Here is an 83,248-nt window from a genome sequence, read left to right as displayed (position 1 = left end):
ACCCCGGTTGCACCTGTCACGCCTGCGTCTCCCGTTGCTCCCGTTACACCAGTCGCTCCGGTCACTCCCGTAGCTCCTGTAACCCCGGTTGCACCTGTTACGCCTGCGTCTCCTGTTGCTCCCGTTACACCAGTCGCTCCAGTCACACCTACTCCGGTCGCTCCAGTTACCCCGGTTGCACCCGTCACGCCTGCGTCTCCCGTTGCTCCCGTTACCCCAGTTGCTCCAGTCACACCTACTCCGGTCGCTCCGGTAACCCCGGTTGCACCTGTCACGCCTGCGTCTCCCGTTGCTCCCGTTACCCCAGTCGCTCCGGTCACTCCCACTCCCGTAGCTCCGGTAACCCCGGTTGCACCTGTCACGCCTGCGTCTCCCGTTGCTCCCGTTACACCAGTTGCACCCGTCACGCCTGCGTCTCCTGTTGCTCCCGTTACTCCAGTCGCTCCAGTCACACCTACTCCTGTTGCTCCAGTTACCCCGGTTGCACCCGTCACGCCTGCGTCTCCCGTTGCTCCTGTAACCCCGGTTGCACCTGTTACGCCTGCGTCTCCTGTTGCTCCCGTTACACCAGTCGCTCCAGTCACACCTACTCCTGTCGCTCCAGTTACCCCGGTTGCACCCGTCACGCCTGCGTCTCCTGTTGCTCCCGTTACACCTGTCGCTCCAGTCACTCCTGCTCCCGTTGCTCCAGTTACCCCGGTTGCACCTGTTTCACCAGTTGCTCCCGTTACACCAGTCGCTCCAGTCACTCCTGCTCCCGTTGCTCCAGTTACCCCGGTTGCACCCGTTACGCCTACGTCTCCTGTTGCTCCCGTTACACCAGTCGCTCCAGTCACCCCGATTGCACCTGTTTCACCAGTTGCTCCCGTTACACCAGTTGCTCCGGTCACTCCCACTCCCGTCGCACCTGTAACCCCGGTTGCACCTGTTTCACCAGTTGCTCCCGTAAGCCCAGTAACTCCCGTAACTCCAGCTTCGCCCGTTGCTCCCGTAACTCCAGCTTCGCCCGTCGCCCCAGTCACGCCCGCTTCGCCTGTCGCCCCGGTCACGCCCGCTTCGCCCGTCGCCCCAGTCACGCCCGCTTCGCCTGTCGCTCCAGTCACGCCAGCTTCGCCTGTTGCTCCCGTCACGCCCGCTTCGCCTGTCGCCCCAGTCACGCCAGCTTCGCCTGTCGCCCCAGTCACGCCAGCTTCGCCAGTCGCCCCGGTCACGCCCGCTTCGCCCGTCGCCCCGGTTACTCCAGCTTCGCCCGTTGTTCCCGTCGCACCCGTAACCCCGGTCGCTCCGGTCACGCCAGCTTCGCCCGTCGCCCCGGTTGCTCCCGTTACACCAGTGGCTCCGGTTACTCCTGCTCCCGTCGCCCCAGTTACCCCGGTTGCACCTGTCACGCCTGCTTCGCCTGTTGCCCCGGTCGCTCCGGTAACCCCCGCGGTTTCATCTAGCAACTCAGCAGATACCAGCCGGTGGGCTGTTACCAGCTGTCCGGTGCTGCTCTTGCCCCACAGTGAAATCTGGATAGGGTCGTCCGTCATATCCTGGGTGACAAACAGAAATTCAAAAGCATCCAGATCCGCATAATAAGTTTTTGTTATCACTTCGTTTGCAGCCACATTCAGCGACTCGCTGACATACACGTTTCTTATTCCCCCGAGCATGTAATAACCCTGTACCAATACCGTAGAAGCTGAAGTACTGCTGCGGTTATCGATTCTGACCGTAACCTGCGTGGTCGGTCTCACACCTCCAACCATATTATTTTCCAGCGGTCCCGTTGATAAGAAGCTCATTTCCCAGTCTCCTTTATTTGCCGATTTAATTGTCCCATACTCTACTTCTTACTCCTGCTGAATCTATCTTTTCACTTATAGAAGCTATATAGATTGAACTTGAAATGATTCCAATGGGGATGTTGTTCATAACTGCGGTGAATATTTGGACTTTCGGCCGCTGTCGCTCCTTACTCTACTTCTTACTCCTGCTGAATCTATCTTTTCACTTATAGAAGCTATATAGATTGAACTTGAAATGATTCCAATGGGGATGTTGTTCATAACTGCGGTGAATATTTGGACTTTCGGCCGCTGTCGCTCCTACAGTCCAAAATTCCCCTCCGTTATTCTCATCTGTTATTGTCCTCTTCGGTTCAAGCTATATAGTACTGAAACTAGCAGTACAAAGATTGATTTATATAGTATTATTCCGGCACTCCCCTTACGGTGTGGACGTTAACGCTCCAATCCGGTACACATCCAGCACAAATGAATGAGCAGACAAAAAGGGACTTACCCGAAGCCGCCACGGTCCGGATAAGTCCCTGATTCACATTTGCTATTCTATTCCTGTCCCTTACTCAGCTGGCTCTCCAGACTCTCTGCCTTTAGGGGATTATGCGGATCAAAGTCAGGATAGATATACTCCTCGCGCTGAAAAGAGTACCCCGTATCCGCAATGTCGAGCATCTGATTCAGCCGCTCCGTTTCGCTGCGGAGCCCCTCGTCAAGCGGCCTCTCTCCCGAGAGAATCTGCAGATACAGCTGCATCCTCGGACGGTCCCCGGAGTCACGCGGTTCCATGGATACCGTGCTCGGATCATATTGATCCATAATCTGCGGCGAGAGCGGATATATAGACTCAGCGGCAGTCGGAACAAATTCCTTGAAGTGCCCCAGCCCCGGTGCAAGACCCGGAACATCGAGAATACCGTCCACCACCGGCAGGGCCAGCGCCTGCTGGAACAGAATGGTCAGGAATTCCCCGGACTGCAGGAATTTCCACACTTTAACCGCCGCCTCCCGGCTTGGAGCTGAACTATTCACTACCAGCGGAGAGTGCGGGATCATCATGAGCGCTCCGCCGCCCCGCTTGGAGGAGTCCGCCACGGGAGGCATTGCAACTCCCCAATCGTCCTTCGGCATATATTCCTGCAGCTTTACATAATCTTTGCTGGTGGCGTACATCATGCCGATATTGCCGTCCGCGAACTGCCGCAGGGCACTGTCACGCTTAAGCAGTGCCTCACCCGGATACAGACTCCCCTCACGCTTCATGTCCAGCACAATTTGCAGCCAGAATCTGTATACACTCAGCTCATAACGCCCGGTCTGGTAATTATAGAGATAATAACCGCTGGAGGTATTGGAGATTTCAAGACCGGTCTGCAGGCTATCCTGGCTGTCTCCGGCAGGAAGCGCGAAGCCATATTTATTCACGCCCTCTCCTGCCTGGCTGATCCGGGCGGCAGCCTCTTTCACCGCTCCGAAGGTAAGCGGCGGCTGCTCCGGGTCAAGTCCCGCATCGCGGAACAGCTGCTTGTTGTAGAGGAGACGCACGGTATCGACACTGGAGGGCATGAAGTAGATCCCCCCTCTGAACAAAGAGCTGTGTGCATAATTCCTGGCCCATGCCGGGAATCTGCTTAAGTCAGCAGTGTTCAAATCATCAGACAGATTAGCCAAATACCCCTTGTTGACATAGGTAGCCAGCCAGGTATTATCAACACTGAACACATCCGGACCCTGTCCCGAGGTCATCAGCATATTTAAGGTGTCATCGTAGACATCTGCAGCGATATCCATAACGTTAATCTCGATATGATCGGGATTGGTTTTGTTATATTGACTGATGGCATTCTTCACTTCCAGGTTCTCCGTCCAGTCATACAAGGCGATCTTTACCCGGATGGGCTGCACCGGTGCTTCCGCAGGACCCGGACTGAAGTCCACCAGCAGCGGACGGTCATAAGCAATGGCATACGCTGCAGTCCCGCATAATAGTAAGGCAAGGATATAGAACAGGAACCGTTTCATCTTGCACCTCCTGCGTTGACATCAAGACTCGTTGCGTTTTACAATGTATACCAGCTATTGATTGGTATTTTCCAACAATACCCGATAAATGGCAAGCCGCAAATATCGGGATGCCGGGGAGGGCTCCAATGAGGAAGCTGTTTGATACGTTGTCGCGGACCCTCTTCTTGTATAATTTCAGCATCCGCAGCCGGCTGATTCTCTACTTCCTGTTCCTCGTCCTGCTTCCGACAACCATTATATCGGTGACTGTATATAACAAATCAGCCGATATTATCACCCGCAATGTTAATACATCCATTGAGAACAACTTCAATCTCGTTCAGGACAATCTGGCCCAGCGGTTCGAGGCCGCCAATAAATCCATGGTATCGCTCTATCTTAATTCGGAATTCGCTGACCTCATCTCCTCTAACCGGCCCACAGACAGCAGCGGAATCATTAATGAGCTGGCTGCCCTGAGCAAAATTCTCGAGAATTTCCCCGCGAACGGTACGTCTGGAAGCAGCTTTGTCCCTATGCTCTATATGCTGAACCGCCCGGAATATACCCAATATAACTTCTCCAGACGTGTATTCAATATCGATCTCATCTCCCTGAAGCCCTGGTATCTCGGCATTCCGGCCCAATCTGATTTCACTGTCGTCGGACTCAGCTCTCTGGATTCCAAGTACACCCTCAAATTCGCAAGGCGCCTGTTCGGCATCCGGCATGCCCAGCTGCCCTTTGTCGGACTGCTGACCATCGATATACCTGTAGCTGAATTCGGCACACTGCTGGAGCATTACAAGCCTACGCCCGGCAGCAAGGTCTATATCGCAGACGGAACCGGCACGATCGCCATCAGTCCGGAGCCAGCCCTGATCGGGCAGAACATCAATACACAGGACTACTACAGCAAGATGAACGCTCCGGCTGACGGTTCAGCGGGTCTGCATTCTTTTCACCAGATGATCGGCGGCGAGAATATGCTTGTCTCCTACCGGACCATCGACAACACCGGCTGGACCATTCTCTCGTTCTCGCCTGTCCGCGAGCTTAACGGAGAATTAGCCGCCTTCCGCCGGGTGATGTATATCGTGATCGGCATCTGTATGCTGGTCTCGCTTATGATGGCCCTGCTGTTGTCAGAGAATATCTCAGCGCCGATCCGCAAGTTCATCCAGTCGATGTCGCATGCCGAAAGCGGAAATTTCAACATTACCATCCGCTACAGGCGCAAGGATGAATTCGCCTACTTGTTCAACCGCTATAACAAGCTGCTCCAGCAGATTAAGGCGCTGATTGACAAGCTCTATGTGACCGAGCTGCGCAAGAAAGAAGCCGAGCTCCAGACCCTGCAGGCCCAGATCAATCCGCATTTTCTCTACAACACCCTGGATTCGATCAACTGGATCGCCATCAATCACGATATTCCCGAGATCAGCAATATGGTTACCTCCCTCTCGGATTTCTTCAGGTACAGCCTGAGCAAGGGACGGAATATCATCCCGCTCCGCGATGAGCTGCGGCAGGTGGAGAGCTATCTGGAGATTCAGCAGTTCCGTTTCCGGGATAGGCTGGAATATGAACTCGAGGAGACGGACCCCAAGCTGCTGGAGGAATGCCTGGTGGTCAAGCTCAGCCTGCAGCCGCTGGTTGAGAATGCCCTGATTCATGGCATTCAGCAGCGCCGGGGTCAAGGCAGAATCCGCATCAGAGTCGAGACTTCACAGGGGATTCTCAGCGTTTCGGTGTTTGACGACGGCGTGGGGGCAGACCCGGAGCGGCTGAACCTGCTGCTAACCCATCCGCAGCCGGGCAACCAGTCCTATGGCATCCGCAATGTGCATATGAGAATTCAGCAGTTTTTTGGAGAGTCTTACGGAATCCGCTATTACGCTAATACCGAGGATGGCTGCGGCCTGCTTGCGGTGATCCGGTTTCCGGTGGTGACTACATGGGATGAGGTGAGTGAAGATGTTAACGATGATCGTAGCGGATGATGAGCCGTTTATCCGCAGCAGCCTGATCCACGTGTTCAAATGGCAGGAGGAATTCGGAATTGAGATTATAGGGGAGGCATCTGACGGGCTGGAGGCCTATGAATTATGCCTGAAGCTTGCGCCGGATATTCTGTTCACCGATATTATGATGCCGCTGATGGGCGGTCTGCAGGTAGCCGAGAAGCTGCGGGAAGCAGGCAGTCCTACCAAAATCATTATCATCAGCGGCGCCCAGGACTTCTCCTATGCCCGGGACGCGCTGAAGGTGAGTGCCGAGGGATATATTCTGAAGCCGGTGAAATTACCCGAGGTCCGGGAGGTCTTCCATCAGGTTATCGCTAAGCTTAAGGGAGAACGTGAGCATCAGATGGATGTGGAGCAGCTGAGGAAGCAGCTGCAGGACAGCATGCCGGTGATCCGCGACAAGTTCCTGCAGAATCTGATTGCCGGCCTATACCGGAACGAGGATGAAATTTGGCAGAAAATCGATTATTTCGCCCTTCCCTTCAAGCGGGGGACAGCTTTGACAGCCTGTGTACTGCAGCTGGATGAATACCAGAGCGCAGTGGACAAATTCTCGGAGGAATACAAGCAGCTGCTCTATTTTTCCATTCAAAATATTATCAATGAGTGTCTGGTCAGCCACCCGTGCTCCATCAGCTTCGTCGCCAGCGAGAACGAGTTCATTATGCTTTTCTGCCCGGCAGACGATCCCTCGCCCTCTTCCATCTCAGAAGTATGCGGGCAGATCATCAGTAATATCCGCAAGTATCTGCGGCTGGATGCCTCGGCCGGCATTGGCAGAGCTTGTCCCCTGGCCGGCCAGCTGGAGGACTCATACAAGGATGCGCTGGCCGCGCTGGTGTACACATTCTATACCGGGCACGGCTCTGTCCTCTACATTAAGGATATCCAGCCGGAAACGGAGACACTGGAGAGCACTTACTTCTATAAATTCCAGGCCCGGCTCATGAATGAACTGAAGGCAGGCCATACGGGCACCGTCATGGAGCTGATGGAGCAGCTGTTCACCAGACTGGCCGGACCCAAGCTGCAGATCGGATATGTGCAGAGTATTTGTGCCGAGATGATCTTCACCTCCGCCAGGGCCCTGTATGAGATTGATGAGGATACCCGGCTGGTACTGAGTGACCGGATTACAATTATGGATAAGCTGTACCTTCAGAAGAATATTACCGGCCTGAAGGCGTATATGCTGTCGCTTTTTCATGACTTAAGTGCGTATGTAGCAGGCAAGAACACCTCCAAGAACAGCCGGATCATCAGCAAAATCCATTCTATTATCCAGGAAGGCTACGCCTCTGAGCTCTCCATTTCCAGAATTGCAGAGGAGGTATTCCTGACGCCTAACTATATTAGTCTGATCTTCAAGAAGGAGACCGGTGAGACGATTACCGACTATATCACCCGGATCCGTATAGGCAAAGCGAAGGAGCTGCTGACAAGCACAGACCTGAAAGTAATGGAGATTTCCGAACTCGTGGGCTATGAGAATCCCCATTACTTCAGTACGGTTTTCAAAAAAACCGTTGGCCTGCACCCGCTTAAATACCGCTCTGAACAAAATCAGTGATGCAGTGATGCTGATCTCTATCTGATGATATAGGATCTGACGCCTATTCTGGAGTAGATGGCCGTGCTGGCTCTGCGATTCCCGGATACCGGCAGGTTAGAGCGCGTAGTTAATGTAGCTATATAGGCAAAGTCAGGGTGAAGCCCCTCATCCGCCAGGTAGGCCGAAGTCCGGCTGCCCGGTACTCTCTCCTTGTTGAGTGAAGTGATCATCTCGGAGGCACTCTTAATACCCAGCCCGTGTCCGTAGAAGCGGTCATTCGACAGCATAATCGCGTTCTCCCCCTGCCACTCCGGCTTATCCGGATCATGATCGGGATTCTTGAAATAGACTACATCCCCCGGCTGTAATTCCGACGGATTGAAGGTGGTGATCATCTTCAGATTGCTGTCATAGTTCCAGTCCCACAGGTACAGATCGGTGAAGTAGCGGTCGAAGGCATTCTCCCCGATCATACTGATGGTCGCTCTATATAGAATCATTACCATCGCCATTGCGCATTCGAAGGCATACAGCTGTCCATTTACAAAAATATCATTGATTGCTGCAGAAGGGCTAACCCCTGCCTTCAATTCAAAACCGCCACCCGCCGTACGATTCCAATATCTTGGATTGCAGCGGGAGTTCTTGAATGTCGAGAAGTCCGTCCCCCCGGCGTTCATCGATCTGGCTGCAGCGATAATCTCCCCCCGCATTTTAATCTCGAATGCCGGATTCGCAGGAGCCGTGTATCCATACCCCATCCTGCTTCCCCCCTTCATCTTCTTGTCATGAAATATAGGTTATTGTACGTGTCGGGCCTCATATTGGTGCGTGGGAGTTTGCGCTAAGCACAAAATAACCCCACAGAGTGGGGCCTTATCTTCAATGATTATATTAATTCTTGCGCTTCTTGTGTAAGGTTACGCTAGGCTTCAAAGTAATTTCAAAAGCACGGCCCCAAATATAAGCGGGATCATGGTAATGAAGTGCCGAACTGGAATATTCCGCAAATGACCAGGCATCTCCGCTAATCTGACGGATACTGCAGGCCGGTTCAGGACTGCCGATAAGGAATGCATTTGCCCCGGCAAGGGTGGCTGTATGTGTCTGCATCCGCTCTCTCAGCAGGGTTTGTAAATGAGAGTAATCTTCCGGACTATTAAACAAAAGCATGTTTTGATCTGCAATCGCAGCGACATTCACATATAACGAATGGGCTCTTGAATATTCACGGATTTCACCAATAGCCAGCCTTTTGTAATAGTAATCTTTCAAGAAGCGTTTGAATAAAAGCGACCCGTGAGCGTTAACAGCAGAGCTGAGCGCCGCCGCATCTGTCTCCGTAACCAAAAATGCATACCGGGCCTGGCCCATGCCCAGCGCTATCCCGATTTTGTTACCCGGCGTATTCCAGCCGCTATATCCTAATATGCTTCCGGTATGCCGGCTGCCCAGCAGGCTTTCAGTTACCGCAGCATCCGCTGCACCGCTGCCGACAAAATCAATCACTACAGACAGAACACCATTGGCGTGGTTAGCTGCAAGGCGGTTAACCGCAGCCGGCGTCTGATCCGCAGCGGTAACCGCGATAATCTCCAAGGCAGCTGAACCGCCCACAGACTCAGACGCTGCACCCACAATGTCCACATGACGCAGAATGTTCTGATGTACATCCATATATTCATACGGACTCGTAATGGTAGAACCATGGGGTCCGAAGTATTGAACGGCACACCCCGTCTTCGCCCCGTTACGATGGAGCTGATTCGCCATACGTGCCAATAATGCCTGTCCCAGTCCGTCTGCATCCGGAAGAATGATTGCACGCTCCGGATTTTGACCATTCATGCCGCCGAGCCAGCCATTAATGCACTCTTCTACAAAGTGAATCTCGTTAATCTGCACCCCTTGAGTATTGGCATCATCCACACCTACCGCGAGAAAATCAATATATCCCTCCTGCGCCAGCTTCTCCAGAATGTAATGGTTCGTTTTGAACTTATGCTGTCTCGTATTGTAATACTGTTCTTTATCAAAAGTGGCCGTGCTGCCATAGGAACCCGCTGGAGACAGGTTATATCCGCTGAGAATATCGGCAAACTGCGTAAAGCTTCTTCGTGGCTGAAGCATGAAATTGCGTGATTCTGTATAGGCCGCCAAGTCCAGACCTTCTGCAAAAGACGTTGTAGCCAGCCTCATAATCGTATCCAGCACATACACCGGCTTGTCCGGATAAGACTGCTTCACTAAACGGATCACATCCAGCAGGTTCGTGATCTCAGGATCATAGGCCGGATAAGCTCCCCCTGCGTCCGCCCGGAGACGGCGGCTTCCAATCAGGCCCCCGTAGGCGAGCATATCAGTAGAGATTATAAAGCCGTCTGCAGACGCTGCATGATGAAGAATAAATTTCCGGATGCGGGCGGTGTCCCCATATGCCGGTGATGATGTGGTTAGTAAGGTGGTCCCAGATGATGTCTTGTGCGAATCCAGACGATTTCTAAGATCAGTTACATGCGGGGTGATTACATGAATTCCTGCCGATTTCCCTTGAGTAATAACATCGTCCAGATTGACGGGTCTGTCATCCAATGGTACGTATAGCACCTTCTTCATTTGTATCAAGCTCCCTCTGAGTAGCAGATAGGCCCGGGCAGAAGGGGAAGAGAAAAACAAAATGGACCTCTTCCCAAATCCATTTCATTTTTCTTTGTTTAGTGCCTTCACTTATAAGGTAATTTAGGCAGATAAAATACAACCTGAAAATAAAAAAAATATTAAATTTCCCATTATTGGCATCCATCTATTCAACTATGATACAATAAAAAGGAACATATGTTCTTATTTATTCATAGATAACCATCATTAATGCCCATATATACATATTATTATTTCTATTTCCATAAAGGGGGATTTCGCTTTGGATAGGGCACAAACAGTCTATGAACGCTACCGGAATGAACTCTGCCGGATAGGTTGGAGAGTACAGTATAGGGCTAAAAAGGCCGGACGGCTGGAATCTCCGCTTTTTGACAATATACAGGCTGGAACAAACTTTACTCAGGCTTCCGAGAACAAAATAATGATTGAGCAGCTCACGGAAGGCCTGCCTGCTTTTGAAAAATCCATCTTATATAACCTCTATCTGGAAGGGTGCAGCGAAGCGGAGGTCGCCAAGCAATTAAATATGAGCCAACAGGCGGTGAGCAAATGGAAAAAGAAGATCATCCACCAGCTATCTCAGACAACGAAATTACAAGACTGATCCAAGCGGCCAAAAATAAAGAAGCCGCAGCGATGCTGCAGCTCCTTGAATTATTCCAGCCAGATATACAGAAGTTAAGCCAGTATGCCCGTTTACCCGATGAAGAGGCCGCCTCAGAAATTATCGTGGAGTTTCTTGAATTTGTATCTACACATGAAGAGACTACTCCTTGAACCCCGGCACCTCCTGGAACCAGCCATTCACCTGTGCGGTCTCCTCGGTCAGAATATCGAGATAAATGGAGGTGCGGTAATCCGTTTCCTTCAGGCTCTTGCCTGTAATCTCGGCGATCCGGTTCAGCCGGTACAAGTTTCTTGAATTTGTATCTACACATGAAGAGACTACTCCTTGAACCCCGGCACCTCCTGGAACCAGCCATTCACCTGTGCGGTCTCCTCGGTCAGAATATCGAGATAAATGGAGGTGCGGTAATCCGTTTCCTTCAGGCTCTTGCCTGTAATCTCGGCGATCCGGTTCAGCCGGTACATTAATGTGTTGGTATGGATATGCAGAGCTTTGGTCAAGACTTTTACCATTGAGCTGAGGGAGCGGGCTGATCATGCGCTGTTTGGTGGATATGAGGAATGCCGCATGAGTAAAGACGTTTTCGAGTTATAGGATCTTTTTGTGCATATATGCTTGGGAACACTTAAAGCATTATCCAAAGCTTTTGGATAAATTCAGCAGACCATTGCCTTCAATGATATATTCTGCAGACCCTAGGCGAAAAGCTTGATAAACTATATCGTTCTGTCAATGAACTTAATGAAACAATCAAGAAGATTAAGGATTAAGCATAGTCGTCATTCAATAAAGAGCCAGCCTGTTCCATGATGTTCGATATCGGACTTCAATGATCAGGCTGCTTTGTATTGCTTGATTCCCTACTCAGAATAGACTGTTGGAGTGATTAATGTTATAATTTTACATAATTAGGCATTTAAAGAGAGGGTTGAAGCTTGATGAACGCCAGATTATTCCGAAATATAGCGGTAATTACATTTTGTGTGGCCGTTCTCCTGTTTATCATCGATACGGTTTTTGTTTTTGATGATTCCTGGTTCAACGGAACTGGTATAATATCCACTTTTGTACTACCTCCTGTGGGGATATTGTCTGGTGTGCTAGCTTACCGGAAAACTGAATCAAGAATTGACGGTTTACTTATATTTGCCAACATATCTGCCCTGTTTATCTATTTCGCCTTCATGTTTATCGGTACTCTATTGCTCGGCCCATGACTGTAACACAAAGAAGCAAGGATAGGATGATAAGACATCCTGGTCCTTGCTTCTCTAGTTATATGGAGCTATTATGAGCAGGCACCGGCTACTTGAGCAGCGATGAAATAAGCTCTGACTGCGAAGGCAGCCCAGCCGCTCATACCATTCGTGCATTCGAGAACCTTGACATCACAGAAGCAACTGACAGAAAACAGGCGGAATGGATTGGTTTTTTTATATTTTCATAGATAATATGTTCTATAGTTCAATCTATATTTGTGAAAATGGGAAGAGAGGCAGTTACTCCTTGAACCCCGGCACCTCCTGGAACCAGCCATTCACCTGTGCGGTCTCCTCGGTCAGAATATCGAGATAAATGGAGGTGCGGTAATCCGTTTCCTTCAGGCTCTTGCCTGTGATCTCGGCGATCCGGTTCAGCCGGTACATTATTACTCCTTGAACCCCGGCACCTCCTGGAACCAGCCATTCACCTGTGCGGTCTCCTCGGTCAGAATATCGAGATAAATGGAGGTGCGGTAATCCGTTTCCTTCAGGCTCTTGCCTGTGATCTCGGCGATCCGGTTCAGCCGGTACATTAATGTGTTGGTATGGATATGCAGAAAGGCGGCCGATTCCTTCAGATTCCCGTTCATCGTCAGGTAGACGGCTAGGGTCTTGAGGAAATCGCTCTTATGCTCGCGGTCATGCTCCTTCAACGGGTAGAGCAGAGCGCTGCGCCGTGTCCGGCTCCGCTTCTGCTCCAGAATGGCCGGAAGGTAGGCCCAGAAGCCGATCTCTTCATAGAGCAGCAGCTCACGGGCGTGATAAGGCAGCAGCTTCTTGATCTCCAGAATCTGCAGCGCTTCGCGGTAAGCGGCCGCCGCAGAAGTGTATTCGCGGTAGCCCGGACTGCAGCCGGCTGTAAGCCTGCAGCCTTCGCTTGCGCCCATATCCCGGAGCAGCTTCTGCACGAACGAGGACAGCCGTTCCGTCCCTTCCACCGGAAACACAAACGAGAACAGAATAATCAGCCGGTTCTGCTCGGCAGTCTGGAACAGCAGCCGCTGTCCGGCATAGGCATCCATAATCCGGCGGAAATTCTGCAGGAAATGCTCATCCACCGGCTTGTCGCTCTCCAGTACCCCGATATAATAGCTCTCCGGCAGCAGAATGGACCCGGCCTCCGCCTCCTGGCGGATGCGCAGCTCACTCTCATAATGCGAGGTCAGCAGCTTCCAGAAGAAATCCTCGAACGTCTTCTCCTGCTTCGTCTTCCAGCCCCGCTGCTTCAGCAGATAACGCCCGGCAATGCCTGCGGCTTTTTCGACAATCCGTTCGGCATGGCCTTCGGCGAGGTTCCCGCGGTCCACCACCCAGATATAGCCAAGAATCTCCTGCTGGTGTTTGATGCACATGGCCAAGCGGGGGCCCAGACCCACCTCCATGACTGCGGGAATGCGGATGGGGTGGCTGGTATTCTCCAGGTCATACATGACCCCTTTTTTGCGGAGTCCTATAATCACCGTATTCGGAACTCTTTTGCCGATAATGGTCGAGATACGGGCCGGATCGCTCTCAAACTGATGGGAGCTGTACCCGATCACATGATGGTTGCTGTCCTCAATCGTCACCTGCGACTGAAGCGATTCGCTGATGGTATCCGCCAGGGATTCCATGCTGTCAAAAAAACGGTCAAATGTCTGCTCTGATTCTGTCAATGTGCCCACCCCAACCTGAAGAATAACAGAAGCTTTAATCAATTTCGCTGTAGAAGTGATTACATTATATTACACCGCTTGGCAGTTGCCTATAGGAACATCCAAGAAATGCAGAGGAAACCTAACATGGACATTCAGTCTGCATAAAAATAGCCCGGCGATTGCCCGCCGGACTATAAGGTGGTACCCCTCTACTCTTGTGTAAGTCTGTAAGCTCTATATGCTAGATCAGAGTGAACTCTTGTTCTACTGCTTTCTCTACCGTGAAGTACTCTTCCCCAAGAGCTTCTGCCACGGCTTGGCAGGTGATCTTTCCGTTGGCTACGTTGACACCGCTCTTCAGGCCGGCATTGTCTTCGATCGCCTGGAACACGCCTTTATTTGCAATTTGCAGCGCATATGGAACCGTAACGTTGGTTAAAGCAATGGTCGAGGTTTTGGCTACAGCACCCGGCATATTCGCTACCGAGTAATGCAGAACGCCGTGTTTCTCGAATACAGGATTATCGTGTGTGGTTACACGGTCAATCGTTTCTACGATACCGCCCTGGTCAATAGCTACGTCTACAATGACGGAGCCCGGCTTCATCGTTTTCACCATTTCTTCAGTCACCAGCTTAGGAGCTTTAGCACCCGGAATCAGCACTGCGCCTACCAGAAGGTCTGCCTCAGCTACGGCTTTGGCAATGTTATACGGATTCGAGATCAGGGTGCTGATCTGTGAACCGAAGATGTCATCCAGCTGGCGGAGTCTGTCCGCGCTCAGGTCAACAATGGTAACCTCTGCGCCAAGGCCGATCGCCATCTTAGCTGCGTTAGTACCTACCACACCGCCGCCGATAATGCTAACCTTGCCGCGGCTTACACCGGGAACACCGGAGAGCAGAATGCCTTGTCCGCCGTAGTTCTTCTGCAGGAACTGTGCGCCAAGCTGCACGGACATGCGTCCGGCTACCTCGCTCATGGGTGTGAGCAGCGGCAGTGTACGTCCGTCCACTACGGTTTCGTAGCCGATGGCGAATACGCCTTTGTCTTTCAGGGCAGCTGCAAGGGCAGGCTCTGGAGCAAGGTGCAGGTAAGTGAAGAGAATGAGACCCGGACGGAAGTACCCATATTCGCTTTCGAGCGGCTCCTTCACCTTCATAACCATTTCAGCTTCAGCCCAGACAGCTGATGCTTCTGCAATCAGTTCTGCTCCGGCTGCTGCATATTCTTCATTCAGGAATCCACTGCCTACGCCGGCTCCGGCTTCAACCAGTACTTTATGTCCATCGGCTACCAGACTTACCACTCCAGCAGGGGTAATCGCTACACGGTTTTCATTATTCTTAATTTCTTTAGGTACACCAATAATCATTGTTATTCGCTCCCGTCTTGTGTGGATCTCTTATGTAAAGAATCATAACATACGATTTCCTGCCGCATTTTGGGTAAAAAGAAAAACTATATCTGCCATGATTGTGTTTTTACACAATGGGATGATATAACCGTGAGATAGAACGTTTCCTTGCACAGGAGCAGAATCCGGCCGGTGAAATGTAAAGTTATGTTCCATATTCTCAAGTTTTTTGTTACTTCTGAGGCTTTTTGCGATCTGCTATTCTTGATTTGCAAGCCTATACAGTTTATACAGGGAGGTTGTCGCTTTTGAAAAAAACACGCTGGATCGCCGGAATTACATCACTCGTTCTTATAATGGGCCTGGCTACAGGCTGCGGTAACAGCAGCAATTCATCTGCAGCCAATAATGAAAGCCCTGCCAAAGGCAATGGGGCAACATCTGCAAGCCCGGTAACCCTCAAAATGTGGGGCGGCGTTCCGCCGGAATCCGGACCGCAGGAGGTCATTGATAATTGGAACAAGGAGCATCCCGAAATTCAGGTGGAATATGTACGCTTTGTTAATGACGACGACGGGAACCTCAAGCTGGATACGGCCATGATTACCGGGCAGGATGTAGATTTATTCGTGAACTACACGATTTCCCATGCCTCCAAACGGGTAGAATCGGGTCTGGCGCTGGATCTAAGTGCCTTTACCGATTACAATATCGACGAGAAAATGGGCATTGACGCCGAGAGCTGGAAGATTGACGGCAAATATTACGGAGTTCCCACTACCAAAAGCCCGTTCTTCATTGCTTTGAACAAGGAGGCTCTTGACGCGGCGAACCTGCCGGTTCCGAAGGAATGGACCTGGAATGAACTGCGTGAATATGCGAAGAAGCTGAAAACCGGCGATCAGTACGGATTTATTCAAAATATGGAGCCGTTCGTGGACCCTATCGACTCTGTGCTCTCCCAGGAGGGCTACACTAAGGCGGACGGCACCTCCAATCTGGATCATCCGCTCGTCAAGCAATGGCTGGAAACCCTGAACGGAATGATGAAAGACGATAAGACCACACCGCCGCTTGGCGAGCAATTGACGTCCAAAATGCCGGTCGAGCAGGTGTTCCTCAGCGGAGAGGTACCGATGCTTAATATCGGGGCATGGCTGCTGCGCAGCTCGAATAACTTCACGGATTTCCCGCGTGATTTCACCATCGCCTTCGCTCCGGTTCCGAGGCTCACTGAAGCTGCGGATGATTATGTGACCCGCGGGGGATTAGGCGATTATATTTCCATTAATGCCAAGTCCAAGAAGCAGGAAGCGGCCTGGGAATTCCTGAAGTGGTATTCCGATGGCGGCATGTCACCGATGGCAGCAGGCGGAAGACTGCCGGCTTCGAAGGATGCCAATCAGGATGATGCGGTGAAAAGTCTCATTGGCGACAAAAGCGACTCCTACGATCTGGATTCCCTGATGTATGTCATGTTCGACAATCAGACGCCGACCTATGTACGCAGCCTGCCTCAGGAAGTGATGGATCTTCGCTCACAGGAATACGAGAAATACTTCCTCGACTCGCAGTCGCTGGATCAGACAGTGCAGGCCATGGTAACCAGACATAACGAGTATCTGAAGCAGAATAAGTAGAAGCAGAAATAGAAGTTAGAATTGAGCAGGCATCACGTACAACCAGGGAGGATTGCCACAGGAACAATGGCGCCTCCTTTTCTTTTTGTCAAGCAACAGCAATAGAACAAAACTATGTATTTATAGCAGGCAATCCGTGCCCGCTGGAACAAAACCATGCAATTTAAGGTATTGGCTGTGCTACTTTTTTATTATGCTATAATCTAAACCATAGAGACCCTTATCCTCCCGGACCGGGCAGGTGCAATCGTGTTTGGAGGTGCAGCCGTGTGTCAAAGCTCATGCGAATTCTGATTCCCCAGAAATTGAAATACCGCCTGTTTACCGCCTTTGTATGCCTGATTCTGCTGCCCTTTGGCGCATTGAATATGTATAACTACCAGCGCATTGAGACGCTGGTCCAGAAGAAAATCAGCCAGCAAAGCCACTACCAGCTGGAGCAGATGTACCGCACGCTGGAGGATCAGATCAGCATTGCCTTCAAGACGCTGCTGTTCCTGAAGCAGGATGACACCGTCAAGTCCGTGCTGCTCCATCCCGGACAGCGTAATGAGCTGGAGAATAAACGGCTGATGGAGAATATTTTCAAGAACCTGAACAACAGCTTCTTCCTGTACAATCCTTCGGTCTATTTCATGATTCTAGATCTAACTGAAAGCGCATACACGTCTTATCCGCCCAAGGATTCGCTGATCTACTCGGATTTAAAGGCCAATCCCGGGTTCGACCGGGGCCAGATGAATACCAGCTCTTATCACTGGGTGCCCAATGACACCAACTACGTGCTGCGCGATGTCTCCACCAGTGCCTATCTTCTATCCTTGTACGCTTATCTGGAGGATGCCCGGAACAAGCCTTACGGGATGGCCCGGATCAGCATCGATTATACGTACTGGCTGCGCTCCATTCATAAGCAGTCGGATCTGGAGCAGCAGTATTTCCTGATTACCCGCTCCGGGGAGGATATCTCCCAGTCCGTTCCCGGCAGTCAATTATCGGAGGAGGTGAAGGCAGGATTCGCCGGGCAGCCCGGACAGCAGTATTTTATCGACAAGGCCTCGAATTCGCTGATAAATTATATTTATGTCGAATCGCTGGACTGGTATATCGTCAACCGGATTCCGCTGTCTGTGCTGTTCGTGGAGATCGAAGGGCTGAAGCAGCAGTACTTTATTACGTTCTTTGTCCTGACGAGCATCTTCCTGATGATGACCTTCGTGATAGCCACGACCATCACACGTCCGTTGTCCCATTTGCAGAACAAGATGAAGGCGGCCGTGCAGAAGAGCCTCAAGATCCGCCTGCCGGAGCATAAATTCAGCGGGGAGATCCTGGATCTGACCCGGACCTTCAATACCATGCTTGACGATACTCACCTGCTGATCCAGAAGCTGAAGGCCGAGGAGCGCCAGAAAGAGGCTGTCCATTTCCAGATGCTGCTGGCCCAGACGAATCCCCATTTCCTGCTGAATACGCTGAATACGATTAAATGGATCGCCATCCGTGAGCATAATGAGGATATTACGAATATGACCCTGTCGCTAGGCAAGCTGCTGGAGGCCAGTCTGAATACCGATAAGGACCTGATCCACCTGAAGGATGAGATAGAGCTTGTAGAGGCCTATGTCCATATCCAGCAGGTCCGCTACGCCCACAAATTCGAATTAACCTGCCGCTACGACGAGAATGTTCTATATGCGCTGGTTCCCAAGCTCAGCCTCCAGCCGCTGGTCGAGAACGCCATTATTCACGGGATCAGCAGACTGCCCGGCAACGGCCTGATTGAGCTGATCGTGCACCGCGAAGAGAACCGGCTGTGTGTAGAGATCAGGGACAACGGCGTAGGCATGGAGCAGGCAGGTGTGAACAAGATTCCGCGCAAGCGTCCGGGTATCGGGCTGAGCAATATTCAGGAGCGCCTGCGGCTGCTGTTCAGGGAAGAAGGGACGCTGGAGATCCTCTCCACCGGGGAAGGCGTCACTGTCCGCTTCACTATACCGCTTCTATTGTCTGCACCTTACGGCAACGGACATCCGGCTTAAGCGCATTTATACGGGAGGGAATCACACATGTGGAAAGTTCTGCTGGTAGAGGATGAGGTTTTTGTACGGGAAAGCGTCCGTGAGATCATTGCCTGGGAAGAGCTTGGGTTCACCGTCAGCGGAGAAGCGGGCAATGGTGCAGAAGCGCTGGAGATGATCCGGCAGGATGCTCCCGATCTGGTGATTTCGGATATTGTCATGCCGGAGATGGATGGTGTTGAGCTGCTGCGCAGAACCCGTGAAGAAGGCTACGATTCCCGCTTCGTCATGCTTACCTGCATGAGCGATTTCGAAAATGTACGTCAGGCGATGGAATACGGGGCCTCCAATTATATCCTGAAGCTGTCCATGAGTGTGAATTCACTGCGCGACACACTGCGCAAGATCAATAATGAACTGGTGAAGAGCCAGGAGAACCGCAAGGTAAGTGCGGGCCCGCCCGATTCTGCTGTTCCCCCGCCGCCGCTGCCTCATGAGGAGATCACCAACCATCCCGAGATTCAGAAGATCCTCCAGTATCTGCACGCCCATTATGATGAGGATATTACCGTCAAGTCGATGTCCCAGTATGTCATGATGGCCGAGAATTATGTCAGCACCCTGTTCAAAAAGAAAACCGGCCAGACCCTGATCCATTATCTGCATCAGATAAGGGTGGACCAGGCCATCCAGCTACTGATCCACTCCGATCTGCCGGTATACGAGATTGGCAACCGGGTCGGCTTCGTCAACGATAACTATTTCATCAAAATTTTCAAACGCCTCACTTCACAGACGCCAAGCCAGTACCGGCATACTCAGCGGCACAATACAGAATCCGTAAGCATATAGCTTGGCTTCATAAATGCTTAGCTCTCCTATACAGCGGCCTTCCTTCCGGGAATGCCGCTGTTTGCTGTGGACAGGAATAGAACAAAACTAAGATAGCACCGCCCGCCGCCGCTCAGCAAATGTATATTTCTGTGCCATGAAGTCGTTGGTTTTGTTCCTTAACCCCTTTTAGGCCGCTTGTTATGCTTGTAGTGTGATCAAAGTAATCAAAAGACCTAAAGGAGTGGGGCTATGTGAAGGCATCCTGGATGAAGCGGCAGCAGTACCTGGGCTATCTGTTTATCGGGCCAAATATGATTGGCGTGATTTTATTTTTCATCATACCTGCCGTCTATTCTTTCTATCTCATGTTTACAGACTATAAGTTTATGAGTCCCCATACCAAATTCATCGGGCTGGCCAACATTCAGCGGATGCTGGGGGATGAGGTATTCTATATCGCCATTAAGAACACACTGCTGTTCCTGGTCTCCGTCCCGGTATCCATCGGCCTCGCGTTCATCGTTGCCGTTGTATTGAACCGATCCGTGTATTTGAAGAAGCTGCTCCGCGCCCTGTACTTCATGCCTTATATTACAAGCGGCGTCGCTGTAGCCTTTGTCTGGATGCTGCTGTTTCATCCGAACAACGGGCCGATTAACGGTATTCTCCGCTCGGTCGGCATCGCGAATCCGCCCGGCTGGCTGTCCACGATGGAGACGTCCATGTATGCGATCGACATCATCTGGATCTGGTTCATGCTTGGCTATAACATGATTATCTATCTGGCCGCCCTGCAGGAAGTGTCCGGCGAGCTGCTGGAAGCCGCCAAAATCGACGGCGCCCGCACCTGGCAGACAGTCCGCAGTATCCTGTGGCCGCTGGTTAGTCCGACCACCTTCCTGCTGCTGATTACCGGACTGATTATGTCCATTAAGCAGTTCGGGATCATTCAGGCGATCACGCAGGGCGGACCGGGGAACAGCACCACCGTATTATCTTTGTTCATCTATCAGAATGCCTTCCGCTATTACGAAATGGGCTATGCTTCAGCGGTCTCCTGGGCCCTGTTCCTGATCATTCTGATTTTCACCGTGATTCAATGGCTGGGCCAGAAACGCTGGGTTCACTACTAAGGAGCTGAGAACATGAATAAAGCCGTAGTTACCAAAAGCATTGCCACACTCATCATGCTGTTCTTCAGCATCGTCATGATTGTACCCTTCATCTGGATGATCAGCACTTCATTCAAGACACCTGCCGAGGTCTTTCAATATCCGGTCCAGTGGATTCCCAGCCATTTCAACTGGAACCATCATGTTAAGGTCTGGACCGGTCAGGGCAGCTTCGTGCCTTACTATCTGAATTCCCTTAAGGTGGCTATTCTGAGCACTATAGGTGCCGTTTCCTTGTCCGCCTTAGCTGCCTATGGGTTTGCCAGAATTGAGTTCAAAGGGCGGAACACCATGTTTATGGTTTATCTGTCCATGATGATGGTTCCCCCGCAGGTGCTGTTCGTGCCCAAATTCATCATGTTCGACTGGGCCGGCATCTACAACACCCATTGGGCGCTGATCCTGCCGGGAATGTTCACCATCTTCGGCGTGTTCATGATGCGGCAGTTCTTCCTCTCCGTGCCTCATGAAATTTCGGAGGCCGCCTTCATCGACGGCGCAGGGCATTTCCGTATCTTCTCGCGCATTATCCTGCCGATGGCTAAGCCGTCGCTGGCCACCCTGGCCATCATCGACTTCTCCTGGCACTGGAATGATTATGAGAATGCACTCGTCTTCCTGATTGACCATGATCTGTTCACCGTTCCGCTCGGGCTGCAGAATTTCATCCTGGAGAACAATGTCGACTACAACGGCATGATGGCCGCTGCAACAGCCGGAATCATTCCCATGATCCTCGTCTTCCTGCTCGGCCAGAAATACATTATTGAAGGTGTAGCCAGCTCAGCGGTCAAGGGCTGACCCCGCCTATAAGTAAAGGAGCTATGCCACAGATCGTACGGTGGCATAGCTCCTTTTTAAGTTGTTCTTCAGTTACGACAACCCTGCTTTGGTCAGGCCATAGGCAGCATCAGATGAACCCGGCACGGTTGTGAAGCCCACGTTCACCCGATTCCAGGCGTTAATCGCCATAACCGAGAAGGACAGATCGGAGATTTCCTGCTCAGACAGCTGTCCACGGACACGGTCATACAGCTCATCAGGCACGCCGTGCTCCGGCAGCTTGGTCAGTACCTCCGTCCAGGCAAGTGCAGCCCGTTCACGCGGAGAGAACAGTGTTGATTCCCGCCAGATAGAGATGTGATAGAGACGCAGTTCACTCTCGCCGTTAATCTTGGCCTGCTTCACATGCATGTCCAGGCAGAAGCCGCAGCCGTTCATCTGTGAAGCCCGGATGGACACCAGATCTTCAATTTTCTCCTCAATAGAGCTGTTCTTCAAGGCCATGCTGAAATCGAGAAATTTCTTGAAAAGCTCCGGGGACTGCTGCATATAATTCACACGTTGTGCCATAACTATACTCCTCCTATTGGGCTGGTTGTAATTAAGGTCCGGTACAGACATTGTCTTTCGCCTGGCGTTTTCCGGCCTTGTTCCGCCCTTCGGACATATAACGAGACAGCTATTCGTTCTGTGACAATGCAGCAGCAGATTTTTTATCCGGTCCAGTTTTCGAACGTACCTGCCATGAATAATAGGCACCTTCACGCATCCCCGCTCTCTCCTGTCACACATCTCCTCTTTATTTTGTCTACATTATAGCGGAGTTAGATTGACTATATATAAGGATTGGAAGTGGCGTTATGCAGGAGCTGTATGCCCAGTATAAGAACCTATTGTTTAAACTTGCCTACCAGTTAACCGGATCAGCCGCCGATGCCGAGGATGCGGTTCAGGACGTATTCCTGAAGGTTTATGATGTGCCGCCGGAGCGGCTGGCCGAACCGAAAGCCTATCTGTGTAAAATGGTCACGAACCGCTGCCGGGATCTGCACAAATCTGCGCGCAGACAGCGGGAGGAATATTTCGGCGAATGGCTGCCCGAGCCTCTTGCCGGTACAGACGGGGATTCCATGGACTCCGTAGTTCAGGATGATCTCTTATCCTATGCCATGCTTGTCCTGCTGGAGCGGCTGACCCCTGCGGAACGGGCCGTGTTTGTGCTGCGTGAGGCGCTGGGCTTTGAATATCAGGAGATTGCCGGACTGGTCGACAAAAGTGAACCGAACTGCCGTAAGCTCTTCAGCCGGGCCAGTGCCAAGATGGGCCTCGTCCCCGGGGAGCCTGTCCAGCCGGAGGCGGCTACAGAGGAATGGGTGCACGGGTTCCTGGCCGCCCTGAAGCAGGGCAACATGAACCAGATTCTGACGATGCTTGATCCGGCAGCCGAGCTGATCTCCGACGGCGGAGGCAAAGTACGCGCTGCTGCCGAACCGGTAGTCACCCGCGAGCTTGTAGCCCGCTTCCTGCTGGGGCCTTTCCGCGGGGCAGCTACAATTAACGGTGAGGTGGCAATTGAAACCGGCCGGATTAACGGACAGCCCGGCCTGATCCTCCGCTCGGACGAAGGTGTTCATACGATAGGCCTTCTGCATATCCGGGACAATCTGATCCGGAATTTATATATTGTCCGCAATCCGGATAAGCTGCAGTATGCGGGGAGTTAGGGCGGGTAACGGGTTTCCGGAAGTGTTGTTCAGGTCACGGACTGTCCGGGGCCTTCACGGCCACCCAGCCGTCAATCAGATAGGAGCCGAAGAACCGTGATACTCCCGTGAACCCGGCTTCCTCCAGCAGCCGTTCTATCTCTTCGGCCGGAAGCGGGTGCGAGGTGACGCCGAACGATTGCTCGAAGGTCTGCCACTGATCCGGTTCAATGCCGTTGCCCAGCATATGCAGCCTCCAGCCGGCCATCTGAATCCGCCATGCGGGGGAAGCCGGCTCTCCGTTGATTGCGGAAAGACACAGCGGCGCTCCCGGCTTAAGCCGCCCGGCAATGGAACGGAGCAGCGCCAGCTTGTTCTCAAACCCTTTCACAAAATGCAGCACCAGCATGCAGGTCGCAGCATCGTACTGTCTGCTACAATTCCAGGAACTTATCTCCGTATGATGCAGTCGCACTCTGTCCATCAAGCCCGCTGCGCCAAGCCGCTGTTCAGCGGCCAGGAGCATTCCCTGCGAAGTATCCAGCCCGCTGAAGATCCAATCAGGATGCTTCCGGCCCAAACTCAGAATTTCCTGCCCGCCGCCAGCTCCAACGATCAGCAGCTCGGGATTCTCCCGCTTATTAAGCAAAGCTGTTATCAGCGTATCCATCAGATCATACTGCAGCTGATAGCCGGGGATTTTGCGGCTTATATTCTGAACGTATTGATCTGCGTCCGCCTGCTCCCAGGGACTGCCTGTGCTGCCTGTACTGCTTATGCTGTCTTTCATTACATCCCTCCGGTGTGGTAATCGGCTCTATGACCGGAACCGGCCGGTCATCCCTGATAATCAATATGGTTCATTATCAGGGCTGTACCCCGAAACCGCCATCCCACATAGCTGGGATTTGTCAGGACCGCTCATACCAATACCCCGGAATGCCCGCGTTAGATTGTTAAGTTCAGTCTATGTAACGGGCGAATCAAGCTGGAGCTTTGGAGCTTATGTTACTTTTAAAGCGAACTCGCCTTGCTCCATGCAGACTACTACTCCTCGTTTCTCCTTTCGCTGGCATCCGGCGGAATCACAGGGGTTTTATCCCTTCGGTTTTTCGCATACATTCGTTCCCTCTAGCCTATCGTCGGCACACTGTACTCGGTTTTTCGCATACATTGGGCTCGTCTAGCCTATCATTGGCACATTGTACTCGGTTTTTCGCATACGCTGGGCTCGTTTACCCTCTCGTTGGCACATTATACTCGGTTTTTCGCATACATTCGCTCCCTCTAGCCTATCGTTGGCACGTTATACTCGGTTTTTCGTATACATTCGCTCCCTCTAGCCTACCATTGGCACATTGTATTCGGTTTTTCGCATACATTCGCTCCCTCTAACCTATCGTTGGCACATTGTACTCGGTTTTTCGCATAGATTTGGCTCGCCTACCCTATCGTTGGCACATTGTACTCGATTTTTCGCATACATTTGGCTCGCCTACCTATCGTTGGCACATTGTACTCGATTTTTCGCATCCATTCGGCTCGTCCACGTACCATCCCTTTTCGGCGGGATCAGAGGGTTTCAGCGGGGCTTCTGAGACAATAAAATTCGTCCTTCAGACAATTTTGCTACAAATTCCAAGTTCCCAAGAAACTTATCCACAGATTTATGCACATATTATCCACAAAGGACGAATATCATAAATTCCAAAAAAAAAAGAAAAAAGACACCGTCTAGGTGTCTTTGATCTCCATGTTTATGTTTATGTTTATGTTTATGTTTATGTTTATGTTTATGTTTATATCTATACCATATCTATATCCATATCCATATCCATATCTATATCATATCCATATCCATGCATTGCCGGGCCTATATCAGGAGCCAGCCAACACCGCCAGCACCGTTTCCAGCACCACATTCACGCCCATCTCGCACTCATCATAAGAAGTGAGCTCTTCCTCGCAGTGGCTTTTCCCTTTCACACTGGGTACAAAAATCATCGCCGACGGCAGGAATCCGGCCACGAACTGGGCATCATGCCCCGCTCCGCTGGCCATCTTCTTGCTGCTGTAGCCCAGCTTCTGCGCCGCTTGCTCAACCAGGGCACAGACCTCCGGATCGAACCATACGGTATCGCGTCCCCACAGCTTCGTCTTCGACACACTGCACTCCAGCAGTTCCTCAGGCAGACCGTTAATAATCGCCTCTACTTCACGGACAATATCCATATCCTTATGTCGGGCTTCCACGGTGAAGATCACCTTGTTCGGAATAACGGTATGAATATTAGGCAGCACGTTCATTCTTCCCATTGTATAGACCAGCTCGGAGTCCAGTACAGCCAGCTTCCGCCGCAGCTCCGTAATAATATCTGTAGCGGCAAAAAGCGCATCCCTCCGCATATCCATCGGCGTAGTACCGGCGTGGTCCGATTCGCCTGTCACTTCAATTTCATAACAGGCCATTCCAACAACACAGTCAACCAGGCCGATCTTGAGATTCTCTCTCTCCAGCACAGGACCCTGCTCGATATGCAGCTCCAGATAAGCCGTTGCTTCCTTGATCCTGTTCTCCGCATCGCCCGCATAGCCGCTGGCCTGCAGCGCTTCACCGAAGGTCGTACCCTCCGGGTCCTTCTTCTTCAGCATTTCTGCCTTGTCGAACTTGCCCGCCAAAACACCTGAAGCCATCATCGACGGCTCGAAGCGGGCACCTTCCTCGTTGGTGAAATTCATCACTGTTATTGGCAAGCGAGGCTTAATGCCGTGGTCGACCAAGGTTCTTACCACTTCCAGACCGGCGATTACCCCGAGCACCCCATCGAATCTGCCGCCTTTCTTGACGGTATCCAGATGCGATCCGATCACTATAGGCGGACCTTCTTCGCTTCCCGCAAGCGTGGCATATATATTCCCCATATCATCGACCTTCACGGCCATTCCCAGCTCTTCTGCACAGGAAGTGAAATAGCCGCGCACCTGCACATCCTGCTCCGACAGCGATAACCGGGTGACCCCGTTATTGTCCGTCCGCCCGAAATCGGCGAATGACTCGATCGTATTCTTCAATCTCTCACCGTTCACGAATATCTGCTGCAGCTGCATGGCCCTATTCCTCCGTTTCAAACGCTCATTTATATGAAACGAACTTGAAGTCCCCGATTTGGGTGTTGTTCGCGACTGCGGTAGCCCTCCGTCACTCTCACCCATTCGCAAGTTTAGTTCGTTTTATATAGAATTATTGCTTTCTATATATGTTATACCATTCCGTATTATTTTCATTTTACAGACTGTAATAATTTTTTTTGGATTTGTTCACGTTATGTTATAACGCGATTGGGGAAGTCTGATAGAATATGAGCTGGTAGGAAGCATAATTTGAGAGGAGCTAAGCATATGAATACCCTTTTGCGCAGCGGCACAGCCGAAGCTGTGATCAGTTCACTCGGAGCCGAGCTGATCAGCTTCAGAAGAACGGATACGGAGACCGAATATATGTGGAGCGGGGATGCCGCCTATTGGACAGGCCGTTCACCGGTGCTATTCCCTATTATCGGCGCAGCCACCCAAGGCGAGATCAAAGCGGACGGGCAGGCGTACAAAATTTCCAATCACGGCTTCGCCAGACGCAGTGAATTCACGCTGCAGGAGGCAAGCGATACCCAGGCAGTCTTCCTTCTCTCGCATAGTGAGAGCACGTTGGCGGTCTACCCGTACAAATTCAACCTGTTCCTTACCTATATCCTGAGCGGAAGCACCCTTGAGATCAGCTACCGTGTGGAAAATACAGATGAACAGGAAATCTTCTTCCAGCTCGGCACCCACCCTGCGTTCAATTGCCCGATTGACGGAGAGGGCAGTTTCGCGGATTATTATCTTGAATTTGAGCAAAAGGAAACGTTAGACCGCCTGTTCCTGAATTCCACTGGCCAGTTGATTAACGGCCAGACCGATCCGCTCCTGCAGGAAGCGAACATTCTGCCGCTAAACCATGAGATGTTTGAGCATGACGCACTCGTCTTCAAGAATGTAAGCTCGCAGTCTGTAGCGCTGAAGAGCAAGCTTTCTGCCAAAAGCGTAAGCGTAGCATACCACAACTTCCCCGATCTCGGGATCTGGCAGCCGAAGAACGCACCGTTCCTGTGCATTGAGCCCTGGCACGGCGTGGCAGACAGTGAAGGCTTCACCGGAGAAATCCGGGACAAATCGGGAGTCATCTCCCTGCCGCCGGGCGGCCAGTCTACAAGCTCGCTTACGATTACGTTCAACTAATTGGTTGTTGCTCCACCGTTTCCTGAAGAACAAGAAGGCCGGCTTTTTGTGTCAAATTATAATCCATATCCTACGCTTACGGCGGCAGGCCGTCCAATAAGTAAACTAAAGTAGTATATACAACCTTTTACTGCCAATAGTAAGCTTAAGGTAGTTAATTCACTACACATAGAATGGGAGAAATGGATAAGGGAGTGGAGTATATGCAAGGATTGTCAGTGGCTATCTGCACGAGGAATCGGGTACAGGACCTGACACGGTGCATTCATTCTATAACTAAACAAGACATAGGCAGGACTTACCCCATTGAGGTCATACTTATAGATGACGGCGAAATACCAGCCCGTGTACTTACTGAATTTGAAGCTTTACTTACCGGATGCGGTTATCCTTTGACTTATTTCAGCAAGACGGACCGGGGATTATGGCTGTCCCGGATCAAGGCAGTGGAACTGTCCACCATGGACAAAATCCTCTTCCTGGATGATGACGTCGAAATCCCCGCTCACTACCTGTCTACCTTGATTCAAACCTACGATGATTATCCTAACTGCGCAGGAGTCGGCGGTATCGCCATCGGGATGAGAAACAGCTTCCTCGGAACCATCCGCTGCCTGCTGTCCTTCCAGCAATCCCTGTCGAGCGGCAAGCTCTCCTTAAGCGGTCAAGCCGGGTCCATGTACAACTGGCATAAAGCCCGGAAGATTTTCAAGACTGAATTCCAGCATGGCTGCAATATGTCCTTCAAAAAAGCGGCAATCCAGGACCTGAAGCCCGTTCCCTGGCTTACCAGCTACAGCGTCGGCGAAGATATTCTCATGTCCCGCATCGCCCGGAGCTCCGGCCCTCTGTATATCAATCCTGAGCTCAAGCTGCTGCATCATGAATCTCCGGCCTCCCGGGACAATCTCGAAGATGTCGCTTATACCCGGGTGCTGAATCATGTGCATCTGCTCAAGGATAAACGGTCGGGCCCCATCGGCTATCTCGCCCTGATGTGGACCACGCTCTACCTCATTCTCCGCGAGCAGCCCAAGAAGAATGTCGCCGCTATCAAAGGCTATAAGAAGGGGCTAAAGGAGATCTTTAACAGCCAGACCGCCGGGTAATCCGTCAAAACTCAGGAAGGGAGTGGAGTTATGAGTGTAAGCATTGTAGTTCCCATGTACAATTTAGAGCGTTATGTGGCTCCATTGCTGGATTCACTCCTGGACCAGAGCGAGAAGCGGTTCGAAGTGATTATGGTCGATGACGGTTCTACGGACCGTACGTACGAAGTGGCCGAAGCGATTCTGGCGCGGCACCCCATCCTGAGAGCCAAGCTGATCCGCACGGCCAATGCCGGAGTGAGCGCCGCCAGAAACACCGGGCTTGCAGCGGCCAGCGGCGACTATGTGCTGTTCCTGGACGGGGATGATTATATCGCCAGCGGACTGGTGCAGAGCATTGAAGCCCATACCTGGAGCGCTGCTCCAGATATTCTCTGCTGGGGTTACAGTCTGGTCCGCGAAGACAAGTCCACCATTGTAAACTTCACTTCAGCGGCAAGCGACACTACGGGGAGCGAAGCGCTGAAGAATATTTTTGTGCATAAAAGCCTCAGAATCTGGACCGGCAGCATCGCCTACAAACGGACCTTTCTGCTGGAGAACGGCATCCGCTACACCGAGCGCTGCGTGAACGGGGAAGATCAGGAATTCATCTACAAAGCCCTGTCGCGGGCCTCGCGGGCCATATCCATTCCGGATGTGCTGTCCTTCTATCTGCAAAGAACATCCTCCATCTCCAATACGTATAACGTGAACAAATTCGACATGGTCGACGCATTCAAGCGGGTAGCTGATTATTTCAGAGCCCATCCCTTTGACGGGACACCTGAGATATCCGAATTGCTGCTGAACCGGGAGCTGACCGAGAACTACTTTTACAATCTGAAGACCTGTCTGAACGGCACTGCGGGAATGGATGTCAGGCGCCTGCTTCAGGATATGGATGCCCGTTATCCCGGACTTCCCCAGGAGATGCGGCCGATCATACGTCAATACCAGGGGGACGACCGCCAGCTCGCGCTGCAGATCAGAGCCTTCTTAATCTCCCCGTCCTTGTACGGAGCGCTGATTGTTATCGATAGAAACTGGGTCCAATTCAAACAGAAGCTCAAGACCGTGATGGGCAGAAAGGAAATCAAGATATGAAGAAGACGATGATGATCAATGCATATACAGAGTTCAATTTGGGCGATGATTTGTTCATAAAAGTGTTATGTGAGCGATACCCCGGTACCCGGTTTATGCTGATTGCCCCGCAGCAATATAAGCTCGTCTTCAAAGATCTCCACAACCTCAAGGTGTATGCCTCGGACTCCGTGCTGCTGCGGGGGATCAACTATATTTTCCGCAAACTAAAGCTTCATCCGAACTTCGTGCAGAAGCTGCTGACGGATCAGGGCGACGGAACCGTGCATATCGGCGGGTCTATTTTTATGCAAGGTGAACAGTGGGAAGAATATGTGGCTGGTGCTGAAGCCCTGCGCAATAAAAGCAAACCTTACTACCTGATGGGCGCGAACTTCGGTCCGTATAAGGATGAGGCCTATTACCAGCAATATAGGGAAATCTTCCAGAATTATGCCGATGTCTCCTTCCGGGAGCAATATTCCTATGACCTGTTTAAAGATCTGGACAATGTGCGGCTTGCGCCGGATATTATTTTTCAGCTGAAATACAGTGGCGGAAAAGCTCCGGCTGTGGCGGGTAAGACCCTTGCCATTTCCGTGATCAAGCCCTCGTCCAAAGCTTTAGACGGTTTTGACAACCTCTATTATGAAAAAATGAAAGATGTTGCAATCTATTTCATTCAGCAGGGGTATGATGTGCATTTCATGTCCTTCTGCCAGCATGAAGGGGACCAGGAAGCGATTAGTCTGATCCTGAATCTGATTCCTGCGGAGCTTCAGGCCCACACCCACGCCCATCTCTACAAAACAGATATGGATGAGATTCTCGCCGTGCTGTCCGGTGCAAGCTACATTGTCGCCTCCAGATTCCATGCGATGATCCTCGGCTGGGTGTTCGGCAAACCGGTGTTTCCCGTGGCTTACAGTAACAAAATGATAAACGTCATGCAGGATGCTTATTTCGGGGGAGCGTATACGGACTTCGCCCATTTGGCTGAGCTGACACCTGAGCAGGTCTATGAGAGCATGGCTGCGGGTACGCTCGATGTAACGCTGCAGGCGAACCAGGCGGAGAAGCATTTCGAGCAATTGGATGCTTATCTGACACCCGAACCGCTGCTGGAAGGGAGAAGAAGCTATGAAAGCTAAACGGAGCATGCTGAACCTGGGCTTCGGGCTTACTAGCCAGGTGATTACCATTATCCTCGGTTTCTTCATCCCCCGCCTGATCATGGTTAACTACGGCTCGGAAGCGAACGGGCTGATTGCCTCGATTGTGCAGATTATCAGTTATTTCGCGCTGCTTGAGGCAGGAGTTGGCGCGGCATCGCTGCAGGCACTCTATAAACCGGTGGCCGGCAACGACAGGGGTCACATCAACTCCATTCTGGCCGCTACCTCCAGCTACTACAAAAAAACCGGGATCTACTATTTCATCTCGGTCGTGCTGCTGGCGGTCATCTATCCGCTGGTTATCCATTCGGAGATCAGCAGTATCAGCATCGTAGCCATTATCCTGTTCTCCGGTCTCGGCGGAGCGATTAATTATTATTTCCAGGGCAAATTCAGGGTCCTCCTGATTGCCGAGGGTAAAAGCTATATTGAGACCTCTATCGTTACGGTAGCGAACATTCTGAACAACGTGGTGCGGATCATCCTGCTGCTGCAGGGTGTGAACATCATCGCCGTCCAGGCCTCGTTCTTCGTGCTGACCCTGCTGCAGATTGTCGCGTTCTATATTTATGCGAAGCGGCATTACAAATGGATGGATCTCAGTATGACACCGGATTTTGCCGCAATTGGACAAAAGAATTCCGTCATGGTGCATGAGATCTCCTATCTCGTCTTCCGTAACACGGACGTGCTGATCCTGACGATCTTCACCAACCTGAAGATTGTCAGTATCTACGTGATGTACAACATGATCTTCACCATCGTCGACAATATCGTCCAGACCGTCAACGGCAGTGTCAAATCAGCGCTGGGGCAGAGCTATCATGAGGGCAAAGAGGCTTTTGTCAAATTCTATGATGCGTATGAGGTCTATTTCATGGGCCTGATCTTCTCCATCCTGACCGTGGTCTACATTCTGATTCTGCCGTTCATGCGGCTGTACACCGCCGGGGTCAACGATGTGAATTATATTAACTTCTGGCTGCCGATTCTGTTCGTGGTGATCAAGCTGCTGACCAATGCCCGCACGTCGTCGAACAACCTGATTACCATTGCCGGACATTTCCGCAACACACAATTCCGTTCGATTCTGGAGTCGGCGATCAACCTCGGAGCTTCGATTGTGTTCGTAATCTTCTTCGGAATCTACGGTGTGCTAATGGGGACTATTGTTGCTCTGCTCTACCGTTCGATCGATATTGTGGTCTACGCCAGCCGGGTGCTGCTGGAGCGCAGCCCGTGGATCACCTTCCGCAGATGGCTTACGAACGTCGCCGTCTTCGCAGCAATCGTGTTCATTACGACTAAGCTGGATCTGAGCATCACCTCCTACACCGGCGTAATCCTCTGGGGCGCGCTGCTGGGTGTGATTATTCTGCCGATCTATTTCCTGGTGGGCTCTCTGATGGAACGCGAGGTCTTCCTCTATACCTGGAGCTACGCCAAGAAATTCAGAACGAAGCTCAAGCTTAAGCGGAAGGTTGCAGCTGGGCAGACGTTGTAATGCCATAAAACTAAGCTGATGCTTCCGATGTTGTTTTGTTCGTAGGATATTCATTGAAGCAACGCTCACAAAACTTAGCCCATGCTTCCGAAGCGAGTTTTATTGCGAAGTGAGCCTGGAAGTATTGCTCCATAAAACTTTTAGGAGGACTGATTATGGATCACCGCGGGGACTTACATGAAGCAGGACTGCATCTGCTGCATCAGCTGAGTGACGATATTCATCATCCGCCGGCCGGGGGTCTGACCCGTGAGGAGCTTATCCGCCAGGGCAGGAATATCAGCAGCAGCGAGAGTGATGCCGGAATCAAAGAACATCTGGAGACGCTCATCAGTGTCCTTGATGCCTTTCTGGCAGGCCGGGCTTCGGATGACGCGCTCCAGTATTATGTCAGCACTCAATTCAATATTCATATCGATGAGATAATCGGGTTCATGCAGGGGCTTGCCGCCCTCAGCAGCAGCGGGCCTGATACGCAGGAGTCTACACTCAACCTGGACGCCGGTTCCGCAAGCCATCCGAAGGTCAGTGTAATTATTACTACTTATAATAGAAAAGATTTCCTGCAGCAGGCAGTGAACAGCATTCTGCGGCAGGATTATCCGCATACTGAAATCATCGTCATTGACGATTGCTCCAGCGACGGTACGCAGGAGATGATGAACGCCACCTTCGGAGCAGAACCGCGTGTCATCTTCATGCAGAATGAGACCAACAGCGGACCCGGCAACAACCGCCGCAGAGCGCTGGCCGCACATGGCGACGGGGAATTCATCCTGTTCCTGGACGATGATGACTATCTCATTGACCGCAGCTATTTCACCAAAGCCGTGAAGGTACACCGGCTGCATCCGGAGCTGTCTTTTGTCGCCGCAAACGTATTCCTGGAGTATTCCCAGTCGCAGAAGCTCACCATCTCCAGTCTGGGGCTGAGTCCCGTCACGGACAAACACGACTATTTCATGAACTTCGAGCGGAAGAACTATCCCAAGCCGGCATCAACTTTAACCGCCATATTCAAGCGCGAGGCACTGATGAGCATGGATATTCTGAATATGAGTATGGTCAACGATGCTTCCATATACCTGCGTGCGCTGCTGATCGGCGATGCCGGGTTTATTGATACGCTGGCGGGCGTGTACCGGATTCACGGCAACAATATCACCTTCAATCTCAGCCAGTCGTTCCTGATCGAGAATCTGGAGGAGAAGCGCAACATCCGCAATATGGCCATCGAGCGCTTCGGCTACAGCAAGGCGGAAATGAATGAGTGGTTCAACCATAACGTCTACGATACGATCTCTTACTACCTGATGAACTCCGCCAAAAGCCACAGCGACTTCAAGTTCATGTACAGCTGGGCGAGCAACCACTCTCCTCAGGCCTACAATCAATTGAAGCGCCAGTTCCGCACCAAGCTGATGAAAAAACAGCTGCTCCGCGTTTCCTTCGTACGGGCGCTGATGAACCGTTAACGGGACAGACCGGCTAGATGGAAGGTATAATTCTCCACACAAAAAGCAGCTTCCCTTTATAAGGAAGCTGCTTTTTCTTCTTGCCCGCCTTAGACTTCCTGCAGCAGCTTATCCAGCAGCCGGAAGGCTTCCTCCAGCGCAGGCTTGGAAACTCCGCTGTAAAGATCCCCGATGTTCAGCTCATACGAGCATGAAGCTTCCCCTGTTTCTTTCAGCCGCGGTGTCAGCCCGATTCCCGTCTCTGTGTACACCTGAATCAATACCGGAGCAAGCTGCTCCCTGGATAACGCGAAATGTACATGGAACATGTTCGAGACCGGCACCTCCGGCAGCGTAGACACCTTATGGCAGCTGTTGAATAAGGTAGCCAGCTCCTTGGCCTGCTCATAATACCCGGCCATCCGGCCGATCCGCTGCCCGTAATAATACTTAGCCGTCAGGATATACGGATAGAGACTGATCAGGTCACCGCCATGGCGCCGTTTCCAGATCTTCGACTCCTCCGTGAATTCCCGGCTTCCAGCCAGGATCGCTCCGGCAATTCCGCCGATGCCTTTGTAGAAGGAAATATATACGCTGTCGAACAACCCGCAGACCTCGGCAGCTGTCTTGCCGTAGTATGGCAGCACTTCGAACAGCCGTGCCCCATCCAGATGAAGAATGATTCCCTTCTCCCGGCAATAGGCCGAAATAGCTTCCAGCTCGGCATACTCCGGCAGCTGCCCGCCGATTTCCCGCTGTGGGAGCTCAAGCAACAGACAGGCAATACCCGGCCCCATATTCTTCACATCGTCCAGTGTGATCAGGCGGTCTTTATCTGCCAGCAGCAGCGGCTCCAGATGATGCAGCTCCTTCAGCCCGTCCTGCTCATGAATCTCCAGGTGGCAGAGCGGGTGATAGGCCACTCTTCTGCTGCCCTTGCGGTCACTCCAGATCCGCAGGGCGATCTGCTGGGCCATCGTGCCGCTGGGGAAGAATACACTGCTTTCCTTGCCGAGCACCCCGGCCATCTCCGCCTGGAAATCCTCTATTACTGCGCCTGACCCATACAAGTCGGCAGCGAGATGATCCTCCACTCCGGCCAGCGCTTCTTTCAGCACGGATACCCCTCTTTTGCCATGGCCTGCCAGCTGCACTTCTGTCCCGTTAAAAGCTTCCAGTAAAGCATTCTGCTCATTCATTCCGCTAATCCGCTCCCTTTAAATATGCTCGATCTGTACGAATACTTGAAATTATATCATTTTCCGCTAAAATACCCGATTTATTTGAAAGTTCACATGATATTCCCCTGATCCAAGGTGAAATAAGTTGACCGCTGTGCTACAATATTGGAATTGCAAAGGCAATCGCTTAGGGAGGTTTATAAAAACACCATGCTTATTATTGGTATCGCCGGCGGGACCGGTTCCGGCAAAACGACGGTAGCGCGCTCCGTTATTGACCGTCTTGGATCTGACAAAGTGACGTTCATATCTCAGGATAACTACTATAAAGACCATTCTTACCTCAGCATGGCTGAACGCGGTGCGATTAATTACGATCACCCGCTGGCCTTTGATACGGAACTGCTGATAGAGCATTTAGATTGTCTGAAAGCCGGACAAGCCGCATTTGCCCCAGTGTATGATTTTACCGTTCATGCCCGCTCTACCGAGAAGACCGTTCGGCTTGCACCGAATAATATCGTCATTCTTGAAGGGCTTCATGTCCTCTCCGACGAGAAGCTGCGCGAGCAGCTGAACATTAAGGTATTCGTGGATACCGACCCCGATGTGCGTATCCTTCGCCGGGTACTGCGCGATATCGAGGAACGCGGCCGGACGATCCGTTCGATCCACACGCAATACCTGACCACAGTTAAGCCGATGCATGAAGCTTTTATCGAGCCGTCCAAGAAATATGCTGACCTGATTATTCCGGAAGGCGGACAGAATGAAGTAGGGATTCAGTTGCTGTCCGTATTGACCGAGAAATATCTGTCCGGCGATCATCAGTGGACTTAAGCAAAGCAGCCGCCTGCCCATACCTTAGTTGAATGAGAGCTGCCCGGCCATGCCGGGCGGCTTTTTGCTGTAGCCGGGCGGCCGGCGCACTTACTTTCCCGGAATCACCATCGATTCTCCCCTGCGAAGAATACATAACATCACTTCCGGCAGATTTATTAAATATAGAGCTAACAGGCTCAGATGCAAACTTCAAACCCTTTATTTATGTTATATTACCTCACACAATATTCGTACTCGCAATGAAATTTTCTGCATTTTCAGCAACATATCCCTTTAACTTGTTATATTTATTGACTGGTAGCGCTTTATTAACGAAATAACTGTTGATTATTTCCGTTCCATCCACTATGATTAGTGCAACAGGCCGGCCATAAAGTTAAAGCGGTTAAACTTATTAATATTTACTTCTATTAAAAAGGCAATTTTAAACTTTTATTTATCCTCAAAGTTAAAGCGCTTATACTTTTGAAAAGAAAGGCTGGTGTGTCCGTGATTAAGAGTGAGAGCCGGCGGCAGACGTTCTACATGTATCTGTTCATTTCCCCATGGCTGGTTGGCTTCCTTATCTTCGCCCTCTATCCTATCTTGTCGTCGCTGTACTACAGCTTCACCGATTATGACATTATTCATCCGCCCAAGTTCATCGGTCTCGCCAACTACACGGAGATGTTCCATAACGAGCTGTTCTGGCGGTCCGTGAAAGTCACCCTAAGATATACCTTCATCAGCGTGCCGGTGCAATTACTGCTTGGTCTCGGGTTCGCCCTGCTGCTGCATCAGACCATCCCCTGGCGCGGCTTCTTCCGGACAGCGATGTATTTCCCGAGCATGGTCTCCGGCGTTGCGATGTCGCTCCTCTGGTACTGGATCTTCAACCCGCAGATCGGCCTCTTCAACTATATGCTCTCCTGGTTCGGCATCCACGGCCCGGCCTGGCTGATGAATCCCGATACGGCGCTGTACGCCCTGATTATCATGTCCTTCTGGACAGCGGGCTCCGGCATGATCCTCTTCCTCGCAGGTCTGCAGGGGGTCCCGGCCAGCCTGATTGAAGCCGCTAACCTGGACGGGGCAGGACGCTTCCGCATTTTCATGAATATTACACTGCCGATGATCTCACCAGTCCTGCTGTTCCAGCTGATTATGGGTCTGATCGACTCCTTCCAGGTGTTCACGCAAGCCTTCGTCATGACCCAAGGGGGGCCTAACTACTCCACCTGGTTCTACGTCTACAATCTGTATACCAGTGCCTTCAAGGAATACCGGGCCGGTTACTCTTCCGCGCTCGCCTGGGTCCTGCTAATTGTCGTCATGCTGTTCACGGCCGTTATTATGAAGCTGTCTAACCGTTACGTCCACTATGAAGGAGGCAGCCGCCGATGAGTACCGTTAAGGCCGCGCGCCCGCTTAGCCCGCCTTCCCGGCTGCGCCGGAGAGCTGATCCTGTTAAAATCGCCAGCTTCATCACACTGATAATCACCACATTCCTCATGCTGCTGCCGCTGTTCTTCATGGTCTCCACCTCGCTGAAATCGAAACGGGAAATGCTGAAGTTTCCGCCGACCTTTCTGCCGGAGAGCTGGGCCTGGAGCAATTATACAGATATTTTTGAGACTCTACAGTTCGGCACACTGTACAAGAACAGCCTGATTATCGCCGGCCTCTCCGTCTTCGGCACCCTGCTCTCTTCGGCGCTGGTCGCTTACGGGTTCGCCAGATACCGGGGACGCGGCAACAACTTCTGGTTCATCCTGCTGCTGAGCACCATGATGCTGCCTTATCCGGCCATTATGATTCCGCAGTTCGTGCTGTTCTCCAAAATGCAGTGGATCGATACCTTCCTGCCGCTGATCGTCCCCGCCTTCTTCGGCTCGGCGTATAACATCTTCCTGCTGCGGCAGTTCTTCTCTACACTGCCCGAAGAATTGTTCGACGCCGGACGGATTGACGGCTGCGGCGAGCTGCGGATGTGGCGGACCATCGCCCTTCCGCTGTCTGCACCGGCGCTGGCGACCGTTGCAATCTTTGCTTTTATCTACAGCTGGAATGATCTGCTGACTCCTGTGCTCTATTTAAGCTCATCGGACAAATTCACGCTTCCGGTCGGCATGGCCTCGCTCACCTCATCACGTTTCCGCATTCCGCCGTGGCATCTGCTGATGGTCGCCTCTGTCCTGGCTATGGTTCCGATCGTCACTCTGTTCGCTATCGCCCAGAAGCAGTTTGTGGAGGGCATTGTGCTGACAGGCATTAAGTAATCCGGGTCCACAATACTTGAAATCATGGAGGGATTGGACAATGTACAAGATCATGAAGAGCAAGAGGTCGGCCGTCCTGCTTACAACAGCCCTGACAGCAATGGTAGCTGTATCGGGCTGCGGCGGCGGCAAATCAGCAGGGAATGTGTCAGCAGGGGGCAGCGGAGCCGGGAACTCCGGCGGGTCCGGTGAACAGGTGACAATATCCCACTATACGATTGACTCGGAGGACCGCACATTCATTGAGAAGCTGATTCCTGACTTCGAGAAAGAGCATCCGAATATCAAGGTTAAGGTGGAGAAGGCACCATACGAGCAGTTTGACAGCAAGCTGCAGACGCTGATTGCCGGCGGCAATTCCCCGGATGTTACGAGCCACTACGGATACGGCGGTTTCGCCGAGTATTATAACAAAGACATGCTGCTCGACCTGACCGACCTCATTAAGGAAGACGGCTTCAAGGCCGAGGACTATAACATCCCCGAGAATCTGATGAAGATCTACACGGTGAACTGCCATACCTACGGTATACCGGTCAATATGTATGTCACCCTGATGCTCTACAACAAGGATATGTTCGATGCGGCAGGTGTCTCCTATCCGCCAAGCGACTATGAAGATAAGAGCTGGACTTTTGAGCGGATGGTTGAGGATGCCAAGAAGATGACCCTCGTCTCCGACGATATCGCCAAAACGCAATACGGCGTAGACTTCACCTGGGCGGAACGGGATATGCGGCCGCTATACTTCGGGGCAGAGCCTTACTCCGCGGATACCTGGACCAACGGCGGCGTTCCTTCCGAGACACATTTCGACTCCCCTGAGGTCATTGCCGCTTACCAGAAGCTGTTCGACCTTGTCTTCAAGGATAAGGTGTCCCCCACTTCCGAGTGGAGTAAAAGCGTAGCCGGACAGAACGGCGATCCGTTCGTTGCAGGCAAGATCGGGATGTCGATCGGCGGTTCCTGGAACCTCGCAGGGGCTAACGATTTTCCGTTCAAAATCGGCGTAGCTGCAGTGCCGTGGGGCGGCAATGAGCAGGTGCGCAGCACACTGTTCGTCGATCCGCTGCTGATTCTGAAGGATTCGAAGCATCCGAAGGAAGCTTTTGAATGGATCAAATACCTGATGACCACCGAAGTCCAGGAGAAGTCCATTGAACTCAGCGGCGGCAATCCGCCGGTCAACACCGAAGCGGCTGAAGTTTATTACAAGCATTTTGACGGAATTGATCCGGGGGATGTGAAGAAGGTCTACGAGGGCGCGGTCAAATACGGCTATGAATCCTATAACCATCTGATCACCAACTACTCGCAGATCAATGACATGTTCATTAATGAGCTGCAGCCTGTCGAGACCGGACACAAGACGCTGGAAGAGGTGATGCCGGTGATTCAGAAGAAAGTAACGGAGATTATCAAAAGATAAAGCGGCAGCAGCCGCATAGGTAATTATACGTTTAGCGGAACACCGGCGCTCCCTGTATACTGAAGATAGTTACTAGCACCGGAAAATCCGCCGCAAGGAGCGTTTGAGATGAAAGTAAGTATTTTTGATGTAGCCAAAAAATCAGGGCTGTCCGTGGTCACCGTATCGCGGGTATTAAATGGTGCCGGGTCTGTGCGGGAGAACAACCGCCAGAAGGTGCTCGATGCGATCAAAGAGCTGGATTACCGCCCTAATGCAGCTGCACGCAGTCTGGCCAGCGGCAAGACCGGCATCATCGGCCTGATTGTAACGACACTTCAGGATTCCTTCTTCGATGCGGTGGTCAAAGAGCTGAATGAGACGCTGGCCCTGCATGGTTATTTCCTGGCAATCTCCATCTCTACGGGCATCGGCTCGGACGAGAACCACTATCTGATTCAGGAAGACCGCGTAGACGGGCTCATCCTGCTCTCGCCGATGAAAGAAGACAATTATATCATGGAGCTGAAACGGCGGGGTATCCCTTATGTGCTGATTGACAATCAGCTGCCGGAGAACGATACCTACTCGATTACCATCGATAACTTCAAGGGAGGATATGCCGCGGCCAGCCACCTGCTGGAGCTGGGGCATACCTCCATCGCCCATATCTGCGGGCAGGAAATGTTCCGCAGCACGCGGGAACGGCGCTCCGGCTTCCAGCAGGCACTGCAGGACCGGGGGATTACCCCGTTCGAAATCGTCTCCGGCGAATTCGAGATCGAGATGGGTTACAGCACGGCGAGACGCTGGCTGCAAGCAGGCACACTCCCCACGGCTGTATTCGCCGGAGATGACAATATCGCTCTCGGCGTCATCAACGCCCTGATGGAAGCGGGGGTGCGGGTGCCCGGAGAAGTTGCAGTGGTCGGCTATGACGACCACTATATTGCTTCCCAGCTCCGCCCGCATCTGACCACCCTGCGCCAACCGGCGGACAAGATCGGAGTGGCGGCAGCCGCAGCCGATATGCTGCTGCGCAGACTGAGCGGCGAGATGAAGCGCGGCTCGAACATCCGGATCGACCCGGAACTGATCATACGGGAATCTACGCATTTAGAGTAGCATTGGAGTAGCCGCAGAATGAATAACATTGTGAATAGTCTTTTGCAAACATACTTAGGCGCAGAGCCCACGGAATTATCCTTCTATACAGAGATTCTGCTTGTCACTAACGGACTGGGTGGCCCTTATTTCTAACAAAGCTCATTGTTTTGTAAGCTAACGGACTCCACGGCCTTTAAGTGTGGACATTGACTCCGATATGGGCTGCCGGAGAGGCAATAAGCGCTGTACGGTCCGTTAGCCTGGCAAAAAGACTACAATGAGAAAAATAACGGCCCTACGGTCCGTAAGGATTAAAAGAGCTTACAGAACAAATCTAAATCCGAGCAATGAAAGCAAATCGACAAAAGTGGACATCAAAGAAGGTTAGGCTATCAAAACTAAGCATATGCTTCCGAAGCGAGTTTTGCGAAGAGAACATCGAAGAAGGTTAGGCTATCAAAACTTTAGGAGTGACGACCATTGGCTTACTATTTGGGGATCGATGGGGGAGGCAGCAAAACCTACGCCCTGCTAAGCGATGAACACGGCCATATCCTCGGCAAAGGCAGGAGCGGCAACGGTAATCACCAGACCGGAGCGCAGCAGGCCGCGGCAAGTATCCGCGAAGCAGCCTTGGCCGCTCTGGCTGAAGCCGGACTCCGGCTGGAGGATATCAGGCATACGTACCTGGGCCTTGCCGGGGCCGACCGCAAGACCGATTATGAGATCCTTCATCCGATGATCCGCGGCATCGGATTTACAGCATACACGATCAGCGGCGATCCGATGATCGGCCTGCGGGCCGGTACGGACCGCCCCTACGGGGTAGCCCTGATCTGCGGCACAGGCACTAACGCAGCCGGCCGCAACCCGCAGGGCCAGCACTTTCAGTGCGGCGGCTTCGATTATATGTACGGCGATTTCGGCGGCGGAGGCGCGCTGAATATCGAGGTCTTCCGCACGGTCATCCGCGCCTGGGACGGCCGGGAGTCTGCCACCCTGCTCACGGAGCCGCTACTGAAGCTGCTCGGCTATGAACAGGTGGATGACATGTACAATGATTTCCTGGATCACGGCAAGCAGGTACCGCTGGATGCCGCCCGCTTGCTCTTCCCGGCGGCGGCCGAAGGCGATGCTGCAGCTCTGGCTATCCTGCACCGCCAAGGTGTAGAGCTTGGCAAAGCCGCAGCAGCCGTTATCCATAGATTAGGCATGGAGAATGATGATTTTGATGTAGTGCTGGCCGGAAGCCTGCTGACCCGGGGCGACCGCGGCTGGATCCGCGGCCCGATCGAACAGGCTGTGCGGGAAACCGCACCGGCCGCAGCTGTAGTTACTTTGTCTACGGAGCCAGTCGTCGGCGCCCTCTGGTCGGCGCTGGAGAGTGACGGCATCACGATAAGCGATGAAATGTATGAGAAAATGCGTCCCTTTGAAGAGTTTGAATATATCCCTATCACAACAAGACAGGAGTGATTCATCTTGGCAGCTAATCAAGGCCTTAAGATCGCCGTTATCGGCGGGGGTTCTTCCTATACCCCGGAACTCGTAGAAGGCTTCATTCTGCATTACAAGGAGCTTCCGGTCCGTGAGCTATGGCTTGTGGATATTGAAGCCGGCCTGCATAAACTGAACATCGTGGGCGCTCTGGCCAAGCGGATGGTCGAGAAATCTGGTCTCCCTATAGAGGTTCACCTCACCACCGACCGCCGCGAGGCCATTGCAGGTGCCGACTTCGTCAGCACCCAGATCCGCGTCGGGATGCTGGATGCCCGCGCCCGCGACGAGTCGATTCCGCTGAAATACGGCGTGATCGGCCAGGAAACGACCGGCCCCGGCGGAATGCTGAAAGCGCTGCGCACGATCCCCGTCATCCTCGGCATCTGCCGTGATATCGAGGAGCTGGCTCCGGACGCCTGGCTGCTCAACTTCACCAATCCGGCAGGTATGGTGACCGAAGCGGTACTGAGGTATTCGAAGGTGAAGAGCATCGGCCTCTGCAATGCCCCGATTGGTCTGATTAAGCAGGTATCAGCCAAATATAATGCGGCCCCAGACCGGATCTATGCCGAATTCGTCGGCCTCAACCACCTGCACTGGATCACCCGCATTGATGTCGAAGGTGAAGACAAGCTGGATGACATGCTGGCCGATACCGCCGGCTACAGCGCGAAGAATGTTCCGGCGCGCGAGTGGAATCCGGAGTTCCTGCAATCGCTGCACGCCCTGCCTTCCTATTATTTGAAATATTTCTATATGACGGATGCGATGCTTGAAGAGCAGCAGGCCTCGGTTAAAAAAGGCGAGAACCGTGCAGAAGTCGTCAAGCGTGTGGAGGAAGAGCTGTTTGAAATCTACGGTAATCTGGAGCTTAGCGAGAAGCCGAAGCAGCTGGAGCAGCGCGGCGGAGCTTTCTATTCAGAGGCTGCCGTCAACCTGATGCGTTCGCTGTATAACGGTACCAATGACATTCAGACGCTGAATGTTGCGAACCGCGGCATCCTGGACTTCCTGCCGGATGATGCCAGCATCGAGGTCAACTGTGTCGTTACCAAGACCGGCCCGTTGCCGCTGCCGCTGACCAAGATTCCGCCGATGGCCAAAGGGCTGATCCATGCGGTCAAGACTTACGAGCAGCTCGCCATCGACGCCGCCGTTACCGGAGACCGCAGCCTGGCTATTCAAGCCTTGGCGCATCATCCGCTTGTCCCTTCTGTCGAAGTGGCTATCGCTATGCTGGATGAGATGCTGGAAGCGAATAAGGAGTATTTGCCGGCATTCTTCGGATAAGAGCCCGCGTCTGTACCTGCCTTGTACTTCCCCCGGTCTTAGGGGACGTCAAATCATCAGGTGTACAAATTGAAAAAAGTTGTTATACGGGACCGAACGATTTCATATATCTAAAGCATGAGTTTGATAAAAGGGGGGAATAGGTTTGAATGCATTCGTTGCCCGCTCTTTAGATGAAATACGTTTCTGGTCCAGAATCATGAAGGAGCATTCGTTGTTTTTAAAACTTGGTTTCAGATGTGAAGATACTCAGTTAATTAGGGAAGCAGAGCAATTTTATGCCACATTTGAAGCCATAGAAAACAAAGCGAATACTTTTGACGTTGGGACAGATCCTCAGAACATTCAGCGGTTTAATTCTGAGGTGCATACTGCTGTGTCCCATATCTGGGCATTTAAAAGAAAGGTGCTTGGATTAATACTGCAATGCAAGCTGCCGGGCGGAAATAACTTCCCCTTATTGGTTGATCATGTAAGCAGAGAAGCTAATTATTTCCGAAACCGCTTGAATGAACTCAATTCAGGGCAACTAGAACCCTTGCCTGATGCGATTATTGACGAGAATGTCTTCTTTCTTAAGATTATGGCTGACCACGCGAAATTCATCGGTCATTTGCTGGACCCCTCTGAAAGAAAATTGGTTGACCAGGCACGAGAATTCAGTAATGAATTTGATACGCTTTTGTTTCAAGCCATGGATTTAAGTCATATGCGGCCACAATCTCAAACCGTCCCTTTATTAAGCCAATTTGTTGATGAAAACAAGGTATCTGTGAAATCACTCCGTGATTTCAAAAAAACTGCACGTGATTTAATTGAGGAATGCCGAATCAAAAGCATCATTCATCCGTTACTGGCAGACCATGTATTTCGTGAAGCTGAACGTTTCCTTTTTATACTCGATATGTTTGATAAATCCTTGTCGGGTGTTAAGGTGAACAAGCGGGAAATCCTGTTTTAAACGAAGAATCGCACCTAAATGGATAAAGGCGAATTCCCACTCCCTTCCGGGTAAGAATTCGCCTTTGGTTCATGTATTTCTTATTCGATGGCCACGGTTATAGGCTCAGGGTTATTATCATTGCAAATAAGCTCTGATCCTCCCAACCATCTCCTGAACCTCTTCATCCGTCAAATAGGTCTGGCCCGGATTCATCTGGAACGTGGAGCCAAAGTCCGCCTGCCCGTCGTACTTCGGAACGATGTGCATATGAAGATGATGCAGCTTGTCGCCGTAAGCGCCATAGTTTATTTTATCCGGCCCAAAGGCCTTGTCCACCGCTTCCGCTACCTGTGCGACATCATTCATGAATGCGGACAATTCGTCTGCGGTTAGCTGGAACAGCTCTTTTACATGATCACGGTAAACCACATTGCATCTTCCCTTATACGTCTGCTCCTTGAACAGAAAAACTGTCGAAACCCCCAGCTCGCAGATTTCAATCATCAGGTTGTCCCGCCGTTCATCCTCCATACAGTACATACACTCCTGATTCTTCTCCATGCCTTCAGATCCTTTCCCCTCTGGATTACACTGCGTTTCTCAGTACATGCTCTATACTGCTCCACAAATCTGCTGCCGACTATTAAAACGGTTACACTCTATCGAATTCGGAGCTCCTGGTTACGCCCGGTGCTGCTTGCGGTACTGCAGCGGAGAGCGCCCCGTAATTCCCTTGAACATCCGCCCGAAATGAGCGATGCTCTCAAAACCCGTCGCTTCTGCGACCCGGGTGATCGGCCAATCTGTTTCCGTCAGCAGCGTCTTCGTCTCGCGGATGCGGACATAATTCAGGTATTCGATAATCGTAAAGCCTGTCGTCTGCTTGAACGTCCGGCACAAATACGTGGAGCTGATGAAGAACTGCTCGGCTATCCCGCCAAGGGTAAGCTTCTCGCCGTAGTGGGCATCCAGAAATTCAATGATGCCGTACACCCGGCGCTGCCCCTCGCTTTGTTCGGGAGAGACCAGGGCGGGCTTCGCCTTGCGTATCCGCTCCAGCTGGATCAGCAGCTGCAGCAGCAGCGTCCTGGTATATTCACCGCCCCACAGCTTAGCCTCCTTCTGTTCCCCCAGCATGGCGTAGAGCAAATCAGCAATCACTCCCTGCTCATGCGCAGTGGGCCGCAGCAGGAAGCTCTCCCCCGCAAAGACATTCATCCAGTTCGGCCCGGGAGCAGCCGGTTCCAGATACGAATCATCGAAGCTGACCAGGACCCGCTCATGCGGCTGGTGGTTTCCGCCCGTTGTGCGGTGCAGATGATTTTTGTTAATAAACACCAGGTCTCCGGCCTCCAGCGCGTAAATACGGTTGCGGATATAGTAATGCCTTTCCCCGGACAGCAGATAGTAAATCTCATAGAAATCATGGAAATGGTCGATGTCCATATTGAAGTATCCGCTCCGCTTGAGCTGCTCAATCTGAAAGATGGGCTCCACTCTGCACCAGGCCTCCTGTGAGGATAAGATATGCATACTTTCGGTCTAAATAGACTAAATACCGTTCACTTTCTGCATTTCCTATACTATAAAATAGAATCAAATCCAAGTAAATGGAGTGATCCCCTTGTCCAAAAAGAAATATGTAATCGTCGGTACCGGTGGCCGGGCCGAATTTTTCTACGGCGCTCTTGTTACCGTTTACAACGAAACGTCCGAGCTGGTGGCCATCTGTGATGTCAATCAGACGCGGATGAATTTCGCTAATCATATGCTGACTGACAAATACGGCTATCATGAGGTGCCTACCTACAAAGCCGAAGATTTCGACCGGATGATTGCTGAAACCAAGCCTGACTATGTACTGGTAACCACCATTGACCGCACGCATCACAAGTATATTATCCGCGCAATGGAGCTTGGCTGTGACGTCATTTCCGAGAAGCCGATGACGATTGACGAAGAGAAATGCCAGGAGATCTTCGATGCCATCCGGCGCACCGGCAAGAATCTGCGTGTCACCTTCAACTACCGCTACGCGCCGCATAACACGAAGATCCGCGAGGTCATTATGGACGGCGTGCTGGGCGAGATCCTCTCCGTCAATTTCGAATGGCTGCTGAACACCCAGCATGGAGCAGACTATTTCCGCAGATGGCACCGCGACAAACGCAACAGCGGTGGCCTCTTGGTGCACAAATCAACGCATCACTTCGACCTGATGAACTTCTGGCTGGCTTCACAGCCGGATACCGTGTTCGCGATGGGCGATCTGCGCTTCTACGGCAAGGAGAATGCCGAGAAACGCGGCATCACCGAGTTCTACCAGCGTGCCTACGGCAGCAAGGCTGCCGAGAACGACCCGTTCGCGCTCCATCTGGACCGCAATGAGCACCTGAAGAGCATGTATCTGGATGCCGAGCATGAAGACGGCTACCAGCGCGACCAGAGCGTATTCGGGGACAATATCAGCATCGAAGATACGATGAATGTTATGGTCAAATATAAGAACAAGACGGTCATGAACTATTCGCTCAACGCGTATATGCCGTGGGAAGGCTTCATCATCGTCTTCAACGGCACACAGGGAAGGATGGAGGTCCGCATTACCGAGCAATCCTACGTCAATTCCGGCGGCAAAAAGGAAAATGAAGGCGCGCTGGAAGGCGTGAATATCATGATCTATCCGCACTTCAAAGAGCCTTACCGCGTGGAGTTCGAGAGCAGCGCAGGCGGTCATGGCGGCGGCGATCCGGTGCTGCTGCGCGATATCTTTGACAAGAAGCAGGAAGACCGCTTTAACCGCGCAGCCTCGCACAAGGACGGCGCAATGTCGATCATGACCGGCATTGCCGCCAACCGCTCCATCAAGACCGGCCAGCCGGTGAAGGTTGACGATATCTGGAAGGCGTAGTTCACGGCCGTCTTCCCTTCCCGCTGGACTTATAGAAGAAGGCGTGCCCCCGGCCCAAACCGGAGTACACGCCTTTTTCTTATGAGACATCACTCCGCTCCCGGCCCGACAGTTCAGCCTCATTCCAGACACAGGGTACCACAAGCTCTACCTTGGTCCCCCATCCGGGTTTGCCGCGGATACTCAGGCTATAAGCCGAGCCGTACGTCAGCTTCAATCTTTTGTTCGTATTGTAGAGTCCGAGATGCTCCGTCCGCTCCTCATCCGCATCCAGCCGGTGCCGGACCTCACGCAGCCGCTCTGCGGTCATGCCTATACCGTTGTCGATCACACTGAGCGACAGCTGCTCTCCTCTGCGCACGAACTTTACCTTAATGAGACCCGGACCCGCTTTTTCCTTAATTCCGTGATAAATACTGTTCTCGAGCAAAGGCTGCAGTACAAGCTTGAAGGTATACAGACGGGCAAGCTCTTCGTTGTATTCATAGATACACTCGAATTTGTCATGGTAGCGCTTCTTCTGAATATTGACGTAGCTGATAGTGTTGCCAAGCTCGTTCTCCCAGGTCACCGTTCCTGTAGGATTGCTGAAGGAGTAGGAGAGAATATCCGAGAGATCTTCGATCATTTCGCTCGCCTTATTAGGCTTGCCGGTCAGCGCAACTGACTCCCAATAGACGGAATGCAGCGTGTTGTAGAGGAAATGGGGATTAATCTGGGACTGCAGCGCCAGCAGCTCCATTACCTGCAGACGGTACTTTTTCTCCAGCAGCTGGGTGCGGATATAGCGGTGTTCGATGAAATGCGTCATCATATTCTGGACAATCAGTGAGTACTCGTCCTTGACCTTTGCGGGCGGCCTCAGCAGCAAATGGCTGTCATCGGCAGCCTTGATCATCATCCTGATCATCTTAAGCTGCTTGTAGTTGCGCCGGATCAGCACGAAGGTCAGCAGAAAGCCGCACACTACAGAGACAGCCACAAACACCAGTGTGTAATACAGAATGCGTGACGGCGTTTTGTACAGCTCTGAATGGCGAATAACCGATACGTACTTCCACTTGTAGCGCTCCGATTCCACCTTCGTTACATTTACCTTCCCTGCCGGTGTGTCCATATCGAAGAAGGACTCCGGCTGCTCTGCAATCTTCAGTAGCTCCGCATGCTGCGGAAGCTCCCCGCGCCCATTGGAGAAGATCACCTGGCTATTCTCATCAAGCACGAACATTTGCTGTGTGGGATAACGGGTAATGTCATTCAACAGACTCTCAATATATTTGGGCCGGATATTGAGAATAATCGCAATCTTGCGCGGTACCAGCACATTATAGAAGGTTACCACTGCAGTCGGCTTCGTCTCGAAGGAATAGAATTTCAGCTCGCGCCTTGCCGTCCATTTCGCGGGGGGGCCCTCATAGCGGCTGAACTGCCCGTACCAGTCGGTATCATAGAAATGATCCAGCGTCACCAGCCCGTCTACGGAGGACAGAAACCGGTTGTACGGATTATCGACATACAGATAGAAGGACTGGATATAGGGCTTGGAGCTTGTAAAGGCATTCAGGAAACTGGAGATAATCCGGTTCGTGTTTGAGCTCTCGTAGGTATACGAGGGGTTCTTAAGTACAGCGGACAATTCGTTAAAAATATCGGCGTTATCGTACAGGGCGAGATACAGCGTGTCCAGTTCATTCAGGATCATCTCCAGTTGGGTCTTCGACTGCTGCAGCAGAAAGCTGCTGTTCTGATTGATATCTGCCTTGATATCGCGCTGGGCGGAGAACATCGAGAGCGAGCCCAGAATAATGACCGGAATCAGCAAAGGAATCAGAAAGATGGCCAGCTGCTTGACGAAATACTTTTCTCTCATGGGGCGGCCGGACCGTTCCGGTATTCACTGGGTGTTTTGCCATAATAGCTCTTGAAGGTGCGGGTGAAGTTCTTGGCATTGCTGTAGCCGACCATTTCACTGACAGTATAGGTTTTGAAGCTCATGTCCTGCAGCAGTCCGGCGGCTACCTCCATTTTATGCTGAATCACATAGTCCGAGAAATTCTGGCCCGTCTTCTGCTTGAAAAAGAAGCTGAGGTAGTTGGCATTCATATGGACCAGCCGGGCCGCCTGTTCGAGTGAGGCATTCTGATAATGGCTTGTGACATAGTCTTTGATCTGGCGGATAATGAAGCTCTCATCGCTCCCCTGCAGATCCTCTGCCGCTGAGCGCTCCTTCTCCACATTCCCTGCCTCCAGCTCCTCACGGAGCTTGACGAATACATCCAGCAGCACATGGTATTTCGCCGGCTTTAGCACATAATTGCTGACCCTGTAATGCAGGGCCTGCTGGGCGTACTCGAAATCGCGGTATCCGCTCAGGAAGACTACCTTGATATCCCGTTTGCTTCTATATAGATCCTCGGCCAGCTCAATCCCGGTCATCACAGGCATCTTGATATCAGTAAGCACAATGTCCACCCGCTCCTCGCCTTCAATGAAATGCAGCGCCTCGCGCCCGTTGCCGGCCTGGCCGATGATATGGAATCCGATCTCATTCCACGGAAAATAACTGGAAAGCGCCTCACGTGTCTCCGTTTCATCATCCACAATCAATAGGTTATACATCCCGCCGCCCTCCTTCCCTGGTTGCAATGTAGTTTCAATGTAACTGCTTACATTCAGTATATCAGAACGCCAGGAGCATATTGCAGGCCATTCGCACGATGAATTAAACTGCTGAAGAAATGATTCCTTTCACAACATCAGGATACCCTCCCCTCTAATTCACGCGGAAAATGATACCCTAATCTAAGATTGGCTCCCTTATAAAAGCCCTTCGGGCATCTTATAATTAAAAGCGCTTACATTAAAGCATTCAAAGGAGAATGACCATGAAAAGAAACAAATGGGGGGCCATGGGCCTGGCATCTCTGCTGCTCGCTTCACTCCTCGGCGGCTGCTCTTCCGGCAAATCCGCTTCGGACACCAGTACAAACGCCGGCAATGCCGCAAATGCAGAAGAGAAGGTGACGCTGCGCTTCAGCTGGTGGGGCGGCGAAGACCGCCATGCCGCAACGCTGGCCGCAATCGAGGCTTACAAGCAGGTTGAGCCGAGTGTAACCATTGAGGCAGAATATCAGGGCTTTGACGGCTACGAGCAGAAGATCAAGACCCAGCTTGCCGGCAAAACCTCGGCCGATATCATGCAACTTGATCTGCCGTGGCTGCAGGAGCTGACCAAGAAAGGCGATTTCTTCGTCGACTTGAAAGCGCAGCCGGAATTCGATGCTTCCGGTTTCGACCAGGGCTTCCTGGACAATTACGGCATGTATGACGGCAAGCTGGCCGCTGTGCCTACAGGCGTTAACACCTACTGCCTGATCATCAACAAGTCACTGGCCGATAAGCTGAATGTGGATTCCGCTGCCCAGTGGACCTGGGATTCCCTCCTTGAGGCCGGTAAGCAGTTGCATGCACAGGACAGCTCGAAATACCTCCTGCTGACCGACCATGCCGCACTGCGTCAGGATATGGTCACAATGCTAAAGCAGTGTACAGGCAAGCAGTGGGTCCAGGAGGATTACACGCTGGGCTTCAGCAAAGAGGATGCGGCGGCAAGCTTCGACTGGCTCTATCAGGCAATGCAGGCCGGTGTCTATCAGCCGCTGGGTGAAAGCGATCTGTTCTTCGGCAAAATCGATCAGAATCCGAAGTGGATCAATCAGGAGATTCCCATTGCTCCATCGATGAGCAGCATCCTGCCTTCCCTCAAGACTGTACTGCCGGAAGGCACCGAGGTTATTACCGCTCTTCCCGTAATTGCCAAAGATGCCAAGGACTCCGGCGTGCTGGTCAGACCTTCGCAGCTGTTCGCTGTCAGCAATGACAGCGCGCATAAGACCGAAGCCGTGAAGTTCCTGAGCTGGTTCATGAATGATCCCGGGGCGGCAGCCATTCTGGGGGATGTCCGCTCTGTACCACCGGTTAAGGCTTCACAGGAAGCAGCCGTTACAGCCGGCAAGATTGATGCCGCCATCACAAATGCCGTTGAGCTGGGCCTTAGCCATGCAGGACTAGTCGATAATGCCGTTGCCAATAACTCTGAAGTACAGAAAATCATGGACGATATCGTCCAGAAGGTTAGCTACGGCAAATCGAATGCAGAGCAGGCGGCGGATGAGCTGATTGCCAGCCTGACCTCCAAGCTGAAAGACCTACAAGACAGAGAATAACCGCCCCATAGGAAGGGAGAGAACCTGCTGTGTCTGTACCGCAATCCATTCTAAACAAGACACCGAAGTCCGGCCGGCGTAAAATCAAAGTTAGAAGAAACTATCAGTATGCTGGTTACCTGTACATCCTGCCCTGGCTGATCGGCCTGCTGATCTTTCAGTTGTATCCGTTTATTTCGTCCCTGTATTACTCCTTCACCGATTACAACATGGTCAGCGCCCCCAAGTGGGTCGGACTGGACAATTATCATAAAATCTTTACAGAAGATCCCGATTTCTATCAATCCCTGAAGGTAACCGGCATTTATGTACTGCTGGCTGTTCCGGTCAAGCTGGCCTTCGCCCTGTTCGTCGCCATGCTGCTCAGCGCCAAGCTGAAAGCGATCAACTTCTTCAGAACTGTCTATTATCTGCCCTCCATACTGGGAGGAAGTGTGGCAATCTCAGTCCTGTGGCGTTTCCTCTTCATGAAAGAGGGCGTCGTCAACAGCCTGTTGGCCCGGCTTCATCTTGGACCAGTCGACTGGCTCGGCAGTCCGGACATTGCCCTATACACACTGGGGCTACTCACTGTATGGCAGTTCGGCTCGTCCATGGTACTGTTTCTGGCCGGTATTCAGCAGATTCCTAATGATCTGTATGAAGCCGGTTCGATCGACGGCGCTTCCCGGTTCAGCATGTTCTTCCGCATTACCGTACCTATGCTGACTCCGATTGTGCTGTTTAACCTGGTGATGCAGATGGTCAATGCCTTCCAGGAATTCACAGGCGCTTTCGTCATTACCCATGGCGGACCGATGAAATCCACCTATCTATATGCGCTGAAGCTCTATGAGGAGGCCTTCACTTTCTTCAAGATGGGTTACGCCTCAGCGCTTTCATGGATATTGTTCTTAATCATCATGGCCGTCACCGCAGTAATCTTCAAATCATCCGGCGGCTGGGTACACTACGAGGACGGAGGGAAATAACAATGAGAGAACTGCAGCATGATTCGAAGAACTCCTGGCTTAACTATATTTTTCTGATTGTCCTCGGCCTCGTTATGGTGTACCCGCTAATCTGGCTGTTCACTTCTTCCTTCAAGACCAATGCCGATATCTTCGGCTCTAGCCGGCTGCTGCCGACGACTTATGTCTGGGATGCCTATAAGCTGGGCTGGCAGGGGACTGGGCAATATGGGTTTGAGGATTTCTTCGTCAATACGCTGAAGCTTGTCATTCCAACCGTCATCTTCACCATCGTGTCCAGCGTGCTGGTAGCCTACGGGTTCGCCCGGTTCAACTTCCCGCTGAAGACCCTGCTCTTCTCCGTCATGATCGCTACCCTGATGCTGCCGAACGCCTCCGTGATGATTCCGCGGTACATCCTGTTCAACAAGCTGGGCTGGCTGGATACGTATCTGCCGTTCATCATCCCCGCCGCCTTCGCCACCAGCGCATTCTTTATCTATCTGATGATCCAGTTCATCCGCGGGCTGCCGCGCGACCTTGATGAGGCGGCAACAATTGACGGCTGCAATTCCTTCACCGTGCTCACCCGGGTGCTGCTTCCGCTCTGCAAGCCGGCCATTTTCTCCGTCGGGATCTTTCAGTTCATGTGGACCTGGAATGACTTCTTCAACTCGATTATCTATATCAGCAGCGTGAGCAAATTCACCATATCCCTGGGACTGCGTCTCTCGCTGGATGCCTCCTCTGCCGTGTCGTGGAATCAAGTTCTGGCAATGTCGGTTGTCAGCATCGTTCCTTGCGTACTGCTCTTCTTCTTCTGCCAAAAGTATTTCGTCGAGGGCATCTCGACTACCGGACTTAAGGGATAGGCTGCAGCCGCACATTATATTACTGGTAACGCAAGGCCTGTACTTATGCATAAGAACCCATCCTCCGCCTGAACGCGGAGAATGGGTTCTTGTTTTATTTTTAGCTGATGTTCGGGACAGATACGCTTAAATGACCTTGTGCTGCAGCCACTTCTCGCCGAGGAAACGCCGTATGAAGATGAAGCCGCGTATCCCCCATTCACAGTTCATTGCCAGCCATACCCCGATAATGCCCATGTTCAGCACAATCCCCAGAATATATCCGAGTACTACACGGAACAGCCACATTGAGAGCATGGAAACAATCGAGGTGAACTTGGAATCACCCGCCGCTCTAAGCGCCGAAGGGGTAATGAAGCTGATCGACCATAATGGAATCTGGGCCAGCGAGTTAATCAGGAAGACAATGAAGATATCCCGGACAATCTCCTGCGGCGGATGGAACATCGATACCAGCGGATTGAATAACGGGAAGATCAGCAGTCCCATCAGTATAAAAGAGGCCGAAGACAGCCACAGGAAGGACTTCACGAATTTGCGTGCATCTTTGACATTGCGGCTTCCTATGCATTGACCGACCACCGTAATCAGCGTCAGGGACAGGGCATTCGCCGGAATCTGCATCACTCCCGCCAGCGTAGAACTGATCGCATTGGTAGCAATCGCATAGGTGCCCAGGCTGACGATGAAGATCTGCGTGAGAATCTTCCCGCCGTTGAAGAACATCTGCTCCGCCGCAAACGGCAGGCCGATCGACATAATTCTCCGAAGCATCGTCCAGTTCAGCACCAGCAGGTCACGGATCTTCACATGCAGGCTGCTGTCCAGCCGGAAGAGATAGATCAGCGAGCAGGCGGCCGCAAGATACCTCGATATATTAATGGCAATGGTCATTCCGAACACACCCATATGCAGCCCGTTAATGAAGACAAAGTTCAGCAGTACATAGGAGAAATTCATAATCAGTGACAGTACGAGCGATGCCCTCGTCCGCCCGATGCCGCGCAGCGCGCCGCATACCGCCTCCATCACAGCAATCCCCAGATAGGATAAGCTGCTGCCGATCAGATACGTCCGGGCATTGGACATCACCTCAGGCGAAGCCGCACCGAACAATAAATGCAGCAGTGGACCATGGAACACAATTCCGAATAATCCGATGCAAAAAGCCATCAAAGAAACGGAAGACACCGCTCCGGCGGTCGCCTTGGAGACCATAAGCTCGTTGCCGCTTCCCTTGTACTGGGCTACAACGACCGTGCCCCCTGTGGATACGGCGATGAACACACTGATCAGAAAAATATTCAGCGAATCTATCATATTCACCGCACTGATTGCCGCTACTCCAGAGGAACTGATCATTGCTGTATTGACGAGGTTCAGCCCGACCACGAAGGCCTGGTCCACCAATACAGGGAGGAATAACGCTATGATCTGGCGATAGTCAATGGATTCTCCGGAGAAATGCTTCTCAAGGAATCGCTGGCTGGGCTTCATACTGCTGCTGGGCTCCATTACAAATTCACTTCTCTTATGTTTAGACTTGTTGCGGCAAACTTCCGCAAAAATAAAAAAGGCCCTTCAGGAAGAAGAGCTTTCGCTTGCACTACGTATAAAGCTGTATGCGGTCAAGAGGACTCGAACCTCCACGATATTGCTATCACTGGCACCTGAAGCCAGCGCGTCTGCCAATTCCGCCATGACCGCAAAGAAAAGATTCAATGCGCCCTTCAGGAAGAAGAGCTTTCGCTTGCACTACGTATAAAGCTGTATGCGGTCAAGAGGACTCGAACCTCCACGATATTGCTATCACTGGCACCTGAAGCCAGCGCGTCTGCCAATTCCGCCATGACCGCAAAGAAAAGATTCAATGCAATGCAAGAATTAATATATCATGATTTTATCGGAAGAACAAGAGTTTTTTTATTTTTTTGTTCAAGATATTTATCATAGGAAGATATGCTGAACAAAGCGGAAATCAGGAACGGAGTACTTTAACAGCGGCTTACGACATGCATCCAGAGAAATCCTGTGCATCAACCTGCAGTTGATTTTTCCATCTCCGGGCCTATACTCCAATAAATGGTCATTTCAGGAGTTCAGATTATAATAGAGTTACGACGTCGAATGAATCTATGGGAGTGTATCAGGTATGGTCAGCAGCGAAAAAATCGGAAAACGGATAGCCACACTTCGCAAAACTAAAGGCCTGTCACAGGAGCAATTAGCGCAGCAGCTGCATGTCAGCACCCAGGCGGTATCCAAATGGGAAACCGGTAAATCCCTGCCGGAGACCGCGACCCTTCCCCTGCTATCCGCTGCATTAAGTCACTCGATCGACAGCATTCTGCTGCCTCAAGAGCTTGTGGTACTCTCAGCCATCTACACGGATGGCCAGCAGGAGCTGGATGTTACTCATTTCGTGAATCAATTTGTTACCTCGAACCGCCTAAGCTTAATTGCCGGGGATCAGGTCTTTCCCCAATCTTTAGAGGGTGACCGTCTAAAGCTGCTGCTCGTTACCTATGAGACCCCAGCGGGAATCTATTCAACTTATGTGCTGAAGGACCAGCTTTTGGTGATAGATGTTCATTCTACCGGCTATGTCTCCGGCAGCAATGAGCTGCAGATTCTTGAAGCCAATTACGGTAATGAACAGGCAAACCGCAGCGTCTTACAGAAAATGAAGCATTATGAGCATTTCCGGTGGAATTCTTTCACCGCCTCGCATGAGCTGTTTCCGAGTCTGATTGACAATGAAGGCAATGACTACCTGCTGCTGGTGTACCTGAATGGTCATGGCATTCATACTATTAGCTGTGCAGAAGGCGAACAGATTCATTACAGTCCGGACCGGGCCTCTCTCTGCCAAAGTGATCCTGCCGATCAGCAGTGCATTGTAGAGGGAATCAGCCGGCTGGGATTCGGCCGGGGAATGGACTGCTCCTGGGCAGGAGCAATGGCGCTCTCACTTGCCGCCAGAGGGATAGAGACAACCTATGAACGGGTTATGGGTTATTCAGGAGCATGCTGGAGGGTCGCTTTTGAACCGGTGTGGGATTACAGCTCTGCGGATGCGCTAGTCGTCTATGACCACTCCGTGCCAGCCTGCACGGCTTATGGAATACACGCCATCCAGGCCAACCGGCTGGAGCCGAAGCAGCGCGCAGCCGAGAAGCTGGCGATTCTCGAGGATATTCGTGCAGGCAGGCTGCCTATAGCCATTAATCTCAGGGTGGCACCTGAATGGGGAGTGATTACCGGATATTTGGAGGATGGCCTGACCCTGCTGTGCCGGAGTTATTTTGACGATGAGACCTTTGAAGTGCTTGAAGCAAACTCTGAATTCCAGATGTATATGGAGATAAGCAAGGGTTACCTTCATGTCGATCATTGGCCCTATAAGATTATCCGTCTTGGCGAACAGACCGCGCTCCCTTCTGCATTGGATAATCTGTATGCTTCCCTTCGGATTAAGCTGGATTCTATGCATATGGAGACCGAAGGCGGCAGCTGTTATACAGCCGGCTACAAGGCTCTGGAAGTATGGAGCGAGGGACTGCTGGACCATCAGTGGTATGCTGCAGCGGAGGATGAAGCGTACAGCCGCAGGCTCTCAGTCAACCACTTCTGCATGATGGCGCTGACCGATGCCAGAAGAAGTGCCGCCGCCTATTTGCAGGAATCTCTGCCTCTGGTGCAGGATCAGCGTAAGCTAACAGCCTTGTCGGAAATGGCCGGGGTATATGCTGAAATGGCTGCTCTGCTCGAAGACTTTTATAAGAATCTTCCCGATCCTGCTGTAGTCCGGAAGACAGGAGCCTCACCCCGACTTAGCTGGACGGCCCGGCAACGGGAAAAGCAGGCAGAGCTACTGACGCTGGTAGCGTCATTGGAGCGCCGGGGAGATACACTTGCAGAGACAGTGCTTGGCTTAACAGAGGATTGAACTGAAATGGCTCAAGGAGAAGCGCTGGGCGCTTCTCCTTGTTTGGGCGGCAGCCCGCGAATTAACCCAATTTACGGATCGGCCGCAGCACCGCATACCCGTACCCTTCGGGGAAATGGCGCTGATAGTCCTGCTTGACCTCTTCATCCCACGCATAGCCCATGGCCGCAGGATCATAATTCCAAGCCACTTCCTCTACGATACGCATCACCTGCCCATTGTCCTGCAAATAATCAAACGGCGGGTGAAAAAAGACCAGATACTCCGATTCCGGCACATCACGGCACTCCATACCCTCCGGTATTTCACCATCATAGTCTGCTGCAACAGGAATGCCGTACAGGTAACCCTTGCGCCCATCCTGATAGAACCAGCCTGCCGTCTGGCCCAGCTGCCCTGGAAGTGTATGATGCGACATGCTCTCCAGCGTTCCGGAGACCTCATCGCAGTCATGCCCGTTCTCCCAGAACCCGCCGTAATTGTTCGAGCCGATATCGCGGATGCCGATGAATTTATGCGCCGGTATGAACTCAAGCTTGATCTGTGCTTCCTGCAAATGCACTTGTCTCATCTTATCCCGCTCCCTGATCAGATATTGATAAGGGGAGAACACCTCGGCCCGAATGGCGAGCGGAATCGGCCGCGGGGCTTTGCGGTAGGCATGGGGAGTGACCTTGAAGGCTCTTAGAAACGCCCGTGAGAATGCCTCCTGTGAAGAAAAGCCGAACTTCACGGCAATATCAAGAATCCGCGTATCCGTATCCCTCAGCTCCAGGGCCGCCCGGCCGATTCTGCGCTGCCAGATGTAATCCCGCAGCGTCATCCCGGTCAAAGCATGAAACTGCTTGGTGCAATAATACGGCGAATATCCCAGCTGTTCAGACATCTTCGGCAGCGTGGGTGAAGCCGCAAGGTCTTCTTCGATCCAGTCAATCATGAGCTGAACCATCTCGTTCCATTCGTACAATGAGGTTCTCCTCCTTTCATCAAGAATCATAACAAAGAGCATTTCTCCGTATTTGATCTGAATTGCACTGCCCTTACGCCAGCACCGCCGGCTCCATCTTCCCGCCGATAATGATATGCCTCATTACACTATCTCTGCTGAACCCGTTCTTATCATAGAAGCGGATCGCTGCTTCATTCTCCTCGCTGACATCCAGCCCGATGCGCGTATAACTCAGACCTCTATAGGTCTCCGCCAGATAGGCAATCAACTTTCTGCCCGTTCCCCTGCTTCTCTCATCAGGGCGGATACAGATGTACTCCAGATGGAGGATGCCGGTCAGGACGTTTCTTCTAACAATTATGTATCCTATGAAAGAACCCTCGTCAAGGACGGCGGAGATATCATAATCACTGTTGCCGCTATCCTCTATTTCCGCTGTGATATCCTCTTGTGTCAAAGTAGCTCCCTGGAAGCCTTGATTATGCAGTTCAATAATCTGATCCAGCCACTCTGACTCAGGCTCTGTGACGGGCACAATGGACAGGTCCGCATAACTGCTGTTACCAGGCGGTGATGCAGTATCAATCGAATAATGATAGTGGGTTCTAACCTTCTCGGTACGATAGCGGGCGGCATATTCAATCAGCGGAACATTATCCGCACGGGTGAACAAGTGGATATACCGGATCGCCGCTGAGTCGGCGGCTTCGCTGAGATACCTGAATAACAGCTGGAGTTCATCCTCAGGGCGGGCGGAATAATAGGGTCCCCACACTTCTATATCCTCTTGTCCACCGCCTACGTCATAGGTGTCCAATATAATTGCACCCGTGATCTCCTCTCCCTCATACAACACGAAGCTTGCTTCTGCCATACCGTCACTCAGGTCATGAATAATATCATCAAGTGTGCTGCCCACGTACCCGCATTGCTGTCTTTCAGTATTACGGGCACAGATAAATGCCGCCAGACTCCGGATGTCGGTCAAATGGCTCTCCCCCTTGGATTAGGTTATAGAAATGGCAGATTATACCACTCTATATTGATATTACGATATTTTTATGGAAAATACAGCACGTGGTTGTTCAATTTATTTCCGGGAAACTCCATACCCGCACAAGCCGCCTCCCGGGTTCTGAGTAAAATATAGTAAATAGAACAATGAGGTGAGTGACGAATGGCAAATTCAACAAAAATCCGCAAGCGGGCACAGCAGTTGAAAGGCCGGCCGGTCTGCATTACTTTACACGATGGACGTTCATATGTAGGTTGGATAACAGACCTTAATAAAGAAGCAGTGATCCTCTCCAGAACAAGCACGCATCATAAACCTAAACGGAAATCGTCTTCAGGTGCCCGGAAAGCAGATGTCTCCGGCTTCATGCCTTTACTCGGATCGTTCATGGGCGGGGCAGGCGGAGCTGCAGGTATCGGAGGTCTGGGGAAATTCATGGGGATGTTCGGAATGGTGCAGAAGGCGATGCCTGTCATGAAGATGGGCTACAATATGATTAAGTCGATCCGGCCCTTCCTGGGCGGTCTCAAGGGCTTAATGGGCTAACGCTGTAACGGTGTAAGCAGAAACGGCAACGGCTGTGCGGTCCTTTTGGGGGCGCACAGCCGTTTTTTGCAGCAGCTTTTCTGCCAAAAAACAGGGGGACGTTGCCGGTTTATTTTTTGATCACATTGAAGTTATCTTCTATTAACAGCCAATTCTGCGGAAAAGGCAGCCCCAGCTTCCAATAGCTGATGCCCCGGAGATCCAGCTCCTTGATCAAATCGAACTTGGCCTGAATCGAGCGGGCATCTTCGAACCATACCTTATGCTGCCGGCCTGCGTCATCGGTGTAATCGAAATGCGGAGCCTGGGCTTTATAGTCGTACTGAATGGCGGCATTCCTGTTCCTCGCCAGATCAATTGCCGCCTGCGGGCTAAGTGCTTTGGCATACTCTCCGCCAGCCACATAAGGCAAAGTCCAATCGTAGCCGTACAGATTCTGGCCCATCATAATTTTGCCGGGGGGAATTTCACTGGCCGCATACGTCAGCACCTGACGCACCGGTCCTATAGGCGAAACGGCCATCGGCGGGCCTCCGCTGTATCCCCATTCGTAGGTCATAATAATGACAAAATCAGCAACCTGGCCATGCACTTTATAGTCATGCGCCGTATACCAGGCCCCGGTTTGGGAGGCACTGGTTTTGGGTGCAAGTGCGGTAGACAGCAGGAAACCCTCCTTGTGAATGATGTCCACTGCCTTGCGCAAAAAGGCATTATACGCTTCGCGGTCCTCCGGCCGGAGGAATTCCAGGTCAAAGTGGATATCTCTGAAATTCAGCCGCTTCGCCTCTGTCACAATGTTCTCCAGCAGCCGGTCCTGCACCGCTACATCATTCAGTATAATCCGGCCCAGCTCCGAGCTGAACTGAGCATCCTCCAGATTCGTGACGACCAGCATCAGCGTGACCCGGTTCTGCGCCGCGATTGAAGCCAGATTATCTAGCGGCGGCGCCTGCAGCGAGCCGTCCAGCTTAATCCGGAAACTAAACGGAGCCAGATACGTAAGCTCAGGGGCAGCTTCTGCGGCAGCATTCTGCAGCGCCTGGGAGACCGCTTCCCCCCTCGGCTCAATATAGGCATTCACTTCTGCCTGCCGCCTTGGCACAGGAGGTATGTACAGGCGGAACCCGGTCTGCAGCGGCTGGTTCAGCGTCAGCCCGTTCACTTCCGCCAGCTCACTGGCCTTCAGGCCGAACCTCTTCGCGATACTATAGAAGCTATCCCCCTGCTGAACCCAATAATACTGGCCTACGACCGGAATCACCAGCGTTTGTCCAATGACCAGCCTCCCTGGCGCAGACAACTGATTCGCCTCAGTTATCGTATCCATGTTCACGCCATAAGCATCAGCGATCCCATACAGCGTCTGTCCCGGCTGCACCACATGTATTTGCATCCTTCCATGCTCACCCCTTCATAGTAGCAGTTATACCCCTATTTTATTCGGGAGTGCTACAGGTATGCGGACGCAAAAAGGACACCCCGGAGGGTGTCCTGAAATTAAAAGCTGTTACACCTGTTTGAATTCAATCCACTCAATTTCTAGGCCGGGTTTGACGAAGTCCAGCTTCATTTCATACAGACCGGCTTCAAGTCCGATCTTGACCAGCTTCTGTCTGATCCATTTGCCTTCTGTCCCGTTCGTCTGAATGGTGGTCACTGGCTGTCCGTTCAGGGTCACGTTGCAGGCACTTTGGGCAAGCTCGGGTTCCGGGGACATGATGCTGACGAAGATCCGGTACTCACCAGCTTCATCCGCCTGGATATAGGTTGGTCCAGACACACTAGGTGCAACCTGTGCGTTCTGGCTCAACACCTGAACCTGCTCAACCACCAGGGAAGAGTCTGCCTTAAAGGTCTCGACAGCTTCTACAATCTCATGCTTTCTGGAGAAGACCGGTGCCTGCATGATGAATTCGCAAATGTTGATGGCCGAGCGCTGAAGCTCGCCACGGGTAAGCGTACCATTATCCAATGATTCGAGCGTATTGTCATCATAGGCGTTGACTTCCGCACCATAATTGGATACTACCATGTACAGATCGTTCTGTGCCCGGACCATCCAGTTCGTGTTCTTGCGGTCCGCAGTGCCTCCATTCACGACATCATTCATGATTGCCCACCAGTCGGTCATTACAATTCCCCGGAAGCCCCATTCACCGCGAAGCAGCGTGGTATTCAGATCATAGTTGGAAGCCGCCCAGTGACCGTTAACCGGATTATAGGAGGTCATGATTGAATTCGCACCGCCCTGCTTCACAGCGATTTCGAAGCCCTTCAGGTAAATCTCGCGCAGCGCGCGTTCGGACACGACAGCGTCGACCTTGCTGCGGTGCTTCTCCTGGTTGTTGCAGGCGAAATGCTTCAGCGTGGCATTGGAGCCGCCCTTCATAATACCGCGTGTGCACGCAGCAGCGAAGATCCCGGAGATCAGCGGGTCTTCAGAGAAATATTCGAAGTTACGCCCGTTCAGCGGACTGCGGCGGATATTAAGACCCGGTCCCAGCAAAGCATCCACCTGGTTGCGTAACAATTCCTGGCCTTCCATAACATACAGCTCTTCAACCAGCTCTGCGTTCCAGGTAGCGGCAAGCAGGGTTCCAATCGACACCTGGGTCGCCTTCTGTCCGCTGTCCATCCGGATACCGGATGGGCCGTCTGCAGTAGCCGCAACCGGAATGCCGTAACTGAACAGGCTGTCGCTGACTCCGCCGAAAGCCGAAGCCGTACCCGGCGTAACCAGCGGACTGCTCATTCCTTCGCCTCTGACAATGGCCGCCAGATCCTGGTCGCTGAGCTGGGCAATGAACGTATTCATGCTGACTTTACCTTCATGGACATCTCTCAACGTATGGCCCTGATTGCCGGTCTGTACCAGCGTCTCCGGAAGATTGCTTTCAATCCGCGCTGCCATATCTACCTTGCGTACCGGCACCTCAGCAGAGATCAGTTCATAAGAACCGTCTTCCTTCCGGACCCCCGGTTTCATTCTCTTGAAGCTCTCAGTCGGTGCCATCGCCTCTTGCAGCTGCTCTACAACCTTAAGCTCGCCTTGAACATAACCTGCTTGTCCATCTACGCTAACTTCTGCTACAGCTTTAACACTGGTTCCCACGTAGAAGCGGTAGGTTCCAGCTTCCAGTACATAAGCGGAAGGATGCCCTGTCACTCCGGCGTCATCATACGAAGCCAGAGAATGGAGCGGGAAGCTTACCGTAAGCTGCTGGGACTCTCCAGGCTCAAGCAGCTTGGTTTTAGCGAATGCCGCCAGCGCTTTGGCCGGTTTGCCAAGCTGTCCCTGCGGCGCTTCATAATACACCTGCACCACTTCTTTACCGGAGTAGGTATCTCCTGTATTGGTTACAGTTACACCGATCTGGATCTGTGGTTCACCCGCCTGGTCCACCAGCTTCGCTTCCTCCGGCGCAAGCTCAAAGGTGGTGTAGGATATGCCATAGCCGAATTCATACTGAACCATATCCGGACAGAAGGTCTCGAAATAACGGTATCCTACATAGATATCTTCCTCATACAAGTTCTTGAACTCATTGCCGTAGTTGCTTGTGGACGGGTAATCCTCAATGGAATACGCGATCGTATCCGTCAGCTTGCCGCTTGGCGTCACCTCTCCGGCCAGTACATCAGCAATCGCATTGCCGCCTTCCATACCGCCATGCCAGGAATAGATCACAGCAGAGATAGGATGTACATATCCGGCATCGTTAACCCAGCTCATATCCATAATATTGGAGACATTAAGCACAACAACAGTCTGTTCAAAATGAGCCGTAACCTGCGTAAGCATAGCCTTCTCATCTTCCGTCAACCGGTAGCTTCCCGGTGCATCGGCATTGTCCTGATCCTCACCGGCGGTACGTCCAATCACCACAACGGCCTTGCCCGACTGGCTTCTTGCTTTCTTCACCAGCTCATCCGTAAGCGGCATTTCCTTCTGGTTCCACGGCTCAGCCGCCCATACTTTTCCGCCGTCGTCAAACGGGTTAAGTCCGATCCATTCCTCATACACTGCTGCCAGATCTTCATTGACGCTAATGTTCTTCTTGCTGCGCAGACCGTCGAGCAGGTTAGTCGTATATGCAACATGAACACTTCCGCCTGATCCTGTACCGCTGCGGTAGTAATTCACTTGTATTCTGCCAAAAATGGCAACGCTCTCGCCGTTTCCAAGCGGAAGCACCTGCCCCTCATTCTTAAGCAACACCGTGCCCTCTGCGGCCACTACCCGGCTAAATTCTGCAAAACCCTCTAACGGCACTCCGATATTCTGTGTACTCAATTGGTTTCCTCCTGTTTGTTCGTTTCCCAACGTGTATTGATTCTATAGATAGCGCCCTCCCTTACGGGATTCCCGTTATCTTGAACCTTTGTTGTCATCTATATAGCATATCCTTCTAAGAATAAAAGCTACAGCCCTAATATACAAGCTCTGCAGCTTAAAAAGCAAAACCGGGCAGCCGCATTCCCTTCGCCCGGAACCCCTCTTAAATAAAAAAGACACCTGTGCGGGTGTCTTCAAATGTTCTCGCATATGATTCGTTTCACCCGGGGAATTTACGGACCTTCTATTTATTTGCGGCGGCGGCTCTTCATCATACGGTTATACATTACAAGAGCGGCAACAACCATACCAAGCATGGCAACGCTGCTTGCCGATTCCTGCGACATCCCAAACATAAGACAAATACTTGAAACCAAGGTTCTCGTAAGCAACGCAACCGCAATCAGCATGATTGGCCGCCAAATGTTGTATCCTCTCATTCCCAGCAACACTCCTAACCCAATTTTCAGAAACAGTATAGTTCTAAATGCTATGAACCATTAAAAACTATTATAGCATAATAAGGAATGCGCATACATTCTGCACGGTAACCGGCACTTAGTGAAGCCCTTTGACAAGAACATACGTTCGGTATATACTTCCTCTATGAGGGGGGTTGTGATCGTGGATGTTATGGAGAAACTTGAGATTCTAACCGCTTCAGCCAAATATGATGTAGCCTGCACTTCAAGCGGTTCAGACCGTAAAGGCCAGGCCGGAAGTTTGGGCAGTACCGCTGCAATGGGCATCTGCCACAGCTTCGCGGCGGACGGACGCTGCATTTCGCTGCTGAAGGTGCTTATGACCAATGCCTGTGTATATGATTGTGCATATTGCATTAACCGCAAATCTAATCCCGTCCGCCGGGCGGCTTTTACACCCGAAGAGATCGCGGACCTTACCATGCAATTCTACCGCCGCAACTACATAGAAGGACTATTCCTCAGCTCAGGGATTATGCGCAATCCGGATTATACAACCGAGCAGCTGATAGCGGCACTGGAGCTGCTGCAGAATGTGTATCATTTCAACGGCTATATTCATGTAAAAGCGATTCCCGGAGCTGACGACGCCCTGCTGTCCAGACTCGGACTGCTCGCTGACCGTATGAGCGTCAATATCGAGCTGCCCTCGCAGGAGAGTCTCGGGATACTCGCTCCTGATAAGAGCAAGATTTCCATCCTGAAGCCGATGGCGCTGATCAAAGACCGGATTACGGAGAACAGCTCCGATATTGTTAAATACAATCACGCTCCACGCTTCGCTCCCGCCGGCCAGAGCACGCAGATGATTGTGGGCGCCTCGCCCGATACGGATTACCAAATTCTGAATCTAACGGAGGGCTTGTACCGGAAGTACGCATTGAAGCGCGTGTTTTTCTCTGCCTATACCCCGGTGATCGAGGATTCGCTGCTGCCCTCTTTGGACACCAAACCGCCGCTGCTGCGGGAGCACCGGCTCTATCAGGCTGATTGGCTGCTGCGCTTCTACGGCTTTCAGGCAAGCGAATTATTGGATGAAGCAGTACCCAACTTCAATCCGCTGCTTGATCCGAAATGCAGCTGGGCCGTTAACCACCGGGAGCAGTTCCCGGTTGAGATCAACCGCGCACCGTATGAAATGCTGCTGCGTGTACCCGGTATCGGCGTAAGGAGCGCACAGCGGATAGTCAAGGCAAGACGGGCAGGAACACTGGATTTCCAGGCACTCAAGAAACTGGGTGTCGTGCTCAAGCGTGCCCAATTCTTCATCACCTGCAAGGGCAAACCGCTGGAAGGGCTGAAAGTCAGTGAACATACCCTGCTTCGTTCACTGATGTCCGGCCAACAGCTGGCCCCTTTCCAGCCCCCGCAATACGAGCAGATGACGCTGTTCGAGGACCATAACCTGGCTGCCTTGCCGGCAGCAGAAGGATGGGCCGGGTTCAAGAAAGGAGCGGAAGCCTGATGTTCAAGCCGTCCGCTCTGGCTTATACCTATGATGGCAGCTTCGAGGGCCTGCTGTGCTGTGTATTTGAGAGCTATACCTGGAAGGAGATTCCGCTTGCTGTGCATTCAGAAGGTCAGGAGCAGGGCCTGCTGCTGGAATCGAAGTGGATCGAAACCGACCATGCCAAAGCGGAGAGAGTACTGAAGTCTATCCCGCTCCGGATCAGCCCTGAAGCCGAGGAACTGGTCCGTCTGGGGTTCTGGTCATGTACGCCGGAGAAGGAAATGCTGCTGCTGAACTTCCTGTATCTCGGCTTCAAGCATGGCCGCAAGGTAATGAACATGCTTGCCGATGACACGGTCAATGCCCTAATGAAGGCCGTTCAGCAGCTTCGGCGGGAAGGTCATCTGTATCTGGGATTTGTCCGCTTCTCCGTATACGGTCCGGTCATGGCTGCTGTCATTGAGCCGCAGGGATACATCCTTCCTGTGATTCAGGAGCATTTCTGCGACCGGTTTCAGAATGAGAGCTTCATGATCTACGATCAGACCCACGAGGCGGCGCTGATTCACGAACCCGGACGGGAGGCTATCATACCGCTAAGCGGATGGCTTGCACCAGAGCCGGATGAAGCAGAAGAAGCCTATCGCCGCTTATGGACAGGCTTCTATCATGCGATCGGGATTAAAGAACGACGCAACGACCGCCTGCGATCCTCGCTGATGCCCAAGCGGTACTGGAAGCATATGGTTGAGATGAACGGCAGCAATGGCGTCCCTGCACTCGCTGCTGCGCAGCGGAAGAAGGCGTTACAGCCGGAGCCGCCGAAGACAATCGACCCGCTCCCGGCTTCACTCAGACAAACAAATACTCATACTTAAAGGGTAATTCCATTTTCCATTTCATTTGATCGCCTTTACTGCTGCTGATAAAGGTTTGCCGGAACTCCTTGTTCACTTGCATAACGGGGATGGACATCCGCACATTTCAGCTCCTCACCGGAGAATCTAATCCATACATAATCATCATACAGAACGCCATGCGTCTTTTTCACAATATCGGTAGGAACATATTCTTGCAGCCCCAAGGATTGCAGTATTTTATCGATGTGATGCCGGGTACGTGGTACACAGCGGGATTCGAAATAGTCGAGCACATCGCCCACATGAACCTTTGATTTACCCGGAAAAGGTAAGAAAACAGGTTCTACCTTATCATCCTGCCAGACATCAACGGTCTGATTCAAATAATCCAGTTTCACTTTGGCAATTACCCGGTCATGCTCTAACACCTCAAACTGAAGAGGAGGAGCTATGAACCTATTCATTTTCTTCATCTGCAGCCTCCTGATTATCCAAAATATTAGTAGTCTAACTTTACACTAGTATAGACTAAAAACCGCGGTAAATCCTTCATTCGTCAAAGGTTCCGATCGTTCGAGAACCCAGGATCTTTTTTGACAAAGCGCACACTAACAAGCATACTCGGCAGCTTCATATTACCCAGCACAAAGGGAGTGCCCCGCAGTCATTATCATGACCACCCGGAGCACTCCCTTCTTGAGAGCTTACTATAATTAATTCACATTACACGTCTGAATATTAATTAGTTCAAAGCCTTCCATACCCAGTTCTCAACCTCTGGAAGATCGATGCCTTCTTCACGGATGTACTGGTTATGTTTCTTCACCATGGCATCCATTTCATCAGCAATCGCCTGATATTTGCCGGCCTCCGGCAAGCTCAGCACAGCTTCCTTCGTGAGGTCGAAGCGGTCCATCTGGTTGAGTACACGCATATCGAACGGTGTAGTGATGTCGCCATTCTCGCGGTATCCATGTACGTGCAGGTTATGGTTGTGGCGGTCGAAGAACAGGTCTTTGATCAGGCCTTCATAGCCGTGGAATGCGAAGATGACCGGTTTATCCTTTGTGAAAAATTGATCAAACTCCTCGTCAGATAAGCCACGCGGATCGAGCTTTTGGCTTCTCAGCTTCAGCAGATCTACCACGTTGATATAGCGGATTTTCAGCTCAGGCAGCTTCTCATGCAGAATCGAAATTGCGGCCAGGCTTTCCATGGTTGGTTCTGTACCCGACGAAGCAATAACCACATCCGGCTCTCCGCCCTTGTCGGTGCTTGCCCAGTCAATGATTTTGAGGCCTTTGTCCACCAGTTCCTGAGCTTCATCTGCCGAGAACCACTGCGGACGCGGGTGCTTGGACGATACAATCAGGTTGATCTTCTGACGGTCATTCAGAATGGTGTCGAAGACGGCCAGCAGGGAATTGGCATCCGCCGGCAGATACTCACGGATAAATTCCGGCTTCTTATCAGCCAGGTGACCCAGCAGTCCCGGATCTTGGTGAGTATAACCGTTATGATCCTGCTGGAATACAGTTGATGTTGCAATAACGTTCAAGGATGGGATATCTGCGCGCCAAGTTTGATCCGTAGCCTTGCGCAGCCACTTGAAGTGCTGGGTAATCATCGAATCAACCACGCGCAGGAACGCTTCATAGCTGGCAAAGAAGCCGTGGCGTCCGGTCAATACATAACCTTCCAGGAAGCCTTCCGCCTGATGCTCGGATAATTGGGAATCAATAACACGGCCGTAAGGAGCCAGGAATTCATCCTGCGGTTCCTGGATGGAATCCATCCACTGGCGTTTCGTTACCTCAAACACAGGTCCCAGACGGTTCGACATCGTTTCATCCGGTCCGAAAATTCTGAAGTTGCGGTTCTCTTCATTGAGCGTTACAACCTCTTTCAGGTATTTGCCCAGAACAGCCATATCTTGCGCAATTACTTGACCCGGAACGGAATTATCCAGTGCATAGTTGCGGAAATTCGGCTTGTGCAGATCTTTGATCAGGTTACCGGCATTAGTTACAGGGTTCATCCCCATACGTCTGTTGCCTACAGGCAGAATCTCAGCCAGATCCGCGTTCAAACGGCCATTCTCATCAAATAATTCTTCAGGTCTGTAGCTGTTCAGCCATTCGAGCAATGCAGGCGCATGCTTCATGTTCTTCTGATCTACCGGAATCGGCACCTGATGGGCACGGAAGGAGCCTTCATTCGGCACGCCGTCCCACGCTTTCGGACCGGTCCAGCCTTTAGGCGTACGGAAGACCAGCATCGGCCAAGCAGGGCGTGTGGTGTCGTTATTTTCACGAGCATTCTTCTGAATCGCTGCGATCTTCTCAATGATGGTGTCCAGAACCTTAGCCATTTCCGGGTGCATCAGATCAGGGTTCTCGCCTTCCACGAAGAACGGCTCCCAGCCGCTTCCTGCAAAATAAGCGGTTAACTCTTCTCTGGACATCCGGGACAGAATGGTCGGGTTGCTGATCTTGAAGCCGTTCAAATGCAGAATCGGCAGCACCGCACCATCTGTAATCGGGTTAATGAACCGGTTGGAGAACCAGGAAGCCGCCAGAGGACCGGTTTCTGCTTCGCCGTCACCTACAACAACTGCCGAGATCAGGTTCGGATTATCCAGAACTGCGCCCACACTGTGAGACAAGGAGTAACCCAGCTCGCCGCCCTCATGAATCGATCCTGGTGTTTCTGGAGCAGCATGGGAAGCCACTCCGCCCGGGAATGAGAACTGTTTGAACAATTTCTTCAGTCCAGGGATATCTTGAGTGATCTGCGGGTAGATCTCAGTGTAGCTTCCATCCAGATAGGAGTTCGATACCATAACCTGACCGCCGTGGCCCGGACCTTCAATATAGAACATATCCAAATCATATTTAGTAATTACGCGGTTCAGATGCGCATAGATAAAGTTCTGCCCAGGGATTGTGCCCCAGTGTCCGATCGGCTTCACTTTTACGTCTGCGTCCTTCAAAGGTTCTCTTAACAACGGGTTATCCTTCAAATAGAGCTGACCCACGGAGATGTAGTTAGTTGCGCGCCAGTAGGCGTCAAGCTTTGCCAAATAAGTTTTAGAAGAATAATCCACCTGTGCGATTGATAATCCCATTTCTTCCACTCCCTAATTTTTATCTTTGTATTTTGAATGTATCACTTCTACAGTTACATCATACTCCTGCATTTAATAAATTCAATCTTTTTAGCAATTGATACGGTCCAATATTGTGAAATTTTGAACATAGTATGAAATCGGGAGCAATAAATTTATATATAACCTTCATTTTATGATTTATGTAAATAAATTCTAATTAAATTTTCAATGAAAAAACTGCTAAAGCTTCTCCCTTCTGGACATCGCCATTCCAAATACGGTATCATTTGGTGGGAATTACTTACAAATTTAAATTATAAGCATATCAGCCAGCTGCTATCAGGAAGGAGAACAGAATATTCGTGAGAACTTCATCCACCCCCTCCCGATCCCGTATTACGGTAAAAGTGACCCTTACAGGACTTATCCTTCTTGCCGTAATCGGTCTGTGCCTTTGGACAGGGTTCGGTTTATTATTTGCCAAAAGCGGATACCTTTATCAAAAAGGAATCCTCCGGGCCTTAAATTCAACCTATCAATCTGAATTTGTTATCGTGTCTAAAGAAGGATTAAATGAGGACGGGTATCAGGTGTTTAAGGCATCGCCGGCGAATGACCGCAGCTTGGTATTTACGGTAAGCCGCACCAACGGCCATGTGGATGGCGGTCTTCCACTTAGGAGACAGCTCAGCAACAATTATGAGGAAACCGCTCAAAAAAAGTATTATCCTCTTCTGGTTAAGAAATATTTTGGCATTGAGCTGCAGGATATTCCTATGTCTGTTTATCGGGGAACCCGTTCGTCCCGGGAGATATCTGATGAAAATTACGTAGCGGTGAACCGGGCGAATCTGGACGAGATCGCTTCCAAAGCCAAAGCATTCTTCAGTGAAGCAGAAAGCCATCGTCTAAAACAACTTTTTCTCCGCTTTGAAGATGACTTGGGCGTTTCCTCCGAAGATGCAGGCATAGCTACTCAGCGGCTTGAATTGCCGGGCTTTGATTTTAAAGTAGGAGAGCACTGGAAAAAAGGATTCCGGCTTTTGAGTGAAGAGGAGCTTAAACAGAAAATCGTAAGTCAGGCTGGACGGGGGATTGCCGATCGGGTGGCCTATACTTTTGATACAGAATATCCGGACTTCAGCGGAAATTTCGCAATAAAGTTTACAGGGAATGATCTGAACAGCTTTGAAGCCTATGTGTCCGCCCACACAATAACAGTAGAGAAAAGGGAAGATGCTCTTGCTGAAATTTATGAGGCCTACACCAGGGTGATTATGTTTATCCCTAAGCTGCCTCTTAACATGACCGCTTTTCACCTGAAGTACGAAACCAACACGGAGACAGAGTCAGTACCCCTCAAGAAAGAAGAGATAAGCAAAAAGACCGGGAAATTCCCCGGCCTTTTTCGTTAATGAACAGACACGAACGTGTTGAATTTCAGATACTGGTAATGGAAGCGCATATGCGAGAATTCAAACGGCGTCCCGTTATCCAGGAAGAAGATCCCTTCCATGATTCCAACAGGCTCATTCTCCTTCAAGTGGAGCAATTCCTGATCACTTTGCAGGGAAGGCTCGGCAAAAATAGATAAAAAGGATTTGGTAACCGCCAGATTGCGTGACTCCTCCAGATAATGAAAGATCGATCCTTCGATAATCGCCATATCGAGATCCTGTACGATTTTAATCGGAATATATCCGGTCTCAATCATAAAGGGCTCCTCATCAAACAGGCGCAGGCGGACAATCTTATATACGAAATCATGAGGCTGCAAGAACAAATCACGCTGAAGCTCTTCCGTGGGCCGAATAACCTCGAAGTTCAGTACTTTGATCTCGGGCTTCTTGCCATGCATTTGAAAGTTGTCGGAGACCCCCAGATTAGAGCCCTCGTAATTAAAAATCGAATCGTTTTTTATGTACAGCGGGTTAATAAAGGTTCCCGATCCGCGTTTCTTGAAAATAATGCCGTAACTCTCCATCTTGGTCAGCGCACGCTTAATGGTACTGCGGCTAACCTGATACGTTTCACTGAGACTACGCTCATCCGGCAATCTCATATCAGCAAACCGTTCCGCAAAAATCTTCATTTTGAGGTCATCAATAATTTGCTTATAGACAAATTGTGTCATGTAGTACTCCTTCGTCGGGTCGAGCCTAAACTTCAATATTAAATATATCATATTAGGATGAATGATAGCGTTCAAATTTCAAACCTGAAACCCCGCCTGTCAAACCGCGTACATAGAACTGGAAATAAATATATTACCAGGGGGAAATACAAAATGGAGAGAAAATTTGTTATCGGTTTGATCATTGCTTTTATGGTGCTATCGGGCTGCAGCTCGGATAAGAACAAGGAAGAGTCTCCGGCGTCTACAACTGCTACTTCGGCAGAAACAGAGGCTTCTTCAGTGAGTCCTTCAGAGACAACCACGCCTGAGCCCACTATCGCACCAACACCCGCACCTAAAAAATTGTCTGATACAGAAGCTGTTGCGCTTGAATACGTCAACGTCTTCTTAAACGGGTCAGATGGCGAAGCGAAAAAGGTCTTTATCACTGAGAACGTCTATCCGGATGCTCAGCCGCTGTTTCAAATGATTCAATCCGTAGAAACACCTGATGACCAGAAACTCAAGAGCCCCCAGGTTCTCGAGTCCACGCATTATTCTGATGAAGGCGGTATGAAAGTTGAGGCCGTGTTAATCCAAGGCCAAAAAGCCTCAAATTCCAAAAGCGAATTAATCGTTCTTATCAGTGACCAAAAAATCATATGGGCAACAGATTCATCAGACCAGGAAACATTCGGCGAAGCAAGAAAGGTCTTCAAAGAGCCCCTCCCGGAAGCTTCGTTATCAACCGTACCTGCTCCTAGTGAAATGTTAAGAGATATCCGGAATTTCGTAATCTCCGACGTGTGGAACGAGGGATTTGTTGACATCCATTCGTATATCAATAGCGGGACCGGCAGTACAGGACAAAGTCTGGATATCAATTTCACCGTTGAGCAGCTGGCCAAGACCATGGATAAGAAAAAGGAATACGACAGCTATATCGCCGGTCTTGATTCCAAGTATGATTCTCTAAAACAGGTCTGGACGAAGCTTTCCTCCGAGACTGATCGTCTATACAGCCTGGTTCAACAGAATCCGCCCAAAGCCAACGATACCACCGCGAATTTTGATACCGGAATCTTCAATCAGTATTTGGAGGCCTTTGAGAAGGAAGTAGACGCCGCAATAAAATAATCGCGAATAAAAAATGCAGTCCATCTCCTTAGGGGTGGACTGCATTTATCTATATATGCTTATTTATCAATGATTCCCCATAAATCATATCCAGGAGATTACCCGGTTCCAATATAACAAACAGCTATAAAAATATTATATTGTTTGCTTTTTACACTAAAAATTAGGGTTTCTAGGTGGGCCGGAACTGTCTTATAATGGGATTGGACGGAAACCTTCAGCCGTTCATGAACGCGCGTTCATAATTCTGCCTGTCATCCACTTTGTAGGAGGAATGGTTATGCAATACGGTCATTTTGACGAAAAGAACAAAGAATATCTCATCACGAAGCCGAATACACCTGCCCCTTGGGCCAACTATCTTGGCTCGCCGGAATACGGCGCGATTATCTCAGGAAATGCCGGAGGCTACAGCTTCGTGAAGTCCGGGGCCAACGGACGGCATCTCCGCTACCACTTCAACTCTAAGGACGAGCCGGGACGCTACATTTATGTAAGAGACCTGGAGAACGGGGATTATTGGTCCGGCTCCTGGCAGCCAGTGGGTAAAGATCTGGAACAATACCAATCGGTATGCCATCATGGAACCGGATACACGAACATCGTCTCGGATTACGATAACATCCATACGGAATCGTTATACTATGTGCCGCTGAACAAAACCTATGAGGTATGGCGGATGAAGGTGCGTAATGACGGCACCAAACCCCGGAAGCTGGCTCTCTTCGGGTTTGCCGAATTGACCAACAATAACAACTACGAGCAGGATACCGTCAACCTGCAGTACACCCTGTTTATCTCACGCACCTACTATAAGAATAATATGATCCTTCAGGTCATCAACGAAAATATCCCCGAAGAGCAGAGCTGGAGATTCTTCGGCGCAGCCGGCGCGGAAGTTACCGGTTACGACGGCGACCGTGATACCTTCCTGGGCGATTACCGCAGCTACGGGAACCCGGCTTCCGTTGCGAACGGCGAATGTTCCAATTCACTCAACTACAATACCAATGCCTGCGGCGCCCTGCAGATCAATGTTGAGCTGCAGCCGGGAGAAGAGAAAGAAGTCGCCTTCCTGCTGGGACAGTATGATGAGCAGGGTGCGTCTGAGATTCTCAGCCACTACAAGGATTTGTCTGTTGTAGAGAAGGAGCTCGAAGAACTGAAGGCGTTCTGGCACAGCAAGCTTAACCGCTTCCAGGTTCAGACCCCGAGCGACAATCTGAACAATATGATCAACACCTGGAATGCTTACCAGTGCTTCATTACCTTCATCTGGTCGCGTGCTGCTTCCTTCCAGTACTCCGGTCTGCGTAACGGGCTCGGCTACCGGGATACGGTACAGGATATTCAAGGCATTATCCATCTGGATCATGAGATGGCCCTTGAGCGTCTGAGACTGATGATTTCAGCCCAGGTCTCCAATGGCGGCGGACTGCCACTCGTCAAATTTGATCATAATCCAGGCCATGAAGGCACACCGGACGACCCGGAATACGTGCGGGAAACCGGACATCCCCATTATCGTGCGGATGATGCCCTGTGGCTGTTCCCGACGGTTATCAAATACTTAAATGAAAGCGGTAACTGGGGCTTTACGGATGAAGTAGTTCCTTATTCGGATAAAGGCGAGGATACCGTATATGGACATCTGCGCCAGGCCCTGCAGTTCAGCCTGGACCGCATGGGTGCACACGGGATGCCGGTTGGGCTGCATGCCGACTGGAACGACTGTCTGCGGCTTGGAGCTAAAGGGGAGTCTCTGTTCGTTGCCTTCCAGCTGTACATGGGCTTCAAAGTATTCATGGAAATTGCCCAGAATAAAAACAAGCCGGAAGATGTAGAGTGGGCACAGGCGCTGCTCGAAGAGCTGGACGGTAATATCCAAAAGCATGCCTGGGAGAATGACCAGTTCGTCCGCGGGTTCACCGAAGACAACTATACCATCGGCTCCTGGGAGAACGATGAGGGCAAAATCTGGCTAAATCCGCAAAGCTGGGCGGTACTCAGCGGCGCTGCCCGTCCGGAACAGGCCAAGCTCTCTATGGATAAAGTGTACGAAAATCTGCGGACCGATTACGGCTCTATGATTTTCTATCCGCCGTTCCGTAAATACGGTCTGCCTGTAGCGCTAATGGCCCTCTTCAACGCCTCCACCAAGGAGAACGGCGGGATCTTCAGCCAGCCGCAGGGTTGGCTCATTCTGGCCGAGACGATGATCGGCAACGGCGACCGCGCGTTCGAGTATTTCCTGAACTGCAGTCCGGCCAGCATGAACGATCAAGCCGAAGTCCGCAAGCTGGAGCCATACGTACATGGCCAGTTTGTTGAATCCAAGGACAGCCCGTACCAAGGCCGGGCACATGTCCACTGGCTCACCGGCACCGCCTCGACCGTTATGGTCTCTCTGGTAGAGGGCATTATGGGGGTTCAGCCGCAGAAGGATGGCCTCCGCCTGAATCCGTGCGTCCCTTCCGACTGGACAGAATTCTCTATGATACGGGAATTCCGCGGCAAGAAGCTGAACATCCAGGTTGAGAACAAGAACGGCGTGCAAAAAGGGGTATCGCATATCGTCATTAACGGCGAACAAATTCAGGGCGACTTGATTCCGGTTACCCAATTGGCGGCAGAGAACGATGTGCTGGTTGTTATGGGGTAAGAAGGTAATTATAAGGAAAAGAGAAGAGGGCGGACCGTTATGGTCTGCCCTCCTCTCTTTTCTGCATAGTGTACTTCAATATTGCATTCCGCCGGGATCTTCCCGGCAGTCTGTCTAACCTCCCGCTACAACCGCGGGTCCATCTCCTTCTCCTTCGTTACCTCAAACAAGAGGTTGGCCGCAATCTGCTTGTAGACCTCGTTCTCAGCCGAAATTTCATCCAGCTTCACTTCCAGCAGTTGTCTGCCCAGACGGTGCTCGGCTAAGGACGTGCGCAGCTTGGGAGCGATATTCTTCTGCTTCATCAGCTTGGCATATTTATGCGGGAACTTGTAGTCATACCCGTAGATGATCGACAGGTAGCCGGGATTACGGACCTTCAGGTAAGGGACTACCCCTTGCTGCTCCTGCTCAGGTTTAATCACAATACCCTCCATACCCTTTTCCACCGTTACTTTTGCAAAATACGCCTCGGCCTTAATGTAGGCATCGGGCTCATTCAAGTCGAGCACCAGAATTTCGTCGTCATTTAGGAAACGGTATTGTTCTGAAATCAGGCCGTCAGGTATCCGTTCATCTCCACTTTCTAGTACTTCCTTCAGGATGGCAAACGGTTTATACTCCAGCTCCGCGTCACCCGCATACAGCTCCAACTGCTGCTGATATACCCGGTAAGCTTCGTCCCGCTGGTCCAGGTCCACGTAGGAATCCCTTATGTCACGGACATGCTTATACGTCTGGTACACATGAGCTCCATAGCTGCTATTAAGCGCCTCTTTGGTCAGATGATGCTGATCCGGCTCAAATCCGCTCGCCTCATAATCCTGAATCAGCTTACCCAGCGACTCTTCGAACCCGTGTTGTCTTAAGAATTCCAGCTCTGTCTCCAGCGCCTTCCCGATCGGCTTGAACTGGCGTTCAATCAACCCGTCGCCAAGCGCCTTCCACGGTAGCAGCTCCCCGTCCAGCAGAAGTACACGAATGCCTTGCTCAGCCATATACGGTCCGAATTTCTGCAGCAGACCTTCGTAAACCGGAGTCAAATCGACCGCCTTGACCTTATAGCCGTTACGGCTGACCGCATAACACTGCTCTATATCCCGGTAGAGGTACACACTACAGCGTGATCCCATGTACTTGGGCTGCAGGACAACTTCAGAAGCGCGCCGGTCGGCGAAATAATTCAGACCCTTGCGCAGCGACTCCAGCTCACCGGTAGCCACATCCTTGTCCGCAGGTGACATCGTCCCGGAGATAAAGTTCACCCGGTTCCGCGAGGAATATTGCAGTCTGCGCACAGCTTCGTAATCCAGCTCCTGCAGCGATACGGGCTGCTCTTCATGGAACAACGTTGGTAGCTCTTCCTGCAGCACAATCTGATGGGATTTATGGCTTTTGTAGAAAGGCTTGAACGACATGCGGACTGACGTCAGCCCGTTCCCCTGTACGGCTCCTGTGTCGAGGTGAAGCTTGTTCTTGATCCGGAACGTCTGCTTGGCGGCAATGTGACCAAAGAGATGGAACGGGTGATTACTCACCGCCTCCTGCTTCAGGAATTCAAGCTGCTGCTCATACGCAGCCTCACGGTCCAGCCGGAAGTTACGCTGATGGCGCAGCGAATTCGTATCCAGCTTCCCGATGTACTTATTGCGGCAAGGCGCGTGCGTAACATAGAAGGAAGGACCCTGCATGCCGATATAGCGGTAAAAGGGCTTGGAATCCTCCACCAGTACCGAGAATTTACTGAAGAGCTCAGTGTCCTCTTTTAAAACCTGGGTCGAATCGAAATACGTTCTTAGCAGCTCCGGATCGGTCCCTTGAATCTCACCCCGCAGGTATTTATAGACAAAGTTCTCGTGATTGCCCGTCACCAGCAGGAAATGTCCATGGTTCTCATACAGGAATTCTATCGTCTCCCGGGTCTGCTTGCCTTTATCTATCCAGTCACCTGCAAGAATGACCTTTGTGTTACTCAGCTTATCTGTAGCGCTTAACTTACCTTCTTCTAGCTTATATCCATAGCTGCGCAGTAGCCCCTGAAGCTCTTGAACACACTCATGGACATCGCCGACCACAATATACTCTTGATCCTGCGGAAGTACCGAGGCTGCGTAAGTCTCCCAATCCTCAATATTCACCCGGTAATCCGGGTTTGGCAGCCCTTGACCTTCAGCCTCCCCCTCCAGGAGGAAATCTTTGGCGCGCACCTTATGGATCTTGTTGTAGCCTTCGCGGGACAATACGGGCAGCACTTCTTTTCTCAGCCGGTTCAGATGGTTGGAGATCAATTTCTTCGACCGCTCCGAGGCATAATAATCCTCCCGCTTACGGTAATCGAACAGAATAACCTCGAGATTGTAATTGTTCTCCTGGGCAATAGCGCGGACTTTACTGCGGTAATCTTCAGCCAGTCCTATCGTATCCATAATCACAAACTCCGCATTAATCGGCCAGGAGGTCACCAGCTTCAGCCGCTCAAACAGCAATTGAAACGTATGCGAGCTCGCCTCCAGCATCACCTGATCATATTTGTCGTAGTCGTAGCCTAAGATGTCCTGCCGGATGCTATCCGAGGACAGGTACTGCACATTCGTGCGCAGCCCTTTGGAGTTATCCGCAAGCTTCAGCTGCGGGATCAGGATTTCCTTGGCAAATGTCGTTTTTCCGCATTCCGTTGCCCCCACCAGCATGAATATCGTGTGTACCCTGGTTTGAATGTCCACTGTCTATTCCTCCTTTCTGCGCACAATCGCGCTTTGCGTCGTCCGGATCTCATCTACCCGGTCACCGACCATCCCGTACTCCGCCTCAACGGCCAGGCCTTGAATTGTATCTGTAAACCACTCACGGAACGCTTCAATACCCATTTCCCACTTATGATCCTCATGCCGGAATCCCTCCAGCTCATAATAGCGGTTGAAGTCGGCATTCGGCGTGGTCACAATCAGCTGTTCGAAATCCACACTTCCGATAATTTGCCGGATCAGCGCAGCCGCTTCATCTTCGCTCATATGCTCTACCACTTCGGTCAGAATCACATCGACCTGCTCCCCGTTATACGACTCCAGAAAATGATCCAGCGAGCCAAAGGTGGCGATGTTATCGATTTGCTTGGCCTTTGCCTTCCGGTTCACAACCTCCAGCAGCTCTGCATTGATATCCACGGCGTAATAGGTACTCTCTATTTTCCCGGCAAATGGAATGGCATAGAAGCCCTCCCCGCAACCGATATCCAGAACCGGCTTGTTGAATGGAAGCACACCTGAGATAAACGTCCGCCGCTGCATCGCCGTACCGCCATACTCCAGCCCGATGGAAACCTGCTCCGTTTGCTCAATGGAGGCTTTGTAGCGCTTGAACAGCTCCCGGGTAGTAAGAAAGCTCCGTGCAAACAGACTGCGGATATAAAAAGGGGCATCAATCACATTCAGGCTGCGGATATATTTATCCAGAATACGGTCTGAAATATCGATATACTCATCACCAAATATGGATAAGAACAGGGACAACACCTGAGTCACATGCAGGAGGTGATACAGGCTTTTATGCGTGGTAATGGTCAGTGAGTAGCTCTTATGCGCCTGATGCTGCAGGGAGAAGGTATAATCCTTCAGATGCTTGTTGAAAAATTCAATATAATGCAGCCGCTCCACCTGAACCATATGGATATAAAAGGTATGCTCGTAGCCTTCAATGTCCCGCTCATCCTGCGCCTTAACAGGCGTGGAGAAGAACTCATTAACCGCATTCAGCGGAAACAGCGGGGTGTTATACCGGGAGACATTGAGATACTCAAAGCTATCACTGTCGTTCTGCTTATAGGAGAGTTCATTATCTGCATCCTTGAAAAAAACGTTATAGGTAGCATCATCCGAATACCAGCCGTAGGCTATTCCTTTGCGGACCGGGCGAAGCTGCATGCCGCTCTGCGGATTTTTTTTGATCAAAAAGGTGAACTTCGGGTTTGTTGATTTCAGTTGTACAATAGCCACTACGATCTTCCTCCTGTCGGTCTTTCTGTCTTAGTCACTTTCCCCATACTTCCTGCAGCGCCTCCCGGAAAAGGGCATCCAGCTGCTGGTCCCGGTTATCCTCTTTGATACTCAAGGCCGCCGCTGCCACCTTCTCCAGCACTTGAAGTTGCTCTTCCAAATAATCGTTAATCGCGCTTAACCGCGGCTCAACATCCAGTTCTTCACCGGATTTCTTCCGTGCCAGCAATTGCTGCACTACCTGCCATAGCTCTCCATCCTGCGGAATCAGCCGGTCTACCAGCACATCGAACTCCATCGGCGGCATCTCTTCATACCGGTTAATCCATTCACAGGCCAGAACCGGGCGCAGCACATAAAAGTATTTCTTGATCTTGACCTGCCCGCCCTGCAAGTAATCACGGTAATTGCCTTTAGCCATATTCAAGTAATGGTACATACAGGATTTCGGTGAAAAGGTATACGGCGATATCCCTCTAAGCTGTCCGGCTACACTGAATTTCTCTGCGTACTGAATCGGCGATTGCAGCCACTCCAGTAGCGGCGGATTGGACTTGCGGAATAAATTCAGCGCTTTTCGCAAGTCCCATCCATTGATATCCAGCATATTGTTAATCGGACGCTCTATGACATCCCGTTTATCGTAGATAGATAAATACCATTCCGGCTTATGCAGATAAATGAACCGCACATCATAATCACTATCCTGCGAGGGGAATCCCCACGCCCGGCTGCCTGATTCGCAGGCATACAATATGGCAACCTGCTCCTCCTGTTCAATCTGTTCCAGCTGGCCGCGGATAAGTTTGTTTATAGGGGTCATTGCTATCACTCCAGTTCAACTCGGCTTCATGAACCTATCTTCCCTCATTTTCCCATTCACGAACAGGGCGGAAGTATGGCGGCAGGCAAAAAACCTTCCATTTTCTTCAACTCTGGTGCTTAATATAAATAAGTACTATCACTTCTAATGGATGCGTTACAGGCTGGAGGAATACAAATGGCCAAGGAAAGTTTCGATAAAGAAATTCAGTTTCTTCGCATGCTGTCTTTAGCCGGGGGAGCCTACAGCAGACAACAATTCGCCGACCGGCTCGGCATTTCCGTACATACCTATGACAAAACGCTGCGCAACCTGAAGGAAATGGTTACTGTCCTGCAGCAGGATCTGCCTGCTGAACAAGGAACCGAGCTCTCCGAGTGGCTCCGCTACAACTATTATGAGTCTGCCGACCCGCTGCTGCTGTTCCTGTTCCGGGCGAAGTCGCTTAAGGAAACGGAGAGCATCCGGCTTACTTTACTCTTAACAGCACTCCAGACCCAGGAGCGGACTGCCAAGGACCTGCAGGATCTGTGCAGTGAGCAAATGCCCGCCGATTCGCCGCTGCCTGATGAGAAGACCATCCGGGGAGATCTGAAATATCTGGAGGAAGTTGGCGTCATTCTCCGTGTCAATGAGCGGCGTCCTTACCGGTACAAGGCTGCCAACGATCTGATTGACCAGCTAACAGATGACCAGCTTTTGGACCTCTATGACTATGTGGATGTCATCGCTAATACACAGATTCCGTCTGTACAGGGCTACCTGCTGCGCGACACCCTGAAGAAGGTTCTGCGGAAGCGGGGCTTTAACCCCGATACTACAGAAACCCATAGATATAAATACAATTACCATTCACGTATTCTTGATGAGGCTCATCTCTACACGATATTCGGTGCTATTCAGCAGCGCCGGAGAATCCGGTTTCTCTATCTGTCCCCGAAAAAAGGAATGAACTACACCTCCCAGAACACGAACCCTCTCTTTGAGCGGGAGTCTGCGGGTATTACAGATAGTATCCTTCCGCTTCGCGTCGTTTACGACCATCAGTATGGGCGGTGGTATTTAATCGGACATCATGCGCGGATGGGGATCAAGAAATTCCGGATGGAGGGCCTTACCCAGATTGAAGAGGGCGAACCCGTGGAAGAAGAAGAATACGCGGAGAAGCTTAAGCATCTGGAAGCGCAGCTGAAGAACAGCTGGGTTACAGATACCAACCGTGCGGTTAAGGTAGCTGTCAGATTCTATAACCCCAGCCGGTCCGGCACTAATTTCATCCGGGAGCGGGTTGAGGCGCAAGGACAATGGGGCGTGATTACAGAGGAGTCCGATTCAACGTTTCTTTACGAGATCGAAGTGAACGAGATTTATGAAATCAAGCCTTGGTTACGGAGCTTCGGTTCGAGCTGTGAGATCTTAGAACCCCGCTGGCTTCGTAAGCAATTTATTGCAGAATGGAAGGAGCTTCGAAGCTACTATGAATCCATTTGAGAAAATATTCAATTTTCAGATCATCTCACGCCTCGATGAAGCGGGCTCACTCGCGCTGACCTCCCAGGAACGTTCCTGGCTGAAAACGATGTTAATACACCCGGCTTCAGAGGCGGCTTTTACACCGGAAACCTTAAATAAATTGAACTCTCTACTGGAGGCTGAAGCATCCATAGAAGTGCGGGAGATTATTATGGAGAAGGCCCGCAGTAAAGAGCGCCAGGTCTATCATCCGCTGCTCCGCACACTCCGCCGCATGATTATGCAGAATCAAGGCATCCTGATTACTTATCAGATTAAGCATGGCGGCGAACGAGCGGATCAGGCCGGTTTCCCTCACAAGCTGGAATACAACATGTATAAGCGGGAGTGGTATCTGCAATGGTACAGCACCCGGCAGCGTTCGCTCATGTCTACCAAACTGAGAAATATTGTTTCGGTCGAAGTATTCCCTATTCCTGCCAAACGGATTGATGACCTGAAGGCACGGATAGCGCGCTTATTAGACGGTCTGAAAGAATCTGCCTGCATTCAAGTGATGCCTGTCTTTAATGCGGAGCTGTCACGTATCCTGTCTGCCTTCTCCTGTTTCGATAAGTCCGTGTCTTTTGATGAAGCCTCCGGCATCTACCGGATCCATGTCAACTACATGAGAGACGACAGCGAGTTCCTGTTATCCCGAATCCGTTTCCTGGGTCTGCGGGTAAAAATCACTCAGGGCGAGCAGCTTAAGCGGCGTATGCTGAAGACGGCTGATATGGCGATTGAGCGGTATGGGGAACAATAAAGTAGTTAATCTTGAACGACTTCATTAAGAATGATTATATGTGGAAAGAAACAAGCTTTGGTCTTTTCTCATGTTAATCCGAAAAATTTAATTACAGAAAAAACCATCATCCTAATCTTGGATTGATGGCTTTATCAAATGATTCTGCTTAAAACGGCATATTACATTCCTTTTAAATGGTAATATAAAGGAAGTTTTATCGCCGTTTGATAAATTTTCTTCGACTAATCATCCATTTTAATACATCTGACACAAAAAACATCAGCTAAAATTAATAGGAAATTATTGATTTTTTATTAGCTTAAGATACATTTTCATTTCTACTCAACTTTTTAATACACTTTCGTAATTGCCTCCGAAAAGCATTATTTTTTTCAGCTTCTACTTTTACATATCTTAATA

68 protein-coding genes and 2 tRNA genes (1 of these 70 running past the window's edge) are annotated in these 83,248 nt (G+C 51.3%); 38 read left to right on the top strand and 32 right to left on the bottom strand.

Annotated features, from left to right (window positions below; translation table 11 throughout):
* A partial coding sequence (locus QW71_RS10185) for a hypothetical protein (RefSeq protein WP_047013708.1) occupies positions 1-1,787 on the bottom strand: 1,787 nt, incomplete at its 3' end.
* 546 nt (positions 1,788-2,333) lie between these two features.
* Entirely contained in the window at positions 2,334-3,806 is a 1,473-nt protein-coding gene (locus QW71_RS10180; protein WP_039296971.1) for an ABC transporter substrate-binding protein, read from the bottom strand.
* Between the two features lie 128 nt (positions 3,807-3,934).
* Here QW71_RS10180 and QW71_RS10175 point away from each other — a divergent pair, with 128 nt between their 5' ends.
* On the top strand, positions 3,935-5,791 hold the full coding sequence (locus tag QW71_RS10175; RefSeq protein WP_039296970.1) for a sensor histidine kinase: 1,857 nt from the start codon (positions 3,935-3,937) through the stop codon (positions 5,789-5,791).
* Complete coding sequence (locus QW71_RS10170) at positions 5,766-7,385, top strand: response regulator (protein ID WP_039296969.1); 1,620 nt, start codon at positions 5,766-5,768, stop codon at positions 7,383-7,385. Before QW71_RS10175 ends, QW71_RS10170 begins: the two co-directional genes overlap by 26 nt.
* A gap of 17 nt (positions 7,386-7,402) precedes the next feature.
* Here the strand turns inward: QW71_RS10170 and QW71_RS10165 are convergent, their stop codons facing one another.
* Both QW71_RS10165 and QW71_RS10160 read right to left on the bottom strand, forming a co-directional pair.
* Positions 7,403-8,128 (bottom strand): hypothetical protein, encoded by a 726-nt coding sequence (locus QW71_RS10165; protein WP_052769960.1) that lies wholly within the window; start codon positions 8,126-8,128, stop codon positions 7,403-7,405.
* Positions 8,129-8,261: 133 nt separating this feature from the next.
* Positions 8,262-9,983 carry a DUF4127 family protein gene (locus tag QW71_RS10160; protein WP_039296968.1) on the bottom strand — a complete coding sequence of 574 codons (1,722 nt, stop codon included), beginning with the start codon at positions 9,981-9,983 and terminating at the stop codon, positions 8,262-8,264.
* 304 nt (positions 9,984-10,287) lie between these two features.
* Here QW71_RS10160 and QW71_RS10155 point away from each other — a divergent pair, with 304 nt between their 5' ends.
* The gene (locus QW71_RS10155) at positions 10,288-10,632 is read left to right on the top strand and encodes a sigma-70 family RNA polymerase sigma factor (RefSeq protein WP_039296967.1); all 345 of its coding nucleotides are present in this window, start codon (positions 10,288-10,290) and stop codon (positions 10,630-10,632) included.
* Positions 10,578-10,805: a helix-turn-helix domain-containing protein gene (locus tag QW71_RS39770; RefSeq protein WP_152679731.1), complete on the top strand. Its 228-nt coding sequence runs from the start codon at positions 10,578-10,580 to the stop codon at positions 10,803-10,805. Before QW71_RS10155 ends, QW71_RS39770 begins: the two co-directional genes overlap by 55 nt.
* On the opposite strand, the gene QW71_RS40415 is transcribed toward QW71_RS39770, so the two are convergent.
* Positions 10,795-10,941: a hypothetical protein gene (locus QW71_RS40415; RefSeq protein WP_160311790.1), complete on the bottom strand. Its 147-nt coding sequence runs from the start codon at positions 10,939-10,941 to the stop codon at positions 10,795-10,797. The two genes, QW71_RS39770 and QW71_RS40415, sit on opposite strands and share 11 nt — an antisense overlap.
* A gap of 32 nt (positions 10,942-10,973) precedes the next feature.
* Complete coding sequence (locus tag QW71_RS10150; RefSeq protein WP_235441435.1) at positions 10,974-11,156, bottom strand: helix-turn-helix domain-containing protein; 183 nt, start codon at positions 11,154-11,156, stop codon at positions 10,974-10,976.
* Positions 11,157-11,591: 435 nt separating this feature from the next.
* Here QW71_RS10150 and QW71_RS40410 point away from each other — a divergent pair, with 435 nt between their 5' ends.
* Positions 11,592-11,873 (top strand): hypothetical protein, encoded by a 282-nt coding sequence (locus tag QW71_RS40410; protein WP_156118505.1) that lies wholly within the window; start codon positions 11,592-11,594, stop codon positions 11,871-11,873.
* Positions 11,874-12,155: 282 nt separating this feature from the next.
* On the opposite strand, the gene QW71_RS40405 is transcribed toward QW71_RS40410, so the two are convergent.
* The 3 genes from QW71_RS40405 to ald form a co-directional block, all read right to left on the bottom strand.
* Positions 12,156-12,302, bottom strand: coding sequence for a hypothetical protein (locus tag QW71_RS40405; RefSeq protein ID WP_160311790.1), 147 nt, complete (start codon positions 12,300-12,302; stop codon positions 12,156-12,158).
* A 2-nt stretch (positions 12,303-12,304) separates the two neighbouring features.
* The gene (locus QW71_RS10140; RefSeq protein ID WP_039296963.1) at positions 12,305-13,573 is read right to left on the bottom strand and encodes a CdaR family transcriptional regulator; all 1,269 of its coding nucleotides are present in this window, start codon (positions 13,571-13,573) and stop codon (positions 12,305-12,307) included.
* A 223-nt stretch (positions 13,574-13,796) separates the two neighbouring features.
* Positions 13,797-14,930 carry an alanine dehydrogenase gene (gene ald / locus QW71_RS10135; protein WP_039296961.1) on the bottom strand — a complete coding sequence of 378 codons (1,134 nt, stop codon included), beginning with the start codon at positions 14,928-14,930 and terminating at the stop codon, positions 13,797-13,799.
* A 290-nt stretch (positions 14,931-15,220) separates the two neighbouring features.
* Between ald and QW71_RS10130 the strand changes: the two genes are divergently transcribed.
* The 5 genes from QW71_RS10130 to QW71_RS10110 all read left to right on the top strand — a co-directional run bounded on the left by QW71_RS10130 (position 15,221) and on the right by QW71_RS10110 (position 21,380).
* Positions 15,221-16,552, top strand: a complete 1,332-nt coding sequence (locus QW71_RS10130) for an ABC transporter substrate-binding protein (RefSeq protein WP_235441434.1) — start codon at positions 15,221-15,223, stop codon at positions 16,550-16,552.
* A 269-nt stretch (positions 16,553-16,821) separates the two neighbouring features.
* A complete protein-coding gene (locus tag QW71_RS10125; protein ID WP_152679730.1) occupies positions 16,822-18,594 on the top strand; it encodes a sensor histidine kinase in 1,773 nt (590 codons plus the stop codon).
* Between the two features lie 27 nt (positions 18,595-18,621).
* Positions 18,622-19,425: a response regulator gene (locus QW71_RS10120; protein ID WP_039296953.1), complete on the top strand. Its 804-nt coding sequence runs from the start codon at positions 18,622-18,624 to the stop codon at positions 19,423-19,425.
* Positions 19,426-19,658: 233 nt separating this feature from the next.
* Entirely contained in the window at positions 19,659-20,540 is an 882-nt protein-coding gene (locus tag QW71_RS10115) for a carbohydrate ABC transporter permease (RefSeq protein WP_039296952.1), read from the top strand.
* Positions 20,541-20,552: 12 nt separating this feature from the next.
* A complete protein-coding gene (locus tag QW71_RS10110) occupies positions 20,553-21,380 on the top strand; it encodes a carbohydrate ABC transporter permease (protein WP_039296950.1) in 828 nt (275 codons plus the stop codon).
* Positions 21,381-21,452: 72 nt separating this feature from the next.
* Here the strand turns inward: QW71_RS10110 and QW71_RS10105 are convergent, their stop codons facing one another.
* A complete protein-coding gene (locus QW71_RS10105) occupies positions 21,453-21,932 on the bottom strand; it encodes a carboxymuconolactone decarboxylase family protein (RefSeq protein ID WP_039296948.1) in 480 nt (159 codons plus the stop codon).
* A gap of 290 nt (positions 21,933-22,222) precedes the next feature.
* On the opposite strand from QW71_RS10105, the gene sigJ reads away from it, so the two are divergent.
* Positions 22,223-23,086, top strand: coding sequence for an RNA polymerase sigma factor SigJ (sigJ, locus tag QW71_RS10100; protein WP_039296945.1), 864 nt, complete (start codon positions 22,223-22,225; stop codon positions 23,084-23,086).
* A 34-nt stretch (positions 23,087-23,120) separates the two neighbouring features.
* Here the strand turns inward: sigJ and QW71_RS10095 are convergent, their stop codons facing one another.
* Both QW71_RS10095 and QW71_RS10090 read right to left on the bottom strand, forming a co-directional pair.
* Positions 23,121-23,855, bottom strand: a complete 735-nt coding sequence (locus tag QW71_RS10095) for a class I SAM-dependent methyltransferase (protein ID WP_039296943.1) — start codon at positions 23,853-23,855, stop codon at positions 23,121-23,123.
* Positions 23,856-24,943: 1,088 nt separating this feature from the next.
* Complete coding sequence (locus QW71_RS10090) at positions 24,944-26,173, bottom strand: Zn-dependent hydrolase (RefSeq protein ID WP_039296942.1); 1,230 nt, start codon at positions 26,171-26,173, stop codon at positions 24,944-24,946.
* A gap of 291 nt (positions 26,174-26,464) precedes the next feature.
* Here QW71_RS10090 and QW71_RS10085 point away from each other — a divergent pair, with 291 nt between their 5' ends.
* The 6 genes from QW71_RS10085 to QW71_RS37895 all read left to right on the top strand — a co-directional run bounded on the left by QW71_RS10085 (position 26,465) and on the right by QW71_RS37895 (position 33,668).
* Positions 26,465-27,340: an aldose 1-epimerase family protein gene (locus QW71_RS10085; RefSeq protein WP_039296940.1), complete on the top strand. Its 876-nt coding sequence runs from the start codon at positions 26,465-26,467 to the stop codon at positions 27,338-27,340.
* A 173-nt stretch (positions 27,341-27,513) separates the two neighbouring features.
* Positions 27,514-28,449 (top strand): glycosyltransferase family A protein, encoded by a 936-nt coding sequence (locus QW71_RS10080; RefSeq protein WP_305954195.1) that lies wholly within the window; start codon positions 27,514-27,516, stop codon positions 28,447-28,449.
* Between the two features lie 30 nt (positions 28,450-28,479).
* Entirely contained in the window at positions 28,480-29,535 is a 1,056-nt protein-coding gene (locus tag QW71_RS10075) for a glycosyltransferase (protein WP_039296938.1), read from the top strand.
* Positions 29,532-30,665 carry a polysaccharide pyruvyl transferase family protein gene (locus QW71_RS10070; protein WP_039296936.1) on the top strand — a complete coding sequence of 378 codons (1,134 nt, stop codon included), beginning with the start codon at positions 29,532-29,534 and terminating at the stop codon, positions 30,663-30,665. Before QW71_RS10075 ends, QW71_RS10070 begins: the two co-directional genes overlap by 4 nt.
* Positions 30,655-32,193: a lipopolysaccharide biosynthesis protein gene (locus QW71_RS10065; RefSeq protein ID WP_039296934.1), complete on the top strand. Its 1,539-nt coding sequence runs from the start codon at positions 30,655-30,657 to the stop codon at positions 32,191-32,193. Before QW71_RS10070 ends, QW71_RS10065 begins: the two co-directional genes overlap by 11 nt.
* A gap of 155 nt (positions 32,194-32,348) precedes the next feature.
* Positions 32,349-33,668, top strand: a complete 1,320-nt coding sequence (locus QW71_RS37895; RefSeq protein WP_052769959.1) for a glycosyltransferase family A protein — start codon at positions 32,349-32,351, stop codon at positions 33,666-33,668.
* Positions 33,669-33,757: 89 nt separating this feature from the next.
* On the opposite strand, the gene QW71_RS10055 is transcribed toward QW71_RS37895, so the two are convergent.
* Entirely contained in the window at positions 33,758-34,849 is a 1,092-nt protein-coding gene (locus QW71_RS10055) for a low specificity L-threonine aldolase (RefSeq protein ID WP_039296932.1), read from the bottom strand.
* Positions 34,850-35,041: 192 nt separating this feature from the next.
* Between QW71_RS10055 and udk the strand changes: the two genes are divergently transcribed.
* The 8 genes from udk to QW71_RS10015 all read left to right on the top strand — a co-directional run bounded on the left by udk (position 35,042) and on the right by QW71_RS10015 (position 44,198).
* Entirely contained in the window at positions 35,042-35,671 is a 630-nt protein-coding gene (gene udk, locus QW71_RS10050; RefSeq protein WP_039296931.1) for a uridine kinase, read from the top strand.
* A gap of 528 nt (positions 35,672-36,199) precedes the next feature.
* Complete coding sequence (locus tag QW71_RS10045) at positions 36,200-37,057, top strand: carbohydrate ABC transporter permease (RefSeq protein ID WP_047013715.1); 858 nt, start codon at positions 36,200-36,202, stop codon at positions 37,055-37,057.
* On the top strand, positions 37,054-37,932 hold the full coding sequence (locus QW71_RS10040; RefSeq protein ID WP_039296929.1) for a carbohydrate ABC transporter permease: 879 nt from the start codon (positions 37,054-37,056) through the stop codon (positions 37,930-37,932). Before QW71_RS10045 ends, QW71_RS10040 begins: the two co-directional genes overlap by 4 nt.
* 40 nt (positions 37,933-37,972) lie before the next feature.
* Positions 37,973-39,361 (top strand): sugar ABC transporter substrate-binding protein, encoded by a 1,389-nt coding sequence (locus QW71_RS10035; protein ID WP_083442491.1) that lies wholly within the window; start codon positions 37,973-37,975, stop codon positions 39,359-39,361.
* 108 nt (positions 39,362-39,469) lie between these two features.
* Entirely contained in the window at positions 39,470-40,465 is a 996-nt protein-coding gene (locus QW71_RS10030) for a LacI family DNA-binding transcriptional regulator (RefSeq protein ID WP_039296926.1), read from the top strand.
* 462 nt (positions 40,466-40,927) lie between these two features.
* Positions 40,928-41,923, top strand: a complete 996-nt coding sequence (locus QW71_RS10025; RefSeq protein WP_039296923.1) for an N-acetylglucosamine kinase — start codon at positions 40,928-40,930, stop codon at positions 41,921-41,923.
* 6 nt (positions 41,924-41,929) lie between these two features.
* Positions 41,930-43,237, top strand: coding sequence for a 6-phospho-beta-glucosidase (locus tag QW71_RS10020; protein WP_039296922.1), 1,308 nt, complete (start codon positions 41,930-41,932; stop codon positions 43,235-43,237).
* A 145-nt stretch (positions 43,238-43,382) separates the two neighbouring features.
* Positions 43,383-44,198, top strand: a complete 816-nt coding sequence (locus tag QW71_RS10015; RefSeq protein WP_039296920.1) for a DUF2935 domain-containing protein — start codon at positions 43,383-43,385, stop codon at positions 44,196-44,198.
* A 117-nt stretch (positions 44,199-44,315) separates the two neighbouring features.
* Here QW71_RS10015 and QW71_RS10010 read toward each other — a convergent pair whose 3' ends face one another.
* Together QW71_RS10010 and QW71_RS10005 are read right to left on the bottom strand one after the other, a co-directional pair.
* The gene (locus QW71_RS10010) at positions 44,316-44,741 is read right to left on the bottom strand and encodes an HIT family protein (protein WP_039296918.1); all 426 of its coding nucleotides are present in this window, start codon (positions 44,739-44,741) and stop codon (positions 44,316-44,318) included.
* Between the two features lie 120 nt (positions 44,742-44,861).
* Entirely contained in the window at positions 44,862-45,677 is an 816-nt protein-coding gene (locus QW71_RS10005; protein WP_039296916.1) for an AraC family transcriptional regulator, read from the bottom strand.
* Positions 45,678-45,804: 127 nt separating this feature from the next.
* Between QW71_RS10005 and QW71_RS10000 the strand changes: the two genes are divergently transcribed.
* On the top strand, positions 45,805-47,091 hold the full coding sequence (locus QW71_RS10000; RefSeq protein WP_039296914.1) for a Gfo/Idh/MocA family protein: 1,287 nt from the start codon (positions 45,805-45,807) through the stop codon (positions 47,089-47,091).
* Positions 47,092-47,170: 79 nt separating this feature from the next.
* Here the strand turns inward: QW71_RS10000 and QW71_RS09995 are convergent, their stop codons facing one another.
* Entirely contained in the window at positions 47,171-48,961 is a 1,791-nt protein-coding gene (locus tag QW71_RS09995) for a sensor histidine kinase (protein WP_039296911.1), read from the bottom strand.
* A complete protein-coding gene (locus QW71_RS09990) occupies positions 48,958-49,710 on the bottom strand; it encodes a response regulator (protein ID WP_039296909.1) in 753 nt (250 codons plus the stop codon). The genes QW71_RS09995 and QW71_RS09990 overlap by 4 nt, the downstream gene beginning before the upstream one ends.
* Positions 49,711-49,976: 266 nt before the next feature.
* Between QW71_RS09990 and QW71_RS09985 the strand changes: the two genes are divergently transcribed.
* Genes QW71_RS09985 through QW71_RS09975 form a run of 3 tightly spaced genes read left to right on the top strand, consistent with a single transcriptional unit; the run spans position 49,977 to position 53,139 of the window.
* Complete coding sequence (locus QW71_RS09985) at positions 49,977-51,317, top strand: ABC transporter substrate-binding protein (protein ID WP_039296906.1); 1,341 nt, start codon at positions 49,977-49,979, stop codon at positions 51,315-51,317.
* Between the two features lie 29 nt (positions 51,318-51,346).
* Entirely contained in the window at positions 51,347-52,288 is a 942-nt protein-coding gene (locus QW71_RS09980; protein ID WP_083442490.1) for a carbohydrate ABC transporter permease, read from the top strand.
* 2 nt (positions 52,289-52,290) lie between these two features.
* A complete protein-coding gene (locus QW71_RS09975; RefSeq protein ID WP_200905907.1) occupies positions 52,291-53,139 on the top strand; it encodes a carbohydrate ABC transporter permease in 849 nt (282 codons plus the stop codon).
* Positions 53,140-53,265: 126 nt separating this feature from the next.
* Here QW71_RS09975 and QW71_RS09970 read toward each other — a convergent pair whose 3' ends face one another.
* The 3 genes from QW71_RS09970 to QW71_RS09960 all read right to left on the bottom strand — a co-directional run bounded on the left by QW71_RS09970 (position 53,266) and on the right by QW71_RS09960 (position 54,995).
* Positions 53,266-54,654, bottom strand: a complete 1,389-nt coding sequence (locus tag QW71_RS09970) for an MATE family efflux transporter (RefSeq protein ID WP_083442489.1) — start codon at positions 54,652-54,654, stop codon at positions 53,266-53,268.
* A 108-nt stretch (positions 54,655-54,762) separates the two neighbouring features.
* A tRNA-Leu gene (locus QW71_RS09965) sits at positions 54,763-54,846 on the bottom strand.
* Positions 54,847-54,911: 65 nt separating this feature from the next.
* Positions 54,912-54,995, bottom strand: a tRNA-Leu gene (locus QW71_RS09960).
* A gap of 296 nt (positions 54,996-55,291) precedes the next feature.
* Here QW71_RS09960 and QW71_RS37890 point away from each other — a divergent pair.
* Positions 55,292-57,088 carry a helix-turn-helix domain-containing protein gene (locus QW71_RS37890; RefSeq protein ID WP_052769958.1) on the top strand — a complete coding sequence of 599 codons (1,797 nt, stop codon included), beginning with the start codon at positions 55,292-55,294 and terminating at the stop codon, positions 57,086-57,088.
* Between the two features lie 61 nt (positions 57,089-57,149).
* Here QW71_RS37890 and QW71_RS09950 read toward each other — a convergent pair whose 3' ends face one another.
* Both QW71_RS09950 and QW71_RS37885 read right to left on the bottom strand, forming a co-directional pair.
* Positions 57,150-58,055 (bottom strand): AraC family transcriptional regulator, encoded by a 906-nt coding sequence (locus QW71_RS09950; RefSeq protein ID WP_039296903.1) that lies wholly within the window; start codon positions 58,053-58,055, stop codon positions 57,150-57,152.
* 73 nt (positions 58,056-58,128) lie between these two features.
* Positions 58,129-59,025: an N-acetyltransferase gene (locus QW71_RS37885; protein WP_039296900.1), complete on the bottom strand. Its 897-nt coding sequence runs from the start codon at positions 59,023-59,025 to the stop codon at positions 58,129-58,131.
* A gap of 189 nt (positions 59,026-59,214) precedes the next feature.
* Here QW71_RS37885 and QW71_RS09940 point away from each other — a divergent pair, with 189 nt between their 5' ends.
* Entirely contained in the window at positions 59,215-59,598 is a 384-nt protein-coding gene (locus QW71_RS09940; protein ID WP_039296898.1) for a hypothetical protein, read from the top strand.
* A 109-nt stretch (positions 59,599-59,707) separates the two neighbouring features.
* Here QW71_RS09940 and QW71_RS09935 read toward each other — a convergent pair whose 3' ends face one another.
* From QW71_RS09935 to QW71_RS09925, 3 genes are all read right to left on the bottom strand, one after another.
* Positions 59,708-60,994 (bottom strand): glycoside hydrolase family 18 protein, encoded by a 1,287-nt coding sequence (locus QW71_RS09935; protein WP_039296897.1) that lies wholly within the window; start codon positions 60,992-60,994, stop codon positions 59,708-59,710.
* A gap of 114 nt (positions 60,995-61,108) precedes the next feature.
* Positions 61,109-63,895: a glycoside hydrolase family 3 C-terminal domain-containing protein gene (locus QW71_RS09930; RefSeq protein ID WP_039296895.1), complete on the bottom strand. Its 2,787-nt coding sequence runs from the start codon at positions 63,893-63,895 to the stop codon at positions 61,109-61,111.
* Positions 63,896-64,185: 290 nt separating this feature from the next.
* Entirely contained in the window at positions 64,186-64,377 is a 192-nt protein-coding gene (locus QW71_RS09925) for a hypothetical protein (protein ID WP_039296893.1), read from the bottom strand.
* 193 nt (positions 64,378-64,570) lie between these two features.
* On the opposite strand from QW71_RS09925, the gene QW71_RS09920 reads away from it, so the two are divergent.
* On the top strand, positions 64,571-65,884 hold the full coding sequence (locus tag QW71_RS09920; RefSeq protein ID WP_235441437.1) for a putative DNA modification/repair radical SAM protein: 1,314 nt from the start codon (positions 64,571-64,573) through the stop codon (positions 65,882-65,884).
* Positions 65,884-66,747, top strand: coding sequence for a TIGR03915 family putative DNA repair protein (locus tag QW71_RS09915; protein ID WP_083442488.1), 864 nt, complete (start codon positions 65,884-65,886; stop codon positions 66,745-66,747). The genes QW71_RS09920 and QW71_RS09915 overlap by 1 nt, the downstream gene beginning before the upstream one ends.
* A gap of 35 nt (positions 66,748-66,782) precedes the next feature.
* On the opposite strand, the gene QW71_RS37880 is transcribed toward QW71_RS09915, so the two are convergent.
* The gene (locus QW71_RS37880; protein ID WP_052769957.1) at positions 66,783-67,202 is read right to left on the bottom strand and encodes a hypothetical protein; all 420 of its coding nucleotides are present in this window, start codon (positions 67,200-67,202) and stop codon (positions 66,783-66,785) included.
* A 269-nt stretch (positions 67,203-67,471) separates the two neighbouring features.
* A complete protein-coding gene (locus QW71_RS09905; RefSeq protein ID WP_039296889.1) occupies positions 67,472-69,856 on the bottom strand; it encodes a phosphoketolase in 2,385 nt (794 codons plus the stop codon).
* A gap of 344 nt (positions 69,857-70,200) precedes the next feature.
* Here QW71_RS09905 and QW71_RS09900 point away from each other — a divergent pair, with 344 nt between their 5' ends.
* The gene (locus QW71_RS09900; RefSeq protein ID WP_039296887.1) at positions 70,201-71,253 is read left to right on the top strand and encodes a hypothetical protein; all 1,053 of its coding nucleotides are present in this window, start codon (positions 70,201-70,203) and stop codon (positions 71,251-71,253) included.
* Here QW71_RS09900 and QW71_RS09895 read toward each other — a convergent pair.
* Positions 71,250-71,972: a GntR family transcriptional regulator gene (locus QW71_RS09895; RefSeq protein ID WP_039296885.1), complete on the bottom strand. Its 723-nt coding sequence runs from the start codon at positions 71,970-71,972 to the stop codon at positions 71,250-71,252. The two genes, QW71_RS09900 and QW71_RS09895, sit on opposite strands and share 4 nt — an antisense overlap.
* A 153-nt stretch (positions 71,973-72,125) precedes the next feature.
* Between QW71_RS09895 and QW71_RS37875 the strand changes: the two genes are divergently transcribed.
* A complete protein-coding gene (locus tag QW71_RS37875) occupies positions 72,126-73,091 on the top strand; it encodes a hypothetical protein (RefSeq protein WP_052769956.1) in 966 nt (321 codons plus the stop codon).
* A gap of 280 nt (positions 73,092-73,371) precedes the next feature.
* Entirely contained in the window at positions 73,372-75,753 is a 2,382-nt protein-coding gene (locus tag QW71_RS09885; RefSeq protein ID WP_039296883.1) for a GH36-type glycosyl hydrolase domain-containing protein, read from the top strand.
* Between the two features lie 125 nt (positions 75,754-75,878).
* On the opposite strand, the gene QW71_RS09880 is transcribed toward QW71_RS09885, so the two are convergent.
* The 3 genes from QW71_RS09880 to QW71_RS09870 are packed head-to-tail and all read right to left on the bottom strand — an operon-like array spanning position 75,879 to position 80,568.
* On the bottom strand, positions 75,879-78,476 hold the full coding sequence (locus tag QW71_RS09880) for a metallophosphoesterase (protein ID WP_039296881.1): 2,598 nt from the start codon (positions 78,474-78,476) through the stop codon (positions 75,879-75,881).
* A gap of 3 nt (positions 78,477-78,479) precedes the next feature.
* On the bottom strand, positions 78,480-79,745 hold the full coding sequence (locus QW71_RS09875) for a class I SAM-dependent methyltransferase (protein ID WP_039296879.1): 1,266 nt from the start codon (positions 79,743-79,745) through the stop codon (positions 78,480-78,482).
* Positions 79,746-79,779: 34 nt separating this feature from the next.
* A complete protein-coding gene (locus QW71_RS09870; protein WP_039296876.1) occupies positions 79,780-80,568 on the bottom strand; it encodes a nucleotidyltransferase domain-containing protein in 789 nt (262 codons plus the stop codon).
* Between the two features lie 177 nt (positions 80,569-80,745).
* On the opposite strand from QW71_RS09870, the gene QW71_RS09865 reads away from it, so the two are divergent.
* On the top strand, positions 80,746-82,059 hold the full coding sequence (locus tag QW71_RS09865; protein ID WP_039296874.1) for a YafY family protein: 1,314 nt from the start codon (positions 80,746-80,748) through the stop codon (positions 82,057-82,059).
* Positions 82,046-82,846 (top strand): WYL domain-containing protein, encoded by an 801-nt coding sequence (locus tag QW71_RS09860; protein WP_039296871.1) that lies wholly within the window; start codon positions 82,046-82,048, stop codon positions 82,844-82,846. The genes QW71_RS09865 and QW71_RS09860 overlap by 14 nt, the downstream gene beginning before the upstream one ends.
* Positions 82,847-83,147: 301 nt before the next feature.
* Here the strand turns inward: QW71_RS09860 and QW71_RS09855 are convergent, their stop codons facing one another.
* Positions 83,148-83,248: the final stretch of an NACHT domain-containing NTPase gene (locus tag QW71_RS09855; protein ID WP_039296870.1), read on the bottom strand. Its footprint extends 2,290 nt past the window's final position; the window shows 101 of its 2,391 coding nt (coding positions 2,291-2,391); the start codon falls outside the window, past its right edge — the gene reads right to left on this strand; it ends in the stop codon at positions 83,148-83,150.

This window comes from Paenibacillus sp. IHB B 3415 (assembly GCF_000802655.2).
Taxonomy (GTDB): Bacteria; Bacillota; Bacilli; order Paenibacillales; family Paenibacillaceae; genus Paenibacillus_AQ; species Paenibacillus_AQ phytohabitans.
Note: the sequence above shows the minus strand (reverse complement) of the source record. Positions and strands in the feature narration are given on the sequence as shown.

Excerpts from the sequence above, each read along its gene's own strand:
- QW71_RS09870 (WP_039296876.1), bottom strand. The coding sequence starts at position 80,568 with ATGACCCCTATAAACAAACTTATCCGCGGCCAGCTGGAACAGATTGAA.
- QW71_RS10035 (WP_083442491.1), top strand. The coding sequence starts at position 37,973 with ATGTACAAGATCATGAAGAGCAAGAGGTCGGCCGTCCTGCTTACAACA.
- QW71_RS10040 (WP_039296929.1), top strand. The coding sequence starts at position 37,054 with ATGAGTACCGTTAAGGCCGCGCGCCCGCTTAGCCCGCCTTCCCGGCTG.
- QW71_RS37880 (WP_052769957.1), bottom strand. The coding sequence starts at position 67,202 with ATGAAGAAAATGAATAGGTTCATAGCTCCTCCTCTTCAGTTTGAGGTG.
- QW71_RS09885 (WP_039296883.1), top strand. The coding sequence starts at position 73,372 with ATGCAATACGGTCATTTTGACGAAAAGAACAAAGAATATCTCATCACG.
- QW71_RS09985 (WP_039296906.1), top strand. The coding sequence starts at position 49,977 with ATGAAAAGAAACAAATGGGGGGCCATGGGCCTGGCATCTCTGCTGCTC.
- QW71_RS10080 (WP_305954195.1), top strand. The coding sequence starts at position 27,514 with ATGGGAGAAATGGATAAGGGAGTGGAGTATATGCAAGGATTGTCAGTG.
- QW71_RS09935 (WP_039296897.1), bottom strand. The coding sequence starts at position 60,994 with ATGCAAATACATGTGGTGCAGCCGGGACAGACGCTGTATGGGATCGCT.
- QW71_RS09975 (WP_200905907.1), top strand. The coding sequence starts at position 52,291 with ATGAGAGAACTGCAGCATGATTCGAAGAACTCCTGGCTTAACTATATT.
- QW71_RS10165 (WP_052769960.1), bottom strand. The coding sequence starts at position 8,128 with ATGGGGTATGGATACACGGCTCCTGCGAATCCGGCATTCGAGATTAAA.
- QW71_RS09860 (WP_039296871.1), top strand. The coding sequence starts at position 82,046 with ATGAATCCATTTGAGAAAATATTCAATTTTCAGATCATCTCACGCCTC.
- QW71_RS10055 (WP_039296932.1), bottom strand. The coding sequence starts at position 34,849 with ATGAATGAGCAGAATGCTTTACTGGAAGCTTTTAACGGGACAGAAGTG.
- QW71_RS40405 (WP_160311790.1), bottom strand. The coding sequence starts at position 12,302 with ATGTACCGGCTGAACCGGATCGCCGAGATCACAGGCAAGAGCCTGAAG.
- QW71_RS09990 (WP_039296909.1), bottom strand. The coding sequence starts at position 49,710 with ATGTATAACCTATTGATTGTGGATGATGAAACGGAGACACGTGAGGCG.
- QW71_RS10160 (WP_039296968.1), bottom strand. The coding sequence starts at position 9,983 with ATGAAGAAGGTGCTATACGTACCATTGGATGACAGACCCGTCAATCTG.
- QW71_RS10045 (WP_047013715.1), top strand. The coding sequence starts at position 36,200 with ATGTATCTGTTCATTTCCCCATGGCTGGTTGGCTTCCTTATCTTCGCC.
- QW71_RS10030 (WP_039296926.1), top strand. The coding sequence starts at position 39,470 with ATGAAAGTAAGTATTTTTGATGTAGCCAAAAAATCAGGGCTGTCCGTG.
- QW71_RS10175 (WP_039296970.1), top strand. The coding sequence starts at position 3,935 with ATGAGGAAGCTGTTTGATACGTTGTCGCGGACCCTCTTCTTGTATAAT.
- QW71_RS10090 (WP_039296942.1), bottom strand. The coding sequence starts at position 26,173 with ATGCAGCTGCAGCAGATATTCGTGAACGGTGAGAGATTGAAGAATACG.
- QW71_RS37895 (WP_052769959.1), top strand. The coding sequence starts at position 32,349 with ATGGATCACCGCGGGGACTTACATGAAGCAGGACTGCATCTGCTGCAT.
- QW71_RS09905 (WP_039296889.1), bottom strand. The coding sequence starts at position 69,856 with ATGGGATTATCAATCGCACAGGTGGATTATTCTTCTAAAACTTATTTG.
- QW71_RS10075 (WP_039296938.1), top strand. The coding sequence starts at position 28,480 with ATGAGTGTAAGCATTGTAGTTCCCATGTACAATTTAGAGCGTTATGTG.
- QW71_RS10095 (WP_039296943.1), bottom strand. The coding sequence starts at position 23,855 with ATGAAAGACAGCATAAGCAGTACAGGCAGCACAGGCAGTCCCTGGGAG.
- udk (WP_039296931.1), top strand. The coding sequence starts at position 35,042 with ATGCTTATTATTGGTATCGCCGGCGGGACCGGTTCCGGCAAAACGACG.
- QW71_RS09995 (WP_039296911.1), bottom strand. The coding sequence starts at position 48,961 with ATGAGAGAAAAGTATTTCGTCAAGCAGCTGGCCATCTTTCTGATTCCT.
- ald (WP_039296961.1), bottom strand. The coding sequence starts at position 14,930 with ATGATTATTGGTGTACCTAAAGAAATTAAGAATAATGAAAACCGTGTA.
- QW71_RS10120 (WP_039296953.1), top strand. The coding sequence starts at position 18,622 with ATGTGGAAAGTTCTGCTGGTAGAGGATGAGGTTTTTGTACGGGAAAGC.
- QW71_RS10010 (WP_039296918.1), bottom strand. The coding sequence starts at position 44,741 with ATGGAGAAGAATCAGGAGTGTATGTACTGTATGGAGGATGAACGGCGG.
- QW71_RS10110 (WP_039296950.1), top strand. The coding sequence starts at position 20,553 with ATGAATAAAGCCGTAGTTACCAAAAGCATTGCCACACTCATCATGCTG.
- QW71_RS39770 (WP_152679731.1), top strand. The coding sequence starts at position 10,578 with ATGGAAAAAGAAGATCATCCACCAGCTATCTCAGACAACGAAATTACA.
- QW71_RS37875 (WP_052769956.1), top strand. The coding sequence starts at position 72,126 with ATGGAGAGAAAATTTGTTATCGGTTTGATCATTGCTTTTATGGTGCTA.
- QW71_RS09970 (WP_083442489.1), bottom strand. The coding sequence starts at position 54,654 with ATGGAGCCCAGCAGCAGTATGAAGCCCAGCCAGCGATTCCTTGAGAAG.
- QW71_RS10105 (WP_039296948.1), bottom strand. The coding sequence starts at position 21,932 with ATGGCACAACGTGTGAATTATATGCAGCAGTCCCCGGAGCTTTTCAAG.
- QW71_RS09920 (WP_235441437.1), top strand. The coding sequence starts at position 64,571 with ATGGAGAAACTTGAGATTCTAACCGCTTCAGCCAAATATGATGTAGCC.
- QW71_RS10070 (WP_039296936.1), top strand. The coding sequence starts at position 29,532 with ATGAAGAAGACGATGATGATCAATGCATATACAGAGTTCAATTTGGGC.
- QW71_RS09865 (WP_039296874.1), top strand. The coding sequence starts at position 80,746 with ATGGCCAAGGAAAGTTTCGATAAAGAAATTCAGTTTCTTCGCATGCTG.
- QW71_RS09940 (WP_039296898.1), top strand. The coding sequence starts at position 59,215 with ATGGCAAATTCAACAAAAATCCGCAAGCGGGCACAGCAGTTGAAAGGC.
- QW71_RS09925 (WP_039296893.1), bottom strand. The coding sequence starts at position 64,377 with ATGAGAGGATACAACATTTGGCGGCCAATCATGCTGATTGCGGTTGCG.
- QW71_RS37890 (WP_052769958.1), top strand. The coding sequence starts at position 55,292 with ATGGTCAGCAGCGAAAAAATCGGAAAACGGATAGCCACACTTCGCAAA.
- QW71_RS09915 (WP_083442488.1), top strand. The coding sequence starts at position 65,884 with ATGTTCAAGCCGTCCGCTCTGGCTTATACCTATGATGGCAGCTTCGAG.
- QW71_RS09895 (WP_039296885.1), bottom strand. The coding sequence starts at position 71,972 with ATGACACAATTTGTCTATAAGCAAATTATTGATGACCTCAAAATGAAG.
- sigJ (WP_039296945.1), top strand. The coding sequence starts at position 22,223 with ATGCAGGAGCTGTATGCCCAGTATAAGAACCTATTGTTTAAACTTGCC.
- QW71_RS10170 (WP_039296969.1), top strand. The coding sequence starts at position 5,766 with ATGTTAACGATGATCGTAGCGGATGATGAGCCGTTTATCCGCAGCAGC.
- QW71_RS10085 (WP_039296940.1), top strand. The coding sequence starts at position 26,465 with ATGAATACCCTTTTGCGCAGCGGCACAGCCGAAGCTGTGATCAGTTCA.
- QW71_RS10180 (WP_039296971.1), bottom strand. The coding sequence starts at position 3,806 with ATGAAACGGTTCCTGTTCTATATCCTTGCCTTACTATTATGCGGGACT.
- QW71_RS10065 (WP_039296934.1), top strand. The coding sequence starts at position 30,655 with ATGAAAGCTAAACGGAGCATGCTGAACCTGGGCTTCGGGCTTACTAGC.